This is a genomic window from Streptomyces sp. NBC_00984 (genome assembly GCF_045162475.1).
GTDB lineage: Bacteria > Actinomycetota > Actinomycetes > Streptomycetales > Streptomycetaceae > Streptomyces.
In genome coordinates, this window is record NZ_CP108734.1 from 7498873 (window position 1) to 7614215 (window position 115343).

The following is a 115343-nucleotide window of genomic DNA, read 5'->3' on the forward strand; positions in this document are numbered from 1 at the left end:
GTCAACGTCCTGGTGGGCGCCCTCGACACGGACGTCACCAGCGCCCAGATCGCCGCCGAGGTGAAGCTGGAGGTCCTCATCAGCCGGGGCCGCCTCGCGGACGCGCAGCTCGCCGCCGAGCAGGCCCGCTACCGCACCGTGCAGTACGCGGAGACCCTACGCAGGACGCTGGAGGCCACCCGGCGCAACGTCCGCGCCGTCGACTGGCTCAACGCGGTGCCCGACATGATCGCCGAAGCGCTGGACCACGTCGCCGACCGGTACCGTCACGAGAACGCGATCCTCACCAACATCCGCAAGGCGCGCGACGAGGCGGAGGAGCCCGAGCACAAACGCCGCGCCGCCGAGCTCGTCGACATCGTCAAGGACTGCATCCGCCGCCACACCCAGCTGCAGTCCCGACTGCTGGAAGCCGGACCGCTGTTCCGCGCCGAACAGGACCGGCAGGCCTTCGCCACCCCCACGGCCCGCACCGGCCTCGATCTGTACGGCCAGCTGGTCGCCCCGCTGCTGCCGCTCCCCGTCGAACAGGCGATCCGGGTCACCGACGCGTTCTTCGCCCACGGCACCGGGCTGCGCACTCCCACCTCGGTGCGGATGGGCGACCTCGTCGACATGCTGCTCACCCCGCCCCTGGAGCGGGAACACCTGGGCGCCGAGATGCCCGAGCCCGACCTGATCGCCACCCCCGACGACAGCAGGTTCAGCGAGGAGCAGCTCGCCGGCGCCATGGAGCTCCTGGACCTGGAACACGACGCCCCGCGGCGCCTGTCCGGACTCCTCACCGAGGCCCGGCGCCGCGATCCCGAACTGCCCTACCTGGTCGCCCTGCTCGCGGTGCACGCGGCGAGCCCGCCGGTCGGCACCGCCTACCGGCAGGGAGAGCAGCGACTGCTGTTCTCCGTCGACGACGGTACGCAGCTCGACGACCCCGAGTTCGGCGGCGCCGACCTGATCGTGGGCACGGCCCTGCTGGACGCGGCCGGAATGGCCGCGGACCGCACGGAGGCGTCATGACCGGCACGGTACGCGCGGGACGGCGCACACCGACCCGGCGGGCTCCCGCGGACCAGAGGCGTCCGCGGCCCGCCGGCACCCGCGCCACGGGCACGGACCGGACCCTGCCGCCCGGCGCGGACACCGTGAGAACGGACCGGATGCCGCTGCCCGGCGCGGACACCGTGAGAACGGACCGGACCCTGCCGCCCGGGACGGACACCGTGAGAGCCGCCGCCGTCCACCCCGTACCGAAGAGTTTCCGCAGCAAGGAGCGACAGTCGTGAGCGACCACCGCGCACAGCACCCCGACGCGTGGGGCGAGCCGAGCGCCGCGTACGCGACCGAGGGCGCGGGACCCGCCGAGCCGGTCGGCCCCGCGGCCACCGCGTCCGTCACCCCGGCCGACGCGGCCGACGCCGCCCGGCTCGTCGCCTTCGGCCTCCAGCCCAAGCTGCTGCCCGCACGCGACGCCGAATACGCCGAACTGCTCCGCCGCTACCGCGAGGAGCCCGCCTTCGCGCGGCTCGCCGACGCCGTGGCGACCGGACTCGGCCTGGTCGTCCTGGAGGTGTCCACTCGCGCGGGCATGGCCGTGACCGCCGGTGAGGACTCGGTCTTCGCCGTCCGGATGGGCGACTACGCCCGCCGCGCCTCGTCCGACTCCGCCGACCGCTTCCTGCACGGGCTGGCGCACCTCGCCGTCGCCGCGATGGCCTTCCCCCGCCCCGAGGACCTCGCCGACGACGCGTACATCGGCCGGATCACGGTCAACGGCGTCGACTCGTTCGTACGCCAGGCGTGCCACCGCCTGGAGGAGCGCGCCGAGGAGTACGGGGACAACACGGACCCGGCCACCGACGCCCCCGGACTCGAAACGGCCTGGCGGATCTACGCCCGGCGCAGTTCCACCGGCGCCACGAAGGACGCCCGGCGACTGGCCGGCTCCACCACCGGCATCGTCGGCAAGGCCGTCGCCTTCCTCACCGACTCCGGCTTCCTCCAGCGCACCGGGGACGACGCCGGGGGTGCCTTCCGTACCACCGCCCGCTACCAGCTCCAGGTCCGTGACATGGCCGGCAGCGCCGCCATGGCCGAACTGCTGGAACTCGGCGTCGTACCGGTGACCGACGGCACGGCGACACTGCTGCCGCCGCCCGACCCCGACGACCTGGAACTGGCCGCCGGCGCGGGTCTGCCCTTCCACGCCTGACCGGCCCGCCCCACCACCGCCGTCTCCCTCCCGCTGCCTGAACGACGAGAGTCCGCCGCCATGTACGAGCTGTCCCGGGTCCGCCTCTACTCCATCGGACCTGCCGGCGCACGCTACGCCGACACCGTGCTCGACCTGCGCGGAGTGGGCGAGCCCGTGCCCGACCCCGCGCCGGCCCAGGCGGAGTTCTTCGAGGAGGAACCGGTCGGTCCGCCGCGCCGCCCGGCCCCCGCCGGTGTGCTCTTCCTGGAGAACGGCGGCGGCAAGTCGGTGCTGCTGAAGCTGATCTTCTCGGTGATGCTGCCCGGCCACCGCAACACCCTCGGCGGCGCCAGCTCGGGCGTGCTGCGCAAGTTCCTGCTCGCCGACGACTGCGGGCACGTCGCCCTGGAGTGGCAGCACACCCTCACCGGCGAGTGCGTGGTCGTCGGCAAGGTCAGCGAATGGCGTGGCCGGCAGGTCTCCAACGACCCGCGGAAGTTCGCCGAGGCCTGGTACTCCTTCCGGCCCGGACCCGGCCTCAGCCTGGACTCCCTGCCGGTCGCCGAGGCAACCTCCGTGCGCAGGCCCGTCGAAGGCGTTTCCGGCGCGCAGGGCAGACGGCGCACGATGAAGGGATTCCGCGACGCCCTCACCGAGGCGGGCAAGTTCTACCAGCACCTCGATGTGCACTGGGAAGAGATCCACGACCGCTGGAACGAGCACCTCGGAGACCTCGGACTCGACCCCGAACTCTTCCGCTACCAGCGCGAGATGAACGCCGACGAGGGCGAGGCGGCGGGGCTCTTCGCGGTCAAGAAGGACTCCGACTTCACCGACCTGCTGCTCCGCGCCGTCACCGACACCCGGGACACCGACGGCCTCGCCGACCTGGTGAGCGGCTTCGGGAACAAGCTGGGCCGCCGCGCCGAACTGACCGCCGAGCGCGACTTCACCGCGGGCTCGGTCGACCTGCTCGGCCGGATTGTGGAGGCCGCCGGCACCCGTTCCCGTGCCCGGGACGTCCATGCGGGCGCCGAGCGCCGCACCCGCACGCTCGCCCGCAGGCTCTCCTCCCGCGCCGGGCAGGAACGCGGCCGGACCGCCGAGCTGGCCCAGCAGGTGACGGCCGCCGCGCACACCGTCACCACGGCCGAACAGGCGCGCAGCCGCAGCGCCCTGATCGCCGCCGAACTGGCCTACCGGCACGCCTCCCTGGCCCTGACCGCGGCCGAGAAGGGCGCCGCCGCCCAACGCCGCGAACTGGGCGACGCCCGCACCCTGCACTCCGCCTGGCAGGCCGCCGAGGCGGTACTGCGCCACCGCGCCGCCGCCGACCGCTCCGCACGGGTGGCCGTCGCCATCCGTGCGGCCGAGCGGGACGCCGCGCCCGCGCTCGCCGCCCGCGCCGAGGCCGCCGCCGATCTCGTCCGGGCGCTGCACACCGCCGCCGAGGCCGGCGAGACCCTCGCCAACGAGGAGGAGGAGCGCTCCGACACCCTCCAGAGCGCGGGCGAGGCCGCCCACCGGGACGCCACCACCGCCGCCACCGAGGCCCAGCGCGCCCGCAGCGAGGCCGGACATCTGCGCCAGCGCCTCGCCGAGGTCGAGCAGGAGACGGCACAGGCGGTACGGGCCGGCTGGCTCGACGACACCGCACCGGACGCCGACCCGGCGCGCGCCGCCCTCGCCGCCAGTGACGCCGAGACGTCCGCCGTCGCCGCGTGGGACACCGCCAGGGAGGCCGCCCGCTCGGCCGCCGACGTGGCCAGGGACGCCGCGGCCGCCGAGAGCCGCGCCGAACTGGCGGCGGCCCGCGCCGCCGATGCCGCACAGGCCGCGGAACAGTCCTACGAGGCCGAGCTCAGGGCCGCCGAGTCGATCGCCGCCGACCACCGGCTGGCCGACCTGCTGGGTCTGCCCGCCGCCCACGGCACCGGCGTGCCCCGGCCCCGCCGGGGCGCGGCCGGAACGGACGCGGACCCGGACGCCCCGCACAGCGCGGACGGCACCGACACCGGTCCGGCCCCCACCGACCGACGGCCCGGCGCCGCGGAGGCGACCGGCCGGCCGGTCGAGGCGGGCCGGTCCACCCAGGCGGCGCAGGGCACCCACACCGCCACGGCCGAACACGCCACCGCCCACGAACAGCCGCTCACCGCCCAGGAGCTCGACCGCAGCGCCGACGAACTGCGGGAGCTGCTCGACCGGTCCATCGCCTCCGCCGAGCGCCGCCTCTTCGAACTGCGCACCGCGGCCGCCGACGACTCCCGCATCCTCGGCGCACTCGGCGACGGCGGACTGCTGCCGCCCGGACCCGACGTCCTCGCCACCGTCGAGTACCTCGGCGAACACGGCATCCCCGCCCTGCCGGGCTGGCGCTACCTCGCCCAGGCGGTCGACCCCGCCGACCACGCGGCCGTCCTCGCCGCCCGTCCCGAACTCGTCGACGGCGTGGTCATCACCGACCCCGACTCGCACGCCCGCGCCCGCGACGTCCTGAGCGGCGCCGCGCTGCTGCCGCGCTCCGCGGTCGCCGTCGGCACCGCCGCCGCGCTGCTCGCCCCCGTCCCGGCCGCCGGCACGGGCTCGGCGGCGAGCACGGAAGGGGTCTTCCTCGTCCCGCCGAACCCGGCGATGCACGACGAACACGCGGCCGACGAGGAGCGGCAGGCCCTGAGGAGCAGAGCCGCGGCCCGTGACGAGGACATCCGCACCCTCGCGGCCCGCCTCACCGCCGACCGTTCCCTCGCCGCCCGCATCGGCTCCTGGCGGACCGACTGCCCGCCCGGCATGCTCGCCGAACTCGCCGAGGCCGCGCGCACCGCCCGCACGGCCGCGGAGACCGCCGAGGCCGAGCTCGCCGAAGCCCGCACGGTGCGTGCCGAGACGGACGAGGCCGCCGCGGACACCGCCCGCGTCCGGGACGAGCGCCAGGAGGCCGCCCAGCGAGCCCGCCGCGCCGCCGACGCCCTCGCGGGCCTCGCGTACCGGCTCCGCGAACGAGCGGGCTGGCAGGCGAAACTCCGCGAACTCGTCGACGAGGCGGCCGAGTCCGAAGCCCGTGCCACCGTCTGCCTGGAGCGGGCCCGCGCCGCCGACGAGGACCGCAGGGCCGCCCAGCGCGCCGCCGACGACGCCCGGCGCACCGCCCGCGCCCTGCGCGCCGAACGAGCGGAGATCGCAGGCGCCCCCGAGCAGCTCCCGGAGCCCGGGGACGACAACCCGCGCCCCGCGCTGCCCGCGCTGCGTGAGGCGTACCGGGCCGCGTCCCAGCTGTACGAGAAGGTCGGCGTCGGCGCCGACCTGCGCGCCGAGCAGGCCCGAGCGGAGAGCGACGAGAGCGCCGCCCTCGCCGAACTGGACCGGCTCACCAACAAGGTCCGCACCCGCGCCGCCCAGCTCCTCGAAGGCACCGACGGCGCGGACGGCCCCTCCCGGCAGGCGGCCGCCGCCCGTGCCGAGTCCCTGGTCCAGCTCCTGGAGACCAGGGCTTCCACGGCGAGCGAGCAGCTGGGCCGGCTCCGCGGCGAAGCCGAGCGCCTGGCCCCGGTCGACGGCGAGTCCCACCACACCGAACTCCCCGACGGGCTGGTCCCCGCCGACGCCGACCAGGCTCAGGCCCGCCTGCGTACCGCCACGGCCGAGCTGGCCTCCGCCACCGCGACCCTGGACACCGCCCGCGCCGCCCACGCCGAGCTGCTGCACGCCCACCGCACCGCCGAGGACTCGGCAGGCGGCTTCGACGAGACGGCGGCCCTCCTGCGCGACCTGCTCAGGGACCACGGCCCGGACGAGGACACCGAGGCCCCCGAGCCGTACCCCGGCAGCCTCGACGAGGCCCGGCAGTCGGCCGCCGAGGCCCGCCGCTCACTGCGCGGCTGCGCCACCGACCTGTCCGCCGCCGAGAGCGCCGTACGGGAAGCGAGCGACGTCCTTGTACGGCACGCCAACTCCACGCGCTACGAACAGGTCCGCACCCCCGCCCGTCAGCAGATCCGCGAGCTGCCCGCCGCGGCGCTGCCCGAGCACGCCGAGAAGTGGGCCGCCGCCTTCGCGCCCCGGCTCCGTGTACTCACCGACGAGCTGGCCCAGTTGGAACGCAACCGCGACTCCATCGTCGACCGGCTCCGCGGCCTCGTGGAGTCCGCCCTCACCACCCTCCGCTCCGCCCAGCGCCTCTCCCGGCTCCCCGAAGGACTGGGGGAGTGGTCCGGCCAGGAATTCCTCCGGATCCGCTTCGAGGAACCCGACCAGGCGACGCTCACCGAACGGCTCGGCGAGGTCGTCGACGAGGCGACCCGCGCCGCGCTGAAGAAGAACTCCGATCTGCGCAGGGACGGCATGTCCCTGCTGCTGCGAGGTGTGCAGGCGGCGCTGGAGCCCAAGGGCATCGCCGTGGAGATCCTCAAACCGGACGCGGTGCTCCGCGCCGAGCGCGTCCCGGTCGGGCAGATGGGCGACGTCTTCTCCGGCGGCCAGCTGCTCACCGCCGCCATCGCCCTGTACTGCACGATGGCCGCGCTGCGCAGCAACGACCGGGGCCGTGACCGGCACCAGCACCGGCACGCGGGCACCCTCTTCCTGGACAACCCCATCGGCCGCGCCAACGCCACCTATCTGCTGGAGCTCCAGCGCGCGGTGTCGGACGCCCTGGGCGTGCAGCTGCTGTACACGACCGGACTGTTCGACACCACGGCGCTCGCCGAATTCCCGCTGGTCATCCGGTTGCGCAATGACGCGGACCTGCGTGCCGGGCTGAAGTACATCAGCGTGGAGGAGCACCTGCGCCCCGGCCTGCCGCAGCAGAACCCGAACGGTGAGACGGTGCACGGCGAGATCACCGCCACCCGCATGTTCAAGCGCGCCACGACACCCTCCGACACCGCTCAGGTCCCCGTTCCGGTTCCCTCCGACGAGTAGCGACCGGAGCGGGCGCGAGAACGGGGAGCGAGCAGGGACGGGAAGCAGGCGGGCAGCAGACACGGGGACGGGGCCGGAGGACGGGCAGGGCTGCCCGCCGGCGCTCAGGCCCGTGAGAGGCTTCCCGCGCCCCGGCGGCGTATCCGCGCGTCGTCCCGCTGCGCGGCCCGCGCCGCCCGCCGCGCTCTGCGTCGCTCACGGCGCAACTGCCGTGCCGAGCTGCTCGGCACCGAAACCACGCCGTTGCGCTGATTCCATACCTGCCGGGTGATCCAGACGTCCAGCACCGACCAGGTCGCGACCACGGTGCTGCCCACACTGCTCAGCACCATCGGAAAGGCCAGCCAGGACCCGGCCAGCGTGCACAGGAACGCCACCATGGCCTGAATGATCGTCAGCGACATGATGAGAACGGCACGCACCGCGGAGCCGCGGACCGGGTCCGGCATCCGCCGCCGTATCGCGGGTTCTTCCACCCACAGCTGCTGGCGCGGGATCTTCGCCCCGCCCACCGCCGAGCTCGCCGTCGCGACCGGTGCCGACGACACCACGCCCCGACGCTGTTCCGTTTCCAAGGACTCTCAACTCCCCACCGCTGTCCGACTTCAGGGTTGCTGCCCGGCATGCGCCATTGCTACGCGGGCGGATCGGACCTTCCCGCCCCGTGGCGTCCGTCCCACGGAGCCCGCCCGGCGGATCAGGTGGTGCGAACCCGACCATGATCCCGCGAACAGGCCCTGAGATCCCGCGAACAGGCCCTGACTCTCCCCGTGTTACCCCTGCCCCGTACAGAGAGACGAGTGGGCAGCCGTGAAGATTCCCCCGAGTCGTCGAGCAGCGAAGAGTTCCAGCCAACTGCCCTACCGAGCAGGATGAAGCTCCGGCGGGTCTCTTCTGCCGCTTTCGCGAATTTCATTGCCCGGAATACCAGGACAACCCGTGACCAACACCGGATAGCACGGCCGAAAATCGTCCGGACAACCCTTCGAGTTGCTACTCCGTCAGTAGTAGGCTCGCGCCGTTTGTTGACGAAACACGACCCCCGCCCCGCGGGGTCGAGCTGGGGGAGTCCATGCGCTTTCGCGGAAAGTCGATCCGCAGGAAGATCGTGGCGCTGCTGCTGGTGCCGCTCGTCTCCCTCACCGGGCTCTGGGGATTCGCCACCTATCTGACGGGGCGCGAGGCCCGTCACATGTTGAGCGCGAGCACGATCGTGGAGAAGGTCGGTCATCCTCTGGAGGACACCGTCCGCGCCATTCAGGACGAACGCCGCCAGACCCTTGTCTTCCTCGCCGACCCCAGGGCCTCCGACGCCCTCCCGCTCCTGCAACGGCAACGAGCGGCCACCGATCGCGTCCTGACCGGCGTCAAGGACAGCGCCCGGCAGGAGGACATCCGCGACGCGCTCAGCTCCGAGGACGACACACAGCTGAATTCGATCCTCGGCACGGTCGAGGGCCTGGGCGCGCTCCGCGACTCGGTCGACAGGCGCACCATCGACCGCTCCAAGGCGATGGAGTTCTACGGACGGCTCATAGATCCCTGCTACCGCTTCCTGACCGGCCTCCGCACGATGGAGAACGTGTCGATGGACAAGCAGGTCCGCGCGCTGGTCGGCATTTCACGAGCCCGCGAAATGCTCTCCCGCGAAGACGCCCTGGTCGCCTCGTCGCTGATCGCCGGACGGCTCACCGCCTCCGAACTGCGCCAGATCTCCGACCTCGTGGCCAACCGCAAGCTGCTCTATGAGATCAACGTCGACGCGCTGCCCGCGTCGGAGCGCCAGCGCGTGGAGCAGTATTGGGCGAGCCCGGACAGCGAGCCGCTGCGGACGGCGGAGAAGACCCTCATCGAGGGCGGTCCCACCCAGGACCCGCGCGCCGTCGACGCCGAGCGCTGGCAGGAGGCGGCCCCACCGGTCCTGGACCGGCTGGCCAACGACTCCACGGAGATGAACAACCGCTTCCAGGACCGCGGCAAGCCCGCCGGCTACAACGTCCTGATCAAGGCCGGGATCGCGGGCGTCCTCGGATTCCTCGCCCTGATCGCCTCGGTGTTCGTCTCCGTACGCATCGGCCGTGAGCTGATCCGGGACCTCTCCCGGCTCCGCAAGGACGCCCACGAGGTCTCCGGCGTACGGCTGCCCAGCGTGATGCGCCGGCTCGCCGCCGGGGAGCAGGTCGACGTCGAGACGGAAGCCCCGCACCTCCAGTACGAACGGGACGAGATCGGCCAGGTCGGCCAGGCCCTCAACACCCTGCAACGGGCGGCCGTCGAGGCGGCCGTCAAACAGGCGGACATGCGACGCGGCGTGTCCGAGGTCTTCGTCAATCTCGCCCGCCGCAACCAGGTGCTGCTGCACCGGCAGCTGACGCTCCTGGACACGATGGAGCGCCGCACCGAGAACACCGACGAACTCGCGGACCTCTTCCGCCTCGACCACCTGACCACCCGCATGCGACGTCATGCAGAAGGCCTGGTGATCCTCTCCGGCGCGGCCCCGTCCCGCCAGTGGCGCAAGCCGATCCAGCTGATGGACGTGGTGCGGGCGGCGGTCGCCGAGGTCGAGGACTACGAGCGGATCGAGGTCCGCCGGCTCGCCCGTATCGGTGTGGGCGGCCCCGCCGTCGCCGACCTCACCCATCTGATCGCCGAACTCCTGGAGAACGCGACCGTGTTCTCGCCCCCGCACACCGCGGTCCAGGTGCACGGCGAACGCGTCGCCAACGGATTCACGCTCGAAATCCACGACCGCGGCCTCGGCATGCCGCCCGACGTCCTCCTGGACGCCAACCTCAGACTCGCCGAGACTCCCGAGTTCGAACTCTCCGACACCGACCGGCTCGGCCTGTTCGTCGTCAGCCGTCTCGCCCAGCGCCAGAACGTCCGCGTATCGCTGCAGACCTCTCCGTACGGTGGCACGACCGCCGTCGTCTTCATCCCGGCGGCGCTGCTCACCGACGCCCCGGACACGCACGGCACCGGGTTCCGCCTCGACCGCCGGGCCGAGCGGGCGATCGGCAGCGGCAGGGTGGCCGGCGAAGCCTCCGGCAGCGGCCGGGACCGCAGGGACGGCCCACCGGACCGCCGGGCCACCGGCAGGTCCCCGGGCCTCGCCCCCGTGCCGACCGGCCTGGTGGACCCGGCCCTCCTCGACGGGCCCGTCGAGCTCGAAGGACCTGTCGGACCGCTGGGCTTCGAGAGCGACCCCGTGCTCGATCCGCTGCTCGACCCCCTGCTGGGCGGCTCCGCCGACATCGACGACACCGAGAGCGAACGCGGCGGCATCTTCCGCGCCCGCGACCTCCGGCGCGACGCCGACCGCGAACAGCATCAGCAGGCCACCGATCAGGCGGCCGGGCCGACGGCCGGCGTACGGCCGATGCGCCCCGGCGGCCCGGTGCCGCTGCCCCGCCGCAAACCGCCGACCCTGATCACGGACAACGGCCGCCGGGTCGACGAGGCGGGCCGCGCCCATCCCGCGACCGCCGAGCACGACATCCCGCCGGGCCCGGCCGACGTGGGCGGGCCCTTTGCCGACAGCACGCCTCCCGACGCCGACGGAACGCGTCCCGAGGCGCCCGCCGAACCCCGGCAGCCCACCGGCTTCCGGAAACCCACCGAGCCCGCCACACCCGAGGAGTCCATGTCCCCCGGAGCCCCGAGCGCCCGGGAGACCGTGGGCGGCCTGCCCCGCCGCATCCGGCAGGCCAGTCTCGCTCCGCAACTGCGCGAGGAATCGGGCGTCCGCGATGCCGAGCCGGCCCGATCGGAACCGGATCAGGACTTCGAGCGTGATGCGGAGGAGGTGCGCAGCCGCATGGCTTCGCTCCAGCGCGGCTGGCAGCGCGGCCGCCGGCAGAACGCCGAGGACGTGACCGGCCCCGGTGACACAGCACAAGGAACCACTCCGGGAGGGGACGGTCGATGACCGCACCGAACGTCGCAGCAACCAACGCCGCACGCCAGGGCTCCGGCCAGCTCAACTGGCTCCTCGACGAACTCGTCGAACGCGTCTCCAGCATCCACAAGGCGCTGGTGCTCTCCAGCGACGGTCTCGCCACCGGCACCTCGAAGGACCTGACCCGCGAGGACAGTGAACACCTGGCGGCCGTCGCCTCCGGGTTCCACAGTCTCGCCAAGGGCATCGGGCGGCACTTCGACGCGGGCCGGGTCCGCCAGACGGTGGTCGAACTCGACGAGGCGTTCCTGTTCGTCACGGCGGCCGGTGACGGCAGCTGTCTCGCGGTGCTGGCCGACGCCGACTCGGACGTCGGTCAGGTGGCGTACGAGATGACGCTGATGGTCAAGCGCGTCGGCGCCCACCTGGCCAACGCCCCCCGGACGACCGGTCTGTCCGCCGGGGGGTGAGTGAACGGTGAGCGCTGAGTCCTCCAGATCTCCGGCAACGCCCACCGACCCGCAGGCCTCGCGCTGGTACGACGCCGACGCGGGACCGGTGGTCCGTCCGTACGCGATGACCCGGGGCCGTACCAGCAGCGCCTCCCGCCATCGGCTCGACCTGATCGCGGTCGTCGTCCCCGAACCCGAGGCCGACGACCCCGGCCGGGACCAGACGCTCTCCCCGGAACACGTGGAGATCGTCGAACTCTGCAATGGCATGCCCCAGTCGATCGCGGAGCTCGCGGCCGGCCTGGATCTCCCCGTCGGGGTGGTCCGGGTGCTGGTCGGCGACCTCGTCGAGGACGAGCTGGTGCACGTGACCCGTCCCGTTCCGCCGGCCGAGCTGCCGGACGTGAACATTCTTCGCGAGGTGATCAATGGCCTTCGGGCGCTCTAGCCGCAAGAAGCGGCCCGTGGAGCCCGTTACCCTGAAAATGCTGGTGGCGGGCGGCTTCGGAGTGGGCAAGACGACTCTGGTCGGCGCGGTCAGTGAGATCAGGCCGCTGCGTACGGAGGAGAGACTCAGCGAGGCGGGCCGCCCGGTGGACGACCTGGCGGGCGTGGAGGCGAAGACCACCACCACCGTGGCCATGGACTTCGGCCGGATCACCCTCCGCGAGGACCTGGTGCTCTACCTCTTCGGTACCCCGGGGCAGGACCGGTTCTGGTTCCTGTGGGACGAACTGGCCCAGGGCTCGCTGGGGGCCGTCGTGCTCGCGGACACCCGGCGGCTGGAGGACTGCTTCGCGGCGGTCGACTATTTCGAACGCCGCAAGATTCCGTTCACCGTCGCCGTCAACTGCTTCGAGGGAGCCGACGAGTTCCCCACCGAGACGGTGCAGGCGGCACTGGACCTCGACCCGGAGGTGCCCGTGCTCATGTGCGACGCACGCGACCGCGGCTCGGTGCGGGACGTACTGGTGGCCGTCGTCGAGCACGCCGTGGCCCGCGCGGACCGCGTCCGCGAGCCCGCTACGACGTAGGGCCGCACGGTCCGTACCCCTGCCGACCGGGGTACGGACCGTGCGTCGTCGCGTCACCGGACAAGGAGCCTCCTCCCGTCGTGACGGGCCGTCAGGACTCCTGGCAGGTCTCCTGGCAGCGGCCGTTCTCGGCGAGCCACTTGTCGGCGGTCTCGGCCAGCTCCCGGTCGCGTCCCGCCAGCATCATCCGGATCATCTGCACGTCGCCCCGGAGCGACCAGGCGGGATGCCCGAAAGTGGCCGGATTGTTCTTCTCGATCAGGAAGTGCGCGGGCCAGGCGGTCCCGTACCCGATCAGCGGCAACGCGGCCGCGTACCTCTTGCGCCCCCGTGCCAGTCCGTAGGCGGTGACCGCGAGCCCGGTCAGTGTGCCGGTGAGATGGACCCAGCGGGTCGCGGCCTTCGAGTGCATCGCCACGTAGTAGGGCCAGAACTCTTCGTAGGAATCGAACGTCTGCTGTGACATACGGGCACCGTAATGGCTCGGACCGCAACCGGAAACGGCCGATCCGCGTCCGAGAAGAAGAAGCGGGCGGCCGGAATCCACGGGGGTGGTCCCGGCCGGCCGCTTCCACGCACCGGCGTCAGTGCCCCGCGACGGACCGCCGGGCCACCGGGAAGTCGAAGTAGGTGTCCGGGAACAGTTCGGGCTCGAAGGTGTAGTGCCACCATTCCTCGGCCAGATTCACGAAACCGGCGTCCGTGAGCGTCTTCTTCAGGAACTGCCGGTTGGCGCGCTGCGCCCCCTGGACGCGCGGATCGTCGGTGTGGGAGAGCGTGTCGAAGCAGTCGAATCCGGTGCCCATGTCCACGGAGTTGTCCGGGAACCGCTCGGCCGCGGGTGCGTAACAGGGCACCTGCGGACTGCCGGGCCGGTACGGCGGGGTCGGTGCGGCGGGCAGCTTCACCAGCGTCAGATCCACCGTGCTGCCGCGGCTGTGCCCGGACTTCTCCGCGATGTAACCGTCCGCGAACAGCCGCGTCTTGTCGACCCGGGGGTAGAACTCGCCCTTCATGGTCTCGTCGTCGAGATCCTTCGCCCACCGTACGAAGTGGTCGACCGCCCGCTGCGGCCGGTAGCAGTCGTACACCTTCAGCGAGTAGCCACGGCGCAGCAGCCCGGTCTGCGCGTCGTGCAGTGCCCGTGCCGCGGGCCGGGTCAGGATGCAGAGCCGCCTGCGGTAGCCGTCCACCGGGACGCCCATGAAGTCGTGGGCGGTGGGGTAGCGCATCTCCTGGATGATCGTCGGATCCACCGAGCTCAGCGCGACGAACTCCTCGGGAGCCTTCGGCTCGGGCCTCGCCCGAGCCGCTGGGGCGGCGGCGGTGACGGCGAGCAGGGTGGCGGCAGCGGCCACCCGGACACGGAGAGCGGAAGCAAGACCTGTCATGAGCACATAATCCAGCAGTGCGGGGGAGTCCGCCGGACGATCGGATACAGTCCGCCCGTGTCTGCGCCCGAGAACAACCCCGAGAAGCCGGCCGAGGACTCCCACTGCGGCAGTTGCGGAGCACCCTACGCGGCGTTCGTCACCTGGCCGCGCACCTGCACCGCCTGCGGCAGCACCGCCCATCGCAATCCGCTGCCGGTCGCCGTCGCGCTGCTCCCCGTCACCGACCGGGACGGCACCGGCCTCGTCGTGATCACCCGCGCCATCCCGCCCCACCGCGGCGGCCTCGCCCTGCCCGGCGGCTACATCGACCACGACGAGGACTGGAAACACGCGGTCGTACGGGAACTCGGCGAGGAGACCGGCATCGGAGCCGACGAACGGGAGGTCCGCCTCGCCGACGCCCTCAGCGCCCCGGACGGCCACCTGCTGCTCTTCGGCCTCCTCCCCGAACGCCCCGCAACCGCCCTCCCGCCCTCCGGCCCCACCGACGAGACCTCCGGCTTCCACCTGCTCCGCGCACCCACCGCGCTCGCATTCCCCCTGCACACCCGCGCCGTCCGCACCTGGTTCGACGGCGGCTACCGCTGACCGGCCCGCCGCAGACCACGAACCGATCGGTCACCGCCGAGCGCCCCGCCGCACACCACGAACCGCCCTACAAGCCCCGCACCCGCACCGGGTACCCCACCGGCCCCTCCTCACCCTCCCGTTCGACCAGGACCCGCCCGTCCACCCACCGCGACGCGTACCGCTCGACCTCCGCCCGCTCCCAGCCGTCCCCCGCGTCCCGGACCACCAGCCCGCTCCCGCTGCGCCCCGCCGCCGGAGCCCACACCTCCAGCTCCACCCCACCGTCCGCACCCCGCACCGGCAGCACCGAACCCGCCCGCGCCAGCACCGGCACCCGCGACAACGGCGCATCGAGCAACACCTGACCCGGCCCCTCGTACACCTCACCGGTCGCCGTGTCGTACCAACGTCCCCGCGGCAACCGCACCGCCCGGCGATCCGCGCCGCGCTCCAGCACCGGAGCCACCAGCAGAGCGTCACCCAGCAGGAACGCGTCCTCGCACTCCCGCAACCCCCGGTCCGCGGGTGCACGCCACCACAGCGGCCGCGCATACGGGGCGCCGGTCAGCTCGGCCAGCCGCGACAGCGTCACGAAGTACGGGTGCAGCCGCTCCCGCTCCTCCAGCGCGGCCCGCGCGTGCTCAAGGACCTGCGGCCCGAATTCCCACGGCTCGCGCCGCCCCGCGTCGATCGCCGCATGGGTACGGAACAACGGCAGATACGCACCCAGCTGGAACCACCGCAGATAAAGCTCCGGCGACGGCGACCCGTCGAACCCGCCCACATCGGGCCCCGAGTACGGCACCCCGCACAGCCCCAGCCCCAGCACCAGCGCCAACGAGGCCCGCAGCCCCGGCCAGCCGGTCGCCACATCACCGGACCAGGTGCCCCCGTAGCGCTGCATCCCCGCCCAGCCGGAACGCGAGAACAGGAACGGACGCTCCTGGGGCCGCAGCCGGCGCAGCCCCTCGTACCCGGCACGCGCCATCGCGTGCGCGTACACATTGTGGGCCTCGCGGTGATCACCCCCGCGGCCCTCCAGGGAGTGCCGCGCCGACCGCGGCAGCGTCGGATCCCCGAACGCCGCGAACGACACCGGCTCGTTCATGTCGTGCCACACACCGGAGAACCCCTGCGCCAGCCGCTCCTCGTACAGACCGCCCCACCACTCCCGCACCCGCGGATCGGTGAAGTCCGGAAACACGCACTCACCCGGCCACACCTCCCCGCGCACCACCCGCCCCCGCGCGTCCCGGACGAACGCCCCGCCACCCCCGACCGCCGCCCCCGCGTCGAACACCGCGTTCCCCGGCTCCGCCTTCACCGCGGGATCGACGATCGACACCAGCCGCACGCCGTCCTCCCGCAACTCCTCCGCCAGGCCCGGCAGATCGGGAAAACGCCCGTGATCGACGGTGAACACCCGGTGCGCGTCGTAGTGGTCGATGTCCAGATGCAGTACGGACAGGGGCAGCCCCCGCTCCCGGTAGCCGGCAACGATCCGCCGCACCTCCCGCTCGCTTCCGAACCCCCACCGGGCGTGCTGCGGACCCAGCGCCCAGGACGGCGGCAGCGCCGGGGCACCCGTGAGAGCCGTCCAGCCCTGCAGCACCCGGGCCGGCGTACCCGCCACCACCCAGCAGCGCAACGGCCCCCCATCCATCCGCACCTCGCACATCCCCGGCCGGTCATGGCCGGAGCCCGCACCCTCCTCACCCTCGCGCAGAGTCACCCGCCCCGCCCAGGTGTTGTCGTGGAACACCAGATGCGTCCCCGCGTCACAGACCACGAGCTGCACCGGCATCGTCAGATACAGCGGATCGTCATCGGGCCCGAAACGCCCACCAGGGTCGGTGTTCCACAGCTCGTACACACCGTCCCGCAGCCGCGGCCCCGACGCCCGGCCCCCGAGCCCGAAGAACCGCGCATCCGCCGGCACCTCGGAACGCTGCACCCACCGGGCATCACCACCCGCCACCGGCTCCCACCAGCGCGGCGGCAGCTCGCGCCGGAGCACCACCCCGCCAGGAGTACGCAGTTCCACGGCCCCGTGCCGCGACACCGCGACGGTCAGCCGCTCCGAGACCACCTGCCAGCCGCCGTCCTTGTCCGGCTCCAGCACCGCCCGCGGATCCGGCTCCGGCGCCGCACCGGGCAGCGCGTACGACGGCAACGGCTCCGCCCCGTCCCAGCCCCAGAACACCGCACCGCCCACCGCCACCCGCACCCGCAACTCCGAACGGGCGAACCGCACCACGCCCCCGCCCGGCTCCGGCTCCGCCCCCACCACGGGACCGGGCACCCGCGCCCGCTCCGCACCACCCGGCGGCAGCGCCCGCGCATCCGCACTCCGGCGCCGCCAGGAGGAGCGCACCGCGCGCAGCCCCCGCACCGAACCGACCATCTTCACCGAGCGCACCAGGTCACGACCGTCCATGCGGCTCACCCTGCCATCCGACGGGGCGGCTGCGGGCTCCGTTCAACTTCCGTTCACCCGCGACCGGACCAGTGGCCGGACCACATGTCCGGACACGCGACCATGGGCGGGGAACCCTGGTGCGAAAGACGATCACATGGCATCGTCCGTAAAAGCCGCCTCACGCGCACACCCCAGCACGTGTGCGCGACCCACGCCCATCCTGCGTACCCGTACAGCCAGGGAGCCGCCCCATGACCGCCGCAGCCGACGAAGCCCCCCTCTGGCAGCCCGGCCCCGACCGCATCGCGGCCGCCGCCGTCACCCGCTTCCAGAGCTGGGCGTCCCAGCGCTACGGAGCACCGGCCGAGGGCGGCTACGCGGCTCTGCACCAGTGGTCCGTGGATGAGCTCGACACCTTCTGGCAGGCCGTCGCCGACTGGTTCGACGTACGGTTCTCCACCCCGTACGAGACGGTCCTCGCCGACCGCGCCATGCCCGGCGCCCAGTGGTTCCCCGGCGCCACCCTCAACTACGCCGAACACGCGCTGCGTACCGCCGAGGACCCCCTGCGCGCGGACGCCCCCGCCCTGCTCCACGTCGACGAGACCCACACCCAGGTACCCGTCTCCTGGTCCGAACTCCGCCGCCGGGTCGGCTCGCTCGCCGCCGAACTCCGCGCCCTCGGCGTCGCACCGGGCGACCGCGTCAGCGGCTACCTCCCCAACATCCCCCAGGCCGTCGTCGCCTTCCTCGCCACCGCGGCCGTGGGCGGTGTCTGGACGTCCTGCGCCCCGGACTTCGGCGCCCGCAGCGTCCTCGACCGCTTCCAGCAGGTCGAACCCGTCGTCCTCTTCGCCGTCGACGGCTACCGCTACGGCGGCAAGGAACACCACCGGGCCGACACGGTCGCCGAGTTGCGCCGCGAACTCCCCACCCTGCGCGCCGTTGTCCACATCCCGCTGCTGGGCACCGAGGCCCCCGAGGGCGCCCTCGAATGGTCCGCCCTCACATCCGCGGACACCGAGCCCGTCTTCGAGCAGGTCCCCTTCGACCACCCGCTGTGGGTCCTCTACTCCTCCGGCACCACCGGGCTCCCCAAGGCGATCGTCCAGTCCCAGGGCGGCATCCTGCTGGAGCACTTCAAGCAGATCGGCCTGCACTGCGATCTCGGCCCCGACGACCGCTTCTTCTGGTACACCTCCACCGGCTGGATGATGTGGAACTTCCTCGTCTCCGGCCTTCTCACCGGAACCACCCTCGTGCTGTACGACGGAAGCCCCGGCTACCCGGACGTCAGCGCCCAGTGGCGCGTCGCCGAACAGACCGGAGCCACCCTCTTCGGTACCTCGGCCGCCTACGTCATGGCCTGCCGCAAGGCCGGCGTCCACCCGGGCCGCGACTTCGACCTCTCCCGCGTCCAGTGCGTCGCCACCACCGGATCCCCGCTCCCGCCCGACGGCTTCCGCTGGCTCCACGACGAGGTGGACGACGAACTGTGGATCGCCTCCGTGAGCGGCGGCACGGACGTCTGCAGCTGCTTCGCCGGCGCGGTCCCCACCCTGCCCGTACACATCGGCGAACTCCAGGCCGCGTGCCTCGGCACGGACCTCCGGTCCTGGGACCCCGCGGGCAGACCGCTCATCGGCGAGGTCGGCGAACTCGTCGTGACCGCGCCCATGCCCTCCATGCCCACCCGCTTCTGGAACGACCCCGACGGCAGTCGTTACCACGACAGCTACTTCGACATGTACCCCGGCGTCTGGCGCCACGGCGACTGGATCACGATCACCGAACACGGCTCGGTGATCATCCACGGCCGCTCCGACTCCACCCTCAACCGCCAGGGCGTACGGATGGGTTCCGCCGACATCTACGAGGCCGTCGAGCGGCTCCCCGAAATCCGCGAATCCCTCGTCATCGGCCTCGAAGAGCCCGACGGCGGCTACTGGATGCCACTCTTCGTCCACCTCGCCGAAGGCGCCCGGCTCGACGACGAACTGCGCGACAGCATCAAGCGGACCATCCGGGAGAACCTCTCCCCGCGTCATGTCCCGGACGAGGTGATCGAAGTCCCCGGCATCCCGCACACCCTCACCGGCAAGCGCATCGAGGTCCCGGTCAAACGTCTCCTGCAGGGCACGGCCCTGGCCAAGGCGGTCAATCCCGGCTCGATCGACAACCTCGAACTCCTCCACTTCTACGAGGACCTCGCCCGCAAGCGTCACTGACCGTCCGCATTGTCAGTGCCTCTGGTTACTCTGAGTGAGCAATGTTCGACAGCGCACTGGGGGAGTCATGGCGCACATCAGGAACAGTGGGAACAGCGGGAACGGTAAGTACGGCAGGACGGCCGGGTACAGCCGGTCCGGCGCATCCATGCGACGCACGCTGCGCCGCGAAGCACCCAGCACCATCGGTCTCCTCGCCGACGAGCAGGACTTCGCGGCGATGCGGCGCTACCGCACCTTCCCCTTCGACGACCACACCGTCTATCTCCAGCAGGTCGAAGGCCTGCTGAAGACCCTCTCCGCACAGGGCATGCACGCCACGGTCGCTCTCTTCGACCCCGAGGAGTACGCGGAGTTCTGCGCAGAATCGGGGCTCGTCCCCGACGACCCGGCCAGCCGCAGCCGCTTCACCGCCGAAGTCGCATCGGCCGGCGCCACCGTCGCGTACACCGGACAACCCATCGACACCCTGATCCCGCTCCTGGTCAGCCGGGCCGTCCGCCGGGCCACCTGGGAGTACGCCACGATGCTCCTGGCCGGCGTCGGTGAATGCGCGGAGTGCGGCCAGGACATCGGCCACGCCGCCTTCGACCGGGCCTCGCACCTCCTGCTCCGCATCCTGGAGACGGCAGGCCCCGGCAGCCACCACCTGGTCTGCAGCACTCCCACCGACGACGAGCACCTGCTCGCCGTCCTGCACACCGAGCGCGACACCACGGGGCCCGCCCGACTCGAATCCGGGGAAGGGGCAGAGTTCGTCACGGTGCTCGCCGTGGCCATCGCCCTGGAGAGGCCCGCCGGAGTCGTGCTCCGTACGAGCAGCTCCGGCGCCCAGGACCGGGTGCACGGCTGGCGGTTGACCCGCGGCAATCTGCTCCCGCTCAGCGCCGGTGAGGTCTTCAGCGCCTATTGCACCGACGCCGACACCGGCGAACCGGTGGCCCCGGAGTCGCACGTGGAGTACTGCGCAGGCTTCGACCTCGGCGCGGACGAACCGGAATCGCACCACTGACAGGCCGAAGGGGCTCCCCGCCCTCATCGGCGGGGAGCCCCTTGACCACAGAACGCCGCGCGACCTACTCGCCCGACAGCACCATCTGAGCCGCGACCCGCGCCTCCTCGGCGGAGTCCGCCGCACGAGCGGCGGAAGCGGCGCGCTCGCACTGCGCGAGCGTGTACTTCGCCAGCGTGGCGCGGACATAAGGAATGGACGCGGCACCCATCGACAGCGACGTCACACCCAGCCCCATCAGGACACAGGCCAGCAGCGGATCGGAGGCGGCTTCACCACAGACACCACAGCTCTTGCCCTCGGCCGCGGCCGCCTCCGCCGACAGCGCCACCAGATCGAGCAGCGCGGGCTGCCACGGATCCTGCAACCGCGAGACCGCTCCGACCTGACGGTCGGCGGCGAAGGTGTACTGCGCGAGGTCATTGGTGCCCAGCGAAAGGAACTCCACCTCCCGCAGGATCGAACGCGCCCGCAGCGCGGCGGACGGAATCTCCACCATCGCACCGAACTTCGCCTGCAGACCGGCCTCACGGCAGGCGTCGGCGAAGGCCTTCGCATCCGCACGGTCCGCCACCATCGGCGCCATGACCTCAAGGTGGACAGGCAGCCCCTGGGCCGCCTTCGACAGCGCGGTCAGCTGGGTACGCAGCACGTCCGGGTGATCCAGCAGACTCCGCAGTCCGCGCACACCCAGCGCCGGGTTCGGCTCGTCGGCCGGGGTCAGAAAGTCCAGCGGCTTGTCGGCCCCGGCATCCAGCACCCGTACGACGACACGCCCCTCGGGGAACGCCTCCAGCACCGCCCGGTACGCCGCGACCTGCTTCTCCTCGGACGGCGCCTGCTTGCTGTCGTCCAGGAACAGGAACTCGGTACGGAACAGCCCCACGCCCTCCGCGCCGGCCTCGACCGCCGCCGGTACATCGCCGGGCCCGCCGACGTTGGCCAGCAGCGGGACCTTGTGACCGTCGGAGGTCGCACCCGGCCCGGACGAGGCCGACAACGCGGCCTTGCGCGCCGCAGCGGCACTCTCCATCTCCGCACGCTTCTCGGCGCTCGGCTCGACGAAGATCTCACCGGTGCTGCCGTCCACGGCGACGACCGTGCCCTCGGCGAGCTCCCCGGCACCGGGGAGCGCCACCACGGCAGGCACCCCGAGTGCTCGGGCGAGAATCGCACTGTGGCTGGTCGGGCCGCCCTCCTCGGTCACGAAGCCGAGCACCAGAGCCGGGTCGAGCAGCGCCGTGTCCGCAGGAGCCAGGTCCCGCGCGATCAGCACATAGGGCTCGTCGCTGTCCGGCACACCGGGCATCGGCACACCGAGCAGCCGGGCCACGATCCGGTTGCGCACGTCATCGAGGTCGGCAACGCGCCCCGCCAGGTACTCCCCGGCGTTGGCGAGCAGCGCCCGGTAGGAGGCGAACGCGTCGTAGACGCCGCGCTCGGCGGTGCTGCCGACGGCGATGCGTCGTTCCACGTCCGCCATCAGCTCGGGGTCCTGCGCCATCATGGCCTGGGCCTCGAGCACGTGCTGAGCCTCGCCACCGGCCAGATTGCCGCGCGCGATCAGATCGGCAGCCACAGCCTCCACGGCCTGCTGAGCGCGCCCCTGTTCGCGCTCGGCCTCCTCGGCGGCAATCTGCTTGGCCGGTGGTTCGAGCACCGCCGTACCCATATGACGCACCTCGCCGATCGCCACTCCATGGCTCACACCGACGCCTCGCAGCGTTGTCTCCATTTCACCCGTCTCCGGTCGTGCGGCGGTCCGAGCCCCCGCGGTGGATATCCAGTCGGCTGTCATCGTGCCGAGCTCGTCACTGCCAACCGAACAAGGTGTCGCCGACCTTCACGTCGCCGTCCTCGCGGACATCGGAGAGGGATTCGGCGGTGGCTTCCAGCGCCACGACCGGGCAGACGGGCGACTTGCCGGCCGCCTCGACGCCCGCGGGGTCCCAGCGCACGATGCCCTGACCGCGCGTGACCCTGTCCCCCTTGTTCACGAGCAGCTCGAAACCCTCGCCATTGAGCTGGACGGTGTCGATGCCGAGGTGTGTGAGCACTCCGTGCCCGTGCTCGTCCACCACGACGAACGCGTGCGGGTGCAGGGAGACGATGATGCCGTCGACCGGCGATACGGCCTCGGACGGTTCGCGCACGGGATCGATGGCGGTTCCGGGACCCACCATCGCGCCGGAGAAGACCGGGTCCGGTACCGCAACGAGCCCGATGGCACGTCCGGCAAGAGGGGACGTCACAGTGGTCATGGGGAGCCTCCCAGGGGTGGAGCTTGATTGGCGCCGTCACAGCCTGCGGGCGACGGCGTGCTGTTCAGCAGCGTAAGTCATAAGAAGTCCCGGTTCTGCCCGAGTCCTGGCGGTTCGCGGCCTTAGAGGCGCACCGGAAACGATTTGCCTCGACTCCCGGCGGGCTGTACTGTCGTACTCCTGCCTGACCCCAACGCGACTTTAAGTCGGGGGTCGGCGGCGACTTTTAAGCCCTGACTCTAACCCGGACACGGCACCTGCATGCCTGCAGGGACTGGTCAGGGAAAGCGAAAAGGACTGATAGAGTCGGACTCGCCGGAAAGGGAAGCGCGAAAGCGAAGAACTGGAAAGCAGCAAAAACTCTCCTGCTCCGCAGGGGGCCCGCTTCGACCGGGAATCGGACACGAAAGAGTCTGATAGAGTCGGAAACGCAAGACCGAAGGGAAAAGCCCGAAGGAAAGCCCGAGAGGGTGAGTACAAAGGAAGCGTCCGTTCCTTGAGAACTCAACAGCGTGCCAAAAGTCAACGCCAGATATGTTGATACCCCGGCCTGCTTCGGCAGGTTGGAGGTTCCTTTGAAAGTCCCGCGGGGTCACTGACCCGGTGGGCAATTTACACAGCGAGGACGCTGTGAACGACCGGTCTTATTCCGTCCGGTCGTTCCGCTCTCGTGTTGTGTTGTCCCGATCACGGGAAAACATTCACGGAGAGTTTGATCCTGGCTCAGGACGAACGCTGGCGGCGTGCTTAACACATGCAAGTCGAACGATGAAGCCCTTCGGGGTGGATTAGTGGCGAACGGGTGAGTAACACGTGGGCAATCTGCCCTTCACTCTGGGACAAGCCCTGGAAACGGGGTCTAATACCGGATAACACTCTGTCCCGCATGGGACGGGGTTGAAAGCTCCGGCGGTGAAGGATGAGCCCGCGGCCTATCAGCTTGTTGGTGGGGTGATGGCCTACCAAGGCGACGACGGGTAGCCGGCCTGAGAGGGCGACCGGCCACACTGGGACTGAGACACGGCCCAGACTCCTACGGGAGGCAGCAGTGGGGAATATTGCACAATGGGCGAAAGCCTGATGCAGCGACGCCGCGTGAGGGATGACGGCCTTCGGGTTGTAAACCTCTTTCAGCAGGGAAGAAGCGAGAGTGACGGTACCTGCAGAAGAAGCGCCGGCTAACTACGTGCCAGCAGCCGCGGTAATACGTAGGGCGCAAGCGTTGTCCGGAATTATTGGGCGTAAAGAGCTCGTAGGCGGCTTGTTGCGTCGGTTGTGAAAGCCCGGGGCTTAACCCCGGGTCTGCAGTCGATACGGGCAGGCTAGAGTGTGGTAGGGGAGATCGGAATTCCTGGTGTAGCGGTGAAATGCGCAGATATCAGGAGGAACACCGGTGGCGAAGGCGGATCTCTGGGCCATTACTGACGCTGAGGAGCGAAAGCGTGGGGAGCGAACAGGATTAGATACCCTGGTAGTCCACGCCGTAAACGTTGGGAACTAGGTGTTGGCGACATTCCACGTCGTCGGTGCCGCAGCTAACGCATTAAGTTCCCCGCCTGGGGAGTACGGCCGCAAGGCTAAAACTCAAAGGAATTGACGGGGGCCCGCACAAGCAGCGGAGCATGTGGCTTAATTCGACGCAACGCGAAGAACCTTACCAAGGCTTGACATACACCGGAAAGCATCAGAGATGGTGCCCCCCTTGTGGTCGGTGTACAGGTGGTGCATGGCTGTCGTCAGCTCGTGTCGTGAGATGTTGGGTTAAGTCCCGCAACGAGCGCAACCCTTGTTCTGTGTTGCCAGCATGCCCTTCGGGGTGATGGGGACTCACAGGAGACTGCCGGGGTCAACTCGGAGGAAGGTGGGGACGACGTCAAGTCATCATGCCCCTTATGTCTTGGGCTGCACACGTGCTACAATGGCCGGTACAATGAGCTGCGATGCCGCGAGGCGGAGCGAATCTCAAAAAGCCGGTCTCAGTTCGGATTGGGGTCTGCAACTCGACCCCATGAAGTCGGAGTTGCTAGTAATCGCAGATCAGCATTGCTGCGGTGAATACGTTCCCGGGCCTTGTACACACCGCCCGTCACGTCACGAAAGTCGGTAACACCCGAAGCCGGTGGCCCAACCCCTTGTGGGAGGGAGCTGTCGAAGGTGGGACTGGCGATTGGGACGAAGTCGTAACAAGGTAGCCGTACCGGAAGGTGCGGCTGGATCACCTCCTTTCTAAGGAGCATCTAGATTCCGTAAGGAGTCCAGAGGCCATTACGTCGGCAAATGTTCGACGGTGGTTGCTCATGGGTGGAACGTTGACTATTCGGCACGACAGGTTGTTTTTCACTAGTACTGCTTCGGCGTGGAACGTGGGGGATGGCAGGTCGGGTCGGGCACGTTGTTGGGTATCTGAGGGTACGGCCGTATGGTCGCCTTCAGTTGCCGGCCCCAGTGAACCTGTTCTTCGGAGCGGGGTGATGGGTGGCTGGTCGTTGTTTGAGAACTGCACAGTGGACGCGAGCATCTGTGGCCAAGTTTTTAAGGGCGCACGGTGGATGCCTTGGCACCAGGAACCGATGAAGGACGTGGGAGGCCACGATAGGCCCCGGGGAGCTGTCAACCGAGCTTTGATCCGGGGGTGTCCGAATGGGGAAACCCGGCAGTCGTCATGGGCTGTCACCCGCTGCTGAACACATAGGCAGTGTGGAGGGAACGAGGGGAAGTGAAACATCTCAGTACCCTCAGGAAGAGAAAACAACCGTGATTCCGGGAGTAGTGGCGAGCGAAACCGGATGAGGCCAAACCGTATGTGTGTGATACCCGGCAGGGGTTGCGCATGCGGGGTTGTGGGATCTCTCTTTTGCGGTCTGCCGGCCGTGAGACGAGTCAGAAACCGTTGATGTAGGCGAAGGACATGCGAAAGGTCCGGCGTAGAGGGTAAGACCCCCGTAGCTGAAACATTGACGGCTCGTTTGAGAGACACCCAAGTAGCACGGGGCCCGAGAAATCCCGTGTGAATCTGGCGGGACCACCCGCTAAGCCTAAATATTCCCTGGTGACCGATAGCGGATAGTACCGTGAGGGAATGGTGAAAAGTACCGCGGGAGCGGAGTGAAATAGTACCTGAAACCGTGTGCCTACAAGCCGTGGGAGCGTCGCATGCAAGCTTGCTTGCATGTCGTGACTGCGTGCCTTTTGAAGAATGAGCCTGCGAGTTTGCGGTGTGTTGCGAGGTTAACCCGTGTGGGGAAGCCGTAGCGAAAGCGAGTCCGAATAGGGCGTTTCAGTAGCACGCTCAAGACCCGAAGCGGAGTGATCTAGCCATGGGCAGGTTGAAGCGGAGGTAAGACTTCGTGGAGGACCGAACCCACCAGGGTTGAAAACCTGGGGGATGACCTGTGGTTAGGGGTGAAAGGCCAATCAAACTCCGTGATAGCTGGTTCTCCCCGAAATGCATTTAGGTGCAGCGTCGTGTGTTTCTTGCCGGAGGTAGAGCACTGGATAGGCGATGGGCCCTACCGGGTTACTGACCTTAGCCAAACTCCGAATGCCGGTAAGTGAGAGCACGGCAGTGAGACTGTGGGGGATAAGCTCCATGGTCGAGAGGGAAACAGCCCAGAGCATCGACTAAGGCCCCTAAGCGTACGCTAAGTGGGAAAGGATGTGGAGTCGCAGAGACAACCAGGAGGTTGGCTTAGAAGCAGCCACCCTTGAAAGAGTGCGTAATAGCTCACTGGTCAAGTGATTCCGCGCCGACAATGTAGCGGGGCTCAAGCGTACCGCCGAAGTCGTGTCATTCACACATGAAGGGCCAACGCCTGTGTGGATGGGTAGGGGAGCGTCGTGTGCCGGGTGAAGCAGCCGCGGAAGCGAGTTGTGGACGGTTCACGAGTGAGAATGCAGGCATGAGTAGCGATACACACGTGAGAAACGTGTGCGCCGATTGACTAAGGGTTCCTGGGTCAAGCTGATCTGCCCAGGGTAAGTCGGGACCTAAGGCGAGGCCGACAGGCGTAGTCGATGGACAACCGGTTGATATTCCGGTACCCGCTTTGAAACGCCCAATACTGAATCAGGCGATGCTAAGTCCGTGAAGCCGGCCCGATCTCTTCGGAGTTGAGGGTAGTGGTGGAGCCGATGAACCAGACTTGTAGTAGGTAAGCGATGGGGTGACGCAGGAAGGTAGTCCAGCCCGGGCGGTGGTTGTCCCGGGGTAAGGGTGTAGGACGCACGGTAGGCAAATCCGTCGTGCATATAGTCTGAGACCTGATGCCGAGCCGATTGTGGTGAAGTGGATGATCCTATGCTGTCGAGAAAAGCCTCTAGCGAGTTTCATGGCGGCCCGTACCCTAAACCGACTCAGGTGGTCAGGTAGAGAATACCGAGGCGTTCGGGTGAACTATGGTTAAGGAACTCGGCAAAATGCCCCCGTAACTTCGGGAGAAGGGGGGCCATCACTGGTGAGTGGATTTACTCCATGAGCTGGGGGTGGCCGCAGAGACCAGCGAGAAGCGACTGTTTACTAAAAACACAGGTCCGTGCGAAGCCGTAAGGCGATGTATACGGACTGACGCCTGCCCGGTGCTGGAACGTTAAGGGGACCGGTTAGCTGACTTTCGGGTCGGCGAAGCTGAGAACTTAAGCGCCAGTAAACGGCGGTGGTAACTATAACCATCCTAAGGTAGCGAAATTCCTTGTCGGGTAAGTTCCGACCTGCACGAATGGCGTAACGACTTCTCGACTGTCTCAACCATAGGCCCGGTGAAATTGCACTACGAGTAAAGATGCTCGTTTCGCGCAGCAGGACGGAAAGACCCCGGGACCTTTACTACAGTTTGATATTGGTGTTCGGTTCGGCTTGTGTAGGATAGGTGGGAGACTTTGAAGCGGCCACGCCAGTGGTTGTGGAGTCGTCGTTGAAATACCACTCTGGTCGTGCTGGATGTCTAACCTGGGTCCGTGATCCGGATCAGGGACAGTGTCTGATGGGTAGTTTAACTGGGGCGGTTGCCTCCTAAAGAGTAACGGAGGCGCCCAAAGGTTCCCTCAGCCTGGTTGGCAATCAGGTGTTGAGTGTAAGTGCACAAGGGAGCTTGACTGTGAGACCGACGGGTCGAGCAGGGACGAAAGTCGGGACTAGTGATCCGGCAGTGGCTTGTGGAAGCGCTGTCGCTCAACGGATAAAAGGTACCCCGGGGATAACAGGCTGATCTTCCCCAAGAGTCCATATCGACGGGATGGTTTGGCACCTCGATGTCGGCTCGTCGCATCCTGGGGCTGGAGTCGGTCCCAAGGGTTGGGCTGTTCGCCCATTAAAGCGGTACGCGAGCTGGGTTTAGAACGTCGTGAGACAGTTCGGTCCCTATCCGCTGTGCGCGTAGGAATATTGAGAAGGGCTGTCCCTAGTACGAGAGGACCGGGACGGACGAACCTCTGGTGTGCCAGTTGTTCTGCCAAGGGCATGGCTGGTTGGCTACGTTCGGAAAGGATAACCGCTGAAAGCATCTAAGCGGGAAGCCTGCTTCGAGATGAGTATTCCCACCCTCTTGAAGGGCTAAGGCTCCCAGTAGACGACTGGGTTGATAGGCCAGATGTGGAAGCCCGGTAACGGGTGGAGCTGACTGGTACTAATAGGCCGAGGGCTTGTCCTCAGTTGCTCGCGTCCACTGTGTTAGTTCTGAAATAACGAACGGCCGTGTTTTTCCGGTGTTGGTTAATTTCATAGTGTTTCGGTGGTCATTGCGTTAGGGAAACGCCCGGTTACATTCCGAACCCGGAAGCTAAGCCTTTCAGCGCCGATGGTACTGCAGGGGGGACCCTGTGGGAGAGTAGGACGCCGCCGAACTCCTTTTACGGGAAAGCCCCGTGCCCTTGTGGCACGGGGCTTTTCTGCGTTTACGAGATGCTTGCCGTCACCCCTGTGCAACCGACCGCGGAGGCTGAGGGTAAGGTCAGGGGGCATCATTGGCACGTTCTTCACAGGAGGCCCCCGGGTGGAGGTCCAGGAGACTCGGGTTCAGACGGACCGGGTACTCACCATCCCCAACATCCTCAGCATGGCTCGCCTTGTAGGGGTTCCGCTCTTCCTGTGGCTGATTCTTCGCCCCGTGTTCGGCGGCCCCCACAGCGACGGCTGGGCCCTGCTGGTGTTGATGTTCAGCGGCATCAGCGACTACCTCGACGGTAAGCTCGCCCGCCGGTGGAACCAGATCAGCAGCCTCGGCCGGCTCCTGGACCCTGCCGCGGATCGCCTCTACATCCTTTCGACCCTCGTCGGCCTGACCTGGCGGGAGATCCTGCCGCTCTGGCTCACCGCAGCACTTCTTGCCCGTGAGCTGATGCTCCTCGTGATGGTCGGAATCCTGAGGCGTCACGGCTATCCGCCGCCCCAGGTGAACTTCCTGGGGAAGGCGGCCACGTTCAACCTGATGTACGCGTTCCCCTTGTTGCTGCTCAGCGATGGAAGTGGTTGGCTTGCATCGCTGGCCGCTATTTTCGGATGGGCGTTCGCAGGTTGGGGTACAACGCTCTATTGGTGGGCAGGGATCCTCTACGTGGTTCAGGTCCGCCGGCTCGTCAAGGCGGATGTAGTAGCCGATTGAGCTCGTTGACGCGGTGCCGCGCAGTGTGGCCGGCCCGCCTCTGATGACCCGGATGGTGCCCCGACGGGCGAAGTCGGCCAGACCGTCGTCTCTTCAAGGAGGACGTTTCCGACATGAAGGCCGTCGTGATGGCTGGCGGCGAAGGCACTCGTCTTCGCCCCATGACCTCAAGCATGCCCAAGCCGCTCCTGCCCGTCGCCAATCGGCCGATCATGGAGCACGTGCTTCGGCTGCTCAAGCGGCACGGGCTGAATGAGACCGTCGTAACGGTCCAGTTTCTTGCCTCGCTGGTAAAGAATTACTTCGGGGACGGCGAAGAGCTCGGGATGGAGCTCAGCTACGCCAACGAGGAGAAACCCCTCGGCACTGCGGGGAGCGTGAAGAATGCCGAGGAAGCGCTGAAGGACGACACCTTCCTCGTTATTTCCGGTGATGCACTCACCGACTTCGATCTCACCGACCTCATCGCCTTCCACAAGGAAAAGGGCGGCCTGGTCACGGTGTGCCTGACCCGTGTGCCGAACCCCCTGGAATTCGGCATCACGATTGTGGACGAGGGCGGCCAGGTAGAGCGTTTCCTGGAGAAGCCCACCTGGGGCCAGGTCTTCTCGGACACCGTCAACACCGGCATCTACGTCATGGAGCCCGAGGTATTCGACTATGTCGAAGCCGATGTCTCGGTGGACTGGTCCGGCGATGTCTTCCCCCAGCTCATGAAGGAAGGCAAGCCCATCTACGGCTACATCGCCGAGGGTTACTGGGAGGACGTCGGCACCCACGAGAGCTACGTGAAGGCGCAGGCCGATGTTCTTGAGCGGAAGGTCGATGTCGACATCGACGGCTTCGAGATCTCGCCGGGCGTATGGGTCGCGGAAGGTGCGGAAGTACATCCCGACGCAGTGCTGCGCGGACCTCTCTACATCGGCGACTACGCAAAGGTCGAAGCCGGTGCTGAGATTCGCGAGCACACGGTCATCGGGTCGAACGTCGTCGTCAAGAGCGGTGCATTCCTTCACAAGGCCGTGGTGCACGACAACGTCTATATCGGCCAGCACAGCAATCTGCGCGGATGCGTGATCGGCAAGAACACCGACGTCATGCGGGCGACCCGCATCGAGGACGGTGCGGTCATCGGGGACGAATGCCTGATCGGTGAGGAGTCGATCATTCAGGGCAATGTCCGCGTCTACCCGTTCAAGACCATCGAGGCGGGCGCCTTCGTCAACACCTCGGTGATCTGGGAATCGCGCGGACAGGCTCATCTCTTCGGCGCCCGGGGCGTGTCCGGGATCCTGAACGTCGAGATCACCCCGGAACTGGCGGTGCGGCTCGCCGGCGCCTATGCCACGACTCTGAAGAAGGGCTCGACGGTCACCACCGCACGTGATCACTCCCGCGGTGCCCGTGCTCTGAAGCGAGCGGTGATCTCGGCCCTTCAGGCGAGCGCCATCGATGTCCGGGACCTGGAGAACGTACCGTTGCCCGTCGCGCGCCAGCAGACCGCGCGCGGGAGCGCCGGCGGGATCATGATCCGTACGTCGCCAGGCGTGCCCGACTCGGTCGACATCATGTTCTTCGACGAGCGGGGGGCGGACCTGTCGCAGGCGCGGCAGCGGAAGCTCGACCGGGTCTACGCACGTCAGGAATACCGCCGTGCCTTCCCGGGCGAGATCGGGGATCTGTACTTCCCGTCCAGCGTCTTCGACTCGTACACCGGATCGCTGCTGCGGAACGTGGACACTACGGGGATTGCCGATGCGGGTCTCAAGGTGGTCGTCGACGCCTCCAACGGGAGTGCCGGGCTCGTACTGCCGAGCCTGCTGGGACGGCTCGGCGTCGATGCGCTGACCATCAATCCCGGCCTCGACGAATCACGGCCCACCGAGACCGCCGAGACCCGGCGCTCCGGGCTCGTGCGGCTGGGCGAGATCGTCTCGTCGGCGCGGGCCGCGTTCGGCGTGCGGTTCGACCCGGTCGGTGAGCGGCTCTCCCTGGTCGACGAGCGGGGCCGGATCGTGGAGGACGACCGGGCGCTCCTCGTGATGCTCGACCTCGTGGCGGCCGAGCGGCGCAGCGGGCGGGTGGCGTTGCCGGTCACCACGACGCGCGTCGCCGAGCAGGTCGCGGCGTACCACGGCACGCAGGTCGAATGGACGACGACATCGCCCGACGATCTGACGCGCGTGGGACGCGAGGAAGGCACCATCTTCGGTGGAGACGGGCGCGGGGGCTTCATCGTTCCCGAATTCAGCAGTGTCTTCGACGGCTCGGCCGCGTTCGTGAGGCTCCTGGGGCTGGTGGCCAGGACACAGCTCACCCTCAGCCAGATCGATGCCCGCATCCCTCGTGCCCATGTCCTGCGCCGTGATCTCGCCACCCCTTGGGCCGTCAAGGGCCTGGTCATGCGCCGGGTCGTGGAGGCCGCCGGTGACCGCAGCGTCGATACGACGGACGGGGTACGGGTGGTCGAGGCCGACGGGCGGTGGGTGATGGTGCTGCCGGACCGGGCCGAGGCGGTCACCCATCTGTGGGCCGAGGGGCCGGACGACGCCTCCGCACAGGCGCTGCTGGACGAATGGGCGGCGGTCGTGGACAGCGCAGGTCAGTGACGGTTGTTCCGGTGTGTCCGACGGCGGCCGACAGCGCCTTCGGGCACACCGGTGGGGCCATTCGGCGGTAGCGGCGACGACGTGCGACGATGTGCGGCATGTCGCAGCAGCCCCCCGATCGGAGTACCGCCTCGCCTCCCGCGCGTCCCGACGCATCCATGTCGCTGCTGACCAATGTGATGGACCACAGCCTGGACGACGGATACGCCGAGGCATCGGCGCGTCGCAAGGCCGACGGGAGCGCGGGCCTGCCCCGTACGCTCAAGTCGAAGCTCGGCCTCGCCGCATGTCTGGTGCTCGCCGCCCTCGTCGTCACGCTCGGGGCCGCGGAGGCGCGCGTCTCCGCGCCGGTCCTCGCCAAGGAGCGCCAGGAACTGATCGATCGCATCGACGACGAGACGACGGCGGCCGACACCCTCGAGTCGCAGGTGGACAAACTCCGGGACGACGTGGGCAGGCGCCAGCGCAGGGCGTTGGAGAAGCACGGCGGGGACCAGGGAGAACGGGTGGCACTGCTCGCCGGGGCGACCCCGGTGGAGGGGCCCGGCGTGAAACTCGTCGTCGACGACGCCAAGAACACCGACCAGGGCGGCGGCGGACCGAGGGAGACCAGTGGATTCGCCGACACCGGGCGGGTCCGCGACCGGGACCTTCAGCGAGTCGTCAACGGGCTGTGGCAGTCCGGCGCGGAGGCGATCGCGATCAACGGGCAGCGTCTGACGGCCCTGTCGGCGATCCGCGCGGCGGGCGACGCCATACTGGTCGACAACAGACCGCTCGTTCCGCCCTACACAGTGCTGGCGGTGGGGGACGGGAAACAACTCGGCAACGCGTTCCAGGACAGTGCCGACGGTCAGTATCTGCAGGCGCTCAAGGACACCTTCGACATCCGGACGAGCATGTCCGTGCAGCAGAAGGTGAGCCTCCCGGTCGCGCCGAGCCTGATCGTACGTACAGCAGAGCCTTATCAGGCCGCAGACACCGGCAGTGGTGCGGCAGACACAGGGAGGGGCACATCGTGATCGCCGTACTGGGCCTCGTCGTGGGAGTCGTGGTCGGACTTTTGGTCCGGCCCGAGGTACCGGCAGTGGTCGAGCCGTATCTCCCGATCGCCGTCGTGGCCGCCCTCGACGCAGTCTTCGGTGGTCTGCGGGCCATGCTCGACGGGATCTTCGTCGACAAGGTGTTCGTCGTGTCGTTCCTCTCGAACGTCGTGGTGGCCGCACTGATCGTCTTCCTGGGCGACAAGCTGGGCGTCGGAGCGCAGCTGTCCACCGGTGTGGTGGTCGTGCTCGGGATCCGGATCTTCTCCAACGCCGCGGCCATCCGCCGGCACGTCTTCCGGGCCTGAGGCCGATGAGCAACGAAGAATTTCCCGACGACACGGAGCACGCCGGCGAGCAGACGGCGGGCCCCGCCAATGACCTCACCGGTCGTCAGCGGCTGATCGCCGGACTGTGGCCGCCGCGGGTGACGCGGGCTCAACTCATCGTCGCGGTGCTGCTGTTCGTTCTCGGTCTCGGACTGGCCATTCAGGTGCGGTCCAACAGTGACAACAGCGCACTGCGGGGTGCCCGGCAGGAGGACCTGGTCCGGATCCTCGACGAGCTGGACGACCGGACACAGCGCCTGGAGGACGAGAAGCAGCGGCTGGCCGCTCAGCGCACGGAGCTGGAGAACAGCTCCGACCAGGCCGAGGAGGCGCGCAAGCAGACGGTGGAGAAGGAACGGCAACTCGGTGTTCTCGCGGGCACCGTGGCGGCACACGGGCCCGGGATCACGCTCACCGTCAACGATCCCGGGGACGGGGTGAAGGCGGACATGCTGCTCGACGCACTCCAGGAGCTGCGGGCGGCGGGCGCCGAGGCGATCGAGGTCAACGGGGTGCGTGTGGTCGCCAATACGTATTTCTCCGGTGACGGCGGCAACGTCAGGGTCGACGATCGTAAGATCAGCGCGCCATACGTCTTCGAGGTGATCGGCAAGCCCCAGGATCTGGAGCCGGCGCTGAACATCCCGGGCGGTGTGGTGCAGACGCTGGAGAAGGAGCAGGCCACCGTGCAGGTCGCGCAGGCCGACGACATCGTCGTGGACGCCTTGCGACCGGCGAAGCAGCCTGACTACGCTCGGTCGTCGTCCCCGTGAGGCCGCGACGCGGAGGGGACGAAGGATACGGGCGCGAGGTTGCGGGGGGTCGCCGCATCGTATTGGTGGTGCGTGGTGGAAACTGTCGAGTGGATACGGACGTTGTGAGGATGTCCGGGTCGGCAGGTGTGTTCATTCAGGGTTCGTCCTGCCCCACGGGCGGGTCTATTTCGGTCAAGGGGAAGCGCCCGTGAAGTTGTTTGGGAAGTTGTTCGGCAAGAGCGCTCGAGACGAGGCTGCCCGCCATCGCGCACCGCGCCATGGCCAGGCGGACGAGCAGGGCACGGAGCGCCCGCTCTTCCGTGATCAGGTGTCGGGTACGGACAGTGACAATTCGGGAGCTTCCGGCGCGTCGTCTGTTGACCCTGCCGGTCCCGGCCGCATAGGTTTCGGAGAATCGTCGACCTCACGTACGGGTGGAGAGTTCGCCCCCAGGCAGGAGGGTTCGTCCATGCCGGTCTGTACGAGGTGCGGACATCGCAACGCCGAGGCCAGTCGTTTCTGCTCCAACTGCGGTGCGCCGCTGAGGGGTGGGGTTCCCGAGCGTGCCTCGGAGACGACCTCGACGATCTCCATCTCCGGTCTTGAGGCGTACGAGGCGGAGGTCACCGGGCAGACGGCCGTTCCGTCCCTCTCGCCCGAGGCACAGGCGGCCGTCGATGCCCTTCCGCTCGGCTCGGCGCTCCTGGTGGTGCGTCGTGGTCCGAACTCCGGCAGCCGCTTCCTGCTGGACGGTGAGCTGACCACGGCCGGCCGCCACCCGCAGAGCGACATCTTCCTCGACGACGTGACGGTGTCACGGCGGCATGTGGAGTTCCGCAGGAGCCCCGACGGCAGCTTCACGGTCGGGGACGTGGGCAGCCTGAACGGCACCTACGTCAACCGTGAGCGCATCGACTCCGTCGCCCTGTCCAACGGCGACGAAGTGCAGATCGGCAAGTACCGGCTGGTCTTCTACGCGAGCCAGCGCGGTATCTGACCCGTCAGGGAAGGTCCATGCTGAGAACACCGACGGGCGGTGCCGTGGCCGGCACCGCCACCGCCGACGACCGCCCGATGAGCATCGGCACGGTGCTCCTGCGGCTGCGGGACGAGTTCCCCGAGGTCACGATCTCCAAGATTCGATTCCTGGAGGCCGAAGGGCTCGTCGAGCCGCAGCGGACCCCGTCCGGCTATCGCAAGTTCCGTGGTGCCGATGTGGAGCGGCTGGCTCAGGTGCTGCGCATGCAGCGGGACCACTACCTCCCGCTGAAGGTCATCCGTGAGCATCTGGATGCCCTCGCCCGTGGTGAACAGGCCGCCCTCCCGTCCGAGGGCGGCCCGCGGGACCTGACCGGCGGCTGGGAGGCGGAGCCCGGACGGGCCACCGCGGCCCGGATCGGCCGTGCCGAGCTGCTGGCGGCCGCCGAGGTCGCCGAGAGCGACCTGGACGAGTGGGAGTCGTACGGCTTGGTCGTTCCGACCGCAGAGGGCGGTTACGACGCCGAGATGGTCACAGTCGCCAAGCTTGTGGCGGATCTGGGCAGGTTCGGTCTGGAACCGCGTCACCTGCGTGCCATGCGAGCGGCCGCGGATCGCGAGGTCGGGCTCATCGAGCAGGTGGTCGCGCCCTTGCGCCGGCACCGGAATCCGCAGACCAGAGCCTATGCGGAGGCCACTGCGAAAGAGCTCGCGGAGCTGTCCGTGAGGCTTCATTCGGCCCTTGTACAGAGCGCTCTGCACATCCGGCTCCACTGATCACGCCGGTGCCCGACTACCCAAACCTGCCGGGCACGTCCTAGGGTTGCTGTGTGAACGAGCTCGACGTTGTGGGTGTCCGGGTGGAAATGCCCTCCAACCAACCGATCGTGCTCCTGCGTGAAGTGGGAGGCGACCGGTACCTCCCCATTTGGATCGGTCCTGGTGAGGCGACCGCGATCGCCTTCGCCCAGCAGGGCATGGCTCCGGCCAGGCCGCTGACCCATGATCTCTTCAAGGACGTGCTCGAGGCCGTCGGCCAGGAGCTCACCGAGGTCCGCATCACGGACCTCCGGGAAGGGGTCTTCTACGCGGAGCTGGTCTTCGCCAGCGGGGTCGAGGTGAGCGCGCGGCCGTCCGACGCCATAGCGCTCGCATTGCGCACCGGAACGCCGATCTACGGCAGTGACGGGGTGCTCGACGACGCCGGCATCGCCATCCCGGACGAGCAGGAGGATGAGGTGGAGAAATTCCGCGAGTTCCTCGATCAGATCTCTCCGGAGGATTTCGGTACCAACAGTCAGTGACCGTTCTTCGGGGCCGCCGTCAGCGCATCCGGCAAGCCTTTCCCGCTCGTGAGTCACGGGAAACCACCCTCAGGGTGATTATCACTCGGCGTGCCGAGTGTGGCGATCGTTGACGCACCCCGAGTGACTGCCTACCTTCGAGATGGCAGGTCAAGGACGGAGGTCGGCGTGAGAAGCAGCGGCGACGGTACGGCAGCGGGTGGGCCGTATCCGCAGCAGGGGAGTACAGCCGACCACACCATCATGCAACCGGTTCAACCGGCGGCGGTGGCGGGGGACGGAGTGGCATCGGTCAACGACATCGGCTACCGCGGGCCGACCGCCTGCGCGGCTGCCGGGATCACCTACCGGCAGCTCGACTACTGGGCGCGCACGGGGCTGGTGGAGCCGAGCGTGCGTCCGGCGTACGGCTCCGGCACACAGCGGCTCTACAGCTTCCGGGACGTCGTCCTGCTGAAGATCGTGAAGCGCTTCCTGGACACGGGTGTGGCACTCCAGAACATCCGCACCACGGTTCAGCATCTGCGGGCCCGGGGATTCCAGGACCTCGAGCGGATGACGCTGATGAGCGACGGGGCGACGGTCTACGAGTGCTCCTCGCCCGACGAGGTCGTCAGCCTGCTCCAGGGCGGCCAGGGGGTCTTCGGTATCGCGGTGGGCGTGGTGTGGCAGGACGTGGACGCCGCCCTCTCACAGCTGCACGGCGAGCGGGTGGACACCGGCGAGACCCTCATCGGGAACAACCCCACCGATGAGCTCGCGCGGCGCCGCAACCGCGCCGGCTGACCCGGCCGACGGTTCGGGCGCGGCGATTGTCAGTGCCGTAGGGCAGCATCGATTGATGTGAGAGCCGCGCCCACCATCCTGCATCTGGACATGGATGCCTTCTACGCCTCTGCCGAGCAGGCGGCGAAGCCGAGCCTGCGCGGCAAGCCGGTCGTGGTCGGCGGACTCGGACCACGCGGAGTCGTCGCCACCGCCTCGTACGAGGCGCGACGCTTCGGGGTGCACTCGGCCATGCCCATGGCGCAGGCGCGGCGGCTGGCGCCCAACGCGGCCTATCTGGTGCCCCGCTTCCAGCTGTACCGGACGGTGAGCGACCAGGTGATGGAGCTGCTCGCGCGGCTCTCCCCACTGGTGGAGCCTCTCAGCCTGGACGAGGCCTTCGTCGACCTGGAGGCCGGCGGGACGGCCGACGACACGGCTTCGGCGCTGGAGATCGGCGAGCAGCTGCGTACGGCCATCAAGGCGGTCACCGGGCTCACCGGCTCGGTGGGGCTCGCCGGTTCCAAGATGCTGGCCAAGATCGCTTCGGAGGAGGCGAAACCGAACGGCCTGCTGCTCATGGAGCCGGGCACGGAGCGGGAGCTGCTCGCACCCATGTCGGTGCGGATTCTCCCCGGTGTCGGACCTGCGACGGCGGACCATCTGCGCCGTGCCGGGATGACCACGGTCGACGACCTGGTCGAGGCGGGAGAGGACGAGCTCGTACGCCTGCTGGGGAAGGCGCACGGCGGCTCGCTCCACCGGATGGCGTTCGGGTACGACGACCGGCCGGTGGTCGCGGAGCGGGACGCGAAATCGGTGTCGGTCGAGGACACCTTCGACGCCGACCTGCACGACCGGGTGCGGATCAGGACGGAGGTCGAGCGACTGGCCGGCCGCTGCGTCCAGCGGCTGCGGGGCGCGGGGCGGTCCGGGCGGACGGTGGTGCTGAAGGTGCGCCGGTACGAATTCTCGACGCTCACGCGGTCCGAGACGCTGCGAGGGCCCACGGACGACCCCACGGTGGTCCGTGAGGCCGCCGCGCGGCTCCTGGAGGCAGTGGACACCACCGGAGGCGTCCGGCTCCTCGGAGTGGGCGTGACGGGGCTTGCCGACTACACGCAGGAGGACCTCTTCGCCCAGGCCGCCGGTGAGCGGGCCGCGTCCGAGGATCCGGCTGCGGAGGCGACGCCGTCCGGGGACGACGGGGCCGAGCCGCCGGACGATCCCCGGGCGGAGGCCGAGGAGACCGCCGAGCAGCGCGCCGCCCGGCGCTGGCCCGCCGGACACGACGTACGCCATGACGCATACGGCCATGGCTGGGTGCAGGGCAGCGGCGTCGGCCGGGTGACCGTGCGGTTCGAGGAGCCCGAGTCGGCGCCCGGCCGGGTGCGTACGTTCCGGATCGACGACGCGGAACTCCGGCCGGCCGATCCGCTGCCGTTGGTGCGGGACCCGGTGGACTACTCGTCCTGGCCGGCCAGTCTGCCGAAGTCCCTGTCCGGGCCGGCCCCCTCGGGCGGGGAGTCCAGACCGTAGTGCCGGTAGAGCTGGAGCTCCTGTTCCGGTGAGAGATGGCGGCCGACGCCGAAGTCGGGCGCGTCCTTGATCAGCGCGCGGTCGAAGGGGATGCGGAGCGAATCCTCCACGAATTCGCTGGGTTCCAGCGGGACGAACGCGTCCCGGCTGAAGAGTCCGGTACGTACGGCCGCCCACTCGGGCACACCGGTCGCGTCGTCGAGGTACACCTCGTCCACGGTCCCGATCTTGGTGCCCTTGCGGTCGAACGCCTTGCGGCCGATCAGGCTGCGCGGATCGATGTCGGTCTGCACGGTCCCTCCCACTGGTCGCGGCTACTCCACAAGCACTACAAAAGGGCAGATCCGGGTGGTTGGCCACTCGAGAAATCAGCCATGAACCCCGCTGGTAGGCTGGTCATGGCTGCTGACCCCGTGCGGGAGAGTCCTCCGGAGTTGATCCGAAGGCGCCGAAGGAGCAAATCCTCCCCGGAATCTCTCAGGCCCCCGTACCGCACGGACGAGGTCACTCTGGAAAGCAGGGCGGGTTTCGTGCGGCCGAGTGCCGGTGCGATTCCTTTCCTCACCGACGGTGAAAACCGGTGTGCCACAGGGCGCGCCGGTGAAGCTCTCAGGTTGAGATGACAGAGGGGGAGGCCGTTCGGGCACCCGCGCCGTGGTGCCCCTCGCAGGTCGTGACAGACCAGGAGGCCTCCACCATGACCCCCCGTCGCACTCCGCTCTCCCAGCTGGAGCAGGGTATTCCGTTCGAGCAGCGCCATATCGGACCCGATGCCGAGGCGCAGTCGAAGATGCTCGCCCAGGTCGGTTACGGCTCGCTGGACGAGCTCACCGCGGCCGCCGTGCCCGACGTCATCAAGAGCACGGAGGCACTCGGGCTGCCGACCGCGCGTACCGAGGCCGAGGTCCTCGCGGAGCTGCGCGCCCTCGCGGACCGCAATCAGGTGCTGGCCCCGATGATCGGACTCGGCTACTACGGCACCTTCACCCCGCCGGTGATCCTGCGCAATGTCATGGAGAACCCCGCCTGGTACACGGCCTACACGCCGTATCAGCCGGAGATCTCGCAGGGCCGCCTGGAGGCGCTCCTCAACTTCCAGACGATGGTCGCCGAGCTGACCGGGCTGCCCACCTCCGGCGCCTCCCTGCTCGACGAGGGCACCGCGGCCGCCGAGGCCATGGCCCTCTCCCGGCGCGTCGGCAAGGTCAAGGACGGCGTCTTCCTCGTCGACACCGACACCCTGCCGCAGACGATCGCGGTCATCGAGACCCGCGCCGAGCCGACCGGTGTCGAGGTCGTCGTCGCCGACCTCTCCGACGGCATCCCGGCGGAGATCGCCGAGCGCGGTGTCTTCGGCGTCCTGGTGCAGTACCCGGGCGCGTCCGGGGCGGTGCGGAACATCGAACCCGTCATCGAGCAGGCCCACGAGCTGGGTGCGATCGTTACGGTCGCCGCCGACCTGCTGGCCCTGACCTTGCTCACCTCGCCCGGTGACCTGGGCGCGGACATCGCGGTCGGCACCACGCAGCGCTTCGGTGTGCCGATGGGCTTCGGCGGACCGCACGCCGGCTTCATGGCCGTACGCGAGAAGTTCGCCCGCAGCCTTCCCGGCCGTCTCGTCGGAGTCTCCGTCGACGCGGACGGCAACAAGGCCTACCGGCTGGCCCTGCAGACCCGCGAGCAGCACATCCGCCGCGAGAAGGCCACCAGCAACATTTGTACTGCCCAGGTGCTGCTCGCCGTCATGGCCGGAATGTACGCCGTCTACCACGGCCCGGACGGGCTGCGGACGATCGCCCGGCGCACCCACCGCTACGCGACGATCCTGGCCGAGGGCCTGCGCGCCTCCGGTATCGACGTCGTGACCGGTGCCCACTTCGACACCCTCACCGTGCGTGTCCCGGGGAAGGCCGCCGACGTTGTCGCGGATGCCCGCGAGCGCGGTGTCAACCTGCGGCTCGTCGACGCCGACCTGGTCTCCCTCGCCTGCGACGAGACCACCACGCGTACGCAGATCGCCGCCGTCTGGGCCGCCTTCGGCGCCGACGGGGACATTGAGGAGCTGGACGCCAGCGCCGCCGACGCGCTGCCCGAGGGGCTGCTGCGCACCGACGAGATCCTCACCCACCCGGTCTTCCACCAGCACCGTTCCGAGACCGCGATGCTGCGCTACCTGCGCAAGCTCGCCGACCGCGACTACGCGCTGGACCGCGGCATGATCCCGCTCGGCTCCTGCACCATGAAGCTGAACGCGACCACCGAGATGGAGTCGATCACCTGGCCCGAGTTCGGCGCGCTGCACCCCTTCGCCCCGGCCGAGCAGGCGCAGGGCTTCCTCACCCTCATCCGTGAGCTGGAGGAGCGCCTCGCCGAGGTCACCGGGTACGACGCGGTCTCCATCCAGCCGAACGCGGGCTCGCAGGGCGAGTTCGCGGGCCTGCTGGCCGTACGGGCGTACCACCGGGCCAACGGTGACGAGCAGCGCACCGTCTGCCTCATCCCGTCCTCCGCGCACGGCACCAACGCGGCCAGCGCCGTGATGGCCGGCATGAAGGTCGTCGTGGTCAAGACCGCCGACGACGGCGAGGTCCACATAGAGGACCTCCGCGCCAAGATCGAGAAGCACCGCGACGAGCTCGCTGTGCTCATGATCACGTACCCGTCGACGCACGGCGTGTTCGAGGAGCACGTCGCCGACATCTGCGCCGAGGTGCACGACGCCGGCGGTCAGGTGTACGTCGACGGCGCCAACCTCAACGCGCTGGTGGGCCTCGCCCGGCCGGGCCGGTTCGGTGGCGACGTCTCGCACCTGAACCTGCACAAGACCTTCTGCATCCCGCACGGCGGCGGCGGCCCCGGCGTCGGCCCGGTCGGGGTGCGCGCCCACCTCGCGCCGTACCTGCCGAACCACCCATTGCAGCCCTCGGCGGGTCCCGAGACCGGCATCGGACCGATCTCGGCCGCTCCGTGGGGCTCGGCCGGCATTCTCCCCATCTCCTGGGCGTACGTACGCCTGATGGGCGGGGAGGGCCTGAAGCGTGCGACGCAGGTCGCCGTGCTCGCGGCCAACTACATCGCCAAGCGTCTGGAACCGCACTACCCGATCCTGTACAACGGCCCGGCCGGTCTGGTCGCGCACGAGTGCATCGTGGACCTGCGGCCGATCTCCAAGGCGACCGGCGTCAGCGTCGACGACATCGCCAAGCGGCTGATCGACTACGGCTTCCACTCGCCGACCATGTCGTTCCCGGTCGCCGGGACGCTGATGATCGAGCCGACCGAGAGCGAGAACCTCGCGGAGCTCGACCGGTTCTGCGACACGATGATCGCCATTCGCGACGAGGTCGAGAAGGTGGCCTCCGGCGAGTGGAGCGCGGACGACAACCCGCTGCACAACGCTCCGCACACCGCGGCGATGCTGGGCGGGGAGTGGAAGCACGGATACAGCCGTGAGGTGGCGGTCTTCCCGGCCGGAGTCTCGGCCGCCGACAAGTACTGGCCGCCGGTGCGCCGGATCGACGGCGCCTTCGGCGACCGCAACCTCGTCTGCTCCTGCCCGCCGCTGGACGAGTACGACAACTGAGTCATGAGCGCCACCATGTGACGCGGACATGCGTCGGGGCCGGTTCGGAGAAGTCTCCGGGCCGGCCCCAGCTCTTACCGGCCGCGGTCAGGCGGCCTTCATCACCCGATCGGTCCCCAGGGGCCGGTGCGGAGCGATGATCTGACCGTCCGGGAGCAGCTCACCGGTGTCCTCGAAGAGCAGGACTCCGTTGCACAGCAGGCTCCAGCCCTGTTCCGGGTGGTGCGCCGTCAGGCGGGCGGCTTCCCGGTCGGCTGAGTCGGCGGTCGGGCATGGTGGCTGGTGCTGGCACATGGCTGGGTTCTTTCGCTGCGTTGTAGTGAATGTCCTGCGGCTGGATGAGGTGTTCATGGCCGCCCCCCCCGTATCGATCGGTCCGGTCCCAGTGTTGCCCCACGGGCGTCAATCCGCAGGTATTTCGCAGCAGCACTTCTCCCTACCCGGAGGACGCATCACCCGCGCGGACGGTTCACCGCAACTGCACTGTCCCTTCGGGTGGTTCGGGGTGGTCGTTCCGGGCTAGTCCGGAAGGGCGCGAAGTGCGCCCCTCCAGCACTGTGCCCCGCGACCGGGGACGGCGGCGGGGCACGGTGTGCTGATGCGGGGTCCGGTTCTCAGGCCGGGGAGCCGAGCAGGGGGCCGGGGCCGGGGGTGATGCGCAGCGTCATCACGCGGAGCAGATCGGCGACCCGGTGCGGGCGATGTGCCGCGATGCCCGGTGGGGCGGGAGCCAGCGGAACCAGAAGATCGGCGGGGGCGAGCGCCCCGGCGGAGGCGTCGGCCTCGACGTCGCCGTGCAGCCACAGCGCCAGCATGTAGAGCTCCGGGATGGACAGCAGCCGCGGCTGGTAGTGCGGTGTCACCGTCTCGGCCTGGCGCAGGGCGAGCTCGGTCGAGGCGATGTAGGGGCCCTCGAAGAAATGCGAGAAGGCCCAGCCGTCCGGGGTGAGCATGGTGTCCGCCGCGGCGACGGCCTGCTCCGTGCTGCGGATCAGGAATCGCCACCCGGCCAGCCGGGTCGCGGGAGCGAGCCCGTTCGGACCGATCCGCTCCAGTACGTGGACGGGGAGCGGGAGTTCGGGGCTCAGTGGCCCCTGGGCGGATCGGAGGGCGGGTGTGCGGGCTTCGCGGACCGCGGTGGGTGAACCGAGTGCCGCGAGAACGCTGCGCAGAGCGGGCGCGGGAGCCGGGGGAACATGCAGCGGCATAGTGGGTCGCCTCTCACTTCGGAGACACGGTGGTGCGTGGGCGGGTGCAGACGGCGCTGTCGGCATGCGGGGCCAGAGGAGGCCGGTGACTGGGCCGGTGCGTCAACTCTCTGCCTCGTCCGCGGAGTTTATACGACACGTGTTCACGCGGTGATTCCACTAGCCGTCGCAGGCATTGCCGACAAGGCGGTATCAAGACTTTATTATGCGGAGAATCTACTGATTCTGTGTCAACGGCGCAGCCGCCGCCTGGGATTTTTCCCCCGGCGCGGACGGCTGAAACGCGTCGGCGTTTTCACTCACGCCGGACGGGGAAACGTGTGCTGCACCATGCCCATGGAATGTGCCTCCGGCGGGCGCCCTCAGATTACTGGGTCCACGGCGTTCTCGGGGGCGTTATGGATCACGCGGCCTGGGCATTATCGATCGTGACGCGAGCGGCCTGGGCCGCGGGCCGCCCACTTGAGGGAGGGACGCTCCGATGGGGGAGAAGGTCGTGGCGGGCGCCTTTGACCTGTCCGGTCGGCAGGGGTACCGGAAGAAGCTCCACCAGTGCCTGGAGGGACTGGAGAGACTTCTTGCGGAGCGGAGGTTCGACCGGCCGCGCAACCTCATGGGCGTGGAGATCGAGCTGAATCTCGCGGGCGCCGACGGCATGCCGAAGATGATGAATGGGGAGGTCCTCCCGCGCATCGCGAGCCGTGATTTCCAGACCGAACTCGGGATGTTCAATTTGGAAGTGAACATAGTCCCGCACCGTCTGGACGGGCGCGTTTTCGATCAGTTGGCCGAAGAGCTCAGGACCGGGCTCGGATATGCCCACCGGAAGGCGGGCGAGGTCGATGCCGGGATCATGATGATCGGTATTCTGCCCACCCTGCGCCATGAGGATCTCGTTCTGGCGAACCTCTCGGACGCGGACCGCTACACACTGCTGAACGATCAAATGGTGGCCGCGCGCGGCGAGGATTTCTCCCTCGATATCCAGGGCGTGGAGCGATGGGTCTCCACCTCCGCCTCGATCACGCCCGAGGCCGCCTGCACCTCGGTCCAGTTCCATCTGCAGGTGACACCGGCGCGATTCGCGGCCGTGTGGAACGCGGCCCAGGCCGTCGCCGGTGTCCAGATCGCACTCGGTGCCAACTCGCCCTTCCTGTTCGGCAGGGAGCTCTGGCGGGAATCGCGGCCGCCGCTCTTCCAGCAGGCCACCGACACCCGGCCGCCCGAACTCCAGAACCAGGGGGTGCGGCCCAGGACCTGGTTCGGAGAGCGGTGGATCGACTCGGCGTACGAGCTCTTCGAGGAGAACCTGCGCTATTTCCCGCCGCTGCTCCCGATCTGCGACGAGGAGGAGCCGCTGCGGGTCCTCGACGAGGGCGGGGTGCCGCGGTTGCAGGAACTGGTGCTCCACAACGGAACGGTCTACCGCTGGAACCGGCCCGTGTACGGGCTGGCCGACGGTGTACCCCATCTGCGCGTGGAGAACCGGGTCCTGCCCGCCGGACCCACCGTCACCGATCTGATCGCCAACGCGGCGCTGTACTACGGGCTCGTGCGGTCGCTCGCGGAGGAGTCCCGTCCGGTGTGGACCAGGCTGCCGTTCGCCGCGGCGGCGGAGAACTTCGACACCGCCTGCCGGCTCGGCATCGACGCGGAGCTGATCTGGCCACGTCCCGGCCGTGCGGGCGGGCTGACCCGGGTGCCGGCCGTCAAGCTCGTACGGGACGAACTGCTGCCGCTGGCCGCCGCGGGGCTCGATGCCTGGAACATCGAGCCCGCGGACCGCGACCGCTATCTCGGGGTCATCGAGGAGCGCTGCAAGCGACGGGTGAACGGGGCCTCCTGGCAGGCGGACACCTACCACCGGGCACGGGAGGCCGGGCTCGACAGGCACGCGGCGCTGGCCGCGACCACCCGGCGGTACGCCGAACTGATGCACAGCGGGGAGCCCGTGCACACCTGGCCGACCGGTGCTCCCAAGCCGTGAGCCCGGCACGGCGGGCGCCGTTGCCCGGCGCTCGATCCGGCTCCGGCTCCAGTTCCGGCTCCGGTTCTCGTTGAGGTTTTCGTTCCCGCCGCGGTACGGCGTCGCTGCTTGCGGACGGTGCCGGTCCGGCCGCGTCCGGGGCTACTCCTGGGCGGCGTGGCCGCTCTGACCGGCTGTCATGATGGCCTGCAGGATCACCGTTTGGATCTCGGCCGGGTCGATGACCTGGTAGCCACCGCCGCCGGTCACCTTCGCTATCTCGTTCACCTCCTCGCGGTCGGCCTCGGGACCGACCGCGATGGCGAGCAGCGGCACCGGGCGCTCCGGATCGGCGATCCGCTTCAGTTCCGCGATCAACGCACTGCGGGAGATGGAGAGGTTGTCCTGGTTCGATCCGTCGGTGAGGATCACGACCGCGTTGAACTTGCCCTTCACATACGTCGCCTGGGCGTCCTTGTAGGCGGCCAGCATGGTGTCGTACAGACCGGTCGCGCCGCCCGGCACGGGCTTCAGCGCCGCGAAGGCCGCGGCGAGCTTCTCGCGGTGGGTGCCGCCGCCCTTCGCCGGATTGCCCAGTCGGGCGGTCGGCATCAGCCTGCGGTAGTCCTTGTCGCCGTCGAGCGTGGTGGCGAACTCCCAGAGCCCGATCTCGTCGTTCGGGGTGAACTGGTCGAGGGCCTGGATCAGGGACGCCTTGGTGACATCCATCCGGGACTGGTTGCGCCCCGGGACGATCGTGGCCATGGAACCCGACGCGTCCACGACCGTGGTCAGCCGAGCGCTCTGCACCGTGATCGTCCACATGCCGAGCGTCTGCTGGAGCGCCTCGGCGGTCGGTGCGGCGGCGGCCGCGGTGGCGTACGGCTGGGGCTTCTTGCCGCCGGCCGGTGCGACCACCGACTCCTCGGCCGTGCCGTCGACGTTCCTGAACCCGTGCTTCTCCAGGGTGGCCTGGGCACCGGGTTCGTTCAGCAGCGTCATGAACCGCAGCGCCGCCCGGCCCTCGGACGTGCTCATCCTGGCCTCGTCGACCAGCGTGTACGGATAGTCGAGGAGCGGGGTGCCGTCCTGGGGGTAGAAGAGGTCGAGCTTTCCGCCGCCGGTCGACTCCGCGTTGTGGGCGAACGCGGCCTGCTCGGAGAGGAGCACCGCCTGGTTGCGCTCCGGATTGCCCTGCTGGGCGCCCGAATCGCTCTGCGCCAGTGTCTCCAGCACCTGGGTGTCACCGTCCGACATGCGCTGCGCGAGCAGCTTGGCGGTCGCCGCGACCCTGGTGTCGCTGTCTCCGCCCTGCTTCTCGGAGGACGCGCCGATGCAGGCGAGCGCCAGCAGGCCGGTGGCGCTGCGCGCCGGGTCGGCCGAGCCGAGCCGCACCTTGTCCGACTTCATGGCCGCGCCCGTCAACTCCGCCCAGGAGTACTTCTTCTTCGGCCAGCCGAGGCCCTTGGCCGCGGACGGCACCATGGCCAGGGTCACGGGGGAGGAGGCGATGGAGTCGCCCGGCGTGATCGGGACGCCGTCGCCGGAGCCCTTGGCCCGGTCGAGCCAGAGGTCCGAGTCGGGCAGCCAGACCTGGAAGTCCGGGGTGCGGGCGTCGCTGGAGAGGGAGTCGGCGACCTTGTAGGAGTCGCGGGCGACCACCGTCACGTACAGACAGCGACCGTCGGATCGCACCTCGTCCTTGCGCGCCTTGTCGGCGACGGCGCGAACGGCGGGGGCGATGTCCGGCGAGGCCATCATGGACAGACGAATGGCCGAGTCCTCGCAGCTCTTCGAGAACGACAACAGGCCGCCCTGCGCCGCGACGGCCGTCCCCGCAGCGACCGCGAGTACGAGCATGGTCGCGATCACGACGGTGCGCCGACGGTGAGGCGGTGATCCGTCCCCGCTTCCGTCGCCGGCGTAGTCGTCGGGCAAGCTGTGACGTCCCATGTCGGTGGTGCCCCTCCTTGAGGATGAACAAGGAAAAGGGGGACCACACCATCGGCAATGGTGGTTGTCCCCCGGCCTGTCGCGCATGATCTTCGTACCTGCATTCGAGACCCTAGCCGGACGGGGAGCAGGATGGGGCGTGAATGCACAACTCAAGGCAGGTGTACAGGTGGAGGCGGGGCTTGTGGCTGATTCTTTCTCCCAGGAGGCTGTGCCGCGACGGATTCTGCGGTCCGAAACGGTCCTTGTGCTGGCTCTCTCGTTGGGGGCCAGCGGAGTGTCTGCCCTGATCAGTTTTGTCGGATCGCTGACGAAACCAGGGGGTTTGAAGGATCAGGCCGCGACGCTCAACAGTTCGTACGCGCCGGGGCGTCCATGGCTGGATCTCGCCTGGCAACTCTTCGGAATCACAACGGCTCTGGTGCCCGTCGCCCTGGTCGCGCATCTGCTGATCAGGGAAGGCGCCGGCCTGCGGGTCATCGGTTTCGACCGCACCAGGCCGTGGCCGGACCTGGGGCGCGGCACGATGGTCGCGGCGGGTATCGGAAGCGCCGGCCTCGCCTTCTATCTGGTGGCCCGCGCCGCCGGATTCAATCTGACCGTGGTACCGGAATCACTGCCCGATGTGTGGTGGAAATTCCCGGTCCTGATCCTGTCCGCGATCCAGAACTCCGTCGTGGAGGAAGTGATCGTCGTCGGGTATCTGCTGCGCAGACTGGGACAGTTGGGGTGGACGCCGATGGCCGCCCTGGTCGCCAGTTCGGTGCTGCGCGGTTCGTACCACCTGTATCAGGGGATCGGCGGCTTCATCGGCAACATGGTGATGGGCGTCGTCTTCGTGCTCCTGTACCGGCGCTGGGGGCGGGTCGGGCCGCTGGTCGCGGCACATGCGCTGCTGGACATCGGGGCGTTCGTCGGATACGCCCTGCTGGCGGGGCAGGTGGGCTGGTTGCCCACGCCGTGAGGGACGGGCCGGGTGCGGCGGGGGCGCAGGGGAGTGGCCTCGTCGCCCCCGCGCAGCCTGCGGGGGTCAGAGCGGCGTGAGCAGTTCGCCGTCGATGACCGTCACGGCGTCCCCCGTCAGCAGGGTGCGATTGCCGCGCAGCGAGGTCCGGACCAGGCCGGAACGGGCGGAGGCCTGAAGTCCGGTCAGTTCGTCACGACCGAACCGGGCCGACCAGAAAGGCGCCAGCGCGGTGTGGGCACTGCCGGTCACGGGGTCCTCGTCGATCCCGACACGCGGGAAGAAGCCGCGGGAGACGAAGTCGTAACCGCGGGAGGGGTCCTTGGCGGCGGCCGTGGCGATGACGCCCCGCCGGGAGACATCGGCCAGTGTGGCGAGATCGGGGGTCAGCCCTCGTACGGTCGCCTCGTCGGACAGTTCGACGAGCAGATCGCCGATGTGCGGGCCGGTGTCGTGGACGGAGAGGGGATCCGCGCCCAGGGCCGCGGCCAGCCCGGCCGGGGCGGCCTCCGGTGTCAACGAGGCCGTGGGGAAGTCGAGAGTGGTGGCACCGTCCGGGTGCGCGGTCGCGGTGAGGATCCCGCACCGCGCCGCGAAGCGCACCGTGCCGCTCGCCGTCCCGGTGGTGTGCAGGACGTGCGCGGTGGCGAGGGTGGCATGCCCGCACATGTCGACCTCCGTGGTCGGGGTGAACCAGCGCAGCGCCCAGTCGGCCTCGCCGCCCGGGGGCAGCGGGTGGGCGAAGGCGGTCTCGGAGAGGTTCAGTTCCGTGGCGACCCGCTGGAGCCGATCGTCGTCGGGAAAGGTCTCGGAATCCAGGAGCAGGACTCCCGCCGGGTTGCCGGTGAAGGGGCGGTCGGTGAACGTGTCGACGATGCGAATCCTCATGCCGCGACCCTACGTACGGTGCGAAGCCGGGTGCCAAGGCCAATCCGGTGTCACTGGACCCGGAATGCCGACGGGCGAACGGTGTCAGTGGCACCCGGTACGGTCCGTGTATCGGATCGAGTCGGACCGGGGAGGCCCTGCCCATGGGGACCAGGTGGAGTGTGACGATCGACTGCGCGCGTCCGGCGAGGCTGGCCGCGTTCTGGGCGCTGGCCCTGGGCTATACGGAGAAGCCCGCGCCTGCCGGGTTCGGGAGCTGGGAGGAGTGGTTCGCGCACCATGAGGTCCCGGAGGACGAGTGGGACCAGGGCGCGTACCTGTGCGATCCGGAGGGGGTGGGTCCAGGTCTGACCTTCATGCAGGTGCCCGAGTCGAAGGTCGTGAAGAACCGCCTGCACCTCGACGTGCAGGCCGGTGGCGGTCGTGAGACTCCCTGGGAGGACCGTTGGCCGCGTGTGGTCGAGGCGGTGGAGCGTTTGACGGCCGCCGGCGCGACCGTGGTGCGTGAGGACGAATTGCAGGGCAGGCCGGACCATGTGGTGATGGCCGACCCGGAAGGGAACGAGTTCTGCCTGCTCTGACGGTGGTTCCTGCCAGTCCGCGGACGCCAGGCGGCCCCAGGCTGAGGCGGGTCCGTGGTCACGCGCCCCGGTCGGTTTCCTGAGCGGCGTGCTCCAGCCTGCTGCGATGCTTCTCCCACCAGGCCGAGTCGCCCGGCGCCATGTTTTCGTTGCCCTTGCTCATCCCGACGGCGCCGTCGACGAGTTCCCGGACGATATCGGCGTGCCCGGCATGCCGGTGCGTATCGGCGATCACGCGCACCACGGCATGATGCAGCGTCACCTCGCACCGGTCGTCCGGCCACCACGGCACCCTGCCTGTCGTGTCCAGCGCCAGCGCGTCGATCGTGGCGTCCGCATGCGCCCATGCCCGGCGGTACAGCGCCACGATGTGCTCGCGTGACTCGCCGGCGGTGACCCACATGTCCGCGTTGGGCTCGGCGCCGTCCTCGACCCAGGGCAGTGGCTCGCCGGACGGCCGTCCGAAGGTGTCGCCGAGGTAGCCCAGCTCCACACTGGCCACGTGTTTGACCAGGCCCAGGAGGTTGGTGCCGGTCGGTGTCAGCGGGCGGCGGGCGTCGTACTCCGAGAGCCCTTCGAGTTTCCACAGCAGGGCCTCGCGGGCCGACTGCAGGTAGAAATGAAGGTCGGCCTTGCGATCCGATTCGGTCATGGGGCCAGTCTGCCGCTCGCGCGATCTTTGTTCACCGCCTTTGTGCACACCCCTCTCGCCGTCCTCTTGCGCATCCGGCACGGGCCGAGCGTGCGGGCGCGTGAGCCGACCGCGCCGATGCGCTTGTCCGCCCTTGCGGCACCGCACTACGTTCCCGATGCGGATCTCTTCTCACGCTCGTGGACGGCGCTGCGCACGGCGGTCGCCGGACTCCCGGACGAGGACTTCGCGAAACCGTCCGGCTGTGCCGGCTGTGCCGGCTGGCTCGTGCGGGACCTGGTGTGTCATCTGGTCATCGACGCCCAGGACGTCCTGATCACGCTGGTGACCCCCGCCGAAGCGGAACCGACGCGCGACGCGGTGACCTACTGGGACGTCGCCGAAACGCCGCCGACCGGCGACGACCGGCGACGACCCGCTGGACGCGCTGACCGTCCGGCCGGCCGCCGCGTACGAGGAGCCCCGGCTGCTCAAGTTCCACTTCGGCGACGTCGGCTCCGCCGCCGGCCGCGCCGCCGGACTCGCCGACCCGGGCCTCCGGGTCGGCACCCGCGTCGCAGCCCGGACCAAGGCCACCGCACCGGCAGCAGCCGCGGCTCCGCCGCCACCCGAGACGCAGAACGAGCCCGCGCCGGAACCGCCGGCGGAGGACGAGGAAACGATGGCCGACGTGATCCCGCTTGGCCTGTTCGACCCGCGCGAGGACCCCTGGAGACGTTCATGACCACGCCTCACCTCCTGCCCTCCGAAGCGGACCGGCACCTGAGTACCCGTCCGGGCTGGCGCGAGTTCACACAGGACCCGCCGACTCTGCCGGTCATGCTGTCCGAGGACGCGTACGCGGCGCTGAGCGATGCCGGCCTCGCCCGCGACACCGAGGACCGGCTGGACCACCACACCCGGCTGCGGGTAGTGGCCACCTCCACGGTCCGCCACACCGTCACCACCGGCCGTCGGCTGATCCTGCTGAACCGGCACGCCGTCAGTGCCCGCCGCGGCCTGATCGCCTCCGGGCCCGCGGGCACGGGAAAGACCATCGCGATCACCCAGCTCGGCCTTGCCCACGAGCTCCAGGACCAGGCCCGCCACCCGGATTCACCCGACCGCATCCCGGTCCTCTACATCACCGTCCCGCCGGCCGCGACACCCCGCATGCTCGCGGCTGAATTCGCGCGCTTCCTCGGTCTGCCCACGACCCGCCAGTTCAACATCACCGACATCATCGAGTCCGTCGTCGGCGTCTGCACCAAGGGCCGCACCGGTCTGGTCCTGGTCGACGAGATCCACAGCATCTCGCTCACCAGCCGCACCGGCGCCGAAGTCGCCGACACCCTCATTACTTCTCCGAGCACATCCCGGCCACATTCGTTTACGCCGGCATCGACGTCGAGCACAGCACCCTACTCACCGGCACCCGAGGGGCCCAGATCGCCGGACGTTTCACACTGATCCCCTCTCACCCCTTTCCCTACAACGCCGAATGGAAGGGCCTGGTCAAGACGCTGGAGGAAACCCTGCTCCCGCGCAGTCACCGGCCGGGCACGCTCGCCGACTCGACCGGTTCCTCCACGACCGGACCGGCGGGATGATCGGCGCGCTCTCGCACCAGATCCGCGGAGCCGCGATCGACGCGATCCTCAGCGGCACCGAGAAGATCACCAAGAAGAGCCTGGAGAACATTCCCCTCGACGTCGCCGCATCCACCCGGATTCCCGCGTCGGGGGACGCCCGTTGACCAGCAGAACATGGACCAGCCCCGCCCTCGTCCCGCTGCCCTTCCAGGTCAGGCCCATCGCCGACGAAGGCCGCGACGAGTTCGTCGAACGCCTCGCTGAAGCCAACTACATCAAGGCCCGCTACCTGCGAAAGATCGTTCGGGAACCGCCCGACCACCGGGGTCACGTCCAATGGGAACGCCTGGCCGCCGTCACCGGCCGGGACCCAGTCCAACTCAGCGACATCCTGGGGCACTCCCGTTGCAGGGGCTGCGGCATCATCCTGCCCCTGGACAACAAAGCCTCCGACCGGCGGACTTGCTCGGCTGCCTGCCGGACGAAGAGCTACCGTCAACGACTCCGCCCCACCGACAAGCCACAAACGCGTCGCATGATCGTCTGCGCGGGCTGCGGTCAAAGCGTCGAAGTCCTCGAACAGCAACAACGCCGCCGTTACTGTTCACGCACCTGTCGCCAACTGGCCCGCGAGCAGCGCCAACACGAACTCGGCGCGCTCCCGGTCAAGGCTTGCCAAGCATGCCGGAAGATTGGCAGCGGGGATACAACATCACCTGACGGACGGTGCAGGCCCTGGTCAGCCAGTGGCGGGGCCGCGCAGGCAGCGGTCGCGGCGCAAGAGTCCTCCGTCTCAGGTCGTGCTCGGCAGGGCGTGCGCGAGGAGGGTCTTCGCTGCCGTCCGTGCGTGTCGGCCGTAGTCTGCTTCGCCCAGCACCATGGCACGACTGGCCGCCCCGTCCGCGAGGGTGACCAGCTGTTCGGCGAGTACGGCGGGTTCGCGGCAGCCCAGCTCCGTCACCAGTGCGGTGACCAGGCGCACCATGTGCAGTTTCTGTTCACGGGCGTAGGAGTGGACCGTGCTCTCCGGATCGGGGAACTCCGCCGCGGCATCGATGAACGGGCACCCGCGCACTGGTGCCGCATCCGGCGCGGGCTGGTCGAACAGCCCGAGGATCCGCTCCAGCGGTGGGATGTCCTCGCGGGTCAGCACGCTTTCCAGGGTGGCCCCCGACGAAGCGAGGTCCTGAAGGTGGGCGATCACCAGGTCGTTCTTGGTCCGGAAATGCGCGTAGAGCGTGCGCTTGGACACCGGTGCCGCCTCCGCAACCTGCTCCATGCCGGTCGCGTTGATCCCCTGGGTCGCGAACAGCTGGGCGGCGGCGGCCAGGATGCGCTCCCGTCCGCCACGCCCCCGCCCTTGAGATGCCGTAGTCGTCGCTCTCATGCATCGAGTATACGTATGCGTTTACTTCGAGAGGAATGGTCTGCTAGGGTCCCGCGATGTAAACGGTCTCGTTTACATCAATTGTTGTCGAGGAGTGCCCCATGAACCTGCTGATCCCCGCCGAGCTGAGTGTCTGCGCGGAGAAGCTGATACGCGGCCGTCGCGCGACCCGTGCGTTCCGTCCCGAAGCGGTACCCGAGGACACGATGCGAGCGATCTTCTCGCTGGCCGGCGCCGCGCCGTCCAACTCCAACGCGCAGCCGTGGCGGGTAGAGGTGGTGAGCGGCGCCCCACGTGAGCGCCTGGCGGACGCCTTGCAGGCGGCCCACTCCGCACACCGCGCCTCGGTCGACTTCCCGTATTCCGAGGACATGTACTCACAAGTGCACCAGGCGCGCCGGGCGGCGTTCGGTGCCCAGTTGTACGGAGCACTGGGCATCGGTCCCGACGATCGCGAGGCGCGGGCGGCTTACGACGCGGTAAGCCTGCGCTTCTACGGCGCGCCGCACGCTGCGTTCCTGTTCGTCACCGGGGACGGCGGGGCCCGGCTGGCCGCTGACGTCGGTGCCTACATGCAGACGCTGCTCCTGGCAATGACTGCGTACGGTCTGTCGAGCTGTCCGCAGGGGCTGCTGAGCTTCTATGCCGACACAATCCGCGCCGAACTCGGAGTCACCGGGGGACAACTGCTCGTGGGTATCTCCTTCGGCTACGCCGACGAGGCCGCGCCGGTGAATCACGTCACGACCGAGCGGGCCGCGCTCGAAGCGGTCACGACCTTCCACAGCTAGCCGGTTCGCCCGTGCGCGCCACTCCCCGCGCTGCGGCGCCCCCGGCGGGTTACCGCAGCTGTCAAGTGGCATCAGTTTCACTGACATCGATAGTGAGCGAGCGGCGCGAGTGACTCCCGAACTCACATCGAAATGACATCCCCGGACCCCCGGAGAGTGACACAGCCAGTCAGGGGACAGCGAGCACGTGACACGGCCCGGCACGAACGGCGAGCCGATCGCCGAGCTCCCCTTCCAGATCCGGCCGATCGCCGGTGAAGGCTGCTATGCCTTCATCGCCCGCTTGGCCCAAGCCAACTGCCTCCCACCCGTGCACCTGCGACGATTCCTCGCCGGACCACCCGGATATCGCGGCAGCCCGTCCTGGGAACGGCTCGCGGCCGTTACCGGCCGCGACGCCGGACAACTGCGGAAGACGCTCGACACCGCGAAGTGCAAGGAGTGCGGTTCCGTCGTCCTGCTCAACCGCACGTTCGGCAACCTGCCCCGCTACTGCTCCGCTCGATGCCGCAGCCGCCCATCCTTCAAACGCGAGGTCACAGAGCCCTGCCGGATCTGCCGGCAACCCATGAAGATCCAGTTCGGCCAACGCTACCGCCTCTGTTCCTCCACCTGCCGCAGAGCGGCCTACATAGAACGCAAACGCCGCAACAAGGGCACCACCGAGGGTCACGAGCCCCGCACCTGCGCCGCCTGCGAGCACCCCTTGCCAGCCGCCACTCCGATCTCCGAGCGCACCTGCTCGGAGAAATGCAGCTGACAGGTCTCTCGCTGGGACTGGATGATCGAGCGGCACGGACTTCCCCTGCCCACACTGACATGCGCGTTCTGCGGAACCCCGATAGCGACGAAATCCCCGTCCGACCCCCATCGGCGCCGGTGCAGCCGCCGATGCCGCACATGGGCATCCCACGGACATGACCCATCCGCCTTCTCTCAACCCGCTGACCTGCGAACAATGCCAGAAGCCATTCCAACGCCACACGAACGGCAGGCATCGACGGTGGTGCTCACGCAAGTGCTACCGGCTATCCCGAGGCTGGTCTGAGACACCGAAGACACACCAGTAACCGAAACACCGACCGCCTATCCGGCGCGGCCCACCGAAGCAGTCAACCTTCACTGAGACAAACCGGCAGGTTGTCGATCTTCATTGAGACGAAACCCCATCAGTTCAGCTTGCTTGAGATCGCATCAGCGTTCATTGAGACAGGTCAAACGGGCAGCCGAGCAAGGGATTGTCAGGCGATCGGTTCCGATATATCGTTGACGCATCGCGACAGATCAACGATGGAAGGAGCGTAGCGATGCGTTCACATGGACACGAGCACGAGTTCGGACCTGGGCGTGGGCACTGCGGGCCCGGTCATCAGGGGCGTGGCGACTTCGAGGGGCGACGGGCGGCCTTCGGGCAGTTCGGGCCGCCGTTCGGGGGTGGCCCGTTCGGGGGTGGCCCCTTCGGTGGCGGGCGCGGCCGGGGCGGCGGCAGGGGAAGGGCGCGGCGTGGTGACGTACGCGCGTCGATCCTGGCGTTGCTGAAGGACCGGCCGATGCACGGCTACGAGATGATCCAGGAGATCGGCGAGCGCAGTGGCGGGGCCTGGCGTCCCAGCCCAGGCTCGGTCTACCCGACCCTTCAGCTGCTGGAGGACGAGGGGCTGATCGTCAGTGCGAGCGAGGGCGGCAAGAAGCTGTTCACGCTCACCGACACCGGCCGCACCGAGGCGGAGTCGGGGCCCGAGGCGCCCTGGGAGGAAGCCGGGCGTGGTGTCGACTGGGAGAGCGTCAACGAGATCCGGCAGGCCGGCTTCGGTCTGATGGAGGCGTTCGGCCAGGTCTGGAAGACCGGCTCGGCCGATCAGCGCCAGAAGGCTCTCACGGTCATCAACGACGCCCGTAAGAAGCTGTACCTGATCCTTGCCGACGAGCACTGAGCCCGTGGGTGCGGTGCCCGCAGGGGTGTGGTGACAAGGGCCTCGCGGCCGAGCCGCGAGGCCCTTCCCGTCGGCGGGGTGGAGTCAGGCGGCGATGAGTCCGCCCAGTTTGCGCAGTGATTCGACGAGCGCGGCCGTCGCCGAGTCCTTGAGCTTTCCCGCCATCAGGGAGACCGCGGCTCCGGTGAACTCCCCGTCGATGCGGACCGTGGTGGCGTCCCCGTCGGGGGTCAGTGAGTAGCGCATGGACAGGTTGACGCCCATCGGGCCCTTGCCCTTGGTGGCCAGCAGGCGCGCGGTCTCCAGTTCGGCCACCGTCCAGGTCACCTCGGCCGGGAAGCCCATCAGCTTCATGTTCTCCTCGTAGGTGGCCGCGAGTTCGAGTGTCGCCGGACCGCCCTTGGGGAAGCTGGTGTGAGTGGCGTTCCACTGGCCGTACGCGGTGAAGTCCGTCAGCTGGGCCCACACCTTCTCGGCCGGTGCTTCGATGCGCGCCTCTGCGCTGACTTCGGCCATGCGACCACCCCTTCTCGGCGGGTTACGGTGTCGCGGAACGTAGCCGCAGAGACCGGAACTCTCAATACTGATGAACCGTCAGATTCGTCTGGCCGGTTCCTTACGCTCCCGCGCGCCAGATCAGGGCGTCGTCGAACCGGTCGAAGGCGCGCGGGTGCGGACCGTCGTCGTGGCAGTGGAACGCGGCCCAGAAGAGATCGGCGTGCAGCGCGTCGGCCGGTGCGTGGACCCGGTACACGTACTCCCGCCCATCGAGTGCCGGCAGGGCGACCAACCAGGACACGTCCGCGGTCTCCCTTCCGGCTGTCACATGGGGGTATGGCCTGTGGGACGTACGGGGGCGGTGTCCGGTTGCTCGGGGAGCGCGTGGCAAGGCGGCGCGCGCCCTTTTCACCGATCGGATCCGGAAATGGCGAGATCTCATCCGCAAGGAGGAGAAACTGTTCGGGTGTGCCCAACTTGCGTGGGATGCCTAGATGAGTCCCTCCGGGGATGTGTCGGCGCTGCGGGTCTGATGGGGTAAGAGGTGTGCAAAACCGGACGCCGCGGATTCCTCAGCAGCCCGTACCGAACCGCGCCGAGCTCGACGCCAGACTCACGGTGGAGCTGGCCGCGGTGGTGACGGGTGCCCGCAGGCGTGCACTGCGCGACGGTGACCGGCAGATCGACACGGCGCATCTGCTGCACTCCCTCATCGAATCGGACCCCGCGGTGCGGGCGGCCTTCGAGGGCGGACCTCAACTGGCCAGAGTGCTCGGCTATCTCGTCCAGCGCAGTATCGGATACGGGCTCCGCTGGCAGGGCTCGGTGGAGGACTCCGGCGCCGTACCGGTCGTCCCGGTCGTCCCGGACCTGGACTCCGCCGTGCGGGACTCAGGGGTGGAGGGCTGGTCGCCCTCGGCCGCTTCGGCAATGGCCGGAGCGCTTGAGCGGGCGGAGAAGCGCGGCGATGCGCGGGCCGGAGGGCTCGATCTGCTCGCGGCGCTGGCCATGGATCACGAGTGCCGGGCCGTCGAGGTGCTGGTGCGGGGCGGGATCGACGCGGATCGGCTCGCCGCCCGGATCGCGGATGCTTCCGATCAGGGCGTGTGGGAGGCCGGAGGGTGATCCTCCGGTGCGTACCCGCCCGCCGGAGCTGACGGGGAAGGCCGCGGCGGAGCCACGTACCCGGCGGCGAGCGTGTCAGGGGTCACCGGGATGACGCTACTGACCGCAGCTGTCATGATGGGCCGATGCACGCGTCTCAGGGGAGAAGCGCCAGCCTGGGACTAGCCCTGGCCTCGGCGTTCGCATTCGGCGGTTCAGGGGTGGCGGCCAAGCCGCTGATCGAGGCGGGGCTCGATCCGCTGCACGTGGTGTGGCTGCGGGTGGCGGGCGCGGCCCTGGTCATGCTGCCGGTGGCCTGGCGTCACCGGGGCCTGGTGCGCAGCCGGCCGGTCCTGCTGCTCGGCTTCGGGTTGCTCGCCGTCGCGGGTGTACAGGCCTGCTACTTCGCCGCGATCTCCCGGATTCCCGTCGGTGTCGCGCTGCTCGTCGAATACCTGGCGCCCGCGCTCGTTCTCGGCTGGGTCCGGTTCGTCCAGCGCAGGCCGGTGACCCGGCGGGCCGCGGTCGGCGTGGTGCTCGCCGTCGGAGGGCTGGCATGCGTGGTCGAGGTCTGGTCGGGGCTGAGCTTCGACGCGGTCGGACTGCTGCTCGCGCTCGGAGCCGCCGGTTGCCAGGTCGGCTACTTCGTCCTGTCGGACCAGGGGAGTGCGGACGGGGCGGACGGTGTCGAACCGCCGCATCCGGTCGGTGTCATCGCCTACGGGCTGCTGATCGGTGCGGTCGTCCTCACGGTGGTCTCGCGGCCCTGGGGCATGGACTGGTCGGTCCTGGGCGGCAGCGCCGGCATGGGCGGCACGGATGTTCCGACCTGGCTGCTGCTCGTCTGGATCGTGCTGCTGGCGACCGTGATCGCCTACGTCACCGGGGTGATCTCGGTGCGGCTGCTCTCTCCCGCGGTGGCGGGCGTGGTCGCCTGTCTCGAGGCGGTCATCGCCACCGTGCTCGCCTGGGTGATGCTCGGCGAGCACCTGTCGGCTCCCCAGCTCATCGGCGGGGCCATGGTGCTGTTCGGTGCCTTCATCGCCCAGTCGTCGACACCGCGGACGCCCTCGGGTCCCGTCGCGTCGGGGCTCGCCGCGGGGGTTGCCGAAGGGCCGGACACCGGCCGCGCAGCCGCCGAGGGGGAGCTGTCCGCCGGGCGTGCCGCGACGTGACGGCGACGGACGGCCGGGCCCGCGGGCAGGCATCGAGCGGTTCGTCGCGGTCCTGGGCGAGCCGAGGGCCGCGACGAACCGACCGCCGGGACGGCGGACCCGTTGCCCGGCTGTGGGCCCGCTCCTCGGCGTGCGTCAGAGTGCGGTGATGTAGTCCGGCACCCCGATCGCGGGGTCGAGGTCGTCCGAAGGGAGCGGCGTCTCGTATCCGCGGGCGAGCGGGACGACGCCCGCCCAGTGGGGAAGCGCGAGGTCGCGGGGGTCGTCGTTGGGGCCGCCCGTGCGGATCTTGGCGGACACCTCCCGCAGGTCCAGCCGGACCACCGCGGTCGCGGCCAGTTCCTTCTCGTCGGCGGGCCGTGAGTCGGCGGACCGGCCCGGCACCACGTGGTCGACGATGGCGTCGAGAGCGGTCCGCCGCTCCTGCGGGTCGGTGACCGTGTGCGCGACGCCGTGGACCACCACGGAGCGGTAGTTGATCGAGTGGTGGAAGGCGGAGCGGGCCAGCACCAGCCCGTCGACATGCGTCACCGTCAGGCACACGGGCAATCCGGGATCGGTGCGGCCCGCCTCGCGCAGGGGGCGGGAGCCCGTCGAGCCGTGCACGTAGAGCCGGTCGCCGATCCGGCCGAAGAGCGTCGGCAGGACGACGGGCGCGCCGTCACGGACGAAACCGAGGTGGCAGACGTACGCCTCGTCGAGTATCGAGTGGACCACCTCCCGGTCGTATGCCGCCCGTTCGCGGGAACGGGTCGGGACGGTGCGCTCGGTCGGCTCGTATCCGGCTGGGGTGTCCGGGCCCGTGGTCTGCGGCGATGCGGTGTCCGACATTGCGTACTCCATTGTACTAGTGCATAATCTGGTTTGTGCTAGGAGAGTATCGGATTGTTGGGCGACGCGCATCGGAAATTGCCGCCAGTGTGGAGAGCGGGGTCGGGTCCGGTGGGCTCGAACCCGGCCAAGTGCTGCCTCCCATGCGGGAGTTGGCCGAGCGGCTGGGGGTGAATCCGAACACGGTGGCGGCCGCCTACCGCACGCTCCGCGAGCGCGGGGTGATCGAGACGGCCGGGCGCCGGGGCAGCAGGGTGCGGCCGCGTCCCGCGAGTACGGCGCGCGGATCGCTCGGGGTCGAGGCGCCGGCGGGCGTGCGGGACCTGGGGGCGGGCAACCCCGACCCGGGCCTGCTGCCCGCGCTGGACGAAGCCTTCGCGGCGGTCGCGGGGGAGTACGCGCGGCAGCCCGGCATGTACGGACAGGCGCCGGTGGACCCGGAGTTCGCCGCGCTCGCTCGCGCAGCACTGGACGCCGACGGAGTGCCGGCCGGACCCGTGGTCGCGACCTCCGGCTCACTGGACGCGATCGAGCGCGTGCTGGTCGCGCACCTCCGGCCCGGTGACGCGGTGGCGGTCGAGGACCCGGGCTGGGGCAGCCTGCTGGATCTCGTACCGGCGTTGGGGCTGCGCCCCGTGCCCGTCGCGGTCGACGACGAGGGGCCGTTGCCCGACGCTGTCGAGCACGCGCTGAACGCCGGTGCCCGCGCGCTGGTGGTCACGGACCGCGCGCAGAATCCGACCGGCGCGGCGATCGGTGCCGGGCGCGCCTTCGAGCTGCGAGGGGTCCTCGCCGGACACCGCGATGTCCTGCTGATCGAGGACGACCACGGGCACGGCATCGTCGATCTGCCGCTCCACCCGTTGGCGGGTGCCACCGACCGTTGGACATTCGTACGGTCCGTCGCCAAGGCGTACGGGCCGGACCTGCGGGTCGCCGTGCTGACCGGTGATCCGGTCACGGTCGACCGGGTGGCGGGGCGGCAGCGGCTGGGCCCCGGCTGGGTCAGCAGACTGCTGCAACGGGCCGTGGTGCACCTGTGGAGCTCGGATGCCGTCGACCCGGTCGAGGTGGCGCGGGCGTACGCCGACCGGCGGGACGGCCTCGTGCGGGCGCTGGCGGAGCGGGGCGTGGCGGCCCACGGACGCAGCGGGATGAATGTGTGGGTGCCGGTCGGCGACGAGACCGGTGCCGTGGCCAGGCTGCTGCACTCCGGCTGGGCCGTGGCGCCCGGGGCGCGGTTCCGGATGGCCGCGCCCCAGGGGATCCGGCTCACCGTGTCGTCGCTTGCCGAGGCCGACATCGGGCCGCTGGCGGATGCGGTGGCGGCAGCGACGGGACCGGTGAAGCCGCTGAACTATGGGTGATCCCCGGTCCCGGCCCGGCCGCCGGAGGCCCGGCCGCTCCGGCCCCTGCTCTGGGTGAGAGCGGCGCCCGCCAGGACCACGAGGGCTCCCACCGGAGTGTTCCAGCTCAGCTGCTCGCCGAGCACGACCACTCCGGCGGCGGTGGCGATGACCGGGATGAAGTAGGTGACCATCTGCGCGGTCGTCGGTCCGACCTCCTCCACCAGGCCGTACTGCATCAGGACCGCGAGGCCGGTACCGAGTGCCCCGAGGGCCACCACTGCCAGGGTCGGGAGCAGCGGGAATCCATCGGGAGCCGAGGTGAACAGCGGGGTCACCAGGGCGATCTGCACCGTGCCGAGGAAGAGCTGGCTGCCGGTGAGCGACAGCGTCGAAGAGCTGCTGCCCGCCAGCGTCCTGCGGACGTAGATCCAGCCGATCGGGTAGCTGAGGGAGGCGAGCAGGGCCATGGCGGTGCCGCTGAAGTCCAGCCCGGAGAAGCCCTGCCAGGCGCCGAGCACGGTCAGTACGCCGAGAAAGCCGAGCCCGAGTCCGGCGACCCGGCGACGGGTCGGCCGGTCCTCGGAGAGTGCGACGAGCGACAGCGCCATGCCCCACAGGGGCGAGGTCGCGTTGCAGATGCCGGCCAGCGTCGAGGGAATGGTCAGCTCGGAATAGGCGAAGAGCGAGAACGGAAGCGCGTTCAGGAAGAACGCGGCGACGGCCAGGTGCCCCCATGTGCGGGCGCCGCGGGGCAGTCGCTCACGCCGGACCACCATCGCGACGGCCAGCACCGCCGTGCCGGACAGCAGACGGCCGAGGGTGACCTGGAACGGGGCGTACCCCTCGGTGCCGACCTTGATCAGGAGAAAGCTGAAGCCCCAGATGAGCGAGAGCGCCCCGAACCGGATCCGCCAGTCCAGCGCCGGGCGAGCGGCGGTTGCCGGAGCCGGGGCGGCCACCGGGACAGCCGTCGGGGCAGGGGCGGACGGCTCGGCGGGAGATGTGGTCTTCGGCGTGGCGGCGGGGCTCATGGGCTCAACGATGACGAAGCGGACCACGTAGAACAAGCGAGATTCTGTGGGAGGGTCTGCGTAGCATTGCTTACATGTTGAATCTGGAGCGCCTGCGCACCCTGGACGCACTGGCCCGGCACGGTTCCGTGAGCGGCGCCGCCGAGGGGCTGCATGTGACCACATCGGCGGTCTCCCAGCAGATGGCGAAGCTGGAGCGCGAGGTGGGGCAACGCCTCCTGGCCAAGAACGGGCGCGGGGTCCGGCTCACCGACGCCGGCCGGCTGCTCGCCGACCACGCGGCCCGGATCCTGTCCCAGGTCGAGCTGGCCCAGTCCGACATCGAGGCGCAGCGCGGCGAGGTGGTGGGCGAGATCCGGCTCTCCGCCTTTCCGACCGCGGCGCGCGGACTCTTCCCCGCGGCCCTCCACGCGCTGCGCAGGGACCACCCCGAACTGCGCGTACGCACCCGGGAACTGGAGCCCGAGGACGGAATCCGTGCCGTGATCAGGGGCGACACCGACCTTGCGGTGGTGCTGGACTGGAGCAACAAGCGGCTGCCCGTGCCCGGTGGCCTGGCCAAGGCCGAGCTCCTGGACGACGCACCGGACATCGCGATGCCGGCCGGCCACCGGCTCGCCGACCGGGCCGAGGTGGACCTGGAGGACTTCGCCGACGACGACTGGGTGTCCTGGCCCGAGGGTGAGTTCTGCTACGACTGGCTGATGTTCACCCTCCGCTCGAAGGGCATCGAACCGCGCATCGCGCACCTGGCGGGCGAGCACCACACCCAACTCGCCCTGATCGCCGCCGGGATGGGCGTCTGCGTGGCGCCCAGACTCGGCCGGGGGCCGGTACCGGACGGGGTGCGGCTCGTGCCCGTACGGCAGAAGATGCGACGCCATGTCCACGCCGTGTGGCGCACCGACGCGGACCGGCGTCCCTCGATCAGGGCGGCGGTGACGGCCCTGCGCGCGGTCGGTCAGGAGCTGGACGCGCCGTAGGCACAGGTGCGGGAGAGGGGTCTCAGGTGGGGGAAGGCCCCGCGAGCTTCCGGAAGTCCCAGGAGGTGATGGCCTGCGGCGTCAGCCGCAGCCAGGCGTGACGGCCGTCGTGCGGCATGGTGTCCATGCCGAAGTACTTTGACGCGAACAGCCGTTCCGGCACCACGAGTTCGAGGCACGGCTCGCCGGTCCGGGGCGCCTCGCCGACCGGGAGGGCCTCGCCGGAGAGCTCGATGCCGCGCAGATCCCCGTACTCCACCCCGTCGTCCACGACCACCGCGATCCTCGGATCGTGGCGCAGCTGGGACCAGCGCAGGCTGCGCGTGATCGAGTACAGCCAGAGCGAGGTTCCGTCCCAGGTGAACCAGAGGGCGCCGACGTGCGGGCGGCCGTCCTCGGCCACGGTGGCCACCCGGCAGGTGCGCTGCTCGGTGAGATAGGTGTCGCGTTCGGCGTCCGTCATCATGATCCGACGGCCCCGTCGCTGAGTGGCGGTCATGGGGGGTGTCTCCTCCCAGTTGCTGACTATGTGTCAGAGATCATGGGGCCTCTTCCTTCATCAAGCAATGGCGGTTACCCTCGCGCGCCCGTTCCGCCGCAGAAAGGGCCAGCCGTGCCGTCGAAGAATCAGCTTGCCGAGCAGCTCGATCCGGCCACCACCGTGCTTCTGACGGTCGAATGCCAGCAGGGGGTCGTGGGCCCGGGGAGCGCACTGCCCGAACTGGCCGACGAGGCCCGGTCGTCCGGCGCCCTGCACCGTGTCGCCCGGCTGGTCGCCGCCGCCCACGAGGCCGGGGTCCAGGTGCTGCACGCGGTGGCCGAACGCCGCCCCGACGGACGGGGCGCCAACAACAACGCCCGGCTCTTCCGGGCCGCCGGCCGATTGCCCGTGCAGCAGCACTCCGGCACCACCGCGGTACGGATCGCCGCGCCGATCGAAGTGGCCGCCGAGGACCTCGTCGTGCGCAGGCTGCACGGTCTCTCGCCCATCGCCGGCACCGATGTGGACGCGCTGCTGCGCAACCTCGGCTGCCGGACACTCGTCGTCACCGGGGTCTCGGCCAATGTCGCCATCCCCAACGCCGTGTTCGACGCGGTGAATCTCGGCTACACAGCCGTGGTGCCGTCCGATGCCATCGCGGGGGTGCCGGCCGACTACACCCCCGCGATGATCCGCAACACGCTCGCCCTCGTCGCCACCGTCACGAACACGGACGACGTACTGGGCTGCTGGCTGAGCCGGACCTCCGTCAGGGGCTCTTCCTGAGGCCTGATCCGGAGGACCCGTCCGCCCCGAGGCGTGCCGCCCGGACACCGACCCCCTGCCGGTGGAGGCGGGACACCCTGGAGGCCCCCCGGAACTCCGGCGCCAGCCTCGCCGCGATCCCGGCCGCCGCCGCCATCGCCGCGTACTTCTCCCTCGTCTTCGGCGCGGTCAGGGCTGGAGTGTGATCGAGCCGCCCGTGACCGTGATCTTCCTGGCGGGCAGCGGCTCGGTGGCGGGTCCGTGCGTCACGGCGCCGGTCGAGGCGTCGAAACCGCTGCTGTGGCAAGGGCAGTTGATGGTGCCGTCCGAGACGCTCGACACCGTGCACCCCTGGTGGGTGCACTTCGACGAGAACGCCTTGAACTCTCCGGCCTTCGGCTGCGTCACCACGACGCCCCGGTCGGCGAAGACCTTTCCGCCGCCTTCGGGGATGTCGGCCGTGCTCGCCAGCGCGGCGCCGCTGCCGTCCGTTCGGGTGCCGGCCTGTTCGACCGCATCCGAACCGCCCGAGTCCTTCTGGTTGCCGCAGGCGGTGAGTACGGCGGCCACCGAAGCGGCCCCGGCCGCGACGACAACGGCCCGGCGCCCGGGACGTCCCTCGTGGTTCCGCGATGTGCTCATTCCGGCTTTCCCTTCCGCAGTGTTCAGGACTTCCGTCTCGCCCAGGGGTACGCGTGGTGGGACCCCCGCGTTCAACGCCCGGGGACTTCTCCGGGAAGTCCCGCGGCCGGCGGCGCGGCGGCGAACCGCGGCAGGTGGACGACGACCACACGGTCATCGGCAGATCCGTGCACCGGCTTGAGCGGGTGAGCGGATTGTCAGAGGCGCCTGCGAGGCTGAGCGGTATGACACCGAGGAACTTCGACGACATCGAGCAGGCCATTCGACGCGGTTGGGGCGCGGACACCACGACGCCGGCTCACCGGCCGAACTGGACTTCGGACAACCCGGCGCGCGACCAGTGCGGCGTCACCGCCCTGGTGGTGCATGACCTTCTGGGCGGTGATCTGATCCGTGGCGAGGTCCATGTCAACGGCGAGCGAGTGGACTACCACTGGTGGAACCGGCTGGGCCTGGGCATCGAGGTCGATCTCACCCGAGAGCAGTTCGGCCCGGAAGAGATCGTCGTCGGCGGGGATGTGATCGAACGGCCTGCGGAGATCGTGCGACTCCGTGAGGAGTACGAGCTTCTCCGCGGCAGAGTCGTGGCGGCGCTGTGTTCGTAGGCGCTACCTCTCCGCGGTGTCCCGCGCGGTGGTGACGCGGGGCCGGGCAGCCGTCGCGTCGTTCGCGCGGAAGACCGGTAGCCCCTCGCGCAAGCGGTCGAAGAGGAGCGTCCGGTCCAGCTGCTCCTCGTCCTCGTCCTCCTCGTTGCCGAAGACCTCGCCCACCAGCAGTCCGCGCAGCCGCTCCTGCACGCCGTGGTGAGCGTGCCGCTCGCCAGGCCGAACAGCCGGCTGATGTCGTCGTACGCGGCGCCCGTCACGAGCGCGAAGAAGCGTGCGAGGTGGTCCGTGGGTGTACCCGCTGCCCGGTCCGTCGGCAGCAGGGCGTTCAGTTCGGCACCGGCCGCGGTGCCGAAGGCCTCGGCCACCAGGTCCTCGACCGCGGGGAGGTAGTGGCTGATGAGACCGGGGCGGACACCGAGCTGTTCGGCGACCCGGCGCAGGGTGATGCACTCCAGCCCCTCGGCCAGGGCGATGGCCGCCGCCGCGTCGACGATTTCCGCACGTCGGTCCGACGGGGACTTCCGGATCCGCTTCCGCCGCATGCTATGACGACATACCGGCGACATTATTGAGTGTTCGCCCAATCAGCAATCGGTGGGCCGAGCCTCCCGCGAAGCCGCTGAAACCGCCCTGAAACCGCCCCCGAAGCCGCCGCCGGAACTGCCGATCGCGCCGAGACCCGGACTCTAGCGTCGACTCCCGTAAGCAATGACCGACGCCATGGAGGACAGGGATGAACAACAGCATTCGTACGGCGGCCGCTGCCGCGGCTCTGGTTGCCGGTCTCGTCACGGTCGGCGGCACCACCAGCGCCGCTGCCGCCGAGCGCCCGGAGCGGATCACCACCCAGGAGCAGCTCGCCAGGAGCATCGCGCAGGCGGTCGCCGCCGAGCAGCAGAAGGGTGCTGTCACCGATGGAGTCATCGGCGGCATGGTGGTCAACTCAACCGTCCCGCGTTCCTGCTGACGAATAGGAGGTGAGCACCGTGGACAGCACTGCGGACCTTGCCCGGGACGGGCAGGAAAGCCCCCTCAGATGGTGTCCGAGCGGTAATGCGAGCCGCCCGGAGACCGTTGTCCTCGGCGTACGGTCCGGGGAACACGATCAGGTCGTCTACCTGGCCGAACCCGTACCCGCCGCGGAAGTTCTCGGTAGCATTCCGGAGGGGATCGCCCCCAACCGGGTGCTCCGGTTCGCGTCGCACTGCGTATCGGACTGCGCGAACCGGGTCGGCGAGGCCTGCGGGCTGATCGAACGGATCACGACCGTACCGGCCGAGCCCGGACCGGTCGCCGTGCCACGGTGCCACCTCCGCCCGCACTGCAAGTGGTGGAACCAGGTCGGTGTCGAGGCCTGCCACCGCTGCCCCGCCCTGACGACACTGGAATCCCGCGACGACGAACTCGCTGTTCTCGTCGCGGACCCGGCGACCACCCGTGAACAGCTGGAAAGCTGGATCGCCGCCGAACAGTGAGCGGAGACCGTTCACGGATTCGGTCACGGACCGGACCGAGAACACGAGAGAAGGGATGTCGTGGACAACTGGATACGGTGCTTCCGCCCGGCCCCCGACGCCGGAGCGCAGTTGCTGTGCTTCCCGCACGCAGGTGGTTCGGCCAGTGGCTATCACTCGCTGACGGCCGAGGTCGGGGGGAGGGCCGAAGCGCTGGTCGTGCAGTACCCCGGGCGGCACGACCGCATGGCCGAGCCGTTCGCCGAACGGCTCGGCGACGTCGTGGAAGCGGTGCTGGCCTCACTCCCCGCGAGCGGGGGCCGGCCGCTGGTCCTGTTCGGCCACAGCATGGGCGCGCTCCTGGCGTTCGAGACCGCGCGGCGGCTCGCGGCCGAGGGGCGGGAGCCCGCGGCCCTGATCGTCTCGGGCAGCGAAGGCCCGTCGCTGCCGCGGCCCGAGCGGTTTCCCAACCCGCCCAGCGACCAGGACCTGATCGGGGAGATGCGGCTGTTGTCCGGCACGGACGACGAGCTGCTGACCCATCCGGAGATCCTCCAGCTCGCGCTGCCACCGCTGCGCGCCGACTACGCCATGCTGTTCTCCCGCATCCATGTACCCGGGCCGCCGTTGCGCTGCCCGGTCGTCGCGCTGACCGGTGACAGCGACCCCCGGGTTTCCGTCGAGGGCGTACAGGCATGGGAACAGGAGACCGAAGGTCCCTTCGAGCGGCATGTACTGTCCGGCGGCCACTTCTTCCTGGGCGACCACCTGACGTTCGTCGCGGATCTCATCGCCGCGCGCGTGCCCGGTCGATCGGCCCGTACGTTCGCCTGACACCACGCACCGCACAGGGCTTGGGCCCCGACCCCCTTCCGGGTCGGGGCCCAAGCCCTGTGCGGTGTCCTCACTCACTCCGCCTCGAACTCCGTGAGCAGGGCGTCGAGGGAGTCGTCGCCCTCCCCGGCCGCGACGATCCGGCGGGCCATCTCGTGCAGCGTCAGCTGCTCCAGGAAGAGCGTGATGGGGACGTCGAGGTCGAAGTCGTCCCGCAGGCAGCCGACCAGGTGGACGGCGGTCAGGGAGTCGCCGCCGGCCGCGAAGTACGTCATCTCCGGGTCGTCGGTGTCCGTCAGACCCAGGGCGTCGGCGAGCAGCGCGCGGACGCCCTGCTCCAGGTCGGCGGAACCGCCGCCCTGCTCCGGCTGCTCCCCGCCCGGTGCGACCTGGCCGAGGCGGTAGGCGCCGTGGCTCTCCCCGGCGAAGGGGTAGGACGGCAGGGCGACCCGTCGGCCGCCGCCCTCCCGCATCACCGGCTCACCCGCCAGCCAGGCCTCGCCGAGCGGGTCGGGCCCGCCCAGGCCCGCCGCACCGCCCGAGGCCAGTTCGGCGAGCAGATCCGCCGCCCCCGCCCGGTCCCCGGCCCGCACATAGCCGCGCACGGCCATCGGGGCACGGCCCAGGCACAGCGTGTACGCGGTGTCGGCGAGCGACGGGGCACCCGGCGCCCGCAGCGCCCCGGCCAGCCGGCCGGCCATCGCGGCGAGGTCCTCCCGGGTGCGGGCGGACAGCAGCAGGACCTCCGGTGCGCCCTGGGCGTCCGGTTCCCCCGCATCGCCGCGCCGGGGCGCCTCCTCCAGGACCACGTGCACATTCGAGCCACCGATGCCGACCGAACTCACCCCGGACCGCCGGGGACCGAGCTCGGGCTCCGGCCAGGCGGTCGCCCGCTCGACCAGGTGGAACGGCGAGTCGTCGAAGCCCAGTTCGGGGTGCGGACGGCCCGCGTCGGCGTTCGGCACCAGGGTCGCGTGCTCCAGCATGAGCACCGACTTGATCAGCGCGGCGACGCCCGCCGCGGCGTCCAGGTGGCCGATGTTCGACTTCACCGAGCCGATCCCGATCCGCCCGGTGCCGAGCGCGCCCTTGAACGCGGCGGTCGCCGCCGCCGCCTCGATCCGGTCGCCGAGCGCGGTGGCCGTGCCGTGTGCCTCCAGGTACTGGGCGTCGGCCGGGTCGAGACCGGCCGCCGCCCAGGCCTCCACGATCGCGGCGGTCTGCTGGTCGACGCCGGGCGCGGTGAACCCGACCTTGGTGGCTCCGTCGTTGGTGACGGCGCTGCCCCGGATGACCGCCCGGATCGGGTCGTTGTCGGCGAGCGCGTCGGACAGCCGGCGCAGCACGACCACGCCCACCCCGTTGCCGGGCACGGTGCCGCCGGCCCGCTCGTCGAAGGGACGGCAGCGGCCGTCCGGCGAGTAGATGCCGCCCTGCTGGTGGATGTAGCCCCGCTTGCGCACCGTGTCCATGGCGACGCCTCCGGCCAGCGCCGTGTCGCACTCGCCGAGCAACAGGGACTGCACCGCGAGGTGCACCGCCGTCAGCGAGGTCGAGCAGGCCGTCTGCACCGTCAGGCTCGGGCCCTCCAGGCCCAGCCGGTACGAGATCCACGGGGCGAGGAACTCGCGGTCGGTGAGGATGCGTACCTGAAGCGCCCCGATGGACGCGGCGAGCCGCGGATCGGTCTGCGCGGCCAGCATGTGCTCGGTGGGGCCGCCGCCGACGTACACGCCGGTACGCGCCGTTCCGCCGAGCGGGCTGCGGCCGGCGTCCTCCAGCGCGGACCAGGCCGTCTGCAGGAGCAGCCGGTGCTGGGGGTCGAGGGCCGCCGCCTCGGTGCGGTTGAAGCCGAACAGCTCCGCGTCGAAGCGGTCCGCGTCCACGAGATGGCCCTTGGCCGGTATGTGGTCGCGGCCGCGCACCTCCTGCGGGTCGGCGCCGTCGGCGATCAGTTCCTCCTCGGTGAAATCGGTCACCGAGCAGAGCCCGCCGAGCAGATTCGCCCAGTAGGCGTCCAGGTCGGGGGCGCCGGGGAAGCGACCGCTCATCCCGACGACCGCGATCGCGGAGTCGGCTGCGAGGGGCTCGGCGGCGCTGGCGTTCTCGGTCATCGTGTGGTGCCTTTCCGGTAGCTGAGTCGTCGGGCTGCGGCGGTGCGTCGTGCGTGCCGGTCACCGCCGCGCGCGGCGGCCGTGTCGGCGGGAGGAGCGGTTGCGGAAGCCCCGGCGGCGGTCCCGGCGACCGCCCGGTCGAGGTAGGCGGCGAGGGAACTGACGGTGGGGTGACGGAACAGGTCGACCAGGCTGAGCTCGCCGTACGTCCCCAGCTCGCGCAGGGCGGACAGCACACTCAGCAGCCGGATCGAATTGCCCCCCAGATCGAAGAAGTGATCGGTGACGGCGACGAGTTCGAGGTTCAGCACGCGGGCCCACAGGCCCGCCACCAGCCGCTCGGTCGCGGTGCCCGCGACGGTGGTCGAGCCGTCCGGCCGGCACCGCACGGTGGCGGGTTCCGGGAGCCGGGCCCGGTCGATCTTGCCGTTGCTGCTGAGCGGCATCTCGTCCAGGCGCACGAACACCTCGGGCACCATGGACCCGGGCAGCCGCCGGGCGAGATGGGCGCGCAGCTCCGCGTCCGGGGGCGCCGCCCCGTCCCGGCCCACGACATACGCCACGAGCCGCTGCGCGGTGCCCGTGCCGCGGACGGTGGCCGCCGCCAGGGCGACGCCCGGCGCGCCGGCCAACAGGGTCTCGATCTCGCCGAGTTCGACGCGTACGCCGCGCAGCTTGACCTGGAGGTCGGAGCGGCCGAGATAGTGGATCAGGCCGTGCGCGTCGATCCGGCCCAGGTCTCCGGTGCGGTACATCCGGGTGCCCGGTGCGCCGTGCGGGTCGGCGACGAACCGTTCGGCGGTCAGGCCGGGCCGGCCGATGTAGCCCCGCCCCAGCGAGGCACCGGCCACGTAGATCTCACCGGCCACCCCGGCGGGGACCGGCCGCAGCCGCTCGTCGAGGACGTAGACCCGGGCCCCGGGCACGGCGCCGCCGAGCACCACGGGCTCACCCGGGGTGAGGTCCCCGGTGGTCGCGTAGACGGTCACCTCGCTGGGGCCGTACGCGTTCACGATCCGCCGGCCGGGCGCGCTGAGCCGCTCGACCAGTTCGGCGGGGCAGGCCTCGCCGCCGACCGCGACGGTCCGCAGCTCGGGCAGCTGCCCGGTCAGGTCGGGCAGTAGCATCGCGGCGGACGGCGGCAGGAACACATAGGTGATGCGGGAGTCCCGCAGCCGTTCCAGCAGCGCCTCGCCGATCCGCTCGTCCTCCCGCGGGATGTGCAGTTCCGCTCCGGCCACCCAGGGGAAGAAGAGGTCGGACACGGCGACGTCGAAGCCGAACGACACGAATTGCAGCACCCGGTCGTCTGCGTCGACCGGGAAGGAGTGCCGGACCGCCCGGGTGAGGTTGAGCAGCGCCCGGTGCTCGATGGCGACGCCCTTGGGGACGCCGGTGGAGCCCGAGGTGAACAGGACGTAGGCGAGGTCCTCCGGGCCCGGTGCGGCACCGGTCGTGGCGGCCCCCGGGGTGACGGGGTCCGTGACGGCCGGGCGGTCGACCCGGATGCACGGCACCTCCAGGCTCTCCCCCTTCTCCGCGGTCTCCCGGGAGGTCAGGAGGAGCCCGGTGCCCGAACTCTCCACCATGTGACGGAGCCTGGCCTCCGGATGGGCCTGGTCCAGCGGTACGTACGCGCCGCCCGCGCGCAGGACGGCGAGGGCCGAGATGCCCTGGTCGGCCGAGCGCGGCAGCAGCAGACCGACCCGGAAGCCGGGCCGCACCCCGGCGGCGCGCAGCCGGGCGGCCAGCGCGTCGGCCCTGGCGAGCAGTTCGGCGTAGCTCAGGCGGAGGTCGCCGCAGACCAGGGCCGTGGCATCGGGGTGTTCGGCCGCTCGGTCGGCGATCAGGTCGGGCACCAGGCGGTCCAGCGGCGCGGCCTCCGCGAGGCGGTCGGCGCCCGCGATGATCCGGCGGCGCTCGTCGGCCGGCACCAGCTCCGCGGCGGACAGCGGTGCGGACGGGTCCGCGAGGAGTCCGGCCAGCAGCGTGCGGAAGTTGTCCGTCCAGCGGCGGACCGTGCCGGCCTCGAACAGGTCGCTGCGGTAGATGAACTGGGCGGCGAGTCCGGCGCCCCACCGCTCCATGAACAGGTGGAAGTCGAACTTGGCGGTGTCCAGGGTCAGGGGGAGCCGTTCGGTCGTCGCGCCGGCCAGTGCCAGATCCGGCGCGGCCTCGTCCTCGTAGCTGAGCGCCACCTGCACCACCGGGTCGTGGCTGGTCTCACGGACCGGGGCGAGGGTGTCGACGACCGCCTCGAACGGTGCGTCCTGGTGGGGCTGCGCCGCCAGCATCGAGGCCCGGACGCGGCGGGTGAGTTCGTCGAGGGAGGGGTCGCCGGACAGGTCCACGCGCATCGCCAGGGTGTTGGTCAGCATCCCGACCATCTCCTGGAGTTCGGGCCGCTCGCGCCCCGACGCCGGATAGCCGATGACCAGGTCCTCGCCGCCCGAGATGCGGGAGAGGAACGCGGCGTACGCCGCGAACATCGTCATGAACGGGGTGGCGCCCTGGACCGCGGCCACCTCGGCCAGGCGCTCCCTGACCTCGGCATCGAGCAGGAAGCGTTCGGTGCCCCCGGCGGCCGTGCGGACCGGCGGGCGCGGGCGGTCCAGCGGCAGTTCCATGGCGGCGGGCGCGCCGCGCAGCCGGTCGACCCAGTGCTCCACGGACGCCTCGAAGGCACCGTCCGCGGCACGCTCCCGCTGCCAGGCCGCGTAGTCGGGGAACTGGAGCGGGAGTTCGGCCGGCCGGTAGGCCTGCCCCCCGGCCTCGTGCCGGTACCCCTCGGACAGCCCCTCCAGCATGAGGCCGAGCGACCAGCCGTCGCAGACCAGGTGATGGGCGACGAGCAGCACCCGGTGGCTGCCGTTGTCGACGGCGTACACGGTGCAGCGCAGCAGCGGCCCCTCGGCGGTGTCGAAGGGGAGGGCGGCCTCGGCGCGCACCAGGGCGTCCGCACGGTCGGCGGGCACGTCCTGCCGGACCGTGAGCGGCACCCGCCCGACGGCCGAGACGCGCTGCGCCGGGGTGCCGTCCTCGGCGGTCCGGAAGACGGTCCGCAGTGCCTCGTGGCGGGCGACGAGCGCGTTCAGCGCGCGGCCGAACGCGGCGGTGTCGAAGGGCCCGTGCACCGCGAAGGCGACCGGGACGTTGTACTGGGGGGAGCCCGGATTCAGCTGGTCGAGGACCAGCAGGCGGCTCTGGGCGTCGGAGGCGGGGAACTCGTACTCCTCGTCCCCGCTGCTCTCCCCGGCGTAGAGGTCGATGAGATCGACGGCGTCGACGGTCATGGGTTTCAGTCCCCTCGGAGGGCGGATTCGAGGACCGCGGCGATCTCGGCCGCCGGGCCCGGAGTGAGTACGTCGCTGTGACCGCAGTCCAGTTCGTGCACGTCGAGCGCGGCGGTCACGCGCTGCCAGGCCTCGGTCTTCTCGGCCGTGGTCGGCCAGTCGTCGTGCGTCGCGGAGAAGAGCGTCGTCCGGCCGTCGTAGGGGGACGGGCACCACTCCCGTACGAGCCTGGTGTGGTGTGCCCCGGCGTCGACGAGGTTGTGCAGACGGGCGGGGGAAAGGCCGTCGAAGGCTCCGTCGCGGGCCATGGAGAACACCTCGGTCCGCTCCAGCGGGCCGGCCGGCAACGGCAGCTCCGGGGCATGGGAGTGGAGCAGGATGCGCAGCATCTCGTCCTCGACGGCCGCGGGGTCCGGCGGCGTGCGCCTGATCTCGTCGGGCATCGGCATGGCGTCCACCACGGCGAGCATCCCGACCTCCTCGCCGGCCCGGCGCAGCCGCACCGCCAGCTCGTGGGCGAGCGGACCGCCGAAGGAACGGCCGAGCAGCAGATACGGTCCGTGCGGCTGGAGTGCACGCACACTCCGCAGATACAGGTCCGCCATCTCACCCATGGTGGGCGGGAGTCGGCCGACGCCGCTCAGCAGCGCCGGGCTCTGCAGGGTGTGCACGGGGCGGGCCGGGTCCAGGTGCGGCAGCAGGTTCACGTACGACCAGCCGAGACCGAGCCCCGGGTGCACACAGATGAGCGGGGTGCGGTTGCCACCGGTCCGCAGGGTGAGCACCGGCTCCAGGCTGTTGTGGTGCGGCTCCTCCGGCGCCGTCGCGGACGACGGGCGTCCGGGAGCGGCGCGCAGCGGTGTCCCGGGAGCGGGGCCGTTCGTGGACGGTGGGGCGTCGAGCCGGGCGGCCAGAGCGGCCGGGGTCGGCGCGTCGAACAGGGCGGAGACCGGGATCCGTACGCCGAGGACCGTCTCGATCTTCGACTTCAGGCGCAGCGCGGTCAGTGAATGGCCGCCCGCCAGGAAGAAGTCGGTGTCGGGCCCGACCGCGGGGACACCGAGCACCGTGCCGAACAGGGCACACAGCTCCCGCTCGCGCGGAGTGCGCGGTGCCCGGTCGGCCGCCGCTTCCCCGCCGGGACCGGGGTCGGGGAGCGCGGCCCGGTCGACCTTGCCGTGGCGGGTGAGCGGCACCTCGTCGATGCGGACCCACAGCGACGGCACCAGGTGCGCGGGCAGCCGCTCGGCGGCGTGCGCCCGCACCCGGGCGAGGGTCCGGTGCCACTGCTCCTCCCGGTCCGCGTCCCGCGCCGGCACCAGCCAGGCGGCCAGCAGCTTGCCGCCCGCCGCGTCCGGCCGGGCGCCGACCACGGCCCGCGCCACACCGGGGCAGCCCGCCAGCGCGGCCTCGACCTCGGCGGGCTCCACACGGAAACCACGCACCTTGACCTGGTCGTCGGCCCGGCCCGCGAACTCCAGCACGCCGTCCGGCGTCCAGCGGGCCAGGTCCCCGGTGCGGTACATACGGCTGCCCGGCGGTCCGTACGGATCGGCGACGAACCGCTCCGCGGTGGGAACCGGCCGCCCGAGGTAGCCCTGGGCGAGCCCGCTGCCGCCGATGTAGAGCTCACCGGTGGCTCCCGCCGGGACGGGGCGCAGCCGGACGTCCAGGACATGGGCGCGGGTGTTGTCCAGGGGACGCCCGATGGGAACGGCGCCCGGGTGCCCCGCCGGTTCCCCGGACGCGGTGTGCGCGGTGGCGAAGACCGTCGTCTCGGTGGGGCCGTAGCCGTTGACGACCACCGTGTCCGGGCAGTGCTCGCGGATCCGGCGCACCGTGTCGGGCGCGAGGACGTCGCCGCCGGACCACACCTCGCGGAGCCCGGACAGCGCGCCGGGCGCGATCTCCGCGACGGTGCGCAGCAGTTCGGGTGTGAGCATGAGCCCGGTGACCCGCCGTTCCCGGACCACCCGCTCCAGCAGTTCGGGGGTGACCGCTTCGGAGGGGGCGACCACCACGGTCCCGCCGTTCAGGAGCGGGACCCACACCTCGTAGGTCGAGGCGTCGAACGTGTACGGGTTGTGCAGCAGCACCCGGTCGTGGGCACCGCCCGCGAAGCGGCCGTCGGTGGCGAGTTCGGTGATCGCCCGCTGCGGGACCACCACCCCCTTGGGCTCTCCGGTGGAGCCGGAGGTGTAGATCACGCAGGCGGCGGCCCCGGGATCGGCGGGGACACCGTCGAAGGACGCGGACGCGGACCCGGATTCCTCGGCGACGTCCAGCACCGCGGTACCGGCGGGCAGCCGGGCGGCGGCCGGATCCGTCCCCGCGGTGAGGACCAGGGAGGGTGCCGCCGCGGACATCAGCCGGGCCAGCCGCTCCGCCGGGTGCGCCGGGTCGAGGGGGAGCCAGCAGGCGCCCGCCTTGAGGACCGCGAGCTGGGCCACGACCATGGAGGCCGAACGGGGCAGCAGCAGGGCCACGGTGTGCCCCGGCGCCACACCGGCCCGGACGAGGCGGCCGGCCAGCCGGTCCGACGCGGCGTCGAGTCCGGCGTAGCTGAGGGTCTCGCCGTCCGTGTCGACGGCCGGCGCGTCCGGGGTACGGGCCACCTGGGCGGCGAATCGCCCGGTCGGGGTGGCGGGTGCGGCGGGCGCGCGGGTCGGGCCGTCGGCCAGGGCCAGCAGGCGGTGCCGCTCCGACTCGGGCAGGGCGTCGATGTCCTCCACCGGTGTCCGCGGCGAGCGGGCCAGCTGCTCCAGTACGTGCGCCAGGCGCTCGGCGACCGCCGTGGCGGAGATGCCCCGGCGGCAGCTCACGGACAGCAGCAGCCGGTCCTCGGCGACCGCCGCGATCGTGACCGGGTAGTGCGTCGCGTCCGACACCTTCGCCAGGCGGACGGTGCCGGGGCCGTCGTCGCTCCCGGAACCCCGCGGGAAGTTCTCGAAGGCGATGATCGAGTCGAAGAGCTCACCGGCCCCCACGGCGCGCTGCACCTCGGCGGCGCGGGCGTGGTGGTGCTCCAGCAGCCGGGACTGCTCGTCCTGGATCCGGCGGAGCAGCTCCTCCACCCGCTCGCCGTCCCGCAGCCGCACCCGTACCGGCAGGGTGTTGATGAACAGCCCCACCATGGACTCGACACCGGGCAGGTCGTGCGGGCGCCCCGAGACGACCGCGCCGAAGACCAGGTCACGGGAGCCCGTCAGCCGGGCCAGGACCAGGGCCCAGGAGACCTGCACCAGAGTGTTGAGGGTGACGCCCGCCGCGGCGGCCCGCCGGACCAGCGTCTCGGTGAGGGCGGCGGTCAGCCACAGCCGCGAACGGTCGGGCGCCGTGTCCGGTCCGGCAGGGGCCAGCAGCGCGGGCCGTTCCAGACCTTCCAGCGACGCGCCCCACGCGGCTTCGGCCTTGTTCCGGTCCTGACCGCCCAGCCACACCAGGTAGTCCCGGTAGGGCGCGGCGGGCGGCAGCGGCCGGCCCGCCACGAGGGCGGCGAGGTCCCGCTCGACGACCGGCATCGACCAGCCGTCCAGCAGGATGTGGTGGAAGGACACGATCAGCTCGGCACCGGTGTCGTGCCGCAGGAACGTGGCACGGACCAGGGGCGGGCGGGCCACGTCGAAGCGGAGCGCCGCGTCCTCGCGCAGCACCTCGTCGGTGCGCGCCCGCACCTCGTCCGGGGCGAGACCCGTCAGATCCACCTCGGTCCATGGCACCCGGACCGCCTTCGGCACGACCTGGACCGGCCGGTCCAGGCGCTCGTGGCGGAAGCAGGCGCGCAGATTGGGATGCCGGTCCAGGAGCGCGGTGACCGCGGCCCGTACCGCTTCCCCGGTGATCGCGGGGCCGATCAGGAAACGGGCCTGCACCAGATAGGGGTCGGGGCCGTCGGTCTGCCGGGCGGCGTGGAAGAGCAGGCCCTCCTGGAGCGGGGAGAGCGGCAGCACGTCCGCGATGCGCGCGTTCATCGTCGCTCCCCTTCGTCGCCGGCGGAGCCGGCACCGTCGAAGCCGGCGTCGAGATCGTCGAAGTCGGCTTCGAGATCGCCGAAGTCCATGTCCTGCCCGAGCAGTTCGAGCTGGTCACCGGTGAGGTCGACGAGCGGGAAGTCGGACGGGGCGTGGACGGCTCCGCCGTCCGGTCCGCACGTGTCCGCGAGGACGCCGAGCGCCTCGGACCACGCCCCGGCCAGTGCGCGTACCTCGTCCTCGGGGAACACCCCGGACGGGTAGGAGAAACTCGCCTCCAGAACGGGCTCGCCGTTCTCCTCGCGGGCCAGCACGTCCACCTCCAGGGTGTGCGCCAGCGGCACGGCGTCCGGGCCGGGCTCCAGCAGCCGCCCGCCCGCCGCGTCGCCCGCGCCGAACCGCCCCAGATAGTTGAAGCGGACATCGGGCACCGGGAGCGCGGCGAGGGCCGGGCCGGTCTCCGGGTTGAGGTAGCGCAGCAGACCCCAGCCGAGCCCGCCCGAGGGCACCGCCCGCAGCTGCTCCTTGACGCACTTCAGGGCCTCTCCCGGCTGACCGCCGGGCGCCACCGACGCGGCACCGATGTCCAGGCGGACCGGGTACTGCGTGGTGAACCAGCCGACGGTGCCGGACACATCGACCTGGGCGGAGACGACCTCGCGCCCATGGCCCTCCAGGTGGACGAGGAGCGCGGATCCGGTGCCCCGGCGCTGGACGGCCGCCGCGGTCAGGGCGGTCAGCATCACCGCGTCGGGACGGCAGTTGAAGGTGCCCGGCAGGGTGAGGAGCACACTGCGGGTGAGCCCGGGGCCCAGGTCGAAGGTGAGGGTCTCCCGCTGTCCGTCCGCACCCCGGACGTCGGCGAACCGGGCGGTTTCGTCCGCCAGCTGCCGCTTCCACCAGGGGAGTTCGTCGAGCCGCAGCCCGGCCTCCTGGGACAGCAGCCGGGACCACCGGGTGAACGAGGCGGTCTTCGCGGGTGCGGCGTCGCCCTCGGAGCGGTGGTCCAGCGCCGCGGCGAGCTCTTCCCCGAGCACCCGCCAGGAGAAACCGTCCACGGCCAGGTGGTGCACGGTCAGCAGCAGGGCGCCGGGACGGCCGGGGCCGGGATCGAGCCACACCGCCCGCACCATCTCGCCGTGCTCGGGCCGGAGGGTGATGGTGCGGGCCAGTTCCGTCGCCCGGGAGTGGAGATCGGTGTCCGCCGGCACGGCCACCCGGACGGCCGCCGCGTCGGCGGGCGCGCTCTCCTCGGGCACCTGGAGCTCCCAGCCGGTGTCGTCCTCGCGCACCAGGCGCATCCGCAGCGCGGCGTGCCGCTCGACCAGTACGGAGACGGCCTCCTCGATCGCCGCGAGTCCGGTGCCGGGCGCCAGCGGGAACAGCATGGACTGGGTGAACGTGGCGGTGTCCCGGACCTGTTCGCGCCACCAGTGCATCACCGGGGTGAGGGGCAGCCGCCCGGTCCCGGTGTCCTCCTGCGCCGGGGTGTCGACATCGGGCGTACGGGCCAGCACGGCCAGCCGGGCCGGGGTGCGTACGGTGAACACGTCGTGCGGCGAGAGCACGAGTCCGGCCGCCCGCGCCCGTGCGGCGAGCTGGATCGCCATGATGCTGTCGCCGCCGAGCCGGAAGAAGTCGTCGTCGGCACCGGCCTGTTCGAGGCCCAGCAGCTCGGCGAAGAGCCCGCAGAGGATCTCCTCGCGCGCCGAACCGGGGAGCCGGACGGTGTCGGCGGTCCGTGCGGCGGGCGCGGGCAGGGCGGCCCGGTCCAGCTTGCCGTGGGACGACAACGGCAGCGCGTCCAGGGCCACCACGGCGGCCGGGACCATGGCCGCGGGCAGGCGCCCGGAGGCGTGCAGGAGCAGCGCGTCCTCGTCGATCTCCGCTCCCGGCGCGGGCACCGCGTACGCGACGAGCTGCGCGCTGTCGCCCCGGTCGTGCCGTACGACGGCCACCGCCCGTTCCACGGTGGGGTGTTCGGCGAGCGCGGCGGCGATCTCACCCGGTTCGATCCGCAGCCCGCGCAGCTTCACCTGCTCGTCGCCGCGCCCGAGGTAGTACGTGCTGCCGCTGTCGTCGCGGTGGGCGAGGTCGCCGGTGCGGTACATGCGGCTGCCGGGCGGACCGTAGGGGTCGGCGACGAACCGCTCGGCGGTGAGCGCGGCACGTCCCAGGTAGCCGCGGGCGAGCGCGGCACCCGCCAGGTACAGCTCACCGCCTGCGCCGGCCGGCACCGGCCGGAGCCGCTCGTCGAGGACATAGGCGATGGTGCCCGCCACCGGTGTGCCGATGGGCGGCACCGTGCCGTCGGCTTCCAGCGGCCCGGAGACGGTGGAGACGACGGTCGACTCGGTGGGCCCGTAGGCGTTGTGGAAGCGTCGCCCCGCGGCGGCCCAGCGGGCCACCAGCTCCGGCGGGCAGGCCTCCGCGCCGACGACGAGGGCGCGCAGATCCGGATGCGGTCCGGCCGGTACGGTCGCGAGCACGGACGGCGGGACGAACGCGCAGGAGATCCGCCGCTCGGTCAGAACCGTCCCGAGGGCCTCGCCCACGAGCGGACCCGGGGGCGGCAGCACCAGGGTTCCGCCCGAGCCGAAGGCCAGGCACAACTCGCCGACGGAGATGTCGAACGAGGGCGGCCCGAGCTGGAGAACCCGGCTGTCGGCGTCCAGCCCGATGCCGTCCACCAGGGTCCGGGTGAGCGCGGCCACCCCGGCATGGGTGACCACCACGCCCTTCGGGGTGCCGGTGGAGCCGGAGGTGTGGATGACGTGGGCGGCATCGAAGGGTTCCGGGCCCCCCGGCGGCAGCGGTTCCCCGGCCCAGGCGTCCTCGTCGAGGACCAGGACCGGCAGACCGGTCTCCAGGGGCGTGGCGCCCGGCTCGGTGACGAGGAGCACGGGCGCGGCCTCGGCCAGGACCCGGCGGATCCGCTCGGCCGGGTGGGCGGGGTCGAGGGGCAGATAGGCGGCGCCGGCGCGCTGGACGGCCAGCGCCGCCACCGGCCAGTCACTGCCGCGGGCGAGGGCGAGGGCCACGACCCGCCCGGGGCCGGCCCCGAGTTGCACCAGCCTGCCCGCCAACCGGGCCACCCGGTCGTCGAGCCGGGCGTAGCTCAGGGTCTGCCCCGGGGACTCGACGGCCGGGGCGTCCGGTGTGCGGGCCGCCTGCCGGGCCACCAGCTCGGGCAGCGTGAGGGGGGCGGGGGCGGTGGGCCCGGCGGATCCGGCGAGCAGCTGATCGCGCATGGCCGGGGGCACCAGGTCGATGTCCCCGACGAGCGCGGTGGGGTCGGCGGTGATCTGCCGCAGGAGCTCGACGTAGCACTGCGTCCAGCGGGCCACCGTCGCGGGGCCGAAGACATCGGTACGCAGCCCGAAGCTGCCCTCCATGCCGTCACCGCTGTCCTTCACCACACCGACGAGGTCGTGCTCGCCGCCGGTGTGGATGCGCTCGGGCTCCGCGAACTCCTTCATCACCGAGACGCTCGGCTGCTGCGTCAGGTGCATGAACACCCACTGGTACAGCGGGGCCCGGCCCGCGCTGCGCTCGGGCGCGGCGGCCGACACGATCCGGCCGACCGGCACGTCCGAGTTGGCCATCAGATCCGGGAAATCGACGGCGAACCCGGCGAGCACGTCGGCGAAGGACCGGTCCGGAGTCACGTTCCAGCGGGTCGGCACGGCATTCATGACGTACCCGATGACCTGGTCCAGGCCCTTGGCCGCGCGGTTGGCGATGGGGGTGCCGATCACCAGGTCGTCGGCGCCGCTGACCCGGTGCGCCAGGACGGCGAAGGCGGCCATGAGGACGACGTAGACGGAGGCACCGCGCTCCCTGGCCAGGGCCCGCACGGCGGCGGTGGTCGGCGCGTCGATGTGGAAGGGGACCTGCGCGATGCCGTCGCCCTCGGTGACGGAGGCGGTGGAGCCCGGCACGGTGAGCGGACCGGGCGGGTCGGCGAGATAGCGCCGCCAGAAGTCGAGCCGGCTGGCGAAGACCCCGGACTCCTCCAACTCGCTCTGCCAGGAGGAGAAGTCGGCGTACTGGACGGCCGGCCGGGTGAGGGGCGGCTCCAGGCCGTCGCGCAGGGCGCCGTACGCCTGCGCGAACTCGTTCTGCAGCACGTCGAACGACCACCAGTCGCTGATGGTGTGGTGCAGACTCAGCATCAGGGTGGAACGCAGTTCGTCGACCTGGACGAACCGGGCCCGGATCAGCTTGTCCCGGCCGAGGTCGAAGGGACGGCTGCGGAAGGTCTCGAAGGCCTCGTCGATCGTCCTGCCGGTGCCCCGCAGATCCTCGCGCTCCAGATCGAAGGTCCCCTCGTCGCCGAACTCGACATGCAGCTCGCCCGACGGGTCCGTCACGATCCGGGTCCGCAGGATGTCGTGGTGACGCTGGATCAGCGTCAGCGCCGCCTCCAGATGCGCCGGGTCGACGGCCTGCTCGAAGTGGTAGGCGGCGCACAGGTTGAGCGCGGGGGTACCGGGATACAGCGAGTCGTACACCCACAGGTCGTGCTGCGCGGGGCTCAGCGGCACCCGGCGGGCCGGGTCGCGCGGCGGTATGACGGCGGGTATCTCGCGGGCCCGTCCCGCCTCCAGCAGACGACGCATCAGGCGGACCCGCTGCTCCCTGCCGAGTGCGCCGAACCGGTCGGCCATGGAAGAAGGGGATGCCGCACCCGGGACGGGGCGCGAAAAGGTGGGGGCGCTCATCACAGGTTCTCTTTCAGTTCGGCCAACCGGTGCAGCCCGGCCAGTACGTCGTCGCGTCCGATGCCGAAGTCGATGAAGCAGGCGATCTCGTCGACGCCCAGCTCGGCCAGGTCGGCGAGCATCTTGGCGCAGTGGCCGGGGGAGCCGAGCAGGCTGCCCCAGCTCAGATAGCGCTCGAACGCGAAGTCGGCGAGCATCGCGGTCTGTTCCTCGGTGAGCCCCGCGGTCGTGGTGTCCGCGGAACGGTTGGCCGCGGTCTGGCGTACGTACGAGGCGAGATAGGTCTTGAGCGGGGCGCCCGCCATCCGGCGGACCTCCGCGTCGTCGGTGCCGACGTAGGTGTGGGCCATCAGCGTGACCCGGCCGTGTGCGTCGGTGCCCCGCTGGTCGGGGGCGGCGGCGCAGGCGGTGCGGTAGCGGGCGATCTTCTCGGCCAGCTCGTCCCGGCTCTGCCCGACGGTCGCGCCGAGCACTCCGGCACGCAGCCGTCCGGCCGCCTCCCAGGTCTCCGGGTTGCCGGAGGTGGTGATCCACAGCGGCAGGGTGTCCTGCACGGGCCGGGGCTGGGGCGTGACGGAGACCGGGGTGCCCGTGCCGTCGGGGTACTCGGCGGGCTCGCCCGCCCACAACGACCGCAGCCGCGGGACGGTCTCCAGGGCGGATTGCCGACGGTCCGCGTACTGCTCGGGGGCCAGCGTGAAGTCCTTGGAGTGCCAGCCGGTGGCGACGGACAGACCCACCCGCCCGTGCGAGAGGTTGTCCACGACGGCCCAGTCCTCCGCCACCCGCAGCGGGTGGTGCAGCGGCAGGACGACGCTCCCCGCGCGGATCCTGATCCGTTCGGTGGCGACGGCGAGTGCCGCGCTGAGTACCGGCGGGCTGGGGAAGACCTGTCCCACCTGCTGGAAGTGGCGCTCGGGGGTCCAGACGGCGTGGAACCCGAGCCGGTCGGCGGTCCTGGCCACGGCGAGGATGTCCTCGTACGTCTCGGTGTGCCGGGCCTCGCCGGCGGTGGTGCTGTCCGCACCGAAGAACATCACACTGAGGTCCACTGCCACTCCTCCTGCTTCCTGCTGGGCTGGGTCTGGGTCTGCGGACGGCGCGGCACCCGGGGGCGGCGCGGGATGGGGGACGCGGCGTCCGGCTCGGGCCGGGCGAGCGCCCGTTCCAGCTCGGCGGCGAAGGCGGCGACCGTGGGCGCGGCGAACAGCTGGGCCACGGTCACCGGCCGGCCGACGCCGAGCCGGGCCACGGCGCGCACCGCGCGCAGGGAGTTGCCGCCGAGTGCGAAGAAGTCGTCGTCCGGGCCGGCGCTCGGCACACCGAGGACCTCGCACCACACGGCGGCGATTTCCTGTTCCAGAGCGGTCATCGGGCGCTCCGCGGTGCCTCGGGGCCGGGCCGGTGCCACGATCCGGTCGCTCTCGCAGGCCCGCCGGGGCGGCTCGGTGAGACCCAGCCGCGACAAGGGCGTGTCGGGGGCGGACGCGGCCGCCTCCAGGGCCTCGGGGAGAGCGTGGGCGAGCCACTGGACGAAGTCCGCCTCCAGCGCCTCCCCGCGGTACTCGAACGTCAGCGTCAGCCCGTCCGGTGCGCCCAGCTCCGAGGTGGAGTCCGTGACGTCCACCAGGAGTTCGAACCGGGCGGCGCCGGTGCGCACGATCTCGACGCCGTGCTCGGCACCGGGCAGCGTGACCTCGGCCCGCGCGTTGTTCTGGAGCGCCAGGACCACGTCGGTGAACGGCTGCCGGCCGGGGGAGCGCGCCGGGTTGAGGGAGCCGACCACGTCCTCGAACGGCACGTCCTGGTGGCCGAACGCGGCGAGGTCCGTCTCCCGCACCCGGGCGAGCACTTCGGCCGCGGTGGGGTCGCCGGAGAGATCGGTGCGCAGCACCAGCATGTTGACGAAGAACCCGACGACGTCCTCGACGCTGCCGTCCCCGGCGCGTCCGGCCACCGGTGCGCCGATCGCCAGGTCCTCGTCCGCGCCGGCCCGCACCAGCGCGGTGGCCAGCGCGGCGTGCAGGGCCATGAAGAGCGTGGCGCCCCTGGCACGGGCCGAGTCGGCCACCCGGGCGTGGGCCGCCGCGTCGAGCCGGCACTCCACGACCTGCGCGGCCGGACCGGGTACGGCGGGACGCCCGGCGCGGCGGGGCAGCAGCGGACCCTCGGCCGGCAGCCCGTCCAGCTCCTTGCGCCAGTACGTGAGCTGGCGGGCGGCGAGCGCGTGCGGATCGGACGGTGAGCCGAGCCGGTCGAGCTGGTGACGGGCGTGCTCCCCGTACGGGACGGCGAGCGGGGCGAGTGCGGCCGGGTCCGCACCACGGACCCGTGCCTCGTAGGCGCGTGACAGATCGCGGAAGAGCGGCCGCAGGGACCAGCCGTCCCCGGCGATGTGGTGGACCAGCACCAGCAGCGCGTGCTGGTCCGGCCGCTCCCGGCTGGTGAACAGCGTTGCCCGTACCGGGAGTTCGGCACGCAGGTCGAAGCGGTGGCGGGCCTCCCGCCCGATCTCCCGGTCCAACGCCTCCTCGGTGACCTGCAGATGACGGAAGGGAGGCCGGGCGGCCGCCCCGCTCAGCACCCGTCGTACGGGGGCGCCGTCGGACTCCTCGAAGACGGTGCGGAGCACTTCGTGACGGTCGGCGACCCGGGCCAGGGCGTCGTCCAGCGCGGCCGGGTCGACCGTACCCCGCAGCCGGACCAGCATCGGCAGGTTGTACGCGGCGCCGGCCCCGATCCGGTCCAGGAACCACAGCCGGTGCTGCGCGTGCGACACCGGGAGCGCGCCGGAGGCGGCGCCGGGCGCGGCGGGGGCCGCGGGGGGCGCCGGGGGAGCGGCGTCGACGAGCGGGGCCAGCAGCGCCGGGGTGGGCGCCTCGAAGAGCCCGCGGATGTCGATCTCGGCGCCGAGCGCGGAGTGGATCCGGCCCAGCAGCCGGGCGGCGAGCAGGGAATGGCCGCCGAGGGAGAAGAAGTCGTCGTCCGGGCCGACCGGGTCCGTGCGCAGCACCTGGGAGAAGAGGTCGCACAGCGCGGCCACGGTGCCGCTCACCGCCGCCGGTCCGGCGAGGGCCGTCGCGGATCCGGGCTCCGGCAGGGCGGCCCGGTCCAGTTTTCCGCTGGGGGTCAGCGGCAGCGCGTCCAGCGGCACGAAGACCGCCGGTACCAGGTAGTCGGCCAGCGCGTCGCGGGCGTAGGCGCGCAACTCCGCTTCCCGGAAGTTCTGCCGGGCGCCGCCGTGCGGTACGACGTACGCGGTCAGCTGGCGGTCGCCCGCCGGGTGCTCATGGGCGACGACCGCCGCCCGGTCGATGCCGGGGTGCCGGGCCAGAACGCTCTCGACCTCACCCGGCTCCACCCGGAAGCCCCGGATCTTCACCTGGCTGTCGGCCCGGCCCAGGTATTCGAGGACTCCGTCGGCACGACGTCGCCCGAGGTCGCCGGTGCGGTAGACACGCTCACCGGACGGGGCCGCGACGAAGCGTTCGGCGGTCAGCGCGGGCCGCCCCCGGTACTCGCGGGCGACGCCCGCCCCGGCGGCGTAGATCTCACCGGTGCGGCCGTCCGGTACCGGACGGAGTTCCTCGTCGAGGATGTACAGCCGCTTCCCCGCCAGCGGACGGCCGATCGGCACCGGGCCCGCGCCGACCTCGGCGCGGGTCACCGGATGGACGGTCAGGAAGATCATGCACTCGACGGGCCCGTAGCCGTTGCTCAGCCGCAGCCGCGGACTGCGCTCCAGGGCGCGGGCCGCGTGCGGCGCGGACAGGGCCTCGCCGCCCACCACGAGTTCCCGCAGTCCGTCCATCACCTGCGGGTACTCGTCGACGATGACGTTGAAGAGGGATGCCGAAAGATACATGGAGGTGATGCCGTGCTCGGCGACGAGCCGTGCCATCACGAAGGGCTCGGGCCGCTGCCCCGGGTGCAGGACGCAGGTCCCGCCGTTCATGAGCGGCCCCCACAGCTCCAGGGCGAACGCGTCCCACGACAGCGGGGCGCACTGGAGCCAGACCGCGCCGTGGCCGAACGACGCGAAGGTCTGCCCGGTGAGGGTGGACGTGATCGCGTGGTGCGACGAGGCGATGCCCTTCGGCCGCCCGGTCGAGCCGGAGGTGAACATCACGCAGGCGATGTCGTCGGGCCGGACCGGGACGGCGCCGCGCGGCAGCGGCTGCGCGCCGTGCGCGTCCTCGATGTGCACCTGTGCCACGTCGAGCATCCCGGGCGCGGCGTCCCGGGCCGAGACGACCACGGCCGTCCCCGCGTCCTCGGCCATCGCGCGCAGCCGTTCGGCGGGGAAGCCGGGGTCCAGCATCACGTAGCCGGCTCCGGCCTTGAGGATGCCGAGCACCGTCACGACGAGTGCGGTGGAGCGCTCCAGGTACACCCCGACCGTGTCGCCGGCCCGGATGCCCCGGGCGGCCAGCAGACCCGCCAACCGGGCCGCCTGCGCGTCGAGTCCGGCGTAGTCGATCCGTTCGCCGCCGTGGATCAGCGCTGTCGCGCCGGGCGTCCGTGCCACCTGCTCCTCGAACAGTTCATGCACGCACCTCATCCCGCTCACCTCCTTGCCCGCCGCTCTGCTCGACGGGCCCCTGCGGCGCGTCGAGGTCGGGCAGCAGGGTGTCGATGTCCCGGATCGAGCGGCTGGCGAGTCCCCAGAGGGCGACCCCGGTCCCGCCGATGCCGGCGAGGAGCAACATGGCCGCCATGCCGCTGCCCGGACCGTCGCCGACGAGGGGACCGAGCACGGTGAAGAGCCCGGAGCCCCGGGCGGCCAGCGGTTCGAAGACATGGTCGGCGAGCGGTCCGGAGACCGCCATGGCGATGGGCACGGAGATCTGCGACAGGAACATCACCGCGCCGAAGACCCGGCCCTGCCATTCGTGGGGGACCTTGGTCTGCACGATCGTCTGCATCGAGGCGTTGACCACCGTCATGAGCAGGGCGCCGACCAGGATGGCCAGGCACCAGCCGGTCACCCCGTCCACCAGGCTCATCACCACCAGGGCGGACAGGCACATGCCGACCACGCCGAGCATCATGCCCCGGCCCCGGTTCGCGGGACCGCCCCAGGCCGCCATCAGCAGGGCGCCGGCCACTCCGCCGATACCGACCGAGGTGTTGACCGCGGCGAGTGCGCCGTTGCCGGCCCGCATCAGCACCATCGGCGAGATGAGGGCGAAGCCGAAGACCATGACGAGGTTGACGACACAGAAGTTGACGATCAGGTCGCGCAGGCTGGGCACCCGGAACAGGAAGCGCAGCCCCTCGGCGGCATCGGCGGTGATCCGCTTGCGCGGCGCGGCGGCGTCCTTCGTCACCCGGTCGCCGTTGAAGCGCACGATCCGGATGCCGATGAGGGCGAACGCGTAGCTGGCCAGGTCGACCAGGAGCGTCGGGCCGATCCCGAAGAGCGTGACGAGCAGACCGCCCAGCGCGGGGCCGCCGATCCCGGCGGCACTCTTCGCACCTGCCAGCAGGCCGTTGGTGCGGTCCAGTTGGTCCTTGCGGACCAGGAGGGGAACGGCCGAGGACAGGGCCGGGAACTGGAAGGCGGCGCAGACGCCGAGCAGTACGGCGGCCGGATAGACCTGCCAGGCGTGGAAGGCGCCGAGGTAGTGGAGCAGCGCCAGCGTGCCCACCACGAGGAGCCCGCCGGCATCGGCTATCTGGAGCGCGGTGCGCTTGGGTATACGGTCGACGATTGCGCCCGCAATGGGACTGAACACGGCCTGCGGCAGCATGGCGCACAGCGAGAGGATGGTGACGGCGGTCGCGTTCCCGCCGGACGACCACACCTCGACGATGAAGGCGAACCGGACCGCCGCGCTTCCTGCCAGGGATACCGCCTGACCGGACCAGACGAGGAGAAAGGGCCCCATTCCCGAAAAGCGACCGGGAATGTCCGTTGATATCCGGGTGCCCATCAGGATCCGGATCCCTCGTGCACCGGCAGCCGGCACATCGTGCCCGAGCCGACGAATGGTTTGGTTGCCACGCCTCAATCCCCCAGGATGTCGCATCCTCTGCGGATCACCACGGATCCCTGTCTGAGTGGAACGGGGCCATCATGCGGCCATCGATTACCGCTGCGTTCCCTTAGCGAACGCGGGAACGGGAAGAAGGCGGGAACGGTTCGGGAGGGAACCGGGAGCAGGGAGGGCAAGGGTCGTTCTGTAGTTGTCTGCAGAAGGAGTACTCCGTGAAGGACCCCAGGGATCGTTCGCCCGACGGGACGGAACTGCGCCAGGCCCTCCAGGACCTGTCCACCGTGGAACGGTGGGCCGAGCGTGTGGCGTCCGGTGTTCAGTCCCATCCGTACACCGCGCCGGAGTCCTTGGAGGGGCCCCAGCTGAGCGTCGAGACCAGAACCGAGAACGGCATGCACACGGTGGCCGGGATCGTGGAGTGGCCGCCCGGGAACGGTGCCGGTCCGGCGGTCCTGGACGAGACGGAGCGCGCGGTGCTCCGTTCCCTCGTGAGATCGCTGCTCGACCTGGCCGGCCACGAGTCGGGAACGGCCCGTACGCGTGTGGTGCTCACCCCCCTCGGGCCCCGGGTCGCCGCCTGTCAGCTCGACGTGGAATAGCCGTTGCCGGTCCGTTCCCGCGGCAGTTCCCCCCGGCGGTATCGGGGCAGGAACGGACCGGGAACGCCGATCAGCAACATCAGTGGTGTCGGGAAGCGGAACACCGCAGAACCTCACAAACACCACTTAGGGGCGGGACATGGGACGCAAGCTTGCTGGACTCTTCGGGATCATCGCGGCGACGCTGGCCTTCGGTATCGGTACGGCCGTCGAGGTGGGGCAGTCGCACGACTCCCGGGGTGTTCAGCAGGTTGTCGCCGACGACAAGGTGCCGACGATCATCGGCACCCACCTGCTCGCCGACGACAAGGGTCCGACGATCATCGGTACCCGGGGGACCGACGACGACAAGGGCCCGACGGTCATCGGCACCCACGTGCTCGCCGACGACAAGGGCCCGACGATCGTCGCCCGGACGATCACCGACGACAAGGGTCCGACCGTGATCGGTACGCAGGGCACCGACGACGACAAGGGCCCGACGTCCCCCGCCATGTGATCCCACCGCCTCGACACACGAGCCCCGCACCGGAGTCACGGTGCGGGGCTCTTCGCTGTCCGTCCCGGGGCGGCGGCCCCGGCCGGGCGGCTGCCGTGCGCGCGGGCTGCTCCGGGGTACGGCGCCGGCGGGCGGGCGTCAGCCGCGCCGGTGATCCGCCGGTACGTCCATCTCGGTGAAGAGCTGCTCGGCCTCCGCCCGGTACCGGGCCGAGTCCGGTGTGTCCCCGAGGACGTCGGCCATTCCCGCGAGCGCGTAGGCCTGCTCGATGCGGTAGCCGAGGGACGAGGCGAGTTCATGGGCGTGGGTGTGCAGCGCGAGCGCCGCCGCCGCGTCGCCCTGCCGGCGGCGCAGCCGGCCCACCACGTTCTCCACCTTGGCCCGGCGCAGGGGCGAGGAGTTCGTCCGCATCATGTCGAGGGCGAGCTCCGCCTGGTCCGGGACGCGGGGCGGCCTTCCCAGCCGGTTCTCCACATCGGCGGACAACGCCAGGGTCAGGGCGAGGTTCGCCTCGTTGCCGGCGTCCCCGTACAGTGCGCGGGCCTCCGTCAGGCAGCGGTCGGCCTCCTCGTACGCGCCCAGGCCGACGTGGGCGAAGGCGAGGTCGGTGACGGCGCCGGGCAACCCCTCGTGCTGCCCCAGCTGCCGGCTCAGTTCGGCCGACCGCTGGGCCGCGTCCCGCGCCTCCTCGTACCGTCCCCACTGTTCGTAGAGCGTGCTGAGGATGGTCAGGCTCTCGGCCTCCGCGCGCGGCATGTCCAGGTCGCGTTCATACGCGATCGCCGTCTCCATGTGGCCCAGGGCCGCGGAGAAGTCGCCGAGCAGACTGTTGAACTGGCCGAGGACACTCTCGCTGTGGGCCTGGGTGTGCAGGTCGCCGAGCCGGATCGCGACGTCCCGGCTCTTGCGGGCGGCTTCGAGGCCCTCGGAAAGACGGCCGAGTTTCCAGCAGGCGACGCCAAGGTTGGACAGGCTCACCCCCAGCAGTGCCAGATCCTCCAGGCGGTTGGCGGCGGCGACCGCGACCCGGCTCAGCTCGCCGAACTCCTCCAGGAGACCGAGGTCGTTGAGCTGGAAGACGAGATTGCGGGCCAGGCACACCACATAGCGGTCGTGATCCCGGCGCTCGGCGAGCGTGACGGCCGCGAGGAGCGACGTCTGCTCGCGCTGGAACCACTTCCGCGCCCGCTCGGGCGTGCCGAGGTCCGGCAGTTCGGCCGCGGAGGGTTCGATACCGGTGCTGCGCCTGCGCCGCCCGGAGTAGAGGAGGTCGCACGCCACCTCGGTGGCGGTCAGGTAGTAGCCCAGCAGCCGCTCCACCGCCCCGGAGTCCTCGGGGGACTCGACGAGCAGGCTCTGCGCGAAGCTGCGGACCAGGTCGTGGAAGGTGTAGAGGCCGATCTCCGGCTGCTGCACGAGGTGGACGTCGAGCAGCATCTCCAGCAGGTCCTCCGCGTCCCGGGCGGAGGAGCCCAGCAGCGCACCGGCCACGTGGACGTCCATGTCGCTGCCCGGGTGCAGGGCCAGCGTCGAGAACGCGTTCCGGCACTCCTCGTCCAGGGCCTGGTAGGACAGGCGCAGGGTGGCGGAGACGCTGCGGGCGCCCGAGCTGAGCTCGTCGAGCCTGCGGGTCTCGTCGCGCAGCCGTTCCGCCAGGTACTGGAGCGTCCAGCGCGGGCGGTTGCGCAGCCGGGCGGTGGCGATCCGCAGCGCGAGGGGGAGGTGGCCGCAGAGCCGGGCGAGTTCCACGGCCGCCTCGGGCTCGGCGGCGACGCGCTCGGCACCGAGCGTCTCGGCCACCAGCATCGCGCTGTCCTCGGGCGGCATCACCCCGATCGAGATCCACTGAGCGCCGTCCAGATCGACCAGACGGGCCCGGCTGGTGACCATGACGAGGCAGCCGGGGGAGAGGGGCAGCAGCGGGCGGATGGCGGCGGCGTCGGCAGCGTTGTCGATGAGGATCAGCAGCCGCTTGCCGACCAGGGTGGCACGCCACAGGGCCGTGCGGGCGGGCGCGTCGTCGGGGATGAGATTGCCCGGCACGCCGACGGCCCGCAGCAGAGTGTCGAGCGCGATGCCGGCGGTCACCGGCTGGTCGCCCGGAGTGTATCCGCGCAGGTCGATGTGGAGCTGACCGTCCGGGTAGTCCGGTGCGAGCCGGTGCGCGGCCCGCACCGCGAGCGAGGTCTTGCCGCAGCCGCCCATGCCGTCGATGGCCACGATCTGGGGGCCCTGCTCGCCGCCGCTCTTGGCGCCGTGCAGGATTTCGGCCAGTTCCCGGTCCCGGCCGGTGAAGTCCGCGAGGTCGTACGGGAGGGTGCTGGGGGGTTCGGCGGGCAGCGCCACGGCGACGACGGGGGCGGCGGCCGGCTCGGGGCCGGCCAGTTCGGGGCTCTCCCGCAGGATTCCCTCGTACAGCTTGGTCAGATTGGGGCCGGGGTCGATGCCGAGTTCCTCGGAGAGGAGCTCGCGCACCTTGCCGTACTCGTCCAGGGCCTCGGCCTGCCGCCCGGACCGGTACAGGGCGATCATCAACTGGCCGCGCAGGGACTCGCGCAAGGGGTGCTGCTGGACCAGTTCCCGCAGTTCGACGACGAGTTCGGCGGCCTCGCCGAGTGCGAGGTGGAGTTCGAAGAGCTGTTCCGCCGCGGTCAGCCGGCGCTCCTCGATGGAGGTCGACGCGGCCTCGATGACCGGACCGCCGCCGCCCGACAGAACAGGTCCGCGCCAGAGTGCGAGGGCGCCGCGCAATATCTCGGCGGCTTCGGCCGTCCGGCCATCGGACGCCGCGAGCTTCGCTTTGCGTATCAGTAGGCCAAATTCGGCCACGTCGATTTCACATTGTTCCTGGGCTACGCGATAGCCGGGCCCGTCGGTGACGAGGACGTCGGCACCGCCGGGTATCCGTCTTCGGAGATCGGCAACTGCCTTGCGCACTTGGTGCGGTGCGGTCGTCGGCGGTTCCTCGTCCCAGGCCGCCTCGACCAGCCGGGAAACCGGAAGCACTTTTCCGGGCTCCAGAAGCAGAGTGGCCAGAACTCGCTCCTGTATGACACCGCCCAGCCGGAGTCGCGTCCCGTTGGACCAACCCTCTATCGGGCCAAGAATGTTGAAGCGCAGCCGAAACTCTTCTGCAGTTGACACGCATCCTCCCCCTCAGCTCTGCGCACCCGCAGCGCTTCACCAGCGCGAGGCGATCGTAGCCCTTGCAGAAGGAACTCGCGGTACTGCACCGGGAAGAGTTCGGGAATGGCTCGATGGAGTCTGTTCATCGACGGCAGGCCTTCGCTGCCACGGAGAGTACGGAGCGTGAGCGGACCGGAAAGATCCCGGATCGGGCCATGCGTTCCGGACAGTCCTGGGCGGTCGGGTAACCGGCCATTGCGTTTTGTGAGCATGTGGAGACCGAGGAGACAATGATGAATTCCCAGCCCGCACCCGGGCTCGACGTTCTGCTGCAGAATGCGCGCCGGCGGGCGGGACTCACTCAGGAACAGCTCGCCGGGCTTTCCACGGTGAGCGTCCGAGCCATTCGAGACCTGGAACTGGGTCGGGTCCAGCACCCGCGCAGGGAAACGCTGAAGCTGCTCGCCAATGCCATGAGGCTCAGCGACGCGCGGCGCGTCGAGCTGGAACTCGCCGTCGATGCAAAGGCCGCGGGGCGCGTCTTCCAGGACATCTACGGAACCGGCCTCGCCACACCGCCCCCTCCGCTGCGCCCGCTGATCGGGCGGCGCCCGGAACTGGAAGCGCTGACAGCCCGGTTGCGCACGGATCACGAGCGGCTGCTGACCCTGGTGGGTCTGCCGGGAGTGGGGAAGTCGCGGCTCGCCCAGGAGGCCGCCTCGGTGATTCACGCGCGGGACCGGGTTCCGGTGCTGTGGGTCTCCCTGAACGACACCGCGGAGACCACCGGTACGGACCCCAACAATCCGCAGGCGACCGTGACCGGGTGGGTGCGCGCACTCGTCCGCGACGGCGAGGAATTCGAGGAACTGGCCGCGCTCATAGGGTCCAAGGCGACCTTGATCGTGCTGGATGGTCACGATGCGTCACCATCTGTCACCCCTCGCCTGTTGAGTCTGCTGCGTGTCTGCGAGCGCCTGAAAATACTCACCACCACCGACCGTCCGGTCCAGCTGCCCGGTGGACGGCTGCTCCCGCTGGCTCCACTGGCGGTGCCGACCGTCGCCGATCTCGCCGCCGAGCCGGTGGGCGGCTCCCTCGTCGCCGACCGGCACGCCGTCGAGCTGACGCTCTCTCATGTCAGCTATATGCGACCCGATTTCCTCCCCACCGACTCCGTCGTCACCACCGTGGCCCACATCTGCCGGGCCCTGGACGGCATGCCGCAGGCGCTGGAAGCCGCCGCCTCATGGCTGCTGCTGTATTCCCCGCAGCAGCTTCTGGACATCGCCCGCACCACACCGCTGGTCCTGCTCGACGGGGTCACGCCCGCCGATCCCGCCGCCGGCCCCACCTTGGGCGAGCGGCTCACCGCCGCCGTGACCGGGCTCGACCCGCAGTCCGCCGCTCTGCTCCGCACGCTGGCGACGCTGGAGGACCCGTGGACGGTGGACGGCGCCGCGCGTGCCTGCGGCACCTCCCTGGCCGAGACCGCCCGTGACGTGCATGCCCTGCTGGTCCGCGGCCTGATCCGCCGGCTCCCCACCACGGCGGGCGACCCGGTGGGCTTCACCGTGCTCAATCTGGTCCGCGCGGTCCTCGACGCGGAGCAGGAGACACGGCCCGCCGCTCTCGCCGTCGCACTGACCGAATGAGGACCGCCCCGCCGGGACACCGGGGAAGCCCCGCGCGCGTCCCGTCCGAGGCCTCCCCGCGCCTTCCTCCGTCTCCCGCCCGCCCCCTCGTACCACCCGGGGCCCGCCCCCTCGCGCCACCCGGGGCCTCTCGTCCCCCGTTCCGCAGCCCGACCCCGTCCTCGTCCTCGTGAAAGGCACCTCACCCATGCGCAACCTGATCTCCCTGGCCGACCTGACGCCCGCCGAGCTGGACCACCTCGTCCGGCGCGCCGTCACGTTCGGCCGCGACGGCATCGTGCCGAAGCCGCTGGCCGGACGCCAGGTCGGTCTCTACTTCCGCAAGTCCTCGACCCGGACCCGTACATCCTTCTGGAGCGGGGCGACCCGCCTCGGCGCCGATGTGATCACCTTCGGTCCGAACGAACTGCAGCTCACCACCGGCGAGACGGTCGAGGACACCGCCCGGGTGCTCGGGCAGTACCTGGACGCGCTCGTCGTACGCACCAACGGGGACGTGGAGGAGATCCGCCGGCTCGGCAGCAGCGAGGACCTGGCCGTCGTCAACGCCCTGAGCCTGGACGAGCACCCGACCCAGGCCATCGCCGATCTCGCCACCCTGGCGGAGGAGTTCGGCTCGCTCGACGGTCTGCACCTGCTCGCCGTCGGCGAGGGCAACAGCTCGGGCGCGGCCCTCGCGCTCGCCGCGGCCCTCACCCCCGGCCTGCGCCTCACCCTGCTGTGCCCGGCGGGCTACGAGGTGCCCAAGGAGACCCTGGACCTGGCGGACGAACTCAGCGGTGGCAAGGCCCTGGTGAGCCAGGTCGTGACGGCCGACGCGGTCGAGGGGCCGGTGGACGCGGTGTACACCAGCCGGTGGCAGACCATGGGGGTGACGAAGGACAACCCCGACTGGCTCCGGGACTTCGACGGCTTCCAGATCAACCGCGCGTTCCTGGACCGCTTCGCCGGCCCGCGCACCGTCTTCCTGCACGACCTGCCCGCGGTCCGCGGCGAGGAGGTCACCGACGAGGTCCTCGACGGCCCGTCGAGCCGGGCCTGGCGGCAGGCCCACCACAAGATGACCGCCGCCGCGGCGGTCCTGGAGTGGTGCGTACGCGGCGTCCAGGACTGACCACCCCGCACCATCGGCTCCTGGCGGACATGGGTTCACGACCGAGACCACCCATGTCCGCCAGGAGCCTTTCGCGTGTCCGGGGTACGGGAACCGGCGCCGGTCGCCGTACGGAAAAGGGCGGGTGCGGGGCGCGTGCTGCGCCTCGCACCCGCCCTTCCGGAACGGGACGACCGACGGGTTCAGCCACCCATGGCCGCAACCACCGAACGCGGTCGCATATCGGTCCAGTTCGCCTCGATGAATTCGCCGCATTCCTGCTTGCTGCCCTCGTCCTTCACCAGTTCCCAGCCCGCCGGCTGCTGGATCCGGGCCGGCCACAGCGAATACTGACCCTCTTCGTTGGCCAGCACTACATAGCGGCCCTGGGAGTCCTCGAACGGGTTGGTTGCCATGATTTCCACCTCGGTTGGACGAAGTTGTACGTGATGTCGTCGGGTGTGTCTGAGTGTTTCGGCTGCATCAAATGCTAGGAGCCGCGGTCCGGTTCGCCGGGCAGAAGTCCAGGCAGATCGGCGGCACCAGGGACCGCTGGATCGACGGACCGCCGGATCAGGTGAGCACCCGGGCCGTCTGGTGCGCGTAGGTGAGGGCGACCCCGGTCGCCACGGTGGCCGCGCGCACCGCGCCGAGCGCCTCGCGCACCAGCTCCGAACGCTCCACCGGCATCACCTCGAACCCGAGCTGACCTGCGCGGACAATGTTCACCGCGGCTTCGAGCACGGCGACCTGGGCCTCACCCAGCGCCTCCCGCCGGTCGACCCGTTCCCGTACCTCCGCCAGGACGTCCGCGAGCACGTCCGCCGCACGGACGCTGTGGCCGGTCTCTGCCATGTCATGACTCCTCGGTCTTTCGCCGGCGGTGTGCACGGGGCCGGGCGCTGAATTCTGCGGGTGCAGTGCGGCCAGTCTCACGCCCCGCCGCGGGCCCGGCACCGGACTGTCGGTCAACTGCTCCTCTGCTGCCGCCCAGTTGCCGCCGGTGACGCCGGAAACGCCTCGGGAGCGAATCTACGGTTGTGGCCGAAAGGAAGTTCCGGGCAAGCCTGGACCTCTTTCTCCCCTTGTCATCCAATGATGTGGACGAAGCGAACAATGAAGCCTGCGGAATGGGCGGCTCGTCATCGATCCGGGCCGCTGGATGTTGTTGTCACCGGACTGCAATCCGATGCTCACACCTGGAATCTCATCTACATCCAACTGCTGCTCGAAGACCTCGGGCACAAGGTCGTCAATCTGGGTTCCTGCGTGCCCGAGGACGAGATCGTCGAGTCCTGCTGCAAGTTCCAGCCCGACCTCCTGGTCGTCAGCAGTGTCAACGGGCACGGCTTCCACGACGCCGAGCCCCTGATCGGGGCCATCCGGTCGCGCTGGGAGCTGACCGGCCTGCCCGCGGTCATCGGCGGCAAGCTCGGCGTGTCCGGGGACGGGGAGGAAGAGGCCGACGCCCTCATGAGGGCCGGGTTCGACGCGGTCTTCCAGGACGGCGTCGACATCGCCGCTTTCGAGTCCTACGTCGACTCGCTTCCCAAGGAGGTGGAACGATGACCGCGCCGGTCCAGGAGGCGGCCCCCGGGAGCCGCACCACCGTGCACCGGCGACCGCTCTCCTTCGGCCGCTTCGTCGCCGGGGCACAGGCCCGCGGGACACTCGTGGTGCAGCCCCGCATGGGCTTCTCCGACCCCGCTCTGATGAGGGCCGGCCTGCTGGCCACCAAGGGAGCGGCCGACGCGGTCGTCGGCACCATGACCATCGACAGCTACACCCGGGTCAACGACGAGGCGTCCGCGGCCCGCGCCCTGAACGGCGGCGTCCCGCTCAACGGGTTTCCCATCACCTCCTACAGCCCGCACACCTCGCGCTGGGTCCTCGACGGCGTCCGGGACGCTGGCTTCCCGGTGCAGATCCGGCACGGATCGGCACGCCCCCAGCGCATCGTGGCCGCGCTGGCCCGGCTCGGCCTGGACGCGACGGAGGGCGGACCGGTCTCCTACTGCCTGCCCTACGGACGCACCCCGCTCCTGGACTCCGTACGCAACTGGCAGGAGAGCTGCGACTTCCTGGCCGGGCTGCGCGCCACCGGGGCGGAACCGCATCTGGAGACCTTCGGCGGTTGCATGCTCGGACAGCTGTGCCCGCCCGGACTGCTCGTCGCGATCAGTGCGCTGGAGGCACTCTTCTTCCACCGCGCAGGGCTGCGCAGCATCTCGCTCAGCTACGCCCAGCAGACCAACGCGGCCCAGGACCGCGACGCGATGCACGCGCTGCACCGACTGGCCGGCGAGTTCCTGCCGGACACCGACTGGCACATCGTCCTCTACACCTACATGGGCCTCTACCCGCAGACCCGGCACGGCTCCCTGGAACTCCTGGAACGTTCGGCCGAACTGGCCGTGGAGACCGGGGCGGCCCGGCTGATCGTGAAGACCGAGGCCGAGGCGCACCGCATCCCGACCGTGGCGGAGAACGTCGAGGCCCTCCGGGTCGCCGCGCGGGCCGCCGCCCGGCACCGCACGGCGACCGGCCACCGGCCCGGGAGCGTACCCGTCCCGAGCTCCGACCCGGCGGACAACGCCGTCTACGCCGAGGCCCGTGCCCTGGTGGACGCCGTGCTGAACCTGGACGACGACCTGGGCCAGGCCCTGCTGAAGGCCTTCGCCCGCGGATACCTCGACGTTCCCTACTGCCTGCACCCCGACAACGCGGGCCGCACCCGGAGTCATATCGACGGGTCCGGCCGCCTCACCTGGTCCGAGATCGGGGCGATGCCTCTCGGGCCCGTCCGCGACCGCGGCCGGCGGCTCACCGCCGCCGGGCTGTTCGACGCCCTGTCGTTCGTCCAGCGCCGGCACGACCGCATCGTTCCCTCGTCCGCTTCCCGCCCCTCGCTCCCCACGGCGGCCCGTCGCCCGGCGGCCCATCGGCAGCACACCCAGGAGGTAGCACCATGACCAGCACGATCGCCGAGTCCCACGGCCGCGTCGCGCCCTTGTTCCCGGCCTCTCCCGACCAGCACCTGATGGCCGAACCGACCCGTGCCACGCTGCGGGTGCAGAGCCGCATGCTCGCGGCGACCCGCGCCTTCCTGACCGCGCAGGGGTTCCAGGAACTGCTGCCGCCGGTCATCGGACCGGTCACCGACCCGGGAATCCGGGGCTCCAAGCAGGTGGACGTCGACTTCTACGGCCACAAGTACAAGCTGATGACCAGCGCGATCCTCTACAAGCAGGCATCGCTGCTGGCCTTCGACAAGATCTTCTACATCGCGCCCAACGTGCGGCTGGAACCGCTGGAGACGGCCGTCACGCACCGCCATCTCGCCGAGTTCCACCAGATCGACGTGGAGATCCGCGACGCCCGCCGCGAGGACGCGATGGAGCTCGCCGAGCGGCTCGTCGCGCATGTCGTCGACGAGGTCGTCCGCGAGATGCCGGGGGACCTGGAGCTCCTCGGCCGGGACCGGGACGCCTTCCGGGAGGTGGTCCAGGGGGCGTTCGGCCGCACCACGCACAAGGAGGCCACCGCGGACCTGGTGGCGCTCGGCCACCCGCAGGACCCCGGCGCCGAGATCGACTGGGAGGGCGAGGAGATCCTCTCCGCGAAGACCAGCCGCCCGTTCTTCGTCGTCGACTACCCCAAGGGTTCGCGGGGCTTCTACGACCAGGAGGACACCGACCGCCCCGGCGTCCTGCGGAACTTCGACCTGATCGCCCCCGAGGGCTACGGCGAACTGGCCAGTGGCAGCGAGCGCGAGCACGACTACGCGGCCCTGGTCACCCGGATGCGCGAGACCGGCGAGAACCCCGCCAAGTACGGCTGGTACCTCGACCTGGCTCGCCGCGGCATCCCCGCCAGCTCCGGGTTCGGCATCGGCCTGGAACGCTTCACCCGGTACGTCACCGGCCGCACCGCCGCCTGGGAGGCCAGCGCCTACCCGAAGCTTCCCGGCGTGGTGTCGGCATGAGTGCGGTACTGAGCGCCGCGGGCTTCCCCGAGGAACAGGTGCGGCACCGGGCCAGGGCCGGAGCGGCGGGGGTCTTCCCCGCGCTGGAGTCCTACGGCAGCAGCATGCTGGGCGCGATCCCGGCCGGCCAGGACCCGCACGACCTGCTGGAGCGCGCCAGGATCGTACCTCCGGTGTTCATGCCGGAGCGGCTGAAGAAGCTCATCGACCTGGCCCGTGAACCGCTGTACACGGATGTCGAACTGGACACCCGGGTCGGCGGGTTCGCCTCCCGGCTGCCGCTCTACGTGTCCGCGTTCGGCTCGACCCAGGTCGCCAGCCACGACCTGGGCGAGGCAGCCGGACGCCAGGCCGGGCAGCTCGGCATCCCGATGGTCATCGGGGAGAACGTGGTGCCGGTCAACGGCTACCGCGCGGCCGCCGACTCCGCGGCCTCCCCGCTGCTCGGCCGGATCGCCGCCTACACGGCCGCCGCCGACGACGAGCACGGCGGCGTGGTGGTGCAGCAGTCCACCGAGGACGCGGACGCCGAGGTGTGGAACCTGGTCTACAGCGACCCGGTGTCCGAGCCGCTGCTGGCCACCGGCCGGCTCGCCTTCGAACTGAAGGTGGGCCAGGGCGCCAAACCGGGGCTCGGCGGTCTCACCGTCCTGGGCCGCGAGGCCGGCGGCAGGGTCGCCGAACAGTACGCCATGGACGCGGTGTTCGGCGCCGACAGCGACTCGGTGCTGCGGATCAGCAGCCCCGGCACCTTCACCGAGGAGATCCTGCGCCAGCAGATCCGGCTGATGCGGAACAACTTCCCCCGCGCGAAGGTGTGGGTGAAGCTGCACCCCGGCCGCGACGTGGCCCACGCCGCGGCCACCGCCTGGGCGGCCGGCGCGGACTCCGTCACCGTGGACGGCGCGGAGGGCGGCACCGCCTGGGCGCCGACCGCCTTCCTCGGCCAGGTGGGACTCCCGCTCGGCGACTGCCTCACCCGCATCGGCCGCACCGACCACTGCCTGCTCGCCAGCGGGCGGATCTGGGAAGGCAGCAGGGCCGCGAAGGCGCTGGCGCTCGGCGCACGCGCCGTCGGCCTCGGCCGGGCCGCACTGCTCGCCGTGGACGAGGACGCCGAAGCCGGCCTGGTCCGGCTGGTCGAGGCCATCGCCCTGGAACTCCGGCTGCTGATCAGCTCCGTCGGCAAGTACCACGCGAACGCCCTGGAAGCGGACGACGTCCTGCTGCCGGCCGACGCCGCGACGGCCTCCCGCACCGGCTGACCCCCCGCTCCACTGCCCTGCTTCGCACCATTTGCACGTCATCCACCGTGGCTCCGTCGGTCTCCCGGCACGCCGCGAGACCACGAGATCCGAGCTACCAAGAAGGTGTCGAGATGTCCCAGCCGCAAACCGATCCGGCTCTCTCCCTCGGCGTCGGCGTCCCCGCGCACGTCGCCACGTACAACGACACGGCCGAGAACCTTCCCGTGGGCGCGCTGCACGCTCTCTTCGCCGCGCAGGCCGCCCGTACCCCGGAGGCCGTCGCCCTCGTCCGTGAGGACCGCCGTCTCACCTACCGGGAGCTGGACGGCGCGGCCAACGCCCTCGCGCACCGGCTCGTCGCCGAGGGCGTACGGCCGGGCGACGCGGTGGGCCTCCTCTTCGACCGCTCGTTCGCCTACGTCATCACGGTCCTCGCCGTGCTGAAGAGCGGCGGCGTGTACGTCCCCCTCGACCCCCGTCAGCCCGAGGAGCGGCTCGCCTGGATCCTCGCCGGCACCGGGGCCACCCTCCTGGTCACCGACCGCCCGGCCGGGGACACCGGCTTCGCGGGGGAGCTGCCCGCCCTGCGGCTCGACGACGCGAGCGCCACGGCCGACACGGCTGCCACCGCCCCCGATGTCACGGTCCACCCCGACCAGCCGCTGTACATCATGTTCACCTCCGGCTCCAGCGGCACCCCCAAGGGCGTCGTGAACACCCACCGCAACGTGGTCGAACTGGCCCTGGACCCGGGCTTCGGCGCCGCGGCCCACGAGCGGGTGCTCGCCTACTCGCCGCTGCCCTTCGACTCCTCGACCTACGAGCTGTGGGTGCCGCTGCTGCGTGGCGGACTGGCAGTCGTGCTGTCCGCACCGAAGATCGACATCGGCGAGCTGGCCGACGCCATCACCCGCTACCGGGTGACCGCCGCCTACTTCACGACCGCCCTCTTCGACGCCATGGCCAGCGAGGCGATCGACGGACTCAAGCAGCTGCGCGAGATCTGGACCGGCGGCGACGTGCTGTCCGCCACCGCCCTCCAACGGGCCCTCGACCACTGCCCGGACACCACGTTCGTGCACGTCTACGGTCCCACGGAGGCGACCGTCTTCTGCAGCTACCAGGCCTTCACCCCCGAGGTGCGCACCCTCGACCGGCTGCACCTCGGCATCCCGATGGCGAACACCGCCATGTACGTCCTGGACGCCGAGCTGCGCCACACCGCCCCGGGCGAGACCGGCGAACTCTATGTCGCGGGGCCGCACCTGGCCCAGGGCTACGGCCGGCTGCCGGCCCTGACCGCCGAGCGTTTCACCGCCGACCCGCACGGACCCGCCGGCAGCCGCATGTACCGCACCGGCGACCTGGCCGCCTGGAACGAGCACGGTGAGGTCGTGTTCCTGGGCCGCGCGGACCAGCAGGTCAAGCTGCGCGGCAACCGCATCGAGCTCGGCGAGATCGAGACCGTGCTGGTCCGCCACCCCTCCGTCGCCCAGGCCGCGGTCATCGTCCGCGAGGACCGGCCCGGCGACAAGCGCCTGGTGGCCTACGCCGTGCCCGCCGAGGAAGGCGTCCTGGACGGAGCCGAACTCCTCCGGTACGCGGGCGAGCAGCTCGTCGAGTACATGGTGCCCTCGGCGGTCGTCCCGATGGGGACCCTGCCGCTGACTCCGAACGGAAAGCTGGACCGGCGCGCACTGCCCGCTCCCCGGGCCGGCGCGGCACCGGGCGGCCGGGCCCCGCGCAACCCCGTCGAGGAGGTCCTCTGCGGCCTGTTCTCCCACTCCCTCGGCCTGCCGTCGATCGGCATCGACGACGACTTCTTCACCCTCGGCGGCCACTCGCTGCTGGCGACCCGGCTGGTCAGCCGGGTGCGCACCGTCCTCGATGTCCAGCTGACGCTGCGGCAGTTCTTCGAGTACCCGACCGTGGCGCTGCTCGCCGAGTACGTCGCCACCGGCGGCGGCGAGTCCGCCCGCCCTGCCCTGACCGCCCAGGAACGGCCGGAACCGCTGCCGCTCTCGGCGGCCCAGCAACGGCTCTGGTTCCTCGATCAGCTGGAGGGCCCGTCGGCGACGTACAACATCCCGCTCGCCGTCCGGGTGAGAGGCGACCTCGACGTCGCGGCCCTGGAGTCCGCGTTCACCGATGTCGCGGGACGGCACGAGAGCCTGCGCACCGTGTTCGGCCAGGCCGAGGGCCGGACCTATCAGCGGATCCTGCCCGCCGACAGTGTCCGGGTGGAGCTTCCGGTCACCCCGGCGACCGAGGACGGCGTCGCCGCACTGCTCACCGCCGAGTCCGAGCGCATCTTCGACCTCTCGGGCGATCTGCCGTTCCGCGCAAGGCTGTTCAGCCTCGGCGAGCACGACCACGTACTCCTGGTGGTCATGCACCACATCGTCTCCGACGGCTGGTCCTACCAGCCGCTCATGCGCGACCTGAGCACCGCGTACGCCACCCGTTCGCGTGGCGAGCGCCCCGCCTGGGAGCCGCTGCCCGCCCAGTACGCAGACTACGCACTGTGGCACCGGGGCGTGCTCGGCGACCCCGCGGACCAGGAGAGCGTCGCCGCCCGTCAACTGGACTACTGGCGAGGCGCATTGGCCGATCTTCCGGAGGAGGTCACCCTGCCCGCCGTCCGGCAGCGGCCGGCCGTCGCCTCCTACCGCGGCGCCACCCACACCGTGCACCTCTCCCAGGACGTCCACTCCTCGCTCGCGGAGCTGGCGCGCGAGTCGGGCGCATCGGTGTTCATGGTGGCCCAGGCGGCGGTGTCGACCCTGCTGTCCCGTGCGGGCGCCGGGCACGACATCCCGCTCGGCTCGCCGATCGCCGGCCGTACGGACCAGGCGCTCGACGATCTCGTCGGCTTCTTCGTCAACACGCTCGTCCTGCGCACGGACACCAGCGGCGATCCGAGCTTCCGCGAGCTGCTGACCCGGGTCCGGGAGACGGACCTCGCCGCCTGGGGCCACCAGGACCTGCCGTTCGACCGGCTGGTCGAGGCCCTCAACCCGGACCGGTCCGCCGCCCGGCACCCCCTCTTCCAGGTGATGCTCACACTGACGGACGCGGCCACGCCGACGCTCGTCGCCGAGGACCTGGACACCGAATCGGAGTTCACCTGGCTGAGGTTCGCCAAGTTCGATCTGACGTTCTCGTTCGCCGAGCATCGTTCGGTGGATGGTCGGCCGGTTGGTCTGGACATCACGATCGAGTACGCGACGGATCTGTATGACGCGCGTTCGGTGGAGTTGGCGGGTGAGCGTCTGGTGCGGTTGCTGGGTGCTGCGGCTTCGGCGCCGGATGTTCCGGTGGGTGAGCTGGAGTTGTTGTCCGCGGATGAGCGTGGGGTGTTGTTGGGGGAGTGGGCCGGTGAGGTGACGGGTACTCCGGGTGCGGGTCTTGCGGAGTTGTTCGCGGCGCAGGTGGCGCGGACGCCGGATGCGGTTGCGGTGGTGGGTGAGGGGCGTGAGCTTTCCTATCGTGAGGTTGATGTGCTGGCCAATGGTGTGGCGCGTCGGCTGATCGGTGAGGGGGTGCGGCCCGGTAGTCGGGTGGCGTTGTTCCAGGAGCGTTCGGTGGGTGCGGTGGTCGCCACGTTGGGTGTGGTGAAGGCGGGTGCGGTGTATGTGCCGTTGGACACCCGGTATCCGGCGGACCGTGTCGAGTTGATCGTGGGTCAGTCGAGTGTCACGCATTTGGTGACGGACCGGGATCCGGGTTCGTTGGTGGTGCCGGCGGGTGTGCGGGTGCTGGGTTCGGTGACGGGCAGTGAGGGCGACGCTTCGGACGCTTCGGATCCTGGTGTGTCGGTGCATGTGGATCAGCCGGTGTACGCGATGTTCACGTCGGGTTCGACGGGGGTGCCGAAGGGTGTCGCGGTCACGCATCGCAATGTCGCGGACCTGGCGGCGCAGACGATGTACGCGAACGGCAACCACGGTCGGGTGTTGTTCCACTCCGCGATGGCGTTCGATGCCTCGACGTACGAGATGTGGGTGCCGTGGCTCAACGGCGGCACCCTCGTCGTCGCCCCCGCAGGACATCTCGACGCAGCGGCGTACGAGGAGTTGATCGCTGCGCACGGGATCACCGCGTTGTGGCTGACGGCGGGCCTGTTCCGGGTGATGGCGGAGGAGGTTCCGGAGGCGTTCGCCGGGGTGCGTGAGGTGTGGGCGGGGGGTGATGTGGTTCCGCCGGAGGCGGTGCGCCGCGTCATGGACCGTTGCCCGGACGTCACCGTCGTGAACGGTTACGGTCCGACGGAGACCACCACCTTCGCCGCCACCCACCGCATCCACCGCCCGCTGGACTACGCCGGTGCGATCCCGATCGGCGAGCCTCTCGACAACCACCGGCTGTACGTGTTGGACGAGGGCTTGCGGCTGGTTCCGCCGGGCACCCCCGGCGAGCTGTACATCGCCGGCGCCGGCCTGGCACAGGGCTATCTCGACCGCCCGGCGCTGACCGCCGACCGATTCGTCGCGGACCCGTACGGTCCGGCCGGTACGCGGATGTACCGGACCGGCGACCTGGTCCGCTGGAACCTCGAAGGCTCCCTCGAATACCTCGGCCGCGCCGACCAGCAGGTCAAGCTCCGCGGCTTCCGCATCGAACTCGGGGAGATCGAGAGCGCGTTGGCCGCCCACGGGAGTGTGGGGCAGGCGACGGTCGTGGTCCGGGAGGACCGGCCCGGCGACAAACGCCTCGCCGCGTACCTGGTCGCCGCCGACGGCGCCCGGATCGACACCGAGGCGGTGCGTCGCGAGATCGCCGGCACGCTCCCGGAGTACATGGTCCCGTCCGCCTTCGTGGTCCTCGACGAGATCCCGCTCACCGTCAACGGCAAGGTCGACCGACGCGCCCTGCCCGCCCCTCAGTTCGGCAACGACGCCACCGGGCGCGCACCCCGGGGGCCGGGCGAGGAGGTCCTGTGCGGTCTCTTCGCGGAGGTCCTCGGACTGCCGTCGGTCACCATCGACGACCACTTCTTCCACCTCGGCGGGCACTCCCTGCTCGCCACCCGCCTCATCAGCCGCATCCGACAGACCTTCGGTGTCCAGATCACCGTCCGGGACCTCTTCCAGGGCCCGACGGTGGCCTCGCTGGCCGAATACGTGGAAGCGGGCGGTGACGCGGTGCAGCGGCCCGCGCTCCGGGAGGCGGTCAGGCCCGAGCGGGTGCCGCTCTCCTCGGCCCAGCAGCGCCTCTGGTTCCTGCACCACCTGGAGGGGCCCTCGGCGACGTACAACATTCCGCTGGCCCTGCGCCTCGCGGGCGCACTCGACCATCAGGCCCTCCAGCTCGCGCTCACCGACCTGGTGGTGCGGCACGAGTCGCTGCGCACCCTCTTCGGAATGGCGGACGACGCCGCCTACCAGTGGCAGCTCCCGGCGGCCGAGGTCCGGGTGGAGCTGCCCGTCATCGCGACGACCGAGGCCGCACTCGAAGCGGAGCTCGGCGCACAGGCCGCCCGCAGCTTCGACCTGGAATCCGAACTGCCGGTCAGCGCAGCCCTGTTTGCCCTCGGCGACCAGGAACACGTCCTGCTGGTGGTGATGCACCACATCGCCTCCGACGGCTGGTCCACCACCCCGCTGCTGCGGGACCTGACGGCCGCCTACACGGCTCGTACGCAGGGCACCGCCCCCGTGTGGGAGCCGCTGCCGGTCCAGTACGCCGACTACACCCTCTGGCAGCAGGAACTGCTCGCGGCGGACGGGGAGCGGCAGGCGGAGTTCTGGCGCCGCACACTTGACGGGCTGCCCGACGAGGCCACCCTGCCGGCCGACCGGCCGCGTCCGGCGGTCGCCACCTACCGCGGCTCCACCCACGGCGTCCACATTCCCGCGGAGCTGCACGACGCGCTGACACGGCTGGCCCGGGAGACCGGCAGCACCATGTTCATGGTGGCCCAGGCCGCCGTCGCCACCGCACTGTCCCGCTCCGGCGCGGGGGACGACATCCCGATCGGCGCCCCGATCGCGGGCCGCTCGGAGCAGTCCCTGGACGATCTGGTCGGCTTCTTCGTCAACACCCTGGTGCTGCGCACGGATCTGACCGGCGACCCGAGCTTCCGCGACCTGCTCTCCCGGGTCCGGGAGGCCGACCTGGCGGCGTGGGCCCACCAGGACCTGCCCTTCGACCGGCTGGTGGAGACCCTCAATCCCGAGCGCTCCACCGCCCGGCACCCCCTCTTCCAGGTGGTGCTCACCCTTCAGGAAGCGCTCACCCCCACCCTCGAACTCCCCGGAATCTCCACCGAGTCGCGCTTCACGACGCTGGAGATCTCCAAGTTCGACCTGACCTTCTCCTTCCATGAACACCGCACGGCTGACGGCCGCCCGGGTGGACTGGACATCAGGGTCGAGTACGCTACCGACCTGTATGACGCCGGCACCGTCGAGGCCGTCACCGGCCGACTGGTCAGGCTGCTGGGCGACGCCGTCGAGCGCCCCGAAATCCCCGTCGGGGAGCTGGAGTTCATCGGTCCGGACGAGCGTCACCAGCTGCTTGAGCGATGGAACGGTGCGGTCACTGGTTCCTCCGGTGCGGGCCTTGCGGAGTTGTTCGCCGCACAGGCCGCCCGTACCCCGGACGCGACAGCACTGGTCGACGGCGACCGGGAGCTGACCTACGCGGAGCTGGACGCGGAAGCCAACCGGCTGGCCCACCATCTCGTGGGCCTCGGCGTCCGGCCGGAGAGCGTCGTCGCCGTCCTGATGGAGCGGTCGGCGGACCTGCTCACCGGGTTGCTCGCAGTGGTCAAGGCCGGCGGGGTCTATGCCCCGCTCAACACCGCGGACCCCGACACCCGTCTGCTGCGGATCCTGACGGAGACCGCGGCGTCGGTCCTGCTCACCGACCAGGCGCTGGCCGACCACCCGATCGTGGCCCGGACCGCCGCCGAGACCGTCGTGCTCGACGGCAACGACGGCTTCGCCCACCTCCCGTCGACGCCACCGGCGCCCCGCGCCCACCCCGACCAGTGGCTGTACGTGATGTTCACGTCGGGTTCGACGGGGGTGCCGAAGGGTGTCGCGGTCACGCATCGCAATGTGGCGGACCTGGCGGCCCAGACCATGTACGCGAACGGCAACCACACCCGGGTGCTCTTCCACTCACCGCACACCTTCGACGCAGCGACCCACGAGATCTGGGTGCCGTGGCTGAACGGGGGAGCGGTCGTGGTGGCGCCCCCGGGCTACCTCGACCCCGGGACCCTTGGCGGGCTGCTGACCGAGCGCGGGATCAGCTCGCTCTGGCTGACGGCCGGTCTGTTCCGGGTGATGGCGGAGGAGGTCCCGGAGGCGTTCGCCGGGGTGCGTGAGGTGTGGGCGGGGGGTGATGTGGTTCCGCCGGAGGCGGTGCGCCGCGTCATGGACCGCTGCCCGGACGTCACCGTCGTGAACGGTTACGGTCCGACGGAGACGACGACCTTCGCCACCACCCACCGCATCCACCGCCCGCTGGACTACACGGGTGCGATCCCGATCGGCGAGCCCCTGGACAACCACCGGCTGTACGTGTTGGACGAGGGCTTGCGGCTGGTTCCGCCGGGCACCCCCGGCGAGCTGTACATCGCCGGCGCCGGCCTCGCCCGTGGCTACCTGGGCCGGCCGGGCATGACGGCCGATCGTTTCGTGGCCGACCCGTACGGTCCGGCCGGTACGCGGATGTACCGGACCGGCGACCTGGTCCGCTGGAACCTCGAAGGCTCGCTCGAATACCTCGGCCGCGCCGACCAGCAGGTCAAGCTCCGCGGCTTCCGCATCGAACTCGGAGAGATCGAGGGCGCGTTGGCCGCCCACGGGAGTGTGGGGCAGGCGACGGTCATCGTCCGCGAGGACCGGCCCGGCGACAAACGCCTCGTCGCCTATCTCGTCGCCGCCGACGGCTCCCGGATCGACGTGGCCGAGCTGCGCGGTCATGTCTCGGACGCCCTGCCCGAGTACATGGTCCCGTCCGCCTTCGTCGTCCTCGACCAGATCCCCCTCACCACCAACGGCAAGGTCGACCGACGCGCCCTGCCCGCACCCCAGGTCTCCCACGCCACCAACGGTCGCGCCCCGCGCACACCGCAGGAAGAGGTGCTCTGCGGCCTCTTCGCGGCCGTTCTCGGACTGCCGTCGGTCACCATCGACGACCACTTCTTCCACCGGGGTGGCCACTCGGTGCTGGGCACCCGCCTCATCAGCCGCATCCGGCGCGCGTTCGGGGTCCAGCTCGGGGTGAAGGACCTGTTCCGGAACCCGACGGTCCTCGCCCTCTCCGAGTGCGTCACCGCGGGCAGCGGCGAACTGGCCCGGCCCGCCCTGATGCCCGAGGAGCGCCCGGAGATCATCCCGCTCTCGTCCGCGCAGCAGCGTCTGTGGTTCCTCGACCAGATGGAGGGCCCGTCCGCCACCTACAACATCCCGCTCGCCCTGCGGCTCAAGGGCTCCCTCGACCACCGGGCCCTCCAGCTCGCCCTCACCGACCTCACCACACGCCACGAGGGCCTGCGCACCGTCTTCCCCACCCACGAGGGCACTCCCCACCAGCACATCCTCCCCCCGACCACCACCGACCTCCCGCTGATCACCACCACCGAGGAGGAGCTCACCGCACGACTGGCGGACCTCTCCTCGGCCACCTTCGACCTGTCCGTCCAGCCGCCGATCCGTACTCATCTGCTCTCGGTCGGCGAGCAGGAACACATCCTGCTGGTGGTCATCCACCACATCGCCTCCGACGGCTGGTCCAACGGACCGCTCTTCCGTGACCTGGCCACCGCCTACGAGGCCCGCACCGAGGGCTCCGCCCCCGCCTGGGAGCCGCTGCCGGTCCAGTACGCCGACTACTCCCTCTGGCAGCAACGGCTCCTGGGAAGCGACGAGGAACGTCAACTCGACTACTGGCGCGACACGCTGGCCGATCTTCCGGAGGAGGCCACGCTCCCGGCCGACCGGCCCAGGCCGGCCACCGCGTCCAACCGGGGCACCACACACACCGTGCACTGCTCGGCGGGCCTGCACGACTCGCTCACCTCGCTGGCCCAGGACACCGGCAGCACCCTGTTCATGGTGGCCCAGGCGGCGGTGTCGACCCTGCTGTCCCGTTCCGGTGCCGGCCACGACATCCCGCTCGGCTCACCCGTCGCAGGGCGCACCGACCCGGCCCTCGACGATCTCATAGGCTTCTTCGTCAACACGCTCGTCCTGCGCACGGACACCAGCGGCGACCCGAGCTTCCGTGAGCTGCTGACCCGGGTCCGCGAGACCGACCTCGCCGCCTGGAGTCACCAGGACCTGCCGTTCGATCGGCTGGTGGAAGCCCTCAACCCCGAGCGCACCACCGCCCGGCACCCCCTCTTCCAGGTCATGCTCACCGTCGGCGACATGTCCGCAGAGGCACCCCAACTCTCGGGGCTGGAAGCGGCGTACGAGTTCTCGAAGGTGGAGATCGCCAAGTTCGACCTCACCTTCGGCTTCGCCGAGCATCGTTCGGTGGATGGTCGGCCGGGTGGTCTGGACATCACGATCGAGTACGCGACGGATCTGTATGACGCGCGTTCGGTGGAGTTGGCGGGTGAGCGTCTGGTGCGGTTGCTGGGTGCTGCGGCTTCGGCGCCGGATGTTCCGGTGGGTGAGCTGGAGTTGTTGTCCGCGGATGAGCGTGGGGTGTTGTTGGGGGAGTGGGCCGGTGAGGTGACGGGTACTCCGGGTGCGGGTCTTGCGGAGTTGTTCGCGGCGCAGGTGGCGCGGACGCCGGATGCGGTTGCGGTGGTGGGTGAGGGGCGTGAGCTTTCCTATCGTGAGGTTGATGTGCTGGCCAATGGTGTGGCGCGTCGGCTGATCGGTGAGGGGGTGCGGCCCGGTAGTCGGGTGGCGTTGTTCCAGGAGCGTTCGGTGGGTGCGGTGGTCGCCACGTTGGGTGTGGTGAAGGCGGGTGCGGTGTATGTGCCGTTGGACACCCGGTATCCGGCGGACCGTGTCGAGTTGATCGTGGGTCAGTCGGGTGTCACGCATTTGGTGACGGACCGGGATCCGGGTTCGTTGGTGGTGCCGGCGGGTGTGCGGGTGCTGGGTTCGGTGACGGGCAGTGAGGGCGACGCTTCGGACGCTTCGGATCCTGGTGTGTCGGTGCATGTGGACCAGCCGGTGTACGCGATGTTCACGTCGGGTTCGACGGGGGTGCCGAAGGGTGTCGCGGTCACGCATCGCAATGTCGCGGACCTGGCGGCGCAGACGATGTACGCGAACGGCAACCACGGTCGGGTGTTGTTCCACTCCGCGATGGCGTTCGATGCCTCGACGTACGAGATGTGGGTGCCGTGGCTCAACGGCGGCACTCTCGTCGTCGCCCCCGCGGGGCACCTGGCCCCGGCCGACTACCAGCGGCTGCTGGCCGAGCACCGCATCACCGCGCTGTGGCTGACGGCGGGTCTCTTCCGCGTCATGGCGGAGGAGGTCCCGGAGGCGTTCGCCGGGGTGCGTGAGGTGTGGGCCGGAGGTGATGTGGTGCCGCCGGAGGCAGTACGCAGGGTCATGGACCGCTGCCCGCAGCTGACGGTCGTCAATGGCTACGGCCCGACGGAGACCACCACCTTCGCCACCACCCACCGTATCCACCGCCCGCTGGACTACGCCGGTGCGATCCCGATCGGCGAGCCTCTCGACAACCACCGGCTCTATGTTCTCGACGAGGGCTTGCGGCTGGTTCCGCCGGGAACGCCCGGCGAGCTGTACATCGCCGGCGCCGGCCTGGCACAGGGCTATCTCGACCGCCCGGCGCTGACCGCCGACCGCTTCGTCGCGGATCCGTACGGTCCGGCCGGTACGCGGATGTACCGGACCGGCGACCTGGTCCGCTGGAACCTCGAAGGCTCCCTCGAATACCTCGGCCGCGCCGACCAGCAGGTCAAGCTCCGCGGCTTCCGCATCGAGCCGGGCGAGATCGAGACCGTCCTCGTCGGCCGGCCGGGCGTGGCCCAGGCCACCGTCGTCGTCCGGGAGGACCGGCCCGGCGACAAGCGCCTCGTCGCCTACCTCACCGCCGAGGAAGGCGCCCGGATCGAACCCGGCGACGTACAGCGCCAGGTGTCCGGGCTGCTGCCCGACTACATGATCCCGTCCGCCTTCGTGGTCCTCGACGAGATCCCGCTCACCGTCAACGGCAAGGTCGACCGACGCGCCCTGCCCGCCCCGCAGTTCGGCAACGACGCCACCGGGCGCGCACCGCGCACCGCCAAGGAAGAAGTCCTGTGCGGTCTCTTCGCGGAGATCCTCGGACTGCCGTCGGTCACCATCGACGACCACTTCTTCAACCTCGGCGGGCATTCGCTCCTCGCCACCCGGCTCGTCGGCCGGATCCGCACCGTACTCGGGGTCGAGCTCTCCGTGGCGACCCTCTTCGAAAACCCGATCGTGGCCACGCTCGTCGAGAAGCTCGACGGCGCCGAGGCCGCCCGGCCCAGACTTCGGCCGATGCGCCGGATGGGAGTGACCAAGTGATTCCCTTGTCCTTCGCCCAGCAGCGGCTGTGGTTCATCGCCCAGATGGAAGGGCCGTCGACCACCTACAACATCCCGCTCGCCGTGCGGCTGAACGGCGAACTCGACCGCCCGGCACTCCAGTCGGCGCTCCTGGACGTGGTGGGCAGACACGAGAGCCTGCGCACCCTCTTCCCCGACCAGGACGGCACGCCGTACCAGCACATCCTCGCCGAGGAGGACGTGGAGCTGGCACTGGAGGTCATCCCGGCCGACGCCGCGACGCTGCCGGTCGTGCTCGCCGAGGAGTCCGCCCAGGTATTCCACCTCGCGGTGGACCTGCCGGTCCGGGCACGCCTGATCGCCCTCGGCGAGCAGGAGCACGTCCTGCTCATCGTGATGCACCACATCGTGTCGGACGGCGGCTCGACCGCGCCCCTGCTCCAGGACCTCGCCACCGCCTACGAAGCACGCGCCCGTGGCGTCGTGCCCGGCTGGGAGCCGCTCCCGGTCCAGTACGCCGACTACACCCTCTGGCAGCAGGAACTGCTCGGCGAGGGCGACGACCCGGAGAGCGCCGGATCCCGTCAACTGGACTTCTGGCGCAAGGCATTGGCCGAGCTGCCGGAGGAGTCCACCCTGCCGGCCGACCGTCCGCGCCCGGCCTCCGCCTCGTACGTGGGCGCCACCTGCGACGTCCACCTGCCCGCCGACCTCCACATCGGCCTGACCCACCTCGCGCGGGAGTCCGGCGCCACACTGTTCATGGCGGTCCAGGCCGCCGTGGCGACCGCCCTGTCCCGCTCCGGCGCCGGCCTCGACATCCCGATCGGCTCCCCGGTGTCCGGGCGCATCGACGAGGCACTCGACGGCCTGGTCGGATTCTTCGTCAACACCCTGGTGCTGCGCACGGATCTGACCGGCGACCCGAGCTTCCGCGACCTGCTCTCCCGGGTCCGCAAGACGGATCTGGCGGCCTGGGACAACCAGGACCTGCCCTTCGACCGGCTGGTCGAGGTGCTCAACCCCGAGCGCTCCGCCTCCCGCCACCCGCTCTTCCAGGTGATGCTCACCATGGGCGAGGCCGGCTCGGACGTCATCGGCTTCCCGGGGCTCGACGCCCGTACCGAGTACAGCGCCCTGCAGATCGCCAAGTTCGACCTGACGTTCGGCTTCGCCGAGCACCGCACCCGTGACGGCAGGCCGGACGGTCTGGACATCACCATCGAGTACGCCACCGACCTCTACGACGCCCGGACGATCGACGCCCTCATGGCGCGGCTGAACCGGCTGCTGGAGGCCGTGGTCACCTCGCCCGACACCCCGCTGTCGGTCCTCGACCTGCTCGGCGAGCACGAGCGGCGGCTGCTCCTGGAGGAGCGGAGCGGTGCCGCCACCGGCACGTCCGGGATGAGCCTGGCGGAGCTGTTCGCCGCGCAGGCCGCCCGCACCCCGGACGCGACAGCCCTGGTGGACGAGGACCGCGATCTGACGTTCGCCGAACTCGACGAGGTCACCAACCGGCTGGCCCACCACCTCATCAATGCCGGAGTACGACGGCACGACGTGGTCGCCGTCCTGATGGAGCGCTCGACCGACCTGCTCACCGCGCTGCTCGCCGTGGTCAAGGCCGGTGCCGTGTACGCCCCGCTGAACACCACCGACCCGGACAGCCGGCTCGTCCAGATCCTGGCCGATACCCGGGCACCGGTCCTGCTCACCGACCAGGCCCTCTCGGACCACCAGGTCGTCCTGGACGCCGACGCGCAGATCGTCGTCCTGGGCGACACCATGGACCTCGACCGGCTGCCCGCCACCGCTCCGGCACACACCATCCACCCCGACCAGCCGGTGTACGCGATGTTCACCTCGGGCTCGACGGGAGTGCCCAAGGGCGTCGCGGTCACGCACCGCAACGTGGCGGACCTGGCGGCGCAGACCATGTACGCGAACGGCAACCACCGGCGCGTGCTGTTCCACTCGCCGGCCGCCTTCGACGCCTCGACGTACGAGATCTGGGTGCCGTGGCTGAACGGCCGTACGGTCGTGGTGGCACCGCGCGGCCATCTCGCACCCACCGACTACCAGCGCCTGCTCACCGAGCACCGGGTCACCGCGCTCTGGATGACCGCGGGTCTCTTCCGCGTCATGGCGGAAGAGGCACCCGAGGCGTTCGCCGGGGTGCGTGAGGTGTGGGCGGGGGGTGACGTGGTCCCCCCGGAGGCGGTGCGCCGCGTCATGGACCACTGCCCCGAAGTCACGGTCGTCAACGGTTACGGTCCGACGGAGACCACGACCTTCGCCACCACCCACCGCATCCACCGCCCCCTGGACTACGCGGGTGCCGTCCCGATCGGCGAGCCCCTCGACAACCACCGCCCGTACGTCCTGGACGCCGCGCTGCGGCTGGTTCCGCCGGGCGCTCCCGGCGAGCTGTACATCGCGGGATCCGGGCTGGCCCAGGGCTACCTCAACCGCGCCTCGCTGACGGCGGAACGCTTCGTCGCGGACCCGTACGGCCCGGCCGGAACGCGGATGTACCGCACGGGCGACCTGGTCCGCTGGAACCACGAAGGCTCGCTCGAATACCTCGGCCGCGCCGACCAGCAGATCAAGCTCCGCGGCTTCCGTATCGAACTCGGCGAGATCGAGAGCGCGTTGACCGCCCACGGGAGCGTGGGGCAGGCGACCGTCGTGGTCCGGGAGGACCGGCCCGGCGACAAACGCCTCGTCGCGTACCTCGTCGCCGCCGACGGTGCCCGGATCGACACCGAGGCGGTGCACCGCGAGATCGCCGGCGCACTCCCGGAGTACATGGTCCCGTCCGCCTTCGTCGTCCTCGACGAGATCCCCCTCACCACCAACGGCAAGGTCGACCGACGCGCCCTGCCCGCACCCCAGCAGAGCACCGACGCCGGCGGGCGCCCGCCCCGGACGCCCGCCGAGGAAGTCCTCTGCGGCCTCTTCGCGGCCGTACTCGGACTGCCGTCGGTCATCATCGACGACCACTTCTTCCGGCGCGGCGGCCACTCGCTGCTCGCCACCCGCCTCATCAGCCGCATCCGGGCCGTGTGGGAAACCGAGATCACCATCCGGGACCTGTTCCAGTACGCGACCGTCGCGCAGCTGGCCGAGCGGATCGCGGCCGAGGGCAGTGGGGAGCGGCGACCGGCCCTGATGCCCGAGGAGCGCCCGGAGATCATCCCGCTCTCGTCCGCGCAGCAGCGTCTGTGGTTCCTCGACCAGATGGAGGGCCCGTCCGCCACCTACAACATCCCGCTCGCCCTGCGGCTCAAGGGCTCCCTCGACCACCGGGCCCTCCAGCTCGCCCTCACCGACCTCACCACACGCCACGAGGGCCTGCGCACCGTCTTCCCCATCCATGAAGGCACTCCCCACCAGCACATCCTTCCCCCGACCACCACCGACCTCCCCGTGATCACCACCACCGAGGAGGAGCTCACGGAGCGGCTGGCCGCCCAGGCCGGCCGGACCTTCGACCTGGCGGCCGAACTGCCGTACCGGGCACAGCTGCTGGAGCTCGGGCCCGAGGACCACGTGCTCATGCTCGTGATCCACCACATCGCCTCCGACGGCTGGTCCAACGGACCGCTCTTCCGCGACCTGGCCACCGCCTACGAGGCCCGCACCGAGGGCTCCGCCCCCGCCTGGGAGCCGCTGCCGGTCCAGTACGCCGACTACTCCCTCTGGCAGCAACGGCTCCTGGAGCGCGACGAGGAGCGCCAGCTCGCCCACTGGCGCGGGGTGCTCGCCGAGCTGCCGGAGGAGGCCACGCTGCCCGCCGACCACGCCCGCCCCGCCGTCGCCTCCAACCGGGGACACACACACGCCGTGCGCTGCCCCGCCGAGCTCCACACCGCCCTGATGTCCCTGGCCCAGGACACCGGGACCACCCTGTTCATGGTGGCCCAGGCGGCCGTGGCGACCCTGCTGTCCCGTTCCGGCGCCGGGCACGACATCCCGCTCGGCTCACCCGTCGCAGGGCGCACCGACCAGAAGCTCGAC

General features: G+C 70.6%; 77 protein-coding genes, 3 rRNA genes, 2 pseudogenes and 1 riboswitch (2 of these 83 only partly in view). Of the genes and pseudogenes, 52 read left to right on the forward strand and 30 right to left on the reverse strand.

Annotated features, from left to right (window positions below; genetic code table 11):
- The 4 genes in view from OG520_RS33565 to OG520_RS33580 are tightly spaced (at most 60 nt apart) and all read left to right on the forward strand, a layout consistent with a single transcriptional unit that may run on beyond the window.
- A protein-coding gene (locus tag OG520_RS33565; RefSeq protein ID WP_399334903.1) for a hypothetical protein crosses the window boundary here: on the forward strand, positions 1 to 1017 show its 3' portion. The gene continues 510 nt to the left of window position 1, outside the view; the window shows 1017 of its 1527 coding nt (coding positions 511-1527); its start codon lies beyond the left edge, outside the window; the stop codon is at positions 1015 to 1017.
- On the forward strand, positions 1014 to 1283 hold the full coding sequence (locus OG520_RS33570; protein ID WP_406015595.1) for a hypothetical protein: 270 nt from the start codon (positions 1014 to 1016) through the stop codon (positions 1281 to 1283). The genes OG520_RS33565 and OG520_RS33570 overlap by 4 nt, the downstream gene beginning before the upstream one ends.
- On the forward strand, positions 1280 to 2209 hold the full coding sequence (locus tag OG520_RS33575; protein WP_406015596.1) for a hypothetical protein: 930 nt from the start codon (positions 1280 to 1282) through the stop codon (positions 2207 to 2209). Before OG520_RS33570 ends, OG520_RS33575 begins: the two co-directional genes overlap by 4 nt.
- A 60-nt stretch (positions 2210 to 2269) precedes the next feature.
- Positions 2270 to 7111 carry a hypothetical protein gene (locus OG520_RS33580; protein WP_406015597.1) on the forward strand — a complete coding sequence of 1614 codons (4842 nt, stop codon included), beginning with the start codon at positions 2270 to 2272 and terminating at the stop codon, positions 7109 to 7111.
- A gap of 104 nt (positions 7112 to 7215) precedes the next feature.
- On the opposite strand, the gene OG520_RS33585 is transcribed toward OG520_RS33580, so the two are convergent.
- Positions 7216 to 7686, reverse strand: a complete 471-nt coding sequence (locus OG520_RS33585; RefSeq protein ID WP_406015598.1) for a hypothetical protein — start codon at positions 7684 to 7686, stop codon at positions 7216 to 7218.
- 497 nt (positions 7687 to 8183) lie between these two features.
- Here OG520_RS33585 and OG520_RS33590 point away from each other — a divergent pair, with 497 nt between their 5' ends.
- The 4 genes from OG520_RS33590 to OG520_RS33605 are packed head-to-tail and all read left to right on the forward strand — an operon-like array spanning position 8184 to position 12498.
- Positions 8184 to 11042, forward strand: a complete 2859-nt coding sequence (locus OG520_RS33590) for a nitrate- and nitrite sensing domain-containing protein (RefSeq protein ID WP_406015599.1) — start codon at positions 8184 to 8186, stop codon at positions 11040 to 11042.
- On the forward strand, positions 11039 to 11482 hold the full coding sequence (locus tag OG520_RS33595; RefSeq protein ID WP_385338295.1) for a roadblock/LC7 domain-containing protein: 444 nt from the start codon (positions 11039 to 11041) through the stop codon (positions 11480 to 11482). The genes OG520_RS33590 and OG520_RS33595 overlap by 4 nt, the downstream gene beginning before the upstream one ends.
- A 7-nt stretch (positions 11483 to 11489) precedes the next feature.
- Complete coding sequence (locus OG520_RS33600; protein ID WP_399334915.1) at positions 11490 to 11912, forward strand: DUF742 domain-containing protein; 423 nt, start codon at positions 11490 to 11492, stop codon at positions 11910 to 11912.
- Positions 11893 to 12498 carry an ATP/GTP-binding protein gene (locus OG520_RS33605; RefSeq protein ID WP_266422374.1) on the forward strand — a complete coding sequence of 202 codons (606 nt, stop codon included), beginning with the start codon at positions 11893 to 11895 and terminating at the stop codon, positions 12496 to 12498. Before OG520_RS33600 ends, OG520_RS33605 begins: the two co-directional genes overlap by 20 nt.
- A gap of 91 nt (positions 12499 to 12589) precedes the next feature.
- Here OG520_RS33605 and OG520_RS33610 read toward each other — a convergent pair whose 3' ends face one another.
- Together OG520_RS33610 and OG520_RS33615 are read right to left on the reverse strand one after the other, a co-directional pair.
- Positions 12590 to 12964, reverse strand: coding sequence for a DUF962 domain-containing protein (locus OG520_RS33610; protein ID WP_266422376.1), 375 nt, complete (start codon positions 12962 to 12964; stop codon positions 12590 to 12592).
- A 118-nt stretch (positions 12965 to 13082) separates the two neighbouring features.
- Positions 13083 to 13889, reverse strand: coding sequence for a M15 family metallopeptidase (locus tag OG520_RS33615; RefSeq protein ID WP_406015600.1), 807 nt, complete (start codon positions 13887 to 13889; stop codon positions 13083 to 13085).
- Positions 13890 to 13946: 57 nt separating this feature from the next.
- On the opposite strand from OG520_RS33615, the gene OG520_RS33620 reads away from it, so the two are divergent.
- Positions 13947 to 14480, forward strand: a complete 534-nt coding sequence (locus OG520_RS33620) for an NUDIX domain-containing protein (protein ID WP_406015601.1) — start codon at positions 13947 to 13949, stop codon at positions 14478 to 14480.
- A gap of 67 nt (positions 14481 to 14547) precedes the next feature.
- Here the strand turns inward: OG520_RS33620 and OG520_RS33625 are convergent, their stop codons facing one another.
- Positions 14548 to 16899: a glycoside hydrolase family 31 protein gene (locus OG520_RS33625; RefSeq protein ID WP_406015602.1), complete on the reverse strand. Its 2352-nt coding sequence runs from the start codon at positions 16897 to 16899 to the stop codon at positions 14548 to 14550.
- Between the two features lie 233 nt (positions 16900 to 17132).
- Between OG520_RS33625 and OG520_RS33630 the strand changes: the two genes are divergently transcribed.
- Both OG520_RS33630 and OG520_RS33635 read left to right on the forward strand, forming a co-directional pair.
- On the forward strand, positions 17133 to 19109 hold the full coding sequence (locus tag OG520_RS33630; protein WP_406015603.1) for an acetoacetate--CoA ligase: 1977 nt from the start codon (positions 17133 to 17135) through the stop codon (positions 19107 to 19109).
- 67 nt (positions 19110 to 19176) lie between these two features.
- Positions 19177 to 20121 carry a hypothetical protein gene (locus OG520_RS33635; RefSeq protein ID WP_406015604.1) on the forward strand — a complete coding sequence of 315 codons (945 nt, stop codon included), beginning with the start codon at positions 19177 to 19179 and terminating at the stop codon, positions 20119 to 20121.
- Positions 20122 to 20185: 64 nt separating this feature from the next.
- Here OG520_RS33635 and ptsP read toward each other — a convergent pair whose 3' ends face one another.
- Both ptsP and OG520_RS33645 read right to left on the reverse strand, forming a co-directional pair.
- The gene (ptsP, locus tag OG520_RS33640) at positions 20186 to 21856 is read right to left on the reverse strand and encodes a phosphoenolpyruvate--protein phosphotransferase (protein WP_406015605.1); all 1671 of its coding nucleotides are present in this window, start codon (positions 21854 to 21856) and stop codon (positions 20186 to 20188) included.
- Positions 21857 to 21932: 76 nt separating this feature from the next.
- A complete protein-coding gene (locus OG520_RS33645; protein ID WP_399334931.1) occupies positions 21933 to 22382 on the reverse strand; it encodes a PTS glucose transporter subunit IIA in 450 nt (149 codons plus the stop codon).
- A gap of 700 nt (positions 22383 to 23082) precedes the next feature.
- Between OG520_RS33645 and OG520_RS33650 the strand changes: the two genes are divergently transcribed.
- From OG520_RS33650 to OG520_RS33710, 13 genes are all read left to right on the forward strand, one after another.
- Positions 23083 to 24608, forward strand: a 16S ribosomal RNA gene (locus tag OG520_RS33650).
- Positions 24609 to 24904: 296 nt separating this feature from the next.
- Positions 24905 to 28027, forward strand: a 23S ribosomal RNA gene (locus OG520_RS33655).
- A gap of 77 nt (positions 28028 to 28104) precedes the next feature.
- Positions 28105 to 28221: ribosomal RNA gene (rrf, locus tag OG520_RS33660) — 5S ribosomal RNA — on the forward strand.
- The 16S, 23S and 5S rRNA genes sit together here, the layout of an rRNA operon.
- A 148-nt stretch (positions 28222 to 28369) precedes the next feature.
- A complete protein-coding gene (locus OG520_RS33665; RefSeq protein WP_329200698.1) occupies positions 28370 to 28978 on the forward strand; it encodes a CDP-alcohol phosphatidyltransferase family protein in 609 nt (202 codons plus the stop codon).
- Positions 28979 to 29091: 113 nt separating this feature from the next.
- Positions 29092 to 31587, forward strand: coding sequence for a mannose-1-phosphate guanyltransferase (locus OG520_RS33670; RefSeq protein ID WP_266422395.1), 2496 nt, complete (start codon positions 29092 to 29094; stop codon positions 31585 to 31587).
- 98 nt (positions 31588 to 31685) lie between these two features.
- Positions 31686 to 32609 carry a DUF881 domain-containing protein gene (locus OG520_RS33675; protein ID WP_406015606.1) on the forward strand — a complete coding sequence of 308 codons (924 nt, stop codon included), beginning with the start codon at positions 31686 to 31688 and terminating at the stop codon, positions 32607 to 32609.
- Positions 32606 to 32938 carry a small basic family protein gene (locus OG520_RS33680; RefSeq protein ID WP_003970459.1) on the forward strand — a complete coding sequence of 111 codons (333 nt, stop codon included), beginning with the start codon at positions 32606 to 32608 and terminating at the stop codon, positions 32936 to 32938. The genes OG520_RS33675 and OG520_RS33680 overlap by 4 nt, the downstream gene beginning before the upstream one ends.
- 5 nt (positions 32939 to 32943) lie before the next feature.
- Complete coding sequence (locus OG520_RS33685) at positions 32944 to 33732, forward strand: DUF881 domain-containing protein (protein WP_406015607.1); 789 nt, start codon at positions 32944 to 32946, stop codon at positions 33730 to 33732.
- A 190-nt stretch (positions 33733 to 33922) separates the two neighbouring features.
- Positions 33923 to 34711 carry an FHA domain-containing protein gene (locus tag OG520_RS33690; protein WP_266422403.1) on the forward strand — a complete coding sequence of 263 codons (789 nt, stop codon included), beginning with the start codon at positions 33923 to 33925 and terminating at the stop codon, positions 34709 to 34711.
- A gap of 17 nt (positions 34712 to 34728) precedes the next feature.
- A complete protein-coding gene (locus tag OG520_RS33695; RefSeq protein ID WP_406015608.1) occupies positions 34729 to 35469 on the forward strand; it encodes a MerR family transcriptional regulator in 741 nt (246 codons plus the stop codon).
- Between the two features lie 53 nt (positions 35470 to 35522).
- Entirely contained in the window at positions 35523 to 35996 is a 474-nt protein-coding gene (locus OG520_RS33700; RefSeq protein WP_006123076.1) for a bifunctional nuclease family protein, read from the forward strand.
- 168 nt (positions 35997 to 36164) lie between these two features.
- Positions 36165 to 36782, forward strand: a complete 618-nt coding sequence (locus tag OG520_RS33705) for a MerR family transcriptional regulator (protein WP_399335073.1) — start codon at positions 36165 to 36167, stop codon at positions 36780 to 36782.
- A gap of 57 nt (positions 36783 to 36839) precedes the next feature.
- Complete coding sequence (locus OG520_RS33710) at positions 36840 to 38300, forward strand: DNA polymerase IV (protein WP_406015609.1); 1461 nt, start codon at positions 36840 to 36842, stop codon at positions 38298 to 38300.
- On the opposite strand, the gene OG520_RS33715 is transcribed toward OG520_RS33710, so the two are convergent.
- Positions 38225 to 38593, reverse strand: coding sequence for a PRC-barrel domain-containing protein (locus OG520_RS33715; protein WP_399335077.1), 369 nt, complete (start codon positions 38591 to 38593; stop codon positions 38225 to 38227). The two genes, OG520_RS33710 and OG520_RS33715, sit on opposite strands and share 76 nt — an antisense overlap.
- A gap of 113 nt (positions 38594 to 38706) precedes the next feature.
- Positions 38707 to 38803, forward strand: a riboswitch (glycine riboswitch).
- A gap of 194 nt (positions 38804 to 38997) precedes the next feature.
- Between OG520_RS33715 and gcvP the strand changes: the two genes are divergently transcribed.
- Positions 38998 to 41883, forward strand: a complete 2886-nt coding sequence (gene gcvP, locus OG520_RS33720; RefSeq protein WP_406015610.1) for an aminomethyl-transferring glycine dehydrogenase — start codon at positions 38998 to 39000, stop codon at positions 41881 to 41883.
- A gap of 87 nt (positions 41884 to 41970) precedes the next feature.
- Here gcvP and OG520_RS33725 read toward each other — a convergent pair whose 3' ends face one another.
- Positions 41971 to 42177, reverse strand: a complete 207-nt coding sequence (locus tag OG520_RS33725; RefSeq protein ID WP_072488625.1) for a DUF5999 family protein — start codon at positions 42175 to 42177, stop codon at positions 41971 to 41973.
- 320 nt (positions 42178 to 42497) lie between these two features.
- Complete coding sequence (locus tag OG520_RS33730; protein ID WP_399335081.1) at positions 42498 to 43091, reverse strand: hypothetical protein; 594 nt, start codon at positions 43089 to 43091, stop codon at positions 42498 to 42500.
- Between the two features lie 481 nt (positions 43092 to 43572).
- Here OG520_RS33730 and OG520_RS33735 point away from each other — a divergent pair, with 481 nt between their 5' ends.
- The gene (locus OG520_RS33735; protein ID WP_406015611.1) at positions 43573 to 45078 is read left to right on the forward strand and encodes a glutamate-cysteine ligase family protein; all 1506 of its coding nucleotides are present in this window, start codon (positions 43573 to 43575) and stop codon (positions 45076 to 45078) included.
- 141 nt (positions 45079 to 45219) lie between these two features.
- Here the strand turns inward: OG520_RS33735 and OG520_RS33740 are convergent, their stop codons facing one another.
- Entirely contained in the window at positions 45220 to 47010 is a 1791-nt protein-coding gene (locus OG520_RS33740; protein ID WP_406015612.1) for a substrate-binding and VWA domain-containing protein, read from the reverse strand.
- A 184-nt stretch (positions 47011 to 47194) separates the two neighbouring features.
- On the opposite strand from OG520_RS33740, the gene OG520_RS33745 reads away from it, so the two are divergent.
- On the forward strand, positions 47195 to 47974 hold the full coding sequence (locus tag OG520_RS33745; protein ID WP_399335154.1) for a CPBP family intramembrane glutamic endopeptidase: 780 nt from the start codon (positions 47195 to 47197) through the stop codon (positions 47972 to 47974).
- 66 nt (positions 47975 to 48040) lie between these two features.
- Here the strand turns inward: OG520_RS33745 and OG520_RS33750 are convergent, their stop codons facing one another.
- Positions 48041 to 48862 (reverse strand): PhzF family phenazine biosynthesis protein, encoded by an 822-nt coding sequence (locus OG520_RS33750; RefSeq protein ID WP_406015613.1) that lies wholly within the window; start codon positions 48860 to 48862, stop codon positions 48041 to 48043.
- 143 nt (positions 48863 to 49005) lie between these two features.
- Here OG520_RS33750 and OG520_RS33755 point away from each other — a divergent pair, with 143 nt between their 5' ends.
- Positions 49006 to 49443: a VOC family protein gene (locus OG520_RS33755; protein WP_406015614.1), complete on the forward strand. Its 438-nt coding sequence runs from the start codon at positions 49006 to 49008 to the stop codon at positions 49441 to 49443.
- 58 nt (positions 49444 to 49501) lie between these two features.
- Here the strand turns inward: OG520_RS33755 and OG520_RS33760 are convergent, their stop codons facing one another.
- Positions 49502 to 50095 carry a DinB family protein gene (locus tag OG520_RS33760; RefSeq protein ID WP_406015615.1) on the reverse strand — a complete coding sequence of 198 codons (594 nt, stop codon included), beginning with the start codon at positions 50093 to 50095 and terminating at the stop codon, positions 49502 to 49504.
- Positions 50096 to 50212: 117 nt separating this feature from the next.
- On the opposite strand from OG520_RS33760, the pseudogene OG520_RS33765 reads away from it, so the two are divergent.
- Both OG520_RS33765 and OG520_RS33770 read left to right on the forward strand, forming a co-directional pair.
- Positions 50213 to 50569: pseudogene (locus tag OG520_RS33765) on the forward strand (maleylpyruvate isomerase N-terminal domain-containing protein); the annotation flags it as partial.
- A gap of 246 nt (positions 50570 to 50815) precedes the next feature.
- A pseudogene (locus tag OG520_RS33770) lies at positions 50816 to 51830 on the forward strand (AAA family ATPase).
- Between the two features lie 629 nt (positions 51831 to 52459).
- On the opposite strand, the gene OG520_RS33775 reads toward OG520_RS33770, so the two are convergent.
- Positions 52460 to 53053 carry a TetR/AcrR family transcriptional regulator gene (locus OG520_RS33775; protein ID WP_406015616.1) on the reverse strand — a complete coding sequence of 198 codons (594 nt, stop codon included), beginning with the start codon at positions 53051 to 53053 and terminating at the stop codon, positions 52460 to 52462.
- 101 nt (positions 53054 to 53154) lie between these two features.
- Between OG520_RS33775 and OG520_RS33780 the strand changes: the two genes are divergently transcribed.
- The 3 genes from OG520_RS33780 to OG520_RS33790 all read left to right on the forward strand — a co-directional run bounded on the left by OG520_RS33780 (position 53155) and on the right by OG520_RS33790 (position 55778).
- Positions 53155 to 53844, forward strand: a complete 690-nt coding sequence (locus tag OG520_RS33780) for a nitroreductase family protein (RefSeq protein ID WP_406015617.1) — start codon at positions 53155 to 53157, stop codon at positions 53842 to 53844.
- Positions 53845 to 54031: 187 nt separating this feature from the next.
- Positions 54032 to 54604, forward strand: coding sequence for a hypothetical protein (locus OG520_RS33785; protein ID WP_406015618.1), 573 nt, complete (start codon positions 54032 to 54034; stop codon positions 54602 to 54604).
- A gap of 547 nt (positions 54605 to 55151) precedes the next feature.
- A complete protein-coding gene (locus OG520_RS33790; RefSeq protein ID WP_266422427.1) occupies positions 55152 to 55778 on the forward strand; it encodes a PadR family transcriptional regulator in 627 nt (208 codons plus the stop codon).
- Between the two features lie 84 nt (positions 55779 to 55862).
- Here the strand turns inward: OG520_RS33790 and OG520_RS33795 are convergent, their stop codons facing one another.
- Positions 55863 to 56294 carry an SRPBCC family protein gene (locus OG520_RS33795; protein WP_399335101.1) on the reverse strand — a complete coding sequence of 144 codons (432 nt, stop codon included), beginning with the start codon at positions 56292 to 56294 and terminating at the stop codon, positions 55863 to 55865.
- A gap of 100 nt (positions 56295 to 56394) precedes the next feature.
- The gene (locus OG520_RS33800; protein ID WP_385336871.1) at positions 56395 to 56577 is read right to left on the reverse strand and encodes a hypothetical protein; all 183 of its coding nucleotides are present in this window, start codon (positions 56575 to 56577) and stop codon (positions 56395 to 56397) included.
- A 245-nt stretch (positions 56578 to 56822) separates the two neighbouring features.
- Between OG520_RS33800 and OG520_RS33805 the strand changes: the two genes are divergently transcribed.
- Positions 56823 to 57401, forward strand: a complete 579-nt coding sequence (locus OG520_RS33805; RefSeq protein WP_406015619.1) for a Clp protease N-terminal domain-containing protein — start codon at positions 56823 to 56825, stop codon at positions 57399 to 57401.
- A gap of 125 nt (positions 57402 to 57526) precedes the next feature.
- Positions 57527 to 58555, forward strand: a complete 1029-nt coding sequence (locus tag OG520_RS33810) for an EamA family transporter (RefSeq protein WP_406015620.1) — start codon at positions 57527 to 57529, stop codon at positions 58553 to 58555.
- A 135-nt stretch (positions 58556 to 58690) separates the two neighbouring features.
- On the opposite strand, the gene OG520_RS33815 is transcribed toward OG520_RS33810, so the two are convergent.
- Positions 58691 to 59386, reverse strand: a complete 696-nt coding sequence (locus OG520_RS33815) for a pyridoxamine 5'-phosphate oxidase family protein (protein ID WP_406015621.1) — start codon at positions 59384 to 59386, stop codon at positions 58691 to 58693.
- Positions 59387 to 59421: 35 nt separating this feature from the next.
- On the opposite strand from OG520_RS33815, the gene OG520_RS33820 reads away from it, so the two are divergent.
- The gene (locus OG520_RS33820) at positions 59422 to 60753 is read left to right on the forward strand and encodes an aminotransferase class I/II-fold pyridoxal phosphate-dependent enzyme (protein ID WP_406015622.1); all 1332 of its coding nucleotides are present in this window, start codon (positions 59422 to 59424) and stop codon (positions 60751 to 60753) included.
- Here the strand turns inward: OG520_RS33820 and OG520_RS33825 are convergent.
- On the reverse strand, positions 60744 to 61766 hold the full coding sequence (locus tag OG520_RS33825; RefSeq protein WP_406015623.1) for a DMT family transporter: 1023 nt from the start codon (positions 61764 to 61766) through the stop codon (positions 60744 to 60746). The two genes, OG520_RS33820 and OG520_RS33825, sit on opposite strands and share 10 nt — an antisense overlap.
- Positions 61767 to 61840: 74 nt before the next feature.
- On the opposite strand from OG520_RS33825, the gene OG520_RS33830 reads away from it, so the two are divergent.
- Positions 61841 to 62749 (forward strand): LysR family transcriptional regulator, encoded by a 909-nt coding sequence (locus OG520_RS33830; protein ID WP_266422440.1) that lies wholly within the window; start codon positions 61841 to 61843, stop codon positions 62747 to 62749.
- A gap of 22 nt (positions 62750 to 62771) precedes the next feature.
- Here the strand turns inward: OG520_RS33830 and OG520_RS33835 are convergent, their stop codons facing one another.
- A complete protein-coding gene (locus OG520_RS33835; protein WP_406015624.1) occupies positions 62772 to 63248 on the reverse strand; it encodes a pyridoxamine 5'-phosphate oxidase family protein in 477 nt (158 codons plus the stop codon).
- A 114-nt stretch (positions 63249 to 63362) separates the two neighbouring features.
- Between OG520_RS33835 and OG520_RS33840 the strand changes: the two genes are divergently transcribed.
- Positions 63363 to 64016, forward strand: a complete 654-nt coding sequence (locus OG520_RS33840) for a cysteine hydrolase (protein WP_406015625.1) — start codon at positions 63363 to 63365, stop codon at positions 64014 to 64016.
- Between the two features lie 168 nt (positions 64017 to 64184).
- Here OG520_RS33840 and OG520_RS33845 read toward each other — a convergent pair whose 3' ends face one another.
- Complete coding sequence (locus tag OG520_RS33845; RefSeq protein WP_406015626.1) at positions 64185 to 64637, reverse strand: Rieske (2Fe-2S) protein; 453 nt, start codon at positions 64635 to 64637, stop codon at positions 64185 to 64187.
- Between the two features lie 224 nt (positions 64638 to 64861).
- Here OG520_RS33845 and OG520_RS33850 point away from each other — a divergent pair, with 224 nt between their 5' ends.
- Positions 64862 to 65242 carry a hypothetical protein gene (locus OG520_RS33850; protein WP_266426077.1) on the forward strand — a complete coding sequence of 127 codons (381 nt, stop codon included), beginning with the start codon at positions 64862 to 64864 and terminating at the stop codon, positions 65240 to 65242.
- A 3-nt stretch (positions 65243 to 65245) separates the two neighbouring features.
- Here the strand turns inward: OG520_RS33850 and OG520_RS33855 are convergent, their stop codons facing one another.
- A complete protein-coding gene (locus tag OG520_RS33855) occupies positions 65246 to 65434 on the reverse strand; it encodes a hypothetical protein (protein ID WP_406015627.1) in 189 nt (62 codons plus the stop codon).
- A gap of 544 nt (positions 65435 to 65978) precedes the next feature.
- On the opposite strand from OG520_RS33855, the gene OG520_RS33860 reads away from it, so the two are divergent.
- Genes OG520_RS33860 through OG520_RS33870 form a run of 3 tightly spaced genes read left to right on the forward strand, consistent with a single transcriptional unit; the run spans position 65979 to position 67533 of the window.
- Complete coding sequence (locus tag OG520_RS33860) at positions 65979 to 66212, forward strand: hypothetical protein (protein WP_266422449.1); 234 nt, start codon at positions 65979 to 65981, stop codon at positions 66210 to 66212.
- A 19-nt stretch (positions 66213 to 66231) separates the two neighbouring features.
- Positions 66232 to 66720 carry a hypothetical protein gene (locus tag OG520_RS33865; protein ID WP_406015628.1) on the forward strand — a complete coding sequence of 163 codons (489 nt, stop codon included), beginning with the start codon at positions 66232 to 66234 and terminating at the stop codon, positions 66718 to 66720.
- Between the two features lie 60 nt (positions 66721 to 66780).
- Entirely contained in the window at positions 66781 to 67533 is a 753-nt protein-coding gene (locus OG520_RS33870; RefSeq protein WP_406015629.1) for a thioesterase II family protein, read from the forward strand.
- Between the two features lie 74 nt (positions 67534 to 67607).
- Here OG520_RS33870 and OG520_RS33875 read toward each other — a convergent pair whose 3' ends face one another.
- From OG520_RS33875 to OG520_RS33905, 7 genes are read right to left on the reverse strand one after another with little or no spacing between them, the layout of a single operon-like run.
- Entirely contained in the window at positions 67608 to 69647 is a 2040-nt protein-coding gene (locus tag OG520_RS33875; RefSeq protein ID WP_406015630.1) for a beta-ketoacyl synthase N-terminal-like domain-containing protein, read from the reverse strand.
- Entirely contained in the window at positions 69644 to 72940 is a 3297-nt protein-coding gene (locus OG520_RS33880; protein ID WP_406015631.1) for a non-ribosomal peptide synthetase, read from the reverse strand. Before OG520_RS33880 ends, OG520_RS33875 begins: the two co-directional genes overlap by 4 nt.
- A gap of 5 nt (positions 72941 to 72945) precedes the next feature.
- A complete protein-coding gene (locus OG520_RS33885) occupies positions 72946 to 76911 on the reverse strand; it encodes a non-ribosomal peptide synthetase (protein WP_406015632.1) in 3966 nt (1321 codons plus the stop codon).
- Positions 76908 to 81581: an amino acid adenylation domain-containing protein gene (locus OG520_RS33890; RefSeq protein ID WP_406015633.1), complete on the reverse strand. Its 4674-nt coding sequence runs from the start codon at positions 81579 to 81581 to the stop codon at positions 76908 to 76910. The genes OG520_RS33885 and OG520_RS33890 overlap by 4 nt, the downstream gene beginning before the upstream one ends.
- Positions 81582 to 81634: 53 nt before the next feature.
- Positions 81635 to 82687, reverse strand: a complete 1053-nt coding sequence (locus OG520_RS33895; protein WP_406015634.1) for a MupA/Atu3671 family FMN-dependent luciferase-like monooxygenase — start codon at positions 82685 to 82687, stop codon at positions 81635 to 81637.
- Positions 82672 to 86196 carry an amino acid adenylation domain-containing protein gene (locus OG520_RS33900; protein ID WP_406015635.1) on the reverse strand — a complete coding sequence of 1175 codons (3525 nt, stop codon included), beginning with the start codon at positions 86194 to 86196 and terminating at the stop codon, positions 82672 to 82674. Before OG520_RS33900 ends, OG520_RS33895 begins: the two co-directional genes overlap by 16 nt.
- Positions 86180 to 87526 (reverse strand): MFS transporter, encoded by a 1347-nt coding sequence (locus tag OG520_RS33905; RefSeq protein ID WP_406015636.1) that lies wholly within the window; start codon positions 87524 to 87526, stop codon positions 86180 to 86182. The genes OG520_RS33900 and OG520_RS33905 overlap by 17 nt, the downstream gene beginning before the upstream one ends.
- A gap of 320 nt (positions 87527 to 87846) precedes the next feature.
- Here OG520_RS33905 and OG520_RS33910 point away from each other — a divergent pair, with 320 nt between their 5' ends.
- Both OG520_RS33910 and OG520_RS33915 read left to right on the forward strand, forming a co-directional pair.
- The gene (locus OG520_RS33910; RefSeq protein ID WP_266422464.1) at positions 87847 to 88233 is read left to right on the forward strand and encodes a hypothetical protein; all 387 of its coding nucleotides are present in this window, start codon (positions 87847 to 87849) and stop codon (positions 88231 to 88233) included.
- A gap of 139 nt (positions 88234 to 88372) precedes the next feature.
- On the forward strand, positions 88373 to 88732 hold the full coding sequence (locus OG520_RS33915) for a hypothetical protein (RefSeq protein ID WP_406015637.1): 360 nt from the start codon (positions 88373 to 88375) through the stop codon (positions 88730 to 88732).
- 138 nt (positions 88733 to 88870) lie between these two features.
- On the opposite strand, the gene OG520_RS33920 is transcribed toward OG520_RS33915, so the two are convergent.
- Positions 88871 to 91738, reverse strand: coding sequence for a BTAD domain-containing putative transcriptional regulator (locus OG520_RS33920; RefSeq protein ID WP_406015638.1), 2868 nt, complete (start codon positions 91736 to 91738; stop codon positions 88871 to 88873).
- Between the two features lie 413 nt (positions 91739 to 92151).
- On the opposite strand from OG520_RS33920, the gene OG520_RS33925 reads away from it, so the two are divergent.
- Together OG520_RS33925 and OG520_RS33930 are read left to right on the forward strand one after the other, a co-directional pair.
- Complete coding sequence (locus tag OG520_RS33925; RefSeq protein ID WP_406015639.1) at positions 92152 to 93513, forward strand: helix-turn-helix domain-containing protein; 1362 nt, start codon at positions 92152 to 92154, stop codon at positions 93511 to 93513.
- Positions 93514 to 93700: 187 nt separating this feature from the next.
- Positions 93701 to 94627 carry an ornithine carbamoyltransferase gene (locus OG520_RS33930; RefSeq protein WP_266422471.1) on the forward strand — a complete coding sequence of 309 codons (927 nt, stop codon included), beginning with the start codon at positions 93701 to 93703 and terminating at the stop codon, positions 94625 to 94627.
- Positions 94628 to 94809: 182 nt separating this feature from the next.
- Here the strand turns inward: OG520_RS33930 and OG520_RS33935 are convergent, their stop codons facing one another.
- Complete coding sequence (locus OG520_RS33935; RefSeq protein ID WP_093549323.1) at positions 94810 to 95022, reverse strand: MbtH family NRPS accessory protein; 213 nt, start codon at positions 95020 to 95022, stop codon at positions 94810 to 94812.
- Between the two features lie 157 nt (positions 95023 to 95179).
- Positions 95180 to 95461: a hypothetical protein gene (locus OG520_RS33940; protein WP_266422474.1), complete on the reverse strand. Its 282-nt coding sequence runs from the start codon at positions 95459 to 95461 to the stop codon at positions 95180 to 95182.
- A gap of 261 nt (positions 95462 to 95722) precedes the next feature.
- Between OG520_RS33940 and OG520_RS33945 the strand changes: the two genes are divergently transcribed.
- The 6 genes from OG520_RS33945 to OG520_RS33970 form a co-directional block, all read left to right on the forward strand.
- Complete coding sequence (locus OG520_RS33945; protein ID WP_266422476.1) at positions 95723 to 96175, forward strand: cobalamin B12-binding domain-containing protein; 453 nt, start codon at positions 95723 to 95725, stop codon at positions 96173 to 96175.
- Positions 96172 to 97578, forward strand: coding sequence for a methylaspartate mutase (locus OG520_RS33950; protein WP_399335145.1), 1407 nt, complete (start codon positions 96172 to 96174; stop codon positions 97576 to 97578). Before OG520_RS33945 ends, OG520_RS33950 begins: the two co-directional genes overlap by 4 nt.
- Positions 97575 to 98591: an asparagine synthetase A gene (locus tag OG520_RS33955; protein ID WP_406015640.1), complete on the forward strand. Its 1017-nt coding sequence runs from the start codon at positions 97575 to 97577 to the stop codon at positions 98589 to 98591. Before OG520_RS33950 ends, OG520_RS33955 begins: the two co-directional genes overlap by 4 nt.
- A complete protein-coding gene (locus OG520_RS33960) occupies positions 98588 to 99856 on the forward strand; it encodes a glutamate synthase-related protein (protein WP_406015641.1) in 1269 nt (422 codons plus the stop codon). Before OG520_RS33955 ends, OG520_RS33960 begins: the two co-directional genes overlap by 4 nt.
- Before the next feature lie 113 nt (positions 99857 to 99969).
- Positions 99970 to 111339, forward strand: a complete 11370-nt coding sequence (locus OG520_RS33965; protein ID WP_406015642.1) for an amino acid adenylation domain-containing protein — start codon at positions 99970 to 99972, stop codon at positions 111337 to 111339.
- Positions 111336 to 115343, forward strand: the 5' portion of a protein-coding gene (locus tag OG520_RS33970) for an amino acid adenylation domain-containing protein (RefSeq protein ID WP_406015643.1). 3078 nt of this gene lie beyond the right edge of the window; 4008 of the gene's 7086 nt are visible here — the first part of the coding sequence; the start codon lies at positions 111336 to 111338; its stop codon lies off the right edge, out of view. The genes OG520_RS33965 and OG520_RS33970 overlap by 4 nt, the downstream gene beginning before the upstream one ends.

What these genes read in the sequence shown, in the direction of transcription:
- OG520_RS33875 (WP_406015630.1), bottom strand. Translation starts at nt 69,647, where the DNA reads ATGACCGAGAACGCCAGCGCCGCCGAGCCCCTCGCAGCCGACTCCGCG.
- OG520_RS33570 (WP_406015595.1), top strand. Translation starts at nt 1,014, where the DNA reads ATGACCGGCACGGTACGCGCGGGACGGCGCACACCGACCCGGCGGGCT.
- OG520_RS33965 (WP_406015642.1), top strand. Translation starts at nt 99,970, where the DNA reads ATGTCCCAGCCGCAAACCGATCCGGCTCTCTCCCTCGGCGTCGGCGTC.
- OG520_RS33905 (WP_406015636.1), bottom strand. Translation starts at nt 87,526, where the DNA reads ATGGGGCCCTTTCTCCTCGTCTGGTCCGGTCAGGCGGTATCCCTGGCA.
- OG520_RS33595 (WP_385338295.1), top strand. Translation starts at nt 11,039, where the DNA reads ATGACCGCACCGAACGTCGCAGCAACCAACGCCGCACGCCAGGGCTCC.
- OG520_RS33760 (WP_406015615.1), bottom strand. Translation starts at nt 50,095, where the DNA reads ATGACCGAATCGGATCGCAAGGCCGACCTTCATTTCTACCTGCAGTCG.
- OG520_RS33670 (WP_266422395.1), top strand. Translation starts at nt 29,092, where the DNA reads ATGAAGGCCGTCGTGATGGCTGGCGGCGAAGGCACTCGTCTTCGCCCC.
- OG520_RS33885 (WP_406015632.1), bottom strand. Translation starts at nt 76,911, where the DNA reads ATGAACGCGCGCATCGCGGACGTGCTGCCGCTCTCCCCGCTCCAGGAG.
- OG520_RS33835 (WP_406015624.1), bottom strand. Translation starts at nt 63,248, where the DNA reads ATGACCGCCACTCAGCGACGGGGCCGTCGGATCATGATGACGGACGCC.
- OG520_RS33850 (WP_266426077.1), top strand. Translation starts at nt 64,862, where the DNA reads ATGACACCGAGGAACTTCGACGACATCGAGCAGGCCATTCGACGCGGT.
- OG520_RS33950 (WP_399335145.1), top strand. Translation starts at nt 96,172, where the DNA reads ATGACCGCGCCGGTCCAGGAGGCGGCCCCCGGGAGCCGCACCACCGTG.
- OG520_RS33780 (WP_406015617.1), top strand. Translation starts at nt 53,155, where the DNA reads ATGAACCTGCTGATCCCCGCCGAGCTGAGTGTCTGCGCGGAGAAGCTG.
- OG520_RS33790 (WP_266422427.1), top strand. Translation starts at nt 55,152, where the DNA reads ATGCGTTCACATGGACACGAGCACGAGTTCGGACCTGGGCGTGGGCAC.
- OG520_RS33900 (WP_406015635.1), bottom strand. Translation starts at nt 86,196, where the DNA reads ATGAGGTGCGTGCATGAACTGTTCGAGGAGCAGGTGGCACGGACGCCC.
- OG520_RS33825 (WP_406015623.1), bottom strand. Translation starts at nt 61,766, where the DNA reads ATGAGCCCCGCCGCCACGCCGAAGACCACATCTCCCGCCGAGCCGTCC.
- OG520_RS33755 (WP_406015614.1), top strand. Translation starts at nt 49,006, where the DNA reads ATGGGGACCAGGTGGAGTGTGACGATCGACTGCGCGCGTCCGGCGAGG.
- OG520_RS33740 (WP_406015612.1), bottom strand. Translation starts at nt 47,010, where the DNA reads ATGGGACGTCACAGCTTGCCCGACGACTACGCCGGCGACGGAAGCGGG.
- OG520_RS33605 (WP_266422374.1), top strand. Translation starts at nt 11,893, where the DNA reads ATGGCCTTCGGGCGCTCTAGCCGCAAGAAGCGGCCCGTGGAGCCCGTT.
- OG520_RS33725 (WP_072488625.1), bottom strand. Translation starts at nt 42,177, where the DNA reads ATGTGCCAGCACCAGCCACCATGCCCGACCGCCGACTCAGCCGACCGG.
- OG520_RS33590 (WP_406015599.1), top strand. Translation starts at nt 8,184, where the DNA reads ATGCGCTTTCGCGGAAAGTCGATCCGCAGGAAGATCGTGGCGCTGCTG.
- OG520_RS33845 (WP_406015626.1), bottom strand. Translation starts at nt 64,637, where the DNA reads ATGAGCACATCGCGGAACCACGAGGGACGTCCCGGGCGCCGGGCCGTT.
- OG520_RS33695 (WP_406015608.1), top strand. Translation starts at nt 34,729, where the DNA reads ATGCTGAGAACACCGACGGGCGGTGCCGTGGCCGGCACCGCCACCGCC.
- OG520_RS33945 (WP_266422476.1), top strand. Translation starts at nt 95,723, where the DNA reads ATGAAGCCTGCGGAATGGGCGGCTCGTCATCGATCCGGGCCGCTGGAT.
- ptsP (WP_406015605.1), bottom strand. Translation starts at nt 21,856, where the DNA reads ATGGAGACAACGCTGCGAGGCGTCGGTGTGAGCCATGGAGTGGCGATC.
- OG520_RS33645 (WP_399334931.1), bottom strand. Translation starts at nt 22,382, where the DNA reads ATGACCACTGTGACGTCCCCTCTTGCCGGACGTGCCATCGGGCTCGTT.
- gcvP (WP_406015610.1), top strand. Translation starts at nt 38,998, where the DNA reads ATGACCCCCCGTCGCACTCCGCTCTCCCAGCTGGAGCAGGGTATTCCG.
- OG520_RS33610 (WP_266422376.1), bottom strand. Translation starts at nt 12,964, where the DNA reads ATGTCACAGCAGACGTTCGATTCCTACGAAGAGTTCTGGCCCTACTAC.
- OG520_RS33615 (WP_406015600.1), bottom strand. Translation starts at nt 13,889, where the DNA reads ATGACAGGTCTTGCTTCCGCTCTCCGTGTCCGGGTGGCCGCTGCCGCC.
- OG520_RS33915 (WP_406015637.1), top strand. Translation starts at nt 88,373, where the DNA reads ATGGGACGCAAGCTTGCTGGACTCTTCGGGATCATCGCGGCGACGCTG.
- OG520_RS33935 (WP_093549323.1), bottom strand. Translation starts at nt 95,022, where the DNA reads ATGGCAACCAACCCGTTCGAGGACTCCCAGGGCCGCTATGTAGTGCTG.
- OG520_RS33815 (WP_406015621.1), bottom strand. Translation starts at nt 59,386, where the DNA reads ATGTCGGACACCGCATCGCCGCAGACCACGGGCCCGGACACCCCAGCC.
- OG520_RS33925 (WP_406015639.1), top strand. Translation starts at nt 92,152, where the DNA reads ATGAATTCCCAGCCCGCACCCGGGCTCGACGTTCTGCTGCAGAATGCG.
- OG520_RS33750 (WP_406015613.1), bottom strand. Translation starts at nt 48,862, where the DNA reads ATGAGGATTCGCATCGTCGACACGTTCACCGACCGCCCCTTCACCGGC.
- OG520_RS33860 (WP_266422449.1), top strand. Translation starts at nt 65,979, where the DNA reads ATGAACAACAGCATTCGTACGGCGGCCGCTGCCGCGGCTCTGGTTGCC.
- OG520_RS33685 (WP_406015607.1), top strand. Translation starts at nt 32,944, where the DNA reads ATGAGCAACGAAGAATTTCCCGACGACACGGAGCACGCCGGCGAGCAG.
- OG520_RS33730 (WP_399335081.1), bottom strand. Translation starts at nt 43,091, where the DNA reads ATGCCGCTGCATGTTCCCCCGGCTCCCGCGCCCGCTCTGCGCAGCGTT.
- OG520_RS33580 (WP_406015597.1), top strand. Translation starts at nt 2,270, where the DNA reads ATGTACGAGCTGTCCCGGGTCCGCCTCTACTCCATCGGACCTGCCGGC.
- OG520_RS33930 (WP_266422471.1), top strand. Translation starts at nt 93,701, where the DNA reads ATGCGCAACCTGATCTCCCTGGCCGACCTGACGCCCGCCGAGCTGGAC.
- OG520_RS33960 (WP_406015641.1), top strand. Translation starts at nt 98,588, where the DNA reads ATGAGTGCGGTACTGAGCGCCGCGGGCTTCCCCGAGGAACAGGTGCGG.
- OG520_RS33735 (WP_406015611.1), top strand. Translation starts at nt 43,573, where the DNA reads ATGGGGGAGAAGGTCGTGGCGGGCGCCTTTGACCTGTCCGGTCGGCAG.
- OG520_RS33775 (WP_406015616.1), bottom strand. Translation starts at nt 53,053, where the DNA reads ATGAGAGCGACGACTACGGCATCTCAAGGGCGGGGGCGTGGCGGACGG.
- OG520_RS33630 (WP_406015603.1), top strand. Translation starts at nt 17,133, where the DNA reads ATGACCGCCGCAGCCGACGAAGCCCCCCTCTGGCAGCCCGGCCCCGAC.
- OG520_RS33880 (WP_406015631.1), bottom strand. Translation starts at nt 72,940, where the DNA reads ATGACCGTCGACGCCGTCGATCTCATCGACCTCTACGCCGGGGAGAGC.
- OG520_RS33795 (WP_399335101.1), bottom strand. Translation starts at nt 56,294, where the DNA reads ATGGCCGAAGTCAGCGCAGAGGCGCGCATCGAAGCACCGGCCGAGAAG.
- OG520_RS33675 (WP_406015606.1), top strand. Translation starts at nt 31,686, where the DNA reads ATGTCGCAGCAGCCCCCCGATCGGAGTACCGCCTCGCCTCCCGCGCGT.
- OG520_RS33955 (WP_406015640.1), top strand. Translation starts at nt 97,575, where the DNA reads ATGACCAGCACGATCGCCGAGTCCCACGGCCGCGTCGCGCCCTTGTTC.
- OG520_RS33940 (WP_266422474.1), bottom strand. Translation starts at nt 95,461, where the DNA reads ATGGCAGAGACCGGCCACAGCGTCCGTGCGGCGGACGTGCTCGCGGAC.
- OG520_RS33810 (WP_406015620.1), top strand. Translation starts at nt 57,527, where the DNA reads ATGCACGCGTCTCAGGGGAGAAGCGCCAGCCTGGGACTAGCCCTGGCC.
- OG520_RS33635 (WP_406015604.1), top strand. Translation starts at nt 19,177, where the DNA reads ATGGCGCACATCAGGAACAGTGGGAACAGCGGGAACGGTAAGTACGGC.
- OG520_RS33625 (WP_406015602.1), bottom strand. Translation starts at nt 16,899, where the DNA reads ATGGACGGTCGTGACCTGGTGCGCTCGGTGAAGATGGTCGGTTCGGTG.
- OG520_RS33890 (WP_406015633.1), bottom strand. Translation starts at nt 81,581, where the DNA reads ATGGCCGACCGGTTCGGCGCACTCGGCAGGGAGCAGCGGGTCCGCCTG.
- OG520_RS33830 (WP_266422440.1), top strand. Translation starts at nt 61,841, where the DNA reads ATGTTGAATCTGGAGCGCCTGCGCACCCTGGACGCACTGGCCCGGCAC.